Here is a 115,343-nt window from a genome sequence, read left to right as displayed (position 1 = left end):
CGGCTTCACCGGGAGCACGAGCACCGACCAGGTGGACAGCCTCGAGCCGGCCGGCACGGTCGTCGCCCTCGACCCCGCTCCGGGCAGCCAGGCGGCCCCGGACGTGTCCTTCCGGCTGAGCATCTCGACCGGCTCGATCACCCTGCCCGACGTGCGTGGTCTCACCGAGCCCGCCGCCCGGGAGGCCCTCGTGGACGCCGGGATCGACAACGGGGTCATCGTGCCCAACAACGTCGAGCGGGACGACGCCACGCCGGGCACCGTCGTCGACACCGATCCGGGCCCGCGGGCCTCGGTGTCGGCCGGCGAGACGGTCACCCTGCTGATCGCCGTCCCGACGCCGGCACAGCCGACCCCGACGCCGACCCCGAGCGCGACGCCGACCCCCGCGACCCCGGTCCCGCCGGCGGGGGAGACCACGGAGACGGTGCAGTCCGCCGGCTGAACCCGGGCCACCTCTGAGGGTGGCCGGTTCAGACGGTGACGGTGGTGAGCCGGCGGGCGCTGGCCGCCGCGGCCTCGACCCGGGCGGGGTCCGGCGCCAGCCCGCAGCCGGACAGCCAGTTCGCCAGCAGCTGGTGCCCGCCCTCGGTGAGCACCGACTCGGGGTGGAACTGCACTCCCTCGATCGGCAGCTCCCGGTGCCGCAGCGCCATCACGATGCCCGACGGCGTGCGGCCGGTGACCTCCAGCTCGGCCGGGACGCTGTCGGACTCGACCGCGAGCGAGTGGTAGCGGGTGGCGGTGAACGGGCTGCCCAGCCCGGCCAGCACACCCACACCGTCGTGCACCACCTGGCTGGTCTTGCCGTGCAGCAGTTCGGGTGCCCGGCCCACGACGCCGCCGAAGGCCTCGGCGATCGCCTGGTGGCCCAGACAGACCCCGAGCACCGGCAGCCCGGCGTCGGCGGCGGCTCGCACCATCGGCACGGTCACCCCGGCGTCGACCGGCGTGCCGGGCCCTGGGGAGAGCAGCACGCCGGCGACGTCCAGGTCGGCGAGCTCCTCGACCGTGACCGCGTCGTTGCGGCGCACCAGGCTGGGCACACCGAGCTGGCCCAGGTACTGGACCAGGTTGTAGACGAAGCTGTCGAAGTTGTCGACGACGAGCACCGGCCGGACGGCGGGCAGGCTCATCGCTCGACACTCACGTCGGTGCGGGACACGGGGCTCGATCTCCAGGGCGTTGAGGGGGCGGGACGGCCGGGCTGGGAACGCGCTCAGCCGACGCTGGCGTACTGCATGTCCAGCGCACCGTCGTAGGCCGGCACGGTCAGCTGGGCCCGCTCCTCGAGGTCGAAGGTCAACCCGTAGTCCTCGACCGCGTCCTGGAAGACCTGCACCTCCGGGGAGGCAGCCAGCTCCCCCCGCATCTCGTCGGCGTCCCCGACGGCGGTGACCACGAACGGCGGGGAGTACTTGCGGCCGTGCAGCAGCAGGGTCGGGCCGACGCAGATGACCGCGCTGGTGGCGATCAGCCGCTGGCCCATGATGGCCACCCCGTCGGCGCCAGCGGCCCAGAGAGCGTTCACCACGCCCTGGACGTCGGACTGGTGGATGACCAGGTTGTCCGGGTTGCCCTCGGTGGGGGCCATGCCGGTGGGCTGACGCGGTGCGTCGTCCAGCACGATCGACATCCCCGGCCCGTTCACCTCGGCCAGCCCGGCGGAGCCGACCCCGGGAGCGACCCGCTGCTGAGCGGCGGCGACCTCACCGTTCCGGGAGGCCGCCAGGTCGGTGAGCGCCTGCACCTGCTCCTGCAGGGCGGCCAGCTCGCTCTGCTGGCGGGCGACGGCGGAGTCCCGCTGCTCGATCAGCGCAGAGAGCTCGGTGATCTCCCCGCCCCGCAGGTCCGTGCCCTGGGCGGTCTTGCTGGAGGTGGCGAAGAGCAGACCGGCAGCCAGGGCGACGACGGGCACGAGCCCGACCCACGGATCGAACCGGCGGGAGCGCCCGGTGCGGGCCATGCGCACCTCCTGGTGTCAGCGTCCACCCCCGGGAGGGCGGACAGGGTGACGTCGCCGCGTGACGGGGCGGGACTGCTGGCCTCTCAGCTTAGGCTGGTGACCGTTCACGCCGGGGCGTCAGGCCACCGGCCCGGGAGGGAGTCCGCCAGGTGCCGAAGTCGAAGGTGCGCAAGAAGTCGGTCTACACGCCGCCGGAGGGCGTGCTGCCCTCGAGCGCGGCCCGGGCACAGGCCGCGAAGCCCAGCCCGCGGTGGTACGCCCCGGTGATGGTCGGGCTGATGCTGCTCGGCCTGCTGTGGATCGTCGTCTACTACGTGGCAGGCGACCGGATCCCGCTCATGGTGACGTTGGGCCCGTGGAACTTCGCCATCGGGTTCGGCGCCATGGTCGCCGGCCTGGTCATGTCGATGCGCTGGCGCTGACACCCGCGCACGGCCCGACCGACAGGCCCTCGTCCCCCCCGGGGACGGGGGCCTTCGTCGTCCCTGAGACGTCGGTACTCCGAACGGTCACCGATGCACAGCGGTCAGTGACCGGCTCGCAGGGTCGACAAACGGTCAACCCGCAGGTCAGCGGCCCGCCGGAAGATCCGCTGTGCACAGCGCCGGCCGTCGTCCACAGGCGGCCGGTTCGGCCGTCCACGGGTTTGTCCACGATCTGTGGGTTGTCGAAGGGTCGGCATCCCAGGTTGACCTGCGGATATGCCGGTGATGTGACTGCTGGGACGGAAACGGCACAGGGGTAACTACACCCGTGGAACTCCGTCCCCAGCTGTGTACACAGCTGTGGGAAACCCTCCGGCGCACGACGACCGACAGGCCCGGTGCAGGTCCTTACTACCCATCGTCGGTATCCGCAAACCGCCAGCGTGACGGGCCGTTCCCGCGCGTGTCCGGGAGAGTTGTCGACATCCCCACCCCGGTGCAGGGTCGCCGGGAACGGCACAGCCCCCGACCGTGGGGACGGGGGCTGTGGACGGAGCGCGGCGGACCGGTCGGTGGCCTCAGTGGTCGAGGAGCTCCAGGATCGTGGCGTTGGCCATGCCGCCGCCCTCGCACATCGTCTGCAACCCGTACCGGGTCCCGCTGGCCTGCATGTGGTGCACCAGCGTGGTCATGATCCGTGCCCCCGAGGCGCCCAGTGGGTGCCCGAGGGCGATCGCTCCGCCCAGGGGGTTGACCACGTCGGCTCCGACGCCGATCTCCCGGCACCAGGCGAGCGGCACCGGGGCGAACGCCTCGTTCACCTCGAAGACCCCGATGTCGGCCGGCGCGAGCCCGGAGCGGTCCAGCACCTTGCGAGTGGCCGGGATCGGTGCGGTCAGCATGATCACCGGGTCGTCGCCGGCCACGACCGTCGTGTGCACCCGGACGAGCGGGGTCAGCCCGAGCTCGCGTGCCCGTTCGGAGGTGGTGACCAGCAGCGCCGCCGATCCGTCGGAGATCTGGCTGGCGTTCCCCGCGCTGATCACACCGTCGGCCTGGAAGGGGGTCCTGAGCGCCCCCAGCGCCTCGAGGGTGCCACCGGTGCGGATCCCCTCGTCGGCGGACACCACGGTGCCCTCGGGGGTGGTGACCGGGACGAGCTGTGAGTCGAAGGCCCCGTCGGCCCGTGCCTTGGCGGCCCGCTCGTGCGACCGCAGCGCGAACTCGTCGAGCTCGGCCCGGGACAGGCCCCACCGCGCCGCGATCATCTCGGCACCGACCCCCTGGTTGGGCGCGACACCGCCGTAGCGGGCCAGGTACCGCGGCCCCAGCGGTCGGCCGGCCGACCCGTCACCGGCCGAGGAGCCCATCGGCACCCGGCTCATCGACTCGACCCCACCAGCGACCACGACGTCCGCCTGCCCGCTGACGACCGTGGCGGCGGCGAAGGCGACCGCCTGCTGGGAGGAGCCGCACTGCCGGTCGATGGTGGTACCGGGAACCGACTCCGGCCAGCCGGCCGCCAGCGCGGCCACCCGGCCGATGTTGCTGGTCTGCTCACCGACCTGGCTCACGCAGCCCCAGAACACGTCGTCGACGACGGCGGGGTCCAGGCCGGTGCGCTCCACCAGGGCCTGCAGGACGGCGGCGGAGAGGTCAGCGGCGTGCACGCCGGACAGCCCGCCACCCCGCTTCCCGACCGGCGTGCGGACCGCGGCACAGATGACGGCATCGCGCATGGACCACTCCTCACCACAGGGTGACGTCTCAGACGTCCGGTACCGGTGATGCTAGGCGGCAGGTGCAGGCCCGCGGCCGGTGCTGACAAGCTGGCCTCGTGCACTGGTCGCCCCGGATCGGCGAGGCGGTGGCGATGGCGGTCACCGGCGTGGCCCTCGCGCTGGCCACCCTGCTGGTCGACCCGGTGGGTCGGGTCCTCGTCGGCGGCGGCGCCGTGCTGCTGCTCGGCCTGGCCACCCGCGACCTCGTGCTCCGCCCCCGGCTGCGGGCCGACGCCCGGGGTGTGAGGGTGCGGGCGCTCAGCGGCGGCACGACGATCGCCTGGCCGGCGCTGCGGGCCCGGGTGCGCACTTCACGACGGTGGGGGTTGCGGATGGAGACCCTGGAGCTGGAGGACCGCACGGACGACGCCGTCCTGGTCGTGCTGGGCCGCCGGGAGCTGGGCGAGGACCCGGCCACTGTCGCCCGGGCACTGCACGAGGCCGGTGCGGGAGCCGGCTAGCGCCAGCCGGCTAGCGCCAGCCGCCGAGGACCAGGACCAGCAGCAGCACCACGAGGACGGCGATCCCGCCGACGGCGACAGGCCGGCGGCCGCGGGCCAGGACGAGGACCCCGGCCGCGAGCACGCCCACCACGAGACCGCCGAGGTGCCCGAGCAGGGAGACCCCGGGCAGGAAGCTGATCGCCAGGTTGATCACCAACAGGGTGAGGAGGCCGCGGAGGTCCTGCTTCTGCTTCAGCAGGACGACGCCGAGGGCCCCGAGCAGGCCGTAGATCGCCGCCGATGCACCGACCACCGCACCGAGGTAGGTGCCGAACAGCTGCAGGGCGGCCACGCCGCCCAGCGCGGAGACCAGGTAGACGGTCAGGAAGCGGCCCCGGCCGAGCATCCGTTCGAGTTCGGAGCCGAACAGCAGCAGGGCGAGCATGTTCAGCGCCAGGTGCACCGGCCCGACGTGGGTGAAGGCGCTCGTGACCACCCGCCACCACTCACCGACGTCGACCAGGTACGGGACGATCGCGAAGTCGTCCTGCAGCGGCGACCGGAAGCTGCGCAGCGGGTTGACGCCGACGCTGATCGCCGAGGCGGCCGTCGCCAGGGCGACCAGCAGGTTCAGCGTGATGAGGGAGAGGGTGACCGGCCCCCAACGCCGGGCTGCACTGCGCAGCCCGGTGGTGCGCTTGGGGCGGCGGACGGTGGCGTTGCCGGCACGTACGTCGTCCGGGCACTGGAAGCCCACCGAGGCCGGGTTCATGCACTCCGGGCAGATCGGCCGGCCGCAGCGGGTGCAGCGGACCCCGGTCGGCCGGTCCGGGTGCCGGTAGCAGGTGGCTGGGGGCGCCGGCTGCGGGTTCTCCGCGCCGGCGCCCCCGCTGCCCTCAGGGGTGCTCAGCTGCGCTGCACCTCGACGGAGGTGATCACGACGTCCTCGACCGGGCGGTCACCGCGGGCGGTCGGGGTGGCGGCGATCGCGTCGACGACCTGGCGGCTGGCGTCGTCGGCCACCTCACCGAAGATCGTGTGCTTGTTGTTCAGGTGCGGCGTGTTCGTCACGGTGATGAAGAACTGGGAGCCGTTCGTGCCCGGGCCCGCGTTTGCCATGGCCAGCAGGTAGGGGCGGTTGAACGACAGGTCCGGGTGGAACTCGTCACCGAAGCGGTAGCCGGGGCCACCGGTGCCCTGACCGAGCGGGTCGCCGCCCTGGATCATGAAGCCCGGGATGACCCGGTGGAACACCGTGCCGTCGTAGAGCTTGTCCGTGGTCTTCTCGCGCGTGCGCGGGTCGACCCACTCGCGGCTGCCCTCGGCGAGCTCGGTGAAGTTCGCGACCGTCTTCGGGGCGTGGTCGGGGAACAGGTCGACGGTGATGTCGCCGTGGTTGGTGTGCAGGACGGCGCGCCGTGCGGCGGAGGTCTGTTCAGTCACGACGACCACTCTCCCACTGCGACCCGTGAGGCTGCTGGGCGACCGGTGCGACCGGGCTGTGGCCGGTCGCCCGGCGACGGCCCCGTGCGGGCCGGAGTGGAGACGAGGGGAATCGAACCCCTAACCCCCGCCTTGCAAAGGCGGTGCTCTGCCAATTGAGCTACGTCCCCGAAGGGCAAGACGATAACGTCCCTGAGGAGGGTGCGGTCGACGGATCCCGCAGCCGCGGGTTCAGGAGGCGCGCGGCGTGCTGACCGAGCCCGGACCGCGAGTGGCCTCGGCCCACAGATCGGCCTCGCCCTTGCCGCTGCTGCGCTTGCGCACGGCCGCCAGGGCAGTGGCCGCGACCGCAGCCATCGCCAGCTTCTTCAGCACGCGGGACCTCCTCGAACGGTGTCGACCACCGCGGTGCGGGTGACCGCTGCCGGGACCCAGCGGCGGGGCGACCGCGATCTCCGTGGAGATCTCGGTCGCCCGCCGTCGGTGCACGGGTGGGCCTGGGAGGACTTGAACCTCCGGCCTCATCCTTATCAGGGATGCGCTCTAACCGTCTGAGCTACAGGCCCGTGGACCGGTGAACAGCTTACCTGCCCCCTCGAGGCCCCCGACGTGGGGGGCCTCGACGAGGGTTGCCGGCTCAGTCCCGCTCGGCCAGGGTGACCTCGAGGCCGCCGACCAGGTCGGAACAGAGGTTGTAGACGAACGTGCCGACGGTGCAGAGGGCGGTCAGCAGCACGATGTTGATCGCGCCGATCACCGCGGCACCGCCGAACACGACGCCGGCGGTGATCACCTCACCGCCCCCGTCGGTGGCGTCGGTGGTGGTGGCGAGCTGCCCGATCAGGTCGTTGACCGTGTCGAAGACGCCCAGGCCGCCCAGCACCCCGTAGAGGATGCCGACGGCGACCATCCACACGAAGAACAGTGCGATGGAGAGCACCAGCGAGATCTTCAGCGCCGACCACGTGTCGATGTGGCGGAGCTGCAGCCGGGCCCGGCGCGGGCCACGGTTGGCGGTGCTGCGTGCCTTCCCGGACGAGGGGCGACCGGCGCCCTGACCGGCGGGTCGGGCCGCAGCGCGCGCCGGGTCGGGCCGGGCCGCGGGGTCGATCGGTCGGGCCGCGGCCGGAGGCAGGCCGACCGCCTGGGTCGAGTCGACCGGAGCCGAGCCGGCCGCCGGCACCCCGCTCCGAGGGGCGTTCGCACGGGCAGCGCTCGCCGGCCGGTTCCCCGGCGCGGCCGCCGTGCCCGTCGCGGGCACACCGTCCCGTCCGGACGTGCCGGCCGCGCGGGCCGGGGAGGCACCGGCACCCTCCGCCGGACCGCCGTTCGCGGCCTTCGCGGGGGCGGCCTTGGCCGGGGCGGCCTGTGCCGACGCAGCCTGGGCCGGGGCGGCCTGTGCCGACGCAGCCTGTGCCGACGCAGCCTGTGCCGACGCAGCCTGTGCCGAGGCGGCCTGTGCCGGGGCCGCCTTGGCCGGAGCGGCCTTGGCGGGACCGGCCTTGGCGGGACCGGCCTTGGCGGGACCGCCACCTGCCGACCCGGCCGGCGAGCCGGACGACGGCTGGCCCCCGTCCTTCGCCGGGGCCGCGGTGCCCGAGCCGGCCGGCCCGGGCCGGTCGGCGACCGGGGTGGCGCCGTCCGGTGCCGCGTCGGCGGCGCCGTCCCCCTCACGGGAGTCGGTACGCACCGAACTGCGTGCCCGGTCGCTCATCCCAGTCTCCTGTCGCCCTGCGGCTCGTGCCGCGTCGGTGCACCCACCGGTCCCGCCATGGTGCAGAGGGCGGTGGGCCGGTCACTGCGGTCGTCGTCGCCGGCCCGGATCGCGGACGTCGTCGTCCGCGACACCGGTTCGGCATCCGCGCCCACCCTAGGCGTCGGGCTCGTCGTTGTCCGTCGTACGCGCGATGGCCACGATGGAGACGTCTTCCGGCAAGTTCATGAGCTTGACGCCCATGGTGGCCCGGTCCCGGGTGTGCCGGACGCCGTTCACCGGTGTGCGGATCACCCCGCCGCCGGAGGTGATGGCGTACAGCTCGTCCCCGAGCACCACGGCGAGGGCACCCACCAGCGCACCCTTGCGGGCCTTGGGGTCGGCGGTGAGCACGCCCTTGCCGCCGCGGCCCTGCTCCGGGTAGTGCTCGATCCCGGTGCGCTTGGCGTAACCGCCCTCGGTGGCGACCAGGACGTCGACGCCCTCCTGGACCACGATCATCGACAGCAGGGTGTCGTCCGGGGCCAGTGAGATGCCGCGTACGCCCTCGGTGGCCCGGCCCATCGGGCGCAGCTGCTCGTCGTTGGCCCGGAAGCAGATCGACATCGCCTTGCGGGTGACGAGGAGCAGGTTCTGGTCCGGGCTGATCATCGCCGCGCCGACCAGCTCGTCGTTGTCGCGCAGGTTGATCGCGATGACACCGCCGGAGCGGGGGGAGTCGAAGTCGGTGAGCCGGGTCTTCTTCACCTGACCGCGGGCCGTGGCCAGGACCAGGTACGGCGCGACCGTGTAGTCCTTGATCTGGATGACCTGGGCGATCTTCTCGTCCGGCTGGAAGGCCAGGATGTTGGCCACGTGCGCGCCGCGGGCGGTCCGGGCCGCCTCGGGCAGCTCGTAGGCCTTTGCGCGGTAGACCCGCCCCTTGTTCGTGAAGAACAGGATCCAGTCGTGGGTCGACCCCACGAAGAACTGCTGGACGAGGTCGTCCTGCTTGAGCGCAGCGCCCATGACGCCCTTGCCGCCGCGCCGCTGCGAGCGGTAGAGGTCGGCCTTGGTGCGCTTGGCGTAACCGGTGCGGGTGATCGTGACGACCACCTGCTCCTCGGCGATGAGGTCCTCCATCGACACGTCACCGTCGTTGGCCACGAACTGGGTGCGCCGGTCGTCGCCGTACTTCTCCACGATCTCGGCCAACTCGTCGTGGACGATCTGCCGCTGCCGCTCGGGAGAGTCCAGGATCGCCTGCAGTTCGGCGATCCTGGCCTCGATCTCGGCCAGCTCGTCCAGGATCCGCTGCCGCTCCAGGGCGGCGAGCCGGCGCAGCTGCAGGTCCAGGATCGCGACGGCCTGGATCTCGTCGACGTCCAGCAGCTCCATCAGCCCGCTGCGGGCCGCCTCGGCCGACTCGCTGCGGCGGATGAGGGCGATGACCTCGTCCAGGTGGTCCAGCGCCTTGGCGTAGCCGCGCAGGATGTGCGCCCGCTCCTCGGCCTTGCGCAGCCGGTAGCGCGTGCGCCGGACGATGACCTCGATCTGGTGGGTCACCCAGAGCCGGATGAGCTCGTCCAGCCGCAGGGTGCGGGGCACGCCGTCGACGATGGAGAGCATGTTGCAGCCGAAGGTGGTCTGCAGCTGGGTGTGCTTGTAGAGGTTGTTCAGCACGACCTTGGCGACGGCGTCCCGGCGCAGCGTGATCACCAGGCGGCGGCCGACCCGGTCGCTGGACTCGTCGGCGATCTCGGAGATCCCCTGGAGCCGGCCGTCACGCACGCCCTCGGCGATCGACTCGGCCAGGTTGTCCGGGTTGACCTGGTAGGGCAGCTCGGTGACGACGAGCTGTACCCGGCCCCGGCTGTCCTCCTCGACGGTGACGACGGCGCGCATCCGCACCGAGCCGCGGCCGGTGCGGTAGGCGTCCTCGATGCCCTCACGGCCGACGATCAGCCCGTGGGTCGGGAAGTCCGGGCCCTTGACCCGCTCCATGCAGGCGGTCAGCGCCTCCTCCGGCTCGGCCTCGGGGTGCTCGAGCATCCAGAAGACGGCGGCGGCGACCTCGCGCAGGTTGTGCGGCGGCATGTTCGTCGCCATGCCGACGGCGATGCCGGCCGAGCCGTTGACCAGCAGGTTGGGGATGCGCCCCGGCAGCACCAGGGGTTCCAGGTTCTTGCCGTCGTAGTTGGGCTGGAAGTCGACGGTGTCCTCGTCGATGTCCCGGAGCATCTCCATGGCCAGCGGGGTGAGCCGGGCCTCGGTGTACCGCATGGCCGCGGCCGGGTCGTTGCCCGGCGAGCCGAAGTTGCCCTGGCCGTCGATCAGCGGGTAGCGCATCGACCAGGGCTGGGCCAGCCGCACGAGGGCGTCGTAGATCGACGAGTCACCGTGCGGGTGGTAGTTGCCCATCACCTCGCCGACCACGCGGGCGCACTTGACGGTCGCCCGGTCGGGCCGGAAGCCCTGGTCGAACATCGCGTAGAGCACGCGGCGGTGCACCGGCTTGAGGCCGTCCCGCACGTCGGGCAGTGCGCGGCCGACGATGACCGACATCGCGTAGTCGATGTAGCTGCGCTGCATCTCCTGCTGGAGGTCGACCGGCTCGACGCGGTCGCGGCTGGGTGTCTCTGTCACGTCTGGTTCTCCACAAGTCGATACACAGCGGTGGATGAATGCGCACTACGAGCGCCCTCGGGGGCATTGCCCCTGGCCCCTCACCGGGGCCCTTCCTCAGACGTCGAGGAAGCGGACGTCCTTGGCGTTGCGGGTGATGAAGCTCCGGCGGGCGACGACGTCCTCGCCCATCAACACGCTGAACAGCTCGTCCGCTGCGGCAGCATCGTCGAGGGTCACCTGGCGCAGGATCCGGCTCTCCGGGTTCATCGTGGTCTCCCACAGCTCCTTGGCGTCCATCTCACCAAGGCCCTTGAACCGCTGGATCGCGTCGTCCTTGGGGAGCTTGCGGCCCTCGGAGGCGCGGCTCTTGAGCAGCTCGTCCCGCTCCCGATCGGTGTAGACGTAGTCGTCGGGGTGCTTGTTGCCCCACTTGATCTTGTACAGCGGCGGCTGCGCCAGGTAGACGTGGCCGGCCTCGACCAGCGGCCGCATGAAGCGGAACAGCAGGGTCAGCAGCAGCGTGGTGATGTGCTGCCCGTCGACGTCGGCGTCGGCCATCAAGATGATCTTGTGATAGCGCAGCTTCGACAGGTCGAACTCGTCGTGGATCCCGGTGCCGAAGGCGGTGATCATCGACTGGACCTCGGTGTTCTTCAGCACCCGGTCGATGCGCGCCTTCTCGACGTTGATGATCTTGCCGCGGATGGGCAGGATCGCCTGGTACATCGAGTCGCGGCCGGACTTGGCCGAGCCACCGGCCGAGTCGCCCTCGACGATGTAGACCTCGGAGTTCCGCGGGTCGGTCGAGCGGCAGTCCGCCAGCTTGCCCGGCAGGCCGCTGACGGTGAGCAGGCTCTTGCGGGCGAGCTTGCGGGCGTCCTGCGCGGCCCGGCGGGCCCGGGCCGCCGAGGTGGCCTTGGTGATGATCGTCTTCGCCTCGGCCGGGTTGGCCTCGAACCAGTGCCCGATCTGGTCGTTGCAGACCTTCTGCACGAAGCCCTTGACCTCGGTGTTGCCGAGCTTGGTCTTCGTCTGGCCCTCGAACTGCGGGTCACCGAGCTTCACCGAGACGATCGCGGCCAGGCCCTCCCGGATGTCGTCACCGGTGAGCTTGTCGTCCTTCTCCTTGAGCAGCTTCTTCTCGATCGCGTACTTGTTCACGATCGAGGTCAGCGCCGCCCGGAAGCCCTCCTCGTGGGTGCCGCCCTCGTGGGTGTTGATGATGTTCGCGAAGGTGTGCACCGACTCGGAGTAGGCGTCGGACCACTGCATGGCGACGTCCACCGACATCGCGGTGTCGTTCTTGCCCACGCCGTCGGCGGAGAAGCCGATGACCGAGCGGTGGATCGCGGTCTTGCGGCGGTTGATGTAGGTCACGTAGTCGACCAGGCCGCCGTCGTAGCGGTAGGTGACCTCGGTGGGCTCGAAGGCGGCGGCCTCCGCACCGACCGTCGGTGCGGCCTCGGCCAGCGAGGCCTCGTCGCCGGCGCCGGTCTCGGCCTTGCTGTGCCCGGGGCGCTCGTCGCGCAGCACCATGGTCAGGCCCTTGTTGAGGAAGGCCATCTCCTGGAGCCGGCGGTTGATCGTGTCGAAGGAGTAGACCGTCGTCTCGAAGATCGTCGGGTCGGCCCAGAACGTGATGGCCGTGCCCCGCTTGTCGGTGGGGCCGACCTCGGTCAGCGCGGCGGGCTTGGCCACGTCGTAGTGCTGGGTCCACTCGGTCCCGTTGCGCCAGATGCGCACGTCGAGCGCGTGGGAGAGCGCGTTGACCACCGTCACCCCGACGCCGTGCAGGCCACCGGAGACGCCGTAGCTCTTGCCGTCGAACTTGCCGCCCGCGTGCAGGATGGTCATGACCACCTCGACCGTCGGCCGCTTCTCCACCGGGTGCATGTCGACCGGGATGCCACGGCCGTTGTCCTCGACCCGGACCCCGCCGTCGGCGAGCAGGGTCACCCGGACGGTGTCGCAGTACCCGGCCAGCGCCTCGTCGACGGCGTTGTCCACCACCTCCCACACCATGTGGTGCAGGCCCCGCTCACCGGTCGAGCCGATGTACATGCCGGGGCGCTTACGGACCGCGTCCAGCCCCTCCAGGACGGTGATGGAGCTACCGGAGTAGGCGTTCTCGGTCTGCGGCTGAGCGACCACGTGGGGCCCTTCTCTTGCGCAACCTCGCGGCCGCGGCACCACGTCGACGACGATGTCGAGGCGCGCAGGACGGCTCTCAGCGGGTTGCTGGGGGTGTGTCCCCTCCAGAGTACCGGGTCCGTACACCCCAGATCGCCCGTCCGGGGCCTGACGTGGCGCGAGAGCCTCTCCCGACTCACGCGCCACCATCTGTGTTGCCCCCCGGGTCGACACGCCGTCCTGTGGCGGCTGCGCCGCCGTTCGCACGTTCCACGTGGAACCGGGAACTAGACGAGCAGCTGGGCGGTGGCGAGCTCCCGGTAGAGCGGGCTGGTGTCGACCAGCTCGGCATGCGTGCCGACGGCGACCACCCGCCCGGCGTCCAGGACCACGATCTGGTCGCTGTCCACCACCGTGGACAGGCGGTGGGCCACCACCAGCAGCGCCCGGTCGGCCGCCGCGGCGGCGAGGGTCTCCCGCAGCAGGCCCTCGTTGCGGGCGTCGAGGCTGGCGGTCGGCTCGTCGAGCAGCAGCAGCGCCGGCCGGGCCAGCAGCGACCGGGCGATCGCCAGCCGCTGGCGCTCCCCGCCGGACAGCAGCACCCCGTCGTCCCCGACGGCGACGTCCAGCCCGCGCGCGGAGCGCTGCACGACGCCGGTGAGGCCGACGTCGGCCAGCGCCTGCCACAGCTGCTCCTCCCCGGCGTGGGGCGCGGCCAGCAGCAGGTTGTCCCGGACCGTGCCGGCCAGCACCGGCGCCTCCTGCTCGACGTAGCCCATCCGGGCCCGCAGCGTGGCGCGCGGCAGCTCGCGCACGTCGGTGCCGCCCCACCGGACCGTGCCGGACGAGAGCGGGTAGAACCCCTCCACCAGGGCGAGCACGGTGGACTTGCCGGCGCCCGACGGCCCGACCAGCGCGACCCGGGTGCCGGCCGGCACGGTGAAGGAGACGCCGTGGAGCACCGCCGTCCCGTCCGGGTAGCCGAAGCCGACGTCCTCCAGTTCGAGCAGCGGGACGGGGTCCCCGCCCGCGGGCGTGCGGAGCACGGCCGGCGACCGGCCGGCTCCCGGCCGCTCCGGCCGCTCGTCGTGCTCGGGCTCCAGGGCCAGCACCTCCTGCACCCGGGCCAACGCCCCGAGGCCGGCCTGCAGCTGGGTGTAGGAACCGATCAGCTGTCCCAGCGGCATGACCAGCAGGAACAGGTAGAGGATGAAGGCGACCAGGTCGGCGACGGCGATCGAGCCGGTCGCCACCCGGTAGCCGCCCAGCCCGAGCACGGCCAGGAACGCGCCCTGGACGGCGATCGACCCGGCCGGTGAGACCAGCGCCTCCAGCCGGGCGACCTGCACGCCGGCGGTGAACGCCCGCTCGGCGCTGGTGCCCACGGTGTCCACCTCCCGGGCGGTGGCACCGCTCGCCCGGATCGTGCGGACCGCCGACAGCGCCCGCTCCACCGCAGCGCTCATCGCACCGACCTGTTCCTGCGCCTGCCGGGACAGCACCCGGACCCGGCGGGAGGCCACCACCGCGGTGGTCACCCCGACGCTCACCGCGAGCACGGTGACCAGCAGCAGCCAGACGTCGACCAGGGCCATCGCCACGAGGGCGCCGACGCCGACCACCACCGACCCGACCAGCTCCACCACCCCGCTGGTGACGGCGGCCCGCAGGAGGGTGGTGTCCGAGCCGACGCGCGACATCAGGTCCCCGGTGCGCCGCTGGTCGTACTCGGCGATCGGCAGCCGCAGCAGCCGGTCGACCAGCAGTCGCCGGGTGCTGAGGACGACGCCCTCGGCGGTGCGCTGCAGCAGGTACTGCTGCCCGGCACCGAGCACCGCCGCCACCACCAGGACGACGACCAGCGCGACCACCCCGGGCAGCACCGCACCGCCTGAGCCCACCGCGCTGATCACCTGCCCGACCAGGGCGGGCTGGGCCAGCGCAGCCGCGGCCGACACCAGCGAGAGCACCGCGGCCGCACTCAGCGCCCGGCGGTGCGGGCGGAGCAGGGGCAGCAGCTCGCGCAGCCCGGCGGTCGGCGTCGGCTCCTCCGTCGTCGACCCGCCCGACGTCATCGTGGGGCGCCGGTCAGGCCGCGGCGGCGAGTGCGCCGACCACGGCAGCCAGCAACCGGGCGTGGTGCTCGATCAGCTGCGGCCGGTTGGCGTCCGGCCTGATGGCGGCGACGAAGCCGGCCGCGGACCAGATCTCGTCGCCGTCGTCACTGCCCAGCAGCGACTGCCGCACGAGCGGGTCCTCGGCGATCCGGCGGACCTGCGGGCCGTCCTCGGCGGCGAGCAGCACCCAGCGGCGGTCGAACTCGGGGTCCGGGCTGGGGATCTGCAGCATGCCGCCGGTGCCGTGCCGCCACATCCGGGCCGGGGAGAGCCGGAACGCGGGCACCGCACCCAGCACCGGCGCGGCGGTGACCCCGTGGGTGCTGACGAAGCCACGGCCCACCGGGGAGACGATGTCGAAGGCGACCAGGTCCAGGCCGTTGCCCCGGCCGCGCACCACCCGGCTCGCCTGGTCCTCCTTGCCGGGCCGGACCGGCGCCGACCTCACCAGCGCGCCCAGCGGCTCGTCCTCCGGGGCGGTGCCGTCGGAGAGCACCCAGCCGAACTGCTGGGCCCACAGCTGCGTGCCGTAGGGGTCCTCCGCGGCAGCCGGGTCGGGCTGCGCGTCCCGGTTCCCGGTGCCGGCGTCGCCCGACGGCCGGGACCGGCCGCCGCCGAACAGCCCACTCAGCCCCCGCCGGGGGCGTTCGGCCTGCTCACGCGGGGGTGCGTCGGACTGCCCCTGGTCGGCCTCCGGTGGCCGCCAGGCGGGCTCGTCCCGGGGTGCGGGGGGCGGTGTCTGGGCCGGTGGGGTGGACGGCGGCGGGCTGGACGGCGGCGGGCCGGACGCCGCCGGGCGGTCGGGCTGCACCGCCGGCAGGTCCCAGCCCGGGGGCTGCCAGGCCTGGGACCCGGAACGGTCGTCCCCGGGCCCGTCGGTGCGGTCGCCGTCCGGGCGGGGCGCGGCCGGGCCGGGCTCACCGCCGCCGGGCGTGTCCCCACCGAGGTGCGCGGGCTCCTGCCACTGGCCGCCGGCGCCGTCGTCGAAGCCGTCCCGGTCGCGGTCGCGCGGGCTGCTCATCGCTGACTCCTCGTCGTCTCGTCGCTCATCCGTAGGTGTCGCGCGGCCCACGGCCACGGACGGTGCGTGGGCCCTTCTTCCAGCTCGGCGCCGTCGGACCGACAACGCGCAGCTTGGTCACGACGTCCCCGCCCACCCCGGCGCGCAGCTTGCCCAGGATGCTCGGCGCCAGCAGGCGCAGCTGGGTGGCCCAGGCCGTGGACTCCGCGACCACCAGCAGCTCGCCCTCGTTCAGCGACTGCGGCCGGCAGTGCGCGGCGATCTCCGGTCCGACCAGGGTGTCCCAGCGCCCGAAGACCGCACCGATCTTGGTGCGGGCGGTCCAGTCCTGCTGGGTGACCAGCGAGTCGACCAGGGAGCCGAGCGGCTGGGGGTCGTCGGCACCGGGGCCCGGGCCGGTCCAGCGGCGCCGCGGGCCGGCCACCCGGCGACGGGTGGGCTGCGGGCGGGACGCCGAGGCCGCCCGGGCGGCCTCCAGCGCCGCACGGGCGATGTCGGAGGGTCGTGCCGGACGTTCCTCAGCCACGGTCCACCTCTGCCTCCTCCGCTGCCGCGCTCCCGTCGGCCGGCTCACCGGGCAGGATCCGCGCCTCCCCGTCGGCGACCTGCACCCGGGTGCCCAGCAGCACCGCGGGGACGTCCTCGGCGACGGCCGCGGTGATCAGGGTCTGCTCGGCGCTGCGGGCGACCTCGGCCAGCGCGGCGCGGCGACCGGAGTCCAGCTCGGCGAAGACGTCGTCCAGCACCAGGATCGGGTCGTCGCCCTCGGCGCGCAGCAGCGCGAAGCAGGCCAGCTTCACCGCGAGGGCGAACGACCAGGACTCACCGTGGCTGGCGTAGCCCTTGGCCGGCGCCGGCCCCAGGTGCAGCACCAGGTCGTCGCGGTGCGGCCCGACCAGGGTCACCCCGCGGTCGACCTCGTCCTTGCGCCGCTCGGCGACCCGCTCGCGGAGCGCCGCGGCCAGCTCCGCGGCACCGGGCAGCGCCCGCGCCGGGTCGACCGGCGCACCGTCACCGGCCAGCGGCACCGAGCTGCTGTAGCCCAGCGCCGCCCGGTCGGCGCCGGGGCCGGCCACCCCGGCGTAGGACTCCGCCACGTAGGGGGCGAGGTCGGCGATGAGCGCCAGTCGGGCCGCCAGCAACTGGCCGCCGAGCTCGGTCAGGTGGCCGTCCCAGACGTCCAGGGTGGCCAGCGCGTTGCCGCGGGCGAGCCTCGCCGTCTTCAGCAGGGCGTTGCGCTGCTTGAGCACCCGGTCGTAGTCGCTGCGCACCCCGGCCAGCCGCGGTGTGCGGCTGACCAGCAGGTCGTCGAGGAAGCGCCGGCGCTCGGCCGGGTCCCCGCGGACCAGGGCGAGGTCCTCGGGGGCGAACAGGACCGTCCGGACCAGCCCGAGGAGCTCCCGCGGCCGGGGCAGGGGCGCCCGGTTGACCCGCACCCGATTGGCCCGGCCGGGGTTGATCTCCACCTCGACCAGCAGCTCGCGCTCGTCCCGGCGCAGCGCTGCCCGCACCACCGCCTGGGTCGCGCCGTGCTGCACCAGCGGTGCGTCGGAGGAGACCCGGTGGCTGCCCAGCGTGGCCAGGTAGCCGACCGCCTCGACCAGGTTGGTCTTCCCCTGGCCGTTGCGGCCGACCAGCACGGTCGGGCCCGGCGTCAGCGCCAGGTCCGCGGACTCCCAGCTGCGGAAGTGCCCGACCTGCAGGTGCCGCAGGTACACGGCTCAGCCCCGACCCCGTCCTCCACCAAAATGGCCATTTTGGTGGAGGACGGACGTCGATCCGGTGCTCACGCGGGGGTCTCGGCCTCCGCCGGCTCGGCCGCCTCGACGGCCTGGACGGCGTGCCCGCCGAACTGGTTGCGCAGCGCGGCCACCGCCTTCATCGTCGGGGAGTCGCTCTGCCGGGAGGCGAAGCGGGCGAACAGCGACGCCGAGATCGCCGGCATCGGGACGGCGTGCTCGATCGCCTGCTCGACGGTCCAGCGGCCCTCGCCGGAGTCCTCGGCGTAGCCGGAGATCTTCTCCAGGGACGGGTCGTCCTGCAGGGCGCGGACCAGCAGGTCCAGCAGCCAGGAGCGGATGACGGTGCCCTGGGTCCAGGAGGCGACGACGCCGGGGACGTCCTCGATCAGGTCGACCGCGGCCAGCAGCTCGTAGCCCTCGCCGTAGGCCTGCATCATCGCGTACTCGATGCCGTTGTGGACCATCTTGGCGAAGTGGCCGGCGCCGCAGGGGCCGGCGTGCACGAACCCGGCGCCGTGGATCGGCTGCCCGGCCTCGTCCTTGGGGGCCGGCGGCTTGAGCGCGTCGAAGATCGGCTGCGCCTTGGCGACGTCCTCCACCGAGCCACCGACCATGAGCGCGTAGCCGTTGTCCAGGCCCCAGACGCCGCCGGAGACGCCGGCGTCGATGTAGCCCAGGCCCTTGGCGCCCAGCTCCTCCCCGTGCACCTTGTCGTCGGTGAACTTGGAGTTGCCGCCGTCGATGACCACGTCACCCGGGCTCAGCAGCTCGCTCAGCTCACGCACCGTCGAGCGGGTGGGGTCGCCACTGGGCACCATCACCCAGACGACGCGGGGCGCCTCGAGCGCCTGGACCAGCGCCTGGAGGCTCTCGACGTCCCGCTTCTCGGAGAACGCGTCGTACCCGACCACGTCGTGACCTGCGCGGCGGAGCCGCTCGGCCATGTTGCCGCCCATCTTGCCCAGTCCGACCATCCCCAGCTGCACGTCCCGCTCCTCAGTCCTCGATGTCGCTCGTGGGCCGCGGTCCTCCCGCGGCAGGTCTCGGTGGGCAGCCGCACCGTTGCAGCGCACCCGTTGCACCCGGGCAGGGCCCAGGGCGCACGCCGCCGTCCATCGTGCTCGCCCTCCCCGGCGCACGCGCGCCGGGCTCGCTGTCAGCCTGGCAGCCGCACCGGCATGATCAGGTAGCGGTACGAGCCGGCCCGCTCGGCCGGCTTGCCGTTGCCCTCGTCGTCGGCGGAGGACTCGTCGACACCGGACAGCACGGCCGGCTTCAGCGCCGTCGTGAAGTCCATCCGGGCGCGGTCGGTGTGCACCGCTGCCAGGCCGTCGAGCAGGAACGTCGGGTTGAAGCCGATCGTCAGCGGCTCACCGTCGAACTCGACGTCGCAGCGCTCTTCGGCCTGCCCCTCGTCGTCGGTGCCACCGGCCCGCAGCGTGACCTGCCCGGGGGTGAACTCGCAGCGCAGCGGGGTGCCGCGCTCGGCGACCAGGGCCACGCGCTTGGCCGCGTCGGTGAACAGCCCGACCGGCAGCGTGGCGAAGGACGAGGACTCACTGGGCATGATCGCGCGGTACTTCACGAACTCCGCGTCCAGCAGGCGGGTCGTGGTGCGGCGGTCCTTGCCGGACATGCCGAGGATGCCCTCGCCGGAGCCGCCCGAGGCCAGCGAGAGCACGACCTCGGGGCCGCTGGTCAGCGTCTTCGCCGCATCGGCCAGGGTGCGGGCGGGCACCAGGACGGCGGCGGACAGGCCCGGGGTCTCCGGGCGCCAGGCGAACTCCCGGACCGCGAGCCGGTACCGGTCGGTGGCGGCGAGGGTGACCAGGTCGTCCTCGATCTCCAGCCGGACGCCGGTCAGCATCGGCAGGGTGTCGTCCCGGCCGGCGGCGACGGCGACCTGGCCGACGGCCTCGGCGAAGGCGTCGCTGTCCACGACCCCCGCGGTGGAGGGCATCGAGGGCAGCGACGGGTAGTCCTCGACCGGGAGCGTGGGCAGGCTGAACTTGGCGTTGCCACAGCTGATGGCCAGCCGGGCCCCCTCGGCGACCACGTCGACCGGGTGCGGCGGCAGGGCCCGGGTGATCTCGGCGAGCAGCCGCCCGGGGACGAGCGCGCGGCCGGCCTCGGTGGACTGCACGTCGACCTCCGACCGCGCCGAGACCTCGTAGTCGAAGCCCGAGACCGCGAGCTGGCCGCCCTCCACCTCCAGCAGGATCCCGGCGAGCACCGGCACCGACGGCCGCGGCGGCAGGCTGCGCGCCGTCCATGCCACGGCCTCGGCGAGCACCTCACGTGCCACCCGGAACTTCATCTCGTCATCCACCCCACGTTCGTCTGCGCCGGCTGCTGCCGGGCGGTGTGCGGCGCCCATCCTCTCCTGCCGGCCCCCCTGCGTGACCAGTCCCCTGCTCAGGGGCCTGCTGAGAGCTCGTCTCCTGGTGCTCTCCGGCCGGGGAGCGAAGCCCCCGGACCGGCCCGTCCCCACCGAGAGTGTGGTTCGAGAACACCTGGGAGATATAGCTCATCCTCGTCATCACAGTTGTGGATCCTGGGGACGGGAGCTCTTCCTGCAGGTCACCCCCCGAATGGGCCTGTTGGCCCGCTGTGGGCCGGTGGGCGTCCTCCTGTGTCGACACGTGGACAACTCGACCGCCGTGCACCGTCGTCGTGCCCTCTCCACCCCGCATCCCCCCTCCACCCGCAGGTCCGTCCCCATCCGGTGTGGGCGCGGGGTGCTGTCCACCGGCCCCGGTGGGCGACTTGTGGACACCGGGGGGACGGCGACGCCCGGGCGCACCCGCTCGACCTGCAGAGATGCGGTCGGCTGCGGGATCCGCCGGCCCGTGGCCCGTGCACTCCCGCTCTCCCCAGGCTGTGTACAGATCTGGGGACAAGGAGACACGGGACGCATCCGGCCTGCTGCGAGTGCCCCTCGGAGCAGGCCGTCGAGGCACGCGGAAGAGCCACCGGACCGGTGACCGGACGGTGGCAGGACGTGCGGCGGCCGCGCTCAGCCCGGACGGGGCCGAGCGCGGCCGATGGTCAGGAGCGGGCGCGGCTCTTGATCCGTGCAGTGAGCTCGGTGACCTGGGTGTAGGTGGCCCGACGCTCGCTCATCAACCCGGTGATCTTCTTGACCGCGTGCATGACCGTGGTGTGGTCCTTGCCGCCGAAGGAGGCCCCGATGCGGGGCAGTGACAGCTCGGTCAGCTCACGGCACAGGTACATGGCGATCTGCCGGGCGTTGACCAGGGTGCGGCTGCGGTTGGCCCCCTGCAGCTCCTCCATGGTCACCGAGAAGTACTCGGCGGTCGCGGCCATGATGATCGCCGCGGTGATCTGTGGACCCTGCTCGTCGCTGATCAGGTCCTTGAGCACCAGCTCGGCCAGCGCCAGGTCGACCGGCTGCTTGTTCAGGCTGGCGAAGGCGGTGACCCGGATCAGCGCGCCCTCGAGCTCACGGATGTTGGTCTGCACCTTGCTGGCGATGAACTCCAGCACCGCGTCGGGCGCCTGGAGCCGCTCGCCCCAGGCCTTCTTCCGCAGGATCGCGATGCGGGTCTCCAGGTCCGGCGCCTGGACGTCGGTGATGAGGCCCCACTCGAACCGGGTGCGCAGCCGGTCCTCCAGCGTCGTGAGCTTCTTCGGCGCACGGTCGGAGGTGATGACGATCTGCTTGCTGGCGTTGTGCAGCGTGTTGAAGGTGTGGAAGAACTCCTCCTGGGTCCGCTCGGCGCGTTCCAGGAACTGGATGTCGTCGATCAGCAGGAAGTCGATGTCCCGGTAGCGACGCCGGAAGTCCTCGGCCCGGCCGGAGTGCACCAGGTTGATGAACTCGTTGGTGAACTCCTCGGTGCTGACGTACCGCACCCGCACGTTGGGGAACATCCGCGCCGCGTAGTGCCCGATCGCGTGCAGCAGGTGGGTCTTGCCCAGCCCGGAGTCGCCGTAGATGAACAGCGGGTTGTAGGCCCGCGCCGGGGCCTCGGCGACGGCCACGGCGGCCGCGTGCGCGAACCGGTTGCTGTTGCCGATGACGAAGCTGTCGAAGACGTACTTGGCGTTGAGACCCGGGTCCAGGCCTGCGGGGCGGCGGTCGGCGAACAGCGGGACGGCGCCACCGCCGCGCCCGGCGCGGTCGGCCGGACGGCGGTCGTCCTCCGGTGCCTGGTCGCGGCCGGCGGCGTCCCCGGGGTCGCGGTCCCAGGGGGCCAGCCGGCGAGGTGCGCCATCGGACTGGTCGTCGCCGGCCGACCCGCGGGACCAGTCACGGCCGTCCCCGGACTCGGGCAGCCACGCCTCGGCGCGGGCGGCGTCGGCGCGCACCCCGAAGGCACTGCGCCCGTCGTCGACCCGGTCCCGGTCGGCACGGTCCTCGGCGGCCCGGTCGTGTGCGGCCCGCTCGCGGGCGGCCAGCTCCTCCGAGGCCCGGTCGTGGGCCAGCCGGTCCTGGGTGAGGCGGTCCTGGTCCAGCCGGTCCTGCTCGGCGGTGGGCCAGCGACGGACCTCCGGCTCGGCGCTCAGCCGGGGCGCCTCGGGGGCCGGCGGCGGCACCGGCATGTCCTCCAGTTGCACCGCCACCCGGATGTCCCGGCCGATCTCGGCGGAGAGCGCCTCGGCCAGCACCATGCGCATGCGGGACTCGAGCACCGTCTGGGTGAACTCGTTGGGCGCGGCGAGCACAGCGGTGTCCTCGAACAGGCCGAGCGGCCGCGTGAGGTTGAGCACCGCCTTCTGCTGCGGGGTCAGGCTGCTGGCGAGCCGCTCGCGGGCCTGGTCCCAGACCGTCGCCAGGTCGACCGGATCGTCGGCCATCGACTGTGTCCCTTCCCGTGCCTTCGGTGCTCTGTCTCCAGTGCGCTGCGTCCGGTGTGGCCCCGGAGCCTCGGTGCGGCCCCGCAGCCGTCGTCCACAGGTGGGACGGATGTCGGTGGATCGCTGGATCCCCCGCCGGGTCCCCAGCTGTGGACGTCCAAGGCTGCTGTGTCCACACGAGTGTCCACAGTCTGTGCACGCTCGGCGACACCTGGTCCGGCGGACCGGCGTGCGTGCTGCCGGTCACGACGTCGTGGCTGGTGAGCGCCCGGACAGCGGGCGATCGGAGGGGGGTCCGGAGAGCGGTCGGCCGACGGGGTCGGCAGGAGAACCGGCGCCCGGTCGTCCGACCCGGAGCGACGGCGACGCTAACAGCCCCGTCCACAGGCGGGCAACGACGACGGCAGCGGCGCACTGACCGGTCGCGGCGTGTCCTTCGCCGGAGGGCTCCGACAGCGGTGCACCATGACGGGTCCGGCCAGCAGACCAGGACCCTCCAGGTCTCGGCTATGCTGGTCGGAGTCTGTGCACGGGAGTCGGTGCACGTCCCAGCTCGTGGGGCGTGAACGTCGGGCCCGTTGCGCAGCAGACCAGCCTCGGGAGTCCGGGACGGTCGCAGGGACCGGGAGCAACCGGGGCCGACGACCTGCCCGGCCCCGCGCGTGCGCTGCCCGACCGGGTTCGCGCCGCACCGACGTCGTCAGCAGTGGGAGTCCCTCGTGAGCAAGCGCACGTTCCAGCCGAACACCCGTCGCCGGGCCAAGACCCACGGCTTCCGGCTGCGGATGCGCACCCGGGCCGGGCGGGCGATCCTCGCCGCCCGTCGCGGCAAGGGTCGCAACAAGCTCTCCGCCTGAGGTGCTGCCTGCGCAGGCACGCCTGCGCCGGCGGCCGGAGTTCACCGCGGTCGTGCGGTCCGGCCGGCGTGCCGGGCGGCCGACCCTGGTGGTGCACTACCTCTCCGAACGGCCCGTCGCCCGGGTCGGGGGTCCCTCGGACCCTGCGACCGGGCCGCGGGCCGGTTTCGTGGTCGGCAAGGCCGTCGGCAACTCCGTCTGCCGGCACCGGGTCACCCGGCAGCTCCGACACCTGGTCGGCGACCGGCTGGACCGGCTCCCGCCGAACGCGGACCTCGTCATCCGGGCCCGCCCGGAGGCGGCCGACGCCGGTTCGGCCGTGCTGAGCCGCGACCTGGACGCCGGCCTCGACCGGGTGCTCGGCGACCGGGGCTCCCGGAGCCGGCGGCCGTGACCGGTTCGCCTGCTCGCGGGCTGCTGGCCGCGGTCCGCTTCTACCAGCGCGCGATCAGCCCGGCCTTCCCGCCGCGGTGTCGCTTCGAGCCCACGTGCAGCGCCTACGCCGCCGAGGCGATCGAGGTCCACGGCGCCGGGCGGGGCACCTGGCTGGCCGTGTGTCGGCTGGTGAAGTGCGCCCCCTGGCACCGCGGCGGCGTCGACCTGGTCCCACCCCGGCGCGGGGCCGCTGCGCCCTCCGGCGAGGCAGGTCCTGAACCGGGCTCAGGAACCGCTGAGCCCACCCACTCGTCGTGCACAGCGGCGCACCCGCCGGCACCGTCCGCGGCGACCGCGCCGACGGCTGACGACACTCGTCGTCCCGACCGTGCCACCCCGCCGGCTCCGCGCCGGTCTGCGCAGCAGGAGGCTGGCGTTGCTTGACTGGCTGTACACCGCGATCGCGTGGGTGATGAAGCAGTGGCATGCACTGTTCTCCACGTTCCTGGACCCGGCGAGCGGCATCGCCTGGGCGCTGTCGATCGTCTTCCTGGTCGTCACCATCCGCGTGCTGCTGTTCCGCCTGTTCGTCAAGCAGGTGAAGAGCCAGCGGGCGATGCAGGAGATCCAGCCGGAGATCCAGAAGCTCCGCAAGCAGTACGGCAGCGACAAGCAGGGCTTCAGCCAGGCCATGATGGCGCTGAACAAGGAGCGCGGGGTCAACCCGCTCGCCGGCTGCCTGCCGATCCTGCCGCAGATCCCGATCTTCCTGGCGCTCTTCCACGTGCTGCGCCGGATCGCCCCCGACCGGCCGGGTCTCTACAGCTGGGACGACCAGCTCACCGACCAGGCGGCCCGGGCCGAGCTCTTCGGCGCACCGATCTCCTCCTCGTTCAACATGGTCGGGGAGAAGGAACAGGCGATCCTGGAGATCGCCGACTACACCAACATCCGGATCGTCGCGTTCCTGCTGATCGTGATCATGTGCTTCACGACCTTCTTCACCCAGAAGCAGATCATGCGGCGCTCCGGCCCGGTCGAGGGCCAGGCCGCGATGGTGCAGAAGCTGCTGCTCTACGGCATGCCGCTGAGCCTCTTCGTCTCCGGTTTCTTCTTCCCGATCGGCGTCCTCCTCTACTGGTTCACCAACAACCTGTGGACCCTGGGCCAGCAGTTCTACATCCTGAAGAAGCTCCCCCCGCCCGGATCGCCGGCCGCGCTGGCCAAGGCCGCCGCCGACAAGCCGCAGATCGACCCCAAGACCCTCGCCCCCAAGCCGGGTGCGAAGCCGGTGCGCCCCAAGCCGGGCACCGGTCCCGCGTCTGCGGCCCCGATGTCCACGGTCGACGGCGACGGCGCCACCCCCGACGTCCCGCCGTCGGGCGCGACCGCTGCGAACGGCGACGGCACGCCGCCCGCGAAGGGCGACGGAGGCCAGTCCAACGGGCGGCCCCCGGGCGGCGGCGGTGCCCGCCCACGGACGGGCTCCTCGGGGAGCCGGTCCTCGGCCGGCCCCGCCAACCGCGGCAAGCGCAAGCGCCGCTGACCGGCTGCGGCACCCGGGCGTGAGCCCGTGGCGTGCCCGCCCCCTGACCACCGGGCTCGCCCGGCCGCCTGCACGACCCTGGAGGACTCCGTGAGTGCATCCGACAACGACACCGTGGCCACGTCCGAGGCGACCTCGGACGCCCTGCTGACCTCGGCGGACGAGAGCGGTGACCCTGCGCTGCCCGACGCCGACCCGGCGTCCTCGGACGCCGTCGTCGAGCCGGTCGACGTCGAGGACGGGGCCGACGAGGACGACACCGACGAGGGCGGGGACGGCCTGCTCGTCCGTGAGGGCGACGTCGCCGGCGACTACCTGGAGCGGCTGCTCGACATCCTCGACGTCGACGGCGACATCGACCTGGACGTCGAGGGCGACCGGGCATCGGTCGCCGTCGTCGGCGGCCAGCTGAAGACCCTCATCGGGCCGGACGGCGCGACGCTCGAGGCGCTCCAGGAGCTGACCCGGCTGGCGGTGGCCCAGGCCACCGGCGTCCGCAGCCGCCTGATGCTCGACATCGGGGGCTTCCGGGCGAAGCGGCGGGCCGACCTGACCAGCCTCGCCTCCGAGGCGGCCGAGCGGGTCGCCGAGAGCGGGGCACCCGAGCGCCTCGCGCCGATGAACCCGTTCGAGCGGAAGGTCGTGCACGACGTCATCGCCGCCGCTGCCGGCGTGCGCAGTGAGTCGGAGGGCGAAGAGCCGAACCGGCGCGTCGTGGTCCTGCCGGACCGGTGATCGACGGGGAGGACCCGGCCGAGGAGACGACCTCGGTCGGGGATCAGGACGTTGCTGTTCCGGAGATACCGGCGGTGGCGGCATCGCTGTTCGGTCCTGCGGTCGACCAGGTGGGGCGCTACGTCGCCATGCTGGCCGGTGACGGTGTGGTCCGCGGGTTGATCGGGCCCCGTGAGGTGCCCCGCCTGTGGGACCGCCACGTGCTGAACAGCGCCGCGCTGGCCGAGGTGGTGCCCCAGGGCAGCCGGGTGGTCGACGTGGGCAGTGGCGCCGGGCTCCCCGGGGTGCCGCTGGCGCTGGCCCGTCCGGACCTGACGCTGACGCTGGTGGAGCCGATGGCCCGCCGGGTGGAGTTCCTCCAAGACGTCGTGACGGAGCTGGGCGCGCCCTGGCGGGTGGTCCGCGGCCGCGCCGAAGAGCGATCGGTCGTCCGGGCGGTCGGGCCGGTGGACGTCGTCACCGCACGGGCGGTGGCGCCACTGCCCCGACTGGTGGGCTGGTGCCGTGGGCTGCTGGCCCCGGGGGTGCAGCTGATCGCCCTCGTCGGTGCCCGGGCAGCGGCAGAGGTGCCCGCGCTGGTGCCCGAGCTGGAGGCAGCCGGGATGCGTGACGTGCACACGCGGGCAGTCGGTGTCGAGCTCGGGGCCGCAGCCACTACCGTGGTGCTCATGACGCGCGCTGGCACCTCCCGGTCCGGGCGCTCGGCAGGGTGAGTCCGTTTCACGTGGAACTCGCCGTAGCGACCGCGCCCTGTTCCACGTGGAACACGGTGGTGAGGAGGACGCACCGATGACGGACCCGGGCGAGCGGCTGCGCAACAGTCTCGCTGCCGATCTGCCGGTCGGTCCCGACTTCGACAGCCCCATCGCCATGGAGGCGATGCGGGCCACCCGGGTGCTGCACGCCGCCGACCAGGAGCCGTTCCCGGCGCCGGGCCGGATCCGGGTGGTCACGGTGGCGAACCAGAAGGGCGGGGTCGGGAAGACCACCTCGACCGTGAACCTCGGCGTCGCCCTGGCCATGTACGGGCTCCGGACGCTGGTCATCGACCTCGATCCCCAGGGGAACGCCAGCACTGCTCTCGGCGTGGAGCACACCGTGGGCACTCCGTCGATCTACGACGCACTCGTCGGGGACAACACCCTGGCCGAGGTCACCCACCCGACGACGGCCAGCCCGAACCTCTTCTGCGTCCCCGCGACGATCGACCTGGCCGGCGCCGAGATCGAGCTGGTCTCCGTGGTCGCGCGGGAGCACCGGCTGCGGCGCTCGATCGAGAGCTACCTGCACGAGCTCCCCGCCGAGGAACGCCCGCACTACGTCCTCATCGACTGTCCGCCGTCCCTGGGGCTGCTCACGCTGAACGCGCTGGTGGCCGGGGACGAGGTGCTCATCCCCATCCAGTGCGAGTACTACGCCCTGGAAGGGCTGGGCCAGCTGCTCTCGAACATCGACCTGGTGCGCGCCCACCTGAACCCGGGCATCTCGGTGAGCACGATTCTGCTCACCATGTACGACGGCCGGACGAAGCTCGCGGATCAGGTGGCCGACGAGGTCCGCAACCACTTCGGTGAACTGGTGCTCACCGCGGTCATCCCGCGGAACGTCCGGGTGAGCGAGGCGCCCGGCTACGGGCAGTCGGTGCTCACCTACGACCCAGGGTCCCGCGGCTCGACCAGCTACGTGGAGGCGGCTCGCGAGCTCGCCCGCCGAGGGGCGGCCCTGCCCGCCTCGCAGGCGCAGCCGATCACCCAGCCTCCTCCCCCGCCACCGGTCCCCACACCGGTCTACCCGCCGCCGGTGGGTGGGTCGCCGCCGCCGGCGGGCGGGCCGCCGTCGGTGGCGGCGCTGGTGCTCGGTGAGCGTGCGACGGCCCCCGCCCAGCGCGGACGGCACGCGACGTGAGCCCGGTGCGCCCCATTCCCACTCCCGAGCCGCGCCTGCGGACACCGGGCATCAGCGAGGAGGACCAGTGACCAAGCGCGGCGGTCTGGGGCGGGGCCTGGCGGCTCTGATCCCCACCAGTGCACCGGCTCCCACGGCGACCCCGGCGGCTCGGGCCGCGGAGGCCGCAGAAGCAGCCGAGGTCGCCGCCACCGCGGTCGGCCAGGCCGGGGCCACCCCCTCCGAGCTGCCCGCCCGGACGGCGTCGGTGCACGAGCTCCCGGGCCGCGCGCTCGAGGAGGTCGCCGGTGTGCCCGGCGCGCAGCTGCGCGAGCTCCCGGTCGACGACATCGTCCCGAACCCGAAGCAGCCACGGCAGGTCTTCGACGACGAGGCGCTGGAGGAGCTCACCCACTCGATCCGAGAGTTCGGGCTCCTGCAGCCGATCGTGGTCCGGGAGGCCAGCGACGGCCGCTACGAGCTCATCATGGGCGAGCGGCGGCTGCGCGCCTCGCGGGCGGCGGGTCTGGCGACCGTGCCTGCGATCATCCGGGACACCACCGACGACGCGATGCTGCGTGACGCCCTCCTGGAGAACATCCACCGGGTCCAGCTGAACCCGCTGGAGGAGGCGGCCGCCTACCAGCAGCTGCTCGAGGAGTTCGGCGCCACCCACGAGGAGCTGGCCAGCAAGATCGGGCGCAGCCGCTCCCAGGTCACCAACACCATCCGGCTGATGAAGCTGCCGGTGAAGGTGCAGACCCGGGTCGCCGCCGGCGTCATCTCGGCCGGTCACGCCCGCGCGCTGCTCGGGCTCCCCGAGGCCGAGGCGCAGGACGCACTGGCCACCCGGATCGTCGCCGAGGGCATGTCGGTCCGGGCGACCGAGGAGGCCGTCGCGATGGCGGTCGCCGACTCCCCCACCGCGGCACGCCGTTCCGCGCGGAAGATCAGCGCCCCGGGGGTCGAGGACCTGGCCGGGCGGCTGTCGGACGTCTTCGAGACCAAGGTGAAGGTGCAGATCGGTCGCGCCAAGGGCCGGATCGTCGTGGAGTTCGGTTCGGTCGACGATCTGCAGCGGATCGTCGGGATGATGGCCCCGGACATCACCGGTCGTAGCCAGCAGGAGTGATCACCGTAGTTGCGTCACAGACGCAACTACGGACTCATCCGGCGATCGGGCCCTCGGCGGCTGCTCGGGCGAGCAGCCGGCCGAGGACGTCACCGAGCCCGTAGCCGGCCGCCTCGACCGCCATGGGGAACATGGAGGTCTCGGTCAACCCCGGGGAGACGTTCACCTCGAGGAACTGCACCTCCCCGTCCGGGGTGACGATCGCGTCGGTGCGGGACAGACCCGCCAGCCCCAGCACCTCGTGCACCCGCAGGGCCACCTCCGCGGCGCGGGCGGCGACCTCGTCGGAGACCCGCGCCGGGGAGTGGTACTCGGTCATCCCGGGCGTGTACCGGGAGGTGTAGTCGAAGACGCCGGACTCCGGGGCGATCTCGACCGCTGGCAGGGCCTCAGGGCCGTCCCCGAGATCGATCACCGACAGAGCCAGCTCCACCCCGTCGACGAACCGCTCCACCATCACCGTGTCGCCGTAGGCGAAGCAGCTGACCATCGCCGCCGGGAGGTCCTCCACCCGGCTCACCTTCTGCACGCCGAGCGAGGAGCCACCGGAGGCGGGCTTCACCATCAGTGGGAGTCCGAGCCGGGCCACGATGAGGTCCAGGACGGCGCCGGCGCCCAGTTCCCGGAAGGTGCTGTGCGGTAGCGCGACCCAGTCCGGCGTGGAGATGCCGGCGGTGCGCACGACCGACTTGGCGGCGGGCTTGTCCCAGGCCAGTCGGCAGGCCGCGGCCGGGGAGCCGACGTAGGGCACGCCGGCCAGATCGAGCACGGCCCGCAGCGCGCCGTCCTCGCCGGTGGCGCCGTGCAGTGCGATGAACACCGCGTCGGCCGGTGCGGCGGCCAGGCCGGGCAGCAGCTCGGCGTCGGCATCGCGCATCTCGGCCTCCACCCCCGCCCGGGTCAGCGCCTCGACCACCTGCCCACCGGAGTTGATGCTGACCTCCCGCTCGAAGGTGAGCCCGCCGGCGAGCACCAGGGCCCGCAGCGGGGTCGTCCGAGCAGCGGGTGCCGCCACCGGTGCGGCCGCCTGGTCGGTCATGGCTGACGGTCCTCGCTCTGGTCGCTGTTCGCCGGCCCGATCACCGGTGGCGGGGTCGGTCGACCGCTCGCCGGCCGGGTCGTGGCCGGGCCGACCGCCCGGAACGTCCCGGTGTCGACGGCGTCGAAGGTGGAGTGCAGGTCCAGCTCGGCCTCGATGACCCGGGCCAGCCGGCGGACGCCCTCCCGGATCCGGTCCGGCTCGGGATAGCAGTAGGACAGGCGCATGTGCTCCCGGCCCCCACCGTCGGCGTAGAAGCCGATGCCGGGCACGTAGGCGACGTGCGCAGCGACCGCGCGGGGTTGCATCAACTTGGCGTCCAGGCCGTGCGGCAGCTTCAGCCAGACGTAGAAACCGCCATCCGGCTTCGTCCAGCTGGTGCCCGGCGGCATCAGCGCGGTGAGCGACTCCAGCGTGGCGTCGCGCCGCTCGCGGTACAGCTCGGTGAAGACCTTGATCTGCTCGCGCCAGGGCTGGGTGTCCAGGTAGCGGGCCACGGCGTACTGGGTGAGCGAGGGCGGGCAGAGCACCTGCGCCTCGGTGGCGAGCACCAGCTTCTCCCGCACTGCCAGCGGGGCGAGCACCCAGCCCACGCGCAGGCCCGGGGAGAAGGTCTTGGAGAACGAGCCCAGGTAGATGACCCGGTGCTCGTTGCGGGCGCGCAGGGCCCGCATCGGCTCCTGGTCGAAGCCGAGCAGCCCGTACGGGTTGTCCTCGATGACCAGCAGGTCGTACTGCTCGGCGATCGCGACGATCGCCTCGCGGCGGGGCTCGCTCAGCGTGACGCCGGCGGGGTTGTGGAAGTTGGGCACCGTGTAGAGGAACTTCACCCGGTCGCCGCGGGCCCGGCACTCCAGCAGGGCCTCCTCCAGCGCCTCGGGGATCAGCCCGTCGTCGTCCATCGCGACGTGCCGGACCTGGGCCTGGGCCGCCTGGAAGACCCCGAGCGCTCCGACGTAGGACGGCGCCTCGGCGAGGATGACGTCACCCGGGTCGACGAACACGCGGGTGACCAGGTCGAGCGCCTGCTGGGAGCCGACGGTGACGACCACCTCGCTGGGCGAGGCGTCGGTGATGCCCTCCAGCGCCATGACGTCGCAGATCCGCTCCCGCAGCCGGGGGTCGCCCTGGCCGGAGCCGTACTGCAGCGTCTGGGCGCCCATCCCCGACACCAGCTCGCCGATCATCGACCCGACGGCGTCGAGGGGCAAGGCGGTGACGGCGGGCATGCCGCCGGCGAGCGAGACGACCTCGGGGCGGCTCACCACGGAGAACAGCGCCCGGATCTCCGAGCTCTTCATGCCGTGGGTGCGTGCTGCGTACCGGTCTGCCAGCGGGTCCAGCCGCGGGTGCCGCGGGGAGACGTGCGGGGACGCACCGCTGGAGTGCGCCCCGGCCTGACCGGTTCCGACCGAGGGGCCGGGCACAGGAGGGGTCACCCGTGGAAGTCTATGCCCCGACCCCGGACCGGCCGTTCAGCCGCGGGCGGGCAGCAGGAACGTGCCGGTGGGCGGGTCGGCGTCGGCGGGCAGGAACAGCCGCTGGACGGCGGCCACGACCGCCTGCGCCACGGTGCTGCGCAAGCGGGCGTCGAGCAGCAACAGCCGGTCGACCGGGTGGGAGAGGTAGCCGCAGTCGACCCGGACGGCGGGCATCCTGGTCATCCGCAGGATGTCCCAGGTCTTGGGGTGCGAGCCGCAGTCGAGCATCCCGGTGCGGGCGATGACCTCGCGGCGCACCAGGTTGGCGAACTCCTCGCCGACCGTGGAGCTCGCGCCGGATCCGGTGCCGTAGTAGTAGCTGGCGACGCCGCGGGCGTGCGCCGACCCGTGGGCCTCCATGTGCAGGGAGAGGAAGAGGTCGGCCCGGGCCTGGTTCGCGAAGGCGGTGCGGTCCTCGGCGGTGGGGTCGACGGTGCGGCCGCGGGTGAGGTAGACCGTGGCGCCGGCGGCGGCCAGGCGCCCCTCGATCCGGGAGGCGAGGTCGAAGACCAGGTCGGCCTCGGTGGTCTCCCCGGCCGTGTACCCGCTGTCGGCGCCACCGTGGCCGGGGTCGATGACGATGACCCGGCCGATCAGGTGCGGCCCGGAGTCGACGAGCGAGGCGCTCTGCCGGAGCAGCTGCGGCCGTCCGCCGGTGACCCGGCGGCCCAGCTGCTTGAGCGCGCGGAGCGTGGCCGGACCGCACGTGCCGTCGGCGGTCAGCCCGTAGTCGCGCTGGAACGCCCGCAGCCCCAGCTCGGTGTCGGCGCCCAGCATGCCGTCGGCCCGGCCGGCGTCATAGCCGAGCTCCAGCAGCAGCTCCTGCAGCCGGCGGACGTCGTCGCCGCGGGTGGGCCGCTCGGGGTCGAACCGCAGCAGCCGGTCGCCCAGCGACCAGCGGGCCTCGTGCAGGGCGCGGTAGGTCTCGTCACCGACCCGACCGTCGACGGAGAGCCCACGCACCTGCTGGAAGTGTCGGACGGCGAGCTCGGTCGCTGCGTCGTAGGCCGACTCCTCGGGCCGTTCCGGTCGCGCCGGCTCATCGGCCAGCAGACCGAGGGAACGGAGCATGGCCTGCACCTCCGCCACGGCGGGGCCGGTGCTGCCAGGTCGCAGGACGTCCATGCGGAGGTCGTCGCTCCTCGCTCGGGTCGGGGTGGCCGGTGGTGCCGCCGGAGACGATTGTGGCGGGTGTGCACGATCGGGCAGTGCACCGGGTTGTCTGCTGACCCGTCCGGGTGAGCGGCAGCCGGAACGAACGAGGCCCGCCCGTCCGGGGGGACGGGCGGGCCTCACCGTGGTTCGGACGCCGTGGCGAGGCACGGCCTCCCGTCGGCCGGTGCCCGGCCCGACGGGATCAGAGGTAGTCGGACAGGTCCGAGAGGATGGCGCCCTTGGGCTTGGCGCCGATGATGCTCTTGACCGGCTTGCCACCCTGGAAGACCGTCATGGTCGGGATCGACATGACCTGGTAGTCGCGGGCGATCTGCGGGTTCTCGTCGATGTTGAGCTTCGCGATCGTCAGCTTGTCGGCGTGCTCGGCCGCGATCTCCTCCAGCACGGGGGCGACCATCTTGCACGGCCCGCACCACTCGGCCCAGAAGTCGACCAGAACGGGCTTGTCGCTGCCCAGGACGTCACTGGCGAAGCTCGCGTCGGTGACGGTCACGGTGTTCTTGCCTGCCATGGTGCTGCTCCTTGCTCAGAGGGGACGGTGCAGTCTGTGGTTCAGCGCTCGTCGAAGGTCTCGGCGAGCCAGCGCTCGGCGTCGATCGCCGCGGCGGCACCGGTGCCGGCCGAGGTGATCGCCTGCCGGTAGATGTGGTCGACGACGTCGCCGCAGGCGAACACGCCGTCGATGGTGGTGCGCGTCGTCGGGTGGTCGACCACCACGTACCCCTCGTCGTCCAGCTTCAACTGTCCGACGAAGAGCTCGGTGCGGGGGTCGTGGCCGATCGCGACGAACAGGCCGCTGACCGGCATCTTCTCGGTCGTGCCGGTGGCGATGTCGGTCAGTTCGACGGCCTCGACCGTCGTGTCGCCGTGCACGTCGGTGACCTGCTTGCCCAGCGCCCAGCGGATCTTCGCGTTGTCCTGCGCGCGCTTCTGCATGATCTTGGAGGCGCGGAGCTCCTCGCGGCGGTGCACCACGGTGACGGACTTGGCGAAGCGGGTGAGGAAGGTGGCCTCCTCCATCGCTGAGTCGCCACCACCGACGACCACGATGTCCTGGTCGCGGAAGAAGAAGCCGTCACAGGTGGCACAGGCGGAGACGCCGCGGCCGAGCAGGCGCTGCTCGTTGTCCAGCCCGAGGTAGCGGTACTTGGAGCCGGTGGCCACGATCACCGCGTGCGCGCGGTGCACCTCGTCGCCCACCTTGACCACCTTGGGGTCGACCGTGAGGTCGACCTCGGTGACGTCCCGGGCGACCAGCTCGGCGCCGAAGCGCTCGGCCTGGGTGCGCATGTCGTCCATGAGCTGAGGGCCCTGGATGCCCTCCGGGAAGCCGGGGAAGTTCTCGACCTCGGTGGTCGTCATGAGTGCGCCGCCGAACTGGGAGCCCTCGAACACCAGCGGGTGCAGGTTCGCGCGGGCGGCGTACGTGGCAGCGGTGTACCCGGCGGGGCCGGACCCGATGATGATCAGGTCGCGGATCCCGTCGTGCTCCGCCGGGGGGATGGCGGGCGGGCCGTCGGTCGAGACCGCGGGACCGGGCGTCGGCTGGTTCGTCGTCACGGGGCGCACAACGGCCAGCCTAGGACGCGCATTCCCGGCTCACCCCCTCCCGGGGGGGCGGTTCAGCCAGCTGCGGTGACGGTGACCTCGGCCAGGTCGGCGCTGAAGCCGTCGTCGACAGGCACCAGACCGGTCACCCAGACCAGCACGTAGCGGGCGGTGGCCGGCTCGTCGAAGGCCAGCACGTCGTCGCCGGTGAGCGCTCCCGAGGCCGCGACCGGGAAGGACTCCAGTGCGGCGTCCGGCGAGCCGCCGGTGCGCACCTCGACCGTCGCCCCGGGCTGGGTGGTCCGCAGCGCGACGCCACCGACCGTCTGCTCGCTGCCCAGGTCGTACAGGACGCCGACACCGGGCTTGAGGTTGCCGAAGTCTGCCGAGCCCCGGTAGTTCAGCGTCGACCAGGCGGTGTCCGGGTCACCGTCGAAGGACAGCGGGACGTCGTCGTCGTTCTCCGGCTCCCCGTCGCCGAACGGGTCGAACACCGTGGCGCCGGTGATGGGCACCGGTGCGCCGACGGCCGGGGGTGCCGGCGCCGGCTCCTCGGCCGGGTCGGCCCCGGCGGTGACGCTCGCCTGCGGCGTCGACCCGGTCGGACCGCCCTCCACGCTTCCGGCCACGGAGAGCACGTTGGTGCCGAACCACCAGCCGATGGCGACGACCAGCGCCAGCGCCAGCAGGGGCAACCCGATCACGGCCAGCCGCCGCCGGGCGGACGGCGCCGGTTCGGTGCCCGCGGGGTCGTCGTCCGCCGCGGCGAAGGTCTCGTCGAGGACGAGGTCGTCCTCGTCCTCGACCCGGTTGCTGCCCGGCCCGGCGGAGAGCGGGCGCGGCAGGGCCGCCCCGGGCACGGGCGGGAGGCGGTGCCGGCCCATCCGGACCGGCTCCTCCTCGTCGACCTCGCGCCGCGCGGTCTCCTGCGGGCCGGTGCGCGGGCGGTCGGCGAGCAACGACACCATCGTGCTGACGCTGGACAGGCCGGTGGCCGGGTCGGTGGAACGGGCCCGGCGTACCAGGGCGGCGAGGTCGGGTGAGGAGATCTCGGTGGGCCGGCCGCCGGTCAGGCAGAGCTCCAGCAGCGCCCCGAGCGCGGTGATGTCGCCCTTCTCGGTGCCGACGGCGGCCGGCACCGACAGCAGGCCCACCAGGCCGCCGGGGCGCAGGACGACGTGCTCGGGGGTGAGGCCGCCGACGGCCAGGCCGACCCGGTGGGCCTCGGCGACCCCCTCGGCCAGCCGGCGGACCACCGCGCGGGCCTCCCGCTCGGACAGCGGGCCGTCGGTGGCCAGCCGGTCGGAGAGTCGGATGCCCTCGATCCACTCGTTGACGACGTAGGCGGCGCCGCCGGGCTCGCTGCGGCCGCTGCCCTCGGCGGCGTCGTAGACCATCGCCAGTGCGGGGGTGGCCAGCCCACCGGCGGTCAGCGCGCGGTTGATCCACTCACGCGCGGCCGGGCCGCCCGGGGTGTGCACCCGCAGGGCCACGTCGCGGTTGAGCACCCGGTCACGGGCGCGCCAGGAGCGGATCACCCCGGTGGGCGTCTCCTCGTCGGGCGCCACCTGGTCCAGCGGGCGGTAGCGATCGGGCAGGCCGGTTGTCGTCGACGTCACGGACGCTGCCGACCCCCTGGTCACTCTCGGCCGGGAACGGCGTCCCCGGTTCCGGTCGCGCGGCCGTCGGTCACCGTGAGCGCCCGAGTCGAGCCCGGACCCCGGCCAGGACGCCCCGGAGCTCCGGGACACCGGCCATCACGGCACCCGCGACGACCGCGCTGCCGATGACCACGGTACCGAGGACGACCGTCCCGAGCGAGCCCGGTACCGACGTGCCCAGCGACCTGCCCGCGAGCGACACGGCGGCCCAGCCCAGGGCCCCGGCGACCGCCGAGACCGCACCCATCCGCAGCACGGTGGTGCCGGCCTCGGCGCTGGCCCGCACCCCGAGCTTGCGCTCCAGGGCGACGGCGCCCACGACCCAACCGGCGACGTAGGTGGCGCTCGTGGCGATCATCAGACCGGCCACGACGTGCTCCGGTTCGACCAGCACCGGCACGAGCAGCAGCAGCGGCACCCGGACGGCGACCATCGCCACCTGGATGAGCGTCGGGGTCCGGGCGTCCTTCATGGCGTAGAACACCCGCAGCTGCAGCAGCGTCACCGCCATCGGCAGCAGTCCGAACGCGCCCACCGCGAGGGCGACGCCCACCCCGCGGGCGTCGGAGACGTCGGCGTTGCCGCGGGCGAAGGCCACGATGCCCACCGCCGGCCCCAGGACCACCAGCAGGGCGGTCACCGGCAGCAGCCCGGTCGCCGACAGGCGGGTGCCCAGCGAGAGGTCGGCGACGACGCCGTCCATGTCGTGCCGGGCGGCCGCCCGGCTCATCCGGGGCAGGAGGGCGGTGAGCAGTGCGACGCCGATGATCCCGTAGGGCATCTGGAACAGCAGGCTGGCGTTGGCGAACGCCAGGGGGCCGAGGCCGCCGGCGTCGGCGGCCTCGTTGGCCACGATGCTGGCGACGACGACGCCGACCTGGCTGACCAGCACGTACCCGATCACCCAGAGCCCGAGGGTGCCGGCCTCGCCCAGCCCGGTGCCCCGCAGCCCCCAGCGGGGCCGCAGCGGCACCCCGTTGCGGCCCAGCAGCGGCAGCAGCACGAACGCCTGCACGGCGATGCCCAGCGTAGTGCCGATGCCCAGCAGCCAGACCTGGAAGGCGGTGATGGTGACCGGCGTCAGGTCGCCCGGTCCGGCCGCCAGCAGGAACACCAGGCCGGTGGCGATGACCACGACGTTGTTGAGCACCGGCGCCCAGGCCGGCGGCCCGAACACCTGCCGGGAGTTGAGCACCGCCGTCGCCAGCGCACCGATCCCGTAGAAGACGATCTCCACCAGCAGGATCCGGGCCAGCCAGTTGGCCAGCTCGACCTGTCCCAGGTCCTCCCGGATGCCCATCAGCCAGGTCAGCGCCGGCGCCGCGAGCACGGCGACGACGGTGAGCACCGCCAGCCCGACGGTGGCCAGGGTGAGCAACCGCTGGGTGTACCGCACGCCGCCGTCGGCGTCCCGCTCCTGGGCGGTGACCAGCAGGGGGACGACGACCGACGTCAGCACCCCGCCGAGCAGCAGCTCGTAGACGATGTTGGGCAGCGTGTTGGCCACCGTGTAGGCGTTGCCGACCAGGCCGAAGCCCAGGGCGGCGGTGAGCACCACGGTGCGCAGGAAGCCGGTGAGCCGGGAGACCAGGCTGGCGACGGCCATCGTCCCGGCCGCGCGCAGGATGCCGCTGCTGCCCCCCGAGCGGCCCTGGCGGACGTCGGTGTCCTCCGGCTCGTCCTCGAGGTAGCGGGGCACCGCCGGGATGACCGGGATGAGCTGGGTGTCGTCGGGGCCGGGCACAAAGCGCCGTTGCCGGGCCGGCGGCGGGACCGGGGGCAGCGCCGCCCGCCGGCGGGCGCCGTCGCCGGACGCAGGGTCACCCACCGGCCGCGCTGCCGGGTAGCCGGCGGGCGGCGGTGGCAGCGATCGCGGCGGGACCGGCGGGGCCAGGGCCTCGGGCCGGTTGCCGACCACCGGGGCCGGGGCGGGGGCGGGCGGGGTGGCCGCCGAGCCGGGTTGTGCTCCCCGGTACGGCGGCGGGGGCAGTGGGGCCGGTCTCCGGGGTCGCGCGTCGGGTGACCCCGCGCGCTGGTCCTCCGAACCGGCCGGTGGGCCGCTCACACCGGGCTCCGGGCCGGCGGCAGACCCGCCGCCGGGTCCGGGGTGGGTGCCGGCTCGCCCCGCCGGCGGCGCAGCACGAAGCGCACCGCCCGGCGGAGGAAGAGCAGGGCCAGCAGCGCGGCGGCGCCCAGGGTGATCGCCAGGGTGACCGGGCCGTAGGCGGTGCTCCGCACCTGGAGCTGCACCGGATCGCCCAGGGGACCACCGGCCGGCGTCGTCAGCCGTGCGGTGACCGCGAACCCGCCGGACTGCTGGACGTCGGCCGGCACCTCGAGCGTGGTGAGCGACTCCGGCTCCAGCGTCTGCACGCCGATGTCCTCGGTGACCAGCCCGACGTTGCGCCGGCTCTCCAGGTCCAGCCGGACGTCGACGGCGAAGGGCAGGTCGTTGCGCACGGTGAGCACGAGCGGGGCGTCGCTGGAGGCGAGGGTGTACGTCCCGTCCGCCGGGGAGACGAGGCTGACCTGCTCGCGGAGCCGGGCGACCGTGCCCTGCAGGTCGGTGACCGCGGCCTGGAACGCCTCCGGGTCGCCCCGCCGCTGGGCGGACGCCGCCCGGGCGATCGCCGCGTCGTAGCCGGCCAGCGCCTCGTCGGCGTCGCCGACCACGGCGGCGGCGAAGTCGTCCCGCACCTCCGAGGTCTCCACGATCCCGGCCATCGTCGCGGCCGGCAGCCGGACGTCCGGGTCGGTGCCGGTCAGCTCCCCGACCTCCGCCGCGGGGCGGTCGGCCAGGGCGGCGACCGACACCGGGGCGAGCCACGGCTGGGTGGCGGTGTCGGTCATCATCGCGGCCACGGTGCCCGGGTCGGGGTCGACCCAGCGGGGCGGGGCGACGAGCACGGTGGAGGTGACGCCGTCGGCCTGCTGGGCGTGCAGCGTGGCGAGCTCGGCCAGGTAGCGCTGTTCGACCAGCCGCCCGGCCTCCGGCCGCAGGGTGGCGGTCTCGACGGCCTCGGCCAGTTCCCCGTCGGCGACGAGCGTGGTGACCGGCCCACCGGTGGTCTCCAGCACGCCGCGGGCAGCCGCGGGGTCGCCGTCGTCCCCCACCGCCTGGCTGCCGTCGGTCAGCCCGTCCTCGGCCAGCACGACGGTGCCGACCCCGCCGGTGGCCAGGGTGGTCAGGGTGCCTTCGTCGAGGGTGCCGCCGGCCGGCCAGGCCAGGTCGGTGCGGGGCTGCACCCCGAGCACCTCCTCGACGACCGCGGCCCCGGCCCCTGTGGGGGCGGTGCCGGCCGCCGGCGTCGGGACGAGCGCCCCGTCGGCGGTGCTGGGCTGCCGGACGGTGCCCGCGCCGGGCAGGGTGCGCAGCAGCGCCTCGCCCTCCCCGGCGGCCACCAGCGCGTCGGCGTCGACGTCGGCGTACGGGAGGGCCACCACGTCGTGGTCGGCGGCGAGCCGGCGCAGTCGCTCGAGCAGTGCGGCCGCGTCCGCGGTGCCGGTGCCCTCCTCGCCGTCCACCAGGTAGGCGCCGGCGGCCATGGCCGCCAGCTCTTCCAGCAGGGCCGGGTCGACGGCGAGGGTGACCGGCACGGCGGGCACCGTCTCGGCCGTGGCCGCATCGGAGGTGCGCGGGAGCTGCTCGACGGTGTCCACGATGCGGTCCAGCCGGCCGCCGTCGTCGACCTGGGCGGCCAGCGCGTCGTCGGTGAACGCCCCGGTGGCGTCCCGGTGCGGACGGTCGGTGACCGGCCAGAGCCAGGCCACCTCGGTCCGGGCCTCCGGAGCCGTCTCCGAGGCCACCGACTGCGCCACGAGGTGCGTGGCCACCTCGGCCGCCCGCTCGGTGACCCCGTCCGCGCGGGTGCCGTTGACGTTGAGCAGGACGGGGTACACGCCCTCGGCCGTGAGCTGGAGGGCCTCGGCCGGGGTCGAGAAGCTGAACGTGAGGGCCTCTCCGGGCTCGAGCTCGTCCGCACCGGGCACCTCGACGAAGGGCGCGATCGCCGCGGTGTGGTCGCCCGGCCGGGCGAGGTCGGCGGCCAGCCCGGACCGGGTGGTCAGCACCTCCCCCCGCTGCAGCCGCACCTCAAGGTCGTCGTAGGTCTCGGTGCTGTCGTTGCGGAGGGTGGCGGTCACCTCGACGGCGGCATCGGGGGTGACGGTGCGCGGTTCCAGCCGGCTCACGGTCAGCTCCAGTGGCCGGTCGGCCGAGGAGCCGGTGGAGCTGTCGGGGTCCCCCGGCGCGGCGTGCGCGGTGCCCGGGACGCCCAGCAGCCCGGTGACGACGGTCGCGAGGGCGCCGAGCACCAGTCGACGACCGCCCTCCCGGCGGCCCCCGGTCGGCGTCGTCCTCGGTGGGGAGGTGTTGGGGCGGCCGTCGGCGCGGCCGGCGACCCGCCGGGTCACGCGCTGTCGGCCAGCAGGCCGGGCGCGCGCTCGACCAGCGCGCGCTCGTCGGCGTAGGCAAGTCGCCCGCCGAGTTCGGTCAGTGGCACCCAGGCGACCTCGGTGACCTCGACGTCGGCGTCGGACAGCGCGCCGCCGATGGCCCGGAGGAGGAAGTGGTGGACCGTCTTGTGCACGCGGCGGCCGTCTGCGACGAACCAGAAGTCGATGATGCCCAGGGGGGCGACGACCTGGCCGATGATGCCGGTCTCCTCGGCGACCTCGCGGACGGCGGTGTCCTCCGGCGTCTCGCCCTGCTCGATGTGCCCCTTGGGCAGGGACCAGAGCAGGCGGCCACGGCGGTCGGTGCGGCCGATCAGGGCGGCTCTCGGCCCGGTGACCTCGTCGTCTGCGACCACCAGCCCTCCGGCGGAGGTCTCGTCGACCCGACGCAGCCGGCGGCCGGGGCGCTGCCGCCCGCCCGTTCCAGCCATGCCAGCAGGGTAGCGCGCGGCACGGCACTACCCTCGACCGTCGTGTCAACCGACCCGTCGCGTCGCGCCCCCTCCGGCCCGACCCCGCCACCCGAGCCCGTCCCCGCGGCGGTGCAGCAGACGGTGCGGGAGCTCGTCGAGGTCTCCCCCGTGCTGGTCGCCCTCGGTGAGCGGTTCACCGCCGCCGGTCACGAGGTGCACCTCGTGGGCGGTTCGGTCCGCGATGCCCTCCTGGCGGCCGGGACGAGTCGGCCGCTGCCCACCGGCGACCTGGACCTGACCACCGACGCGCGGCCGGAGCAGACGCTGGAGGTGCTGCGGGGCTGGGCCAGTTCCACGTGGAACACCGGCATCGCCTTCGGCACCGTCGGGGCCGAGGTGCGCGGTGAGCGGGTGGAGATCACCACCTTCCGGGCCGACCGCTACGACCGGGAGTCCCGCAACCCGGAGGTCGCCTGGGGCGCCTCGCTCACCGACGACCTGGCCCGCCGCGACTTCACCGTCAACGCGATGGCGGTCTCGCTCGGACCGGACCGCACGGTCACCGACCCCTTCGGTGGGCTGGGCGACCTGCTGGCCCGGCGGCTGCGCACCCCGGGCCGAGCGGTCGACTCCTTCGCCGACGACCCGCTGCGGATGCTGCGCGCGGTCCGCTTCGTCGCCCAGCTGGGGCTGACCCCGGACGACGAGGTGGTCGAGGCGATGACCGCGCTCGCCTCCGAGCTGGCCCGGATCACCGCCGAACGGGTGCAGCACGAGTTCTCCCGCACGCTGTTGAACGACGCCCCCGGTCCGGCGCTGGACCTGTTCGTCTCCACCGGGCTGGCCGACGTGGTCCTGCCCGAGCTCGCCGCGCTGCGGATGGAGATCGACGAGCACCACCAGCACAAGGACGTCTACGTCCACTCGCTGACCGTGCTGGACCAGGCGATCGCCCTGGAGAAGGCGGACCCGGAGGCCGAGTCCCCCGACCTGGTCCTGCGGCTCGCGGCGCTGCTGCACGACGTCGGCAAGCCGGCCACCCGCCGGCACGAGCCCCGCGGCCGGGTCTCCTTCCACCACCACGAGGTGGTCGGCGCGAAGCTGGTCCGCAAGCGGCTCCTGGCGCTGAAGTACCCGAAGGACGTCGTCGAGGCGGTGTCCCGGCTGACCTTCCTGCACCTGCGCTTCCACGGGTACGGCGGCGGCGAGTGGACCGACTCCGCCGTCCGCCGGTACGTCACCGACGCCGGTGACCTGCTGCCACGGCTGCACAAGCTGGTCCGGTCCGACTGCACCACCCGCAACCGGAAGCGGGCGGCGGCGCTGTCGGCGACGTACGACTCGCTGGAGCAGCGGATCACCGAGCTGTCGAAGCTGGAGGACCTGGCCCGGGTGCGGCCTGACCTCGACGGCAACCGGATCATGGAGCTGCTGGAGATCCCGCCGGGCCGCCAGGTCGGCGAGGCCTGGCGCTTCCTCAAGGACCTGCGGCTGGAGCGCGGGCCGCTGGAGCCGGAGGAGGCCGAGGCCGAGCTGCTCGCCTGGTGGCGCACCCGCGGCCAGGTCAGCTGACTACGGGGTCAGCGACAGCCGCAGGGCGAGCGGGGCGTCGTCGGTGCGGCGGGCCTCGGCCCGCGCCCAGCGGCTGAACGCCACGGCGGTGAGCAGGTAGCCGGCGGCGATCCCGATCAGCAGCGCCCAGCTGACCCCCGAGGCCGGCATCAGGAACGCCCCGGCCAGCAGGGCCACCACGAAGGTGACGTTGAAGAGGGTGTCGTAGACGGAGAAGACCCGGCCGCGGAAGTCGTCGTCCACCGCCTCCTGCAGCGTGGTGTCGACACAGATCTTGATGCCCTGCGCGACGAACCCCAGGGTGAGGACGGCGGCCACGATCGCCGCCGGCCGGAACACCCCGCCCAGCACCAGCTGGCCGGTGCCGCCGAGCACGAGCAGGCCGAACACCCACGCGGCCTTGCCCCACCGGCGCACCGCCCACGGGGTCACCGCAGCGGCCAGCAGGGTGCCGGCCGCGCCGGCCGCCAGGACCTGGCCCAGGCCGGCCAGCCCGCCCGGGAAGAGCCCGGTGTCCTCGGCGAAGGAGTTCCGGTACAGCAGCAACGTCATGAGGGTCAGCAGCCCGTACATCAGCCGGTGCACCGCCATCACCGACAGGATCGCCGTTGCCGGGGGGTGCGCCAGCATGTGCCGGGCGCCGGCCACCATGCCGTGCAGCACGTCACGGGCGCTGACCGTGGCGGCCAGGGTCAGGTGGTCGGGGCCCAGGTGGCCGCGGGTGAAGCGGGAGACGATGGCGGAGGCCACCAGGTAGGGCACCGCCGAGGCCAGGGCCAGGCCGGCGTAACCGCCGCTCCCGGACCCGGTCAGCGCCGTCGCGCCGATGGCGACCCCGCCGCCGAGCACGGCCGCCACCGCGCCGGCCGTCGTGGACAGCGCGTTGGCCGAGACCAGCGAGGGCGCATCGGTGGTGTGCGGCAGCCCGGCGGAGAGCGCGGACAGGACGAAGCGGTTGACCGAGAACACCAGCAGCCCGGCGACGTAGAACCCGGGGCCCTGGACCCCCAACAGGATCAGCGCGGCGACCACGACCACGAGGACGGCGCGCACCACGTTGGCGACCAGCAGCACCTGCCGGCGGCTCCAGCGGTCCAGCCACACCCCGGCGAACGGACCGACCAGCGAGTACGGCAGCAGCAGGACGGCGAACCCGGCGGCCACGTCGATCGGGTCGGTGGCCTGCTGGGGGTTGAAGAGCACCGTGCCGGCCAGGGCGGCCTGGAAGACGCCGTCACCGAACTGGGAGGACAGCCGGGTGGCCAGCAGCCGACGGAAGTCACCACGCCCGAGGAGGTGACGCACGGTCGTGGGCGCCTGCTGCATCCCAGCCACACTACGTCGCCCGCGACGGGCGGGCAGCCGACGTCGGGCGGTCAGGAGGCGGACGGATCAGCCACCCCTCCGGCCGGTCCCTGATGCACACTGGAGGCGATGAACCCGGTGCCCTCGTCACCCGACCCCGAGCGTCGCCCCACAGCCGGCAAGGCTGCGGGGCGGAGCAGGCGTACCGGCGTACCGGCCCTGTCGGTCGGCTCGCTGGACGACGTCCGGCCGGGCTGCCTGCTGGTCGCGCTGCCGACGCTGACCGATCCGACCTTCGCCGGTGCGGTCGTCTACGTCCTGGACCACTCCGACACCGGCACCATCGGCGTCGTGCTCGGGCGGCCGAGCGAGGTCCGGATCGGTGACGTGCTGCCGGGGTGGTCGGAGCTGGCCGTCGAGCCGGGCGTCTTCCACGTGGGCGGGCCCTGCGAGGCCGACACCGCCCTGTGCCTGGCCACCCGCCGGGGCAGCGAGCCACTGCCGGCCGACAGCGGGCTCCGCGCGGTCGCCGGGGCGGTCCACCTGGTCGACCTGGACAGCGACCCGGCCGAGCTGGACGGGGAGATCGGCGGCCTGCGGGTGTTCGCCGGCTACGCCGGGTGGTCGGCCGGGCAGCTGGCCGGCGAGCTCGCCGAGGGCGCCTGGGCCTGCGTCGCCGGCATCCCGGCCGACGTGCTGACCGGCGCCTCCGGGCCCGAGCTGTGGCGGTCGGTGCTGCGCCGCCAGTCGGGCCGGCTGGCCGTCCTCTCCACCGCGACGGCGGACCCCTCCGCCAACTGACGTGGGCGCCTGACCGACATGCCCGCGTGTCGACTCCCGGTGGCGGCCAGGACCTGGTAGGAATGAGCCCGCAGGAGGGGGCGACCTGGGGAAGAGGCCGCCCCCTCCTGCTCTGTCGTTCACAGGCCCAGGGCCGCCGCGATCTCCGGGTGCTCCGTGAGGCTCACCGTGTCGCCCTCGGCCGGGAGCGTGATCTCCCGCTCGCCGTGGTCGGCCAGGGTGATGGTGACGGGGACGTCCTGCAGCGTGGTGGCGTACTGCACCAGCAACTCGGTGTCGGCGGCCACGGCGATCGTCGTCCCGGTGGGGTTCTGGAAGACCGAGGCGAGCTCCCCGTTGATCGACCGGCTGCCCGCCCAGGTGTAGCCGGCGAAGGACTGCGGGTCGTCCGCCGTCGTGGACGCGAGCCTGGGCACCATCTGGACCAGCACGTCCAGCAGCGAGGCCGTGCCGCCGGCCTGCGTGATGGCGATCGGCCGGCGCACGTACGTGGCGGGCGGGAGGCCGGCCTCCTCGAGCGCCTCGGCCAGCCCCGGCACGTCGCCCTGCCAGAGGTCCTCACCGGTGAAGAAGAGGGTGCGGGTGTCCTCGGGGCGCCCGTCGGCGTAGCTGGTGACGGCCTGGGCCCGGCCCGTCCCCTCGGTGAAGTCGATCTCGCCGGTGAGCGTCAGGACGGCGCCCTCGGCGTAGGGGGCGGTCACCTCGAAGTCGGCGCCGCCCTCCTCGCGGCCGGCGTAGAGCACCTGACCGAGGACCTCGGCCTCCGCGGAGCTCACCGGGTCGCCGGGGACGCGCTCGGCGGTCTCGTCGTCCCCGCACCCGGCGAGCAGGGCCAGTGCCACCAGCAGGGAGGGCACGAGCAGTGGTGGGCGACGCAGCGGCATGCCGTCAACACTAGGAGCCGGTGCCGGCCCCGGACGCGGAACGGCCCGCACCCGGTGCGGGGTGCGGGCCGTTCCGTGGTCGGGCCGTGTCAGCGCTCGACGTCCCCGCGGATGAAGGCCTCGACGGCGTCCCGGGCCTCGCTGTCGCTGTACTGCACCGGGGGGCTCTTCATGAAGTACGACGACGCGGACAGGATGGGCCCGCCGATGCCGCGGTCCTTGGCGATCTTCGCGGCCCGGACGGCGTCGATGATGATGCCGGCCGAGTTCGGGGAGTCCCAGACCTCGAGCTTGTACTCCAGGTTCAGCGGGACGTCGCCGAACGCGCGGCCCTCCAGGCGGACGTAGGCCCACTTGCGGTCCGACAGCCACGGCACGTGGTCCGACGGGCCGATGTGCACGTTGCCCTTGCCCATGTCCCGGTCGACCTGGCTGGTGACCGACTGCGTCTTGGAGATCTTCTTGGACTCCAGGCGCTCGCGCTCGAGCATGTTCTTGAAGTCCATGTTGCCGCCGACGTTGAGCTGCATGGTGCGGTCCAGCTGCACGCCGCGGTCCTCGAACAGCTTGGCCAGCACCCGGTGGGTGATGGTGGCGCCGACCTGGCTCTTGATGTCGTCACCGACGATCGGCACCCCGGCAGCGGTGAACTTGTCCGCCCACTCCTTGGTGCCGGCGAGGAAGACCGGCAGCGCGTTGACGAAGGCGACGCCGGCGTCGATCGCGGCCTGGGCGTAGAACTCCGCGGCCTGCTGGGAGCCGACCGGGAGGTAGCAGACGACGACGTCGGCGCCGGACTCCCGGAGCGCGGCGGCCATGTCGACCGGAGAGTCGTCGGACTCCTCGACGATCTCGCGGTAGTACTTGCCCAGCCCGTCGAGGGTGGTGCCGCGCTGCACGGTCACGCCCAGCGGCGGCACGTCGGCGATCTTGATGGTGTTGTTCTCGCTGGCGACGATCGCCTCGGAGAGGTCGCGGCCGACCTTCTTGGCGTCGACGTCGAACGCGGCGACGAACTCGATGTCGGAGACGTGGTAGTCACCGAACCGGACGTGCATGAGGCCGGGGACCGACGCGGTCTCGTCGGCGTCCCGGTAGTACTCGACGCCCTGGACGAGCGACGCGGCGCAGTTGCCGACGCCGACGATGGCGACCTTGACCGATGCCATGGACTGACTCCCTCCGACGGACCCGACGCGGGTCCGGACGATGTGCGTGGACGTGGTGCTGGCGGTGCGGTGGTTCAGGTGGGGACGTCGTTCGGTGGTGGGGGCGGGGTGGGCGTCTGCTCCGCCCGGGCCGCTTCGGCGCGTGCGTCGTCGCGTTCGCTGTCGATGAGCTCGGTGAGCCAGCGGACCTCGCGGTCGACCGAGTCCAGACCGTGCCGCTGCAACTCGAGGGTGTAGCGGTCGAGCTTCTCCTGGGTGCGACGCAGGGAGTCCATGAGCCGGTCGCGCTGGCGCTCGACGGTGCGTCGGCGGCCCTCCAGGATGCGCAGCCGCACGTCGGCGGCGGTGTGCCGGAAGAAGGCGAGGTGGACGCCGAACCGGCCCTCGTCGTCGTAGGCCTCGGGCCCGGTCTGGCTGACCAGGTCGGCGAAGCGCTCCTTGCCCTCGGCGGTGATCGCGTAGACGACCTTCCCGCGCCGGCCGGTGAGCGCCGGGGCGTCGGCCGGCAGCAGGGACCGAGGGGTCGGGTCGTCGCTGGCGATGAGGCCGGCCGCCTGCAGCCGCTTGAGCGCCGGGTAGAGCGACCCGTAGGAGATCGAACGGAGGCCACCGAGGACGGCGGCCAGCTCCTTGCGGAGTTCGTAGCCGTGCATGGGCGACTGCTGCAGCAGACCGAGGATGGCGAACTCGAGCACGACGCCACCTCCTGGTCTGCCGGTGTTCACCGGATCGATGTATCGGGACGATACATCCGGTCGCTGCACCGCGCGCAAGTCGGACAGCCAGTGCACCGGTGTCCCACCCGTCCCATGTCGATCTCCGCAGAGACGGTGAACCGCTGGTCAGTGCGTACATTGGCGGCCGTGCCCGGACGTCGGCCGGTGCTGGACGACGCGCAGGGTCGCCGCGACGCGGACCACGCGAGGGCCGCCGCCGGGCGGCGTCCCGCCGGGCAGCGCAGACGCGCTCCCAGTCGACACACAGCTGAAGACGTCACCCTGGACGCCCAGGACCGCCTGCACCCCGGCGGCTGAGCACCCACGACCTGCAGGAAGGGGCCCACCGCGTGCCTCCCCACGACGAGACCGCCCGTGTCACCCCCGGTGCCGGCTCGGTCCGCCGTCCCCCGCCGGCCCGGGCCCGCGCCGGCTCTGGTGGCAGCGGTGCTGCCGGTGCCCGCCGCCCGCCCGCTGCCCGGGCCCGGACGACGGCGTCCCGTGACGGTGGTGCGCGGCCGGCGGCCCGTTCCGGTGGGGGCAGCGGCGGTGGTCGTCCGCCGGTGAAGCCCCCGACGGGTGGGCGGCGTCCCGGTGGCAGCAGCCGACCGCCCGGTGGTGGCGGGAAGAAGGGTGCCAAGCCGAAGCGCCGGCGCTGGCTGAAGGTGCTCGCCGGTGCGTTCCTGAGCATGCTGGTGCTGCTGGGCGTCTTCGTGGGCGTCGTCTACGCCACGACCGAGGTGCCCACGCCGGAGTCGGTGCAGACCGACCAGACGACCGTCGTGTACTACGCCGACGGCGTCACCGAGCTGGCCCGGCTGGGCAACGAGAACCGGACGAACGTCTCTCTCGGGCAGATCTCCCAGCCGGCCCAGAACGCCGTGCTGGCCGCGGAGAACCGGGCGTTCTACACCGACCCGGGCATCTCCTTCACCGGCATCGTGCGGGCGGCGTGGAACAACCTGACCGGCGGCTCCACCCAGGGTGGCTCCACCATCACCCAGCAGTACGTGAAGAACGCCTTCCTGACCTCGGACCAGACGTTCAGCCGCAAGTTCAAGGAGCTCTTCCTCGCGGTCAAGCTGGACAACGAGTACTCGAAGGAGCAGATCCTCGAGAACTACCTCAACACCATCTACTTCGGGCGCGGGGCCTACGGCATCGAGGCGGCGGCCAGCACGTACTTCGGGGTCTCCGCCACGGAGCTCACCCCCGAGCAGGGCGCGGTGCTCGCCGTTCTCATCCGGAACCCCAGCGCGAACGACCCGGAGACCAACCCGGAGGGTGCGCAGCAGCGCTGGGGCCTGGTGCTGGACGCGATGGTGGAGCAGGGCTGGCTGGACGCCGCCGCGCGGGAGGCCGCCGTCTACCCGGCGGTGCTGCCCAACACCGGCAGCAGCTCCGGCATCCCGACCGGCCCGGAGGGGCTGATCGTGCGCCAGGTGCTCGACGAGCTGGAGCGGCAGCCGTTCAGCTACACCCGGGACGACATCTACTCCGCCGGGCTCCGCATCACCACGACGGTGGACAAGGCCAAGCAGGACGCCGCGCTCGCCGCGGTGAACGACGTGATGGCCGGCGAGCCGGCGAACCTCCGGGAGGCGCTGGTCGCGGTGGACCCGAAGACCGGCGGCGTGCTGGCCTACTACGGCAACGACCTGAGCAGCAGCGAGGACCCGGAGGTGGACACCACCGACTACGCCCAGGCGCTCAAGCAGCCCGGGTCGTCGTTCAAGCCGTACACCCTGGCCGCCGCGCTGGAGAACGGCTACAGCGTCAGCACCCGCCGGGACGGCAGTTCACCGCAGGAGTTCGACGACCGGCCCGGGCTGCCGGTGGTCAACTCCGGCAACGCGCAGTGCGGCAACTGCACGCTCAAGGAGGCGATGACCAGGTCGCTGAACACCACGTTCTACGGCCTGGCCTACGAGGTCGGCCCCGAGGTGGTCGCCGAGACGGCCCGGGAGGTCGCCGGACTCCCTGCGACCTGGGACCCCAACCGGGACGACAACACGGTGCCCGAGGACCTGACCGGGTACGAGACGCTCAGCATCCCGAAGACCGACATCACCGGCGGCTCGATCGGCATCGGCGAGTACCCGGTCCGGCCGATCCAGCAGGCCGCCGGCTTCGCCACCTTCGCCGCCGGCGGGGTGCAGCACGCGACGCACTTCGTCGCCTCGGTCGCCGACAGCGCCGGCACGGTGCTGGGCACGGGGACGACCGCCTCCACGCAGGCGGTGTCGGCGGAGGTGGCCAACGACGTCACCTTCGCCCTGACCGACGTCGCCGAGAGCTCCGACCTGCCGCTGGACGGCGACCGGCCGGTGGCGGCGAAGACCGGCACCCAGGGCGCGAACCGGACCGACAACTCCGACGCCTGGATGGTCGGCTACACGCCGTCGATCTCCACCGCGGTGTGGGTCGGGTCGAAGGGCACCGAGCCCATCGTCAACTCGCGGGGGAACATCATCTACGGCTCGGGGCTCCCGGGGGAGATCTGGCAGCAGTTCATGGACACCGTGCTCGCCGGCACCCCGGAGGAGCCGCTCCCGTCCAAGCCGCTGATCAAGGGCGACGCGGACAAGGGCATCCCCGAGCCGACGCGGCAGGCCCCGGCCCCCACCACGAGCCAGGCCCCGGAACCGGCACCGGTCACCAACCAGGCCCCGGCGCCGAGCCGCACGCCGAGCAGCAGTTCGGCTCCGGTTCCCAGTCAGTCGCCCGAGGCGGAGGAACCGGTCGGGTCGACGCCGCCGGTCCCCTCGTCATCGGGGCCGCCGACACCGTCCACCTCGGCGCCGAACGGCTGACCGGAACAGCAGGCAGACTGACCGCGTGAGTGCGACACCGACGGGCCCGTCCGTTCCAGCCGACCGGCTGGGGGGCGGGCCCGAGGTGTCTGCGCCTCCGGAGCCGGACCGCGTCGTGCCGACCTGGACCGACCCGGTGGCGGTCCAGGCCAGCGAGGCGGTGGGCGGCCCCTGGGGTCGGCACGCCGTCACCGGGCGGGCCCGGTTCTGGACGCCGCTGCGGGTGTGCCTGCTGTTCACCGTCGTCGTGCTCAGCCTGGCCTGGGTCAAGCAGGCGCCCTGCGCCGCCGGCGACTGGTCGGGCAGCAAGCAGTACACCCACTTCTGCTACAGCGATCCCATCCCGCTGTTCTTCACCCACGGGGTGGGCGACGGGCAGGTGCCCTACCTGGACTCCGCCGTCGAGTACCCGGTGCTGATCGGAGCGATGATCCAGGGCGCCGCGATGACCGCCCGGGGATGGGACGGTCTCGCGGGGGGCATCTCCGCCGCACCGGTGGCGACCTTCTACCTCGTCACCTGCCTGCTGCTGTCGGCGCTGGCGCTGCTGGTCACCCGCGGCGTGCTGGGCCTGGCCGGGCGACGGCCCTGGGACGCCGCGATGGTCGCGCTGTCACCGCTGCTGCTGGTGCACGCCTTCACCAACTGGGACCTGCTGGCGATCGCGCTGACCACCCTCGGGATGTGGGCGTGGGCGCGTCGGCACCCGGTGCTGGCCGGCGTGCTGATCGGGCTGGGGGTGTCGGCGAAGCTCTACCCGGTGATCGTCCTGGGCGTGCTGTTCGTGCTGTGCCTGCGCGCCGGCCGGCTGCGGGCCTGGCTGTCGGCGGCCGTGGCCGCCGGGCTGGCCTGGCTGGCGGTGAACCTGCCGGTGGCCCTCGTCGCGCGGGAGAACTGGGCCCGGTTCTTCACCTTCAGCGACGTCCGGCCGGCGAACCCGGAGAGCATCTGGGCGATCGCCCTGGACCTGACCGGCGACCGGATCCTGGACGGCCCGCTCGCCGAGGGGCAGACGCCGTCGGTGCTCAACGCGACCGTCGCCGTGGTGCTGCTGCTGTCGGCCGCCGCGGTCTCCTGGCTGGCCCTGGCCGCTCCGCTGCGTCCGCGACTGCCCCAGCTGGCGTTCCTGCTGGTCGCAGCGTTCCTGCTGCTGAACAAGGTGTGGAGCCCGCAGTTCTCGCTGTGGCTGCTGCCGCTCGCGGTGCTGGCCCGGCCGCGCTGGCGTTCGCTGCTGCTCTGGCAGGCCACCGAGGTGCTGGTCTGGGTGACGACCATGCTGTATTACCTCGGCGCCGACGACAACGGCGTGGGCGTGGAGTGGTTCTACCTCGCGGTGATCGTGCGGGACGTCGCCGTCCTCGTGCTGATGGCGCTGGTCGTGCGGGAGGTCTGGTCACCGGACCACGACCTGGTGCGCCGCAGCTGGCCGGGCACCGACGACCCCGCCGGCGGCCCTCTCGACGGCGCCCCCGACCGGTGGGTGCTCCCCCGGCCCGTGGGCCGGGCTCAGCCCGCGAGGGCCTCGCGCAGCAGGGTGATCTCCTCGGCGTGACCCGCGGCGTCGCCCGGGGTCTCCAGGACGACGGGGGCGCCGGCGGCGCGGGCCACGCCGAGCAGCAGCTCCAGCGGGATCTCCCCGGCGGTCAGCGGCGCGTGCCGGTCGCGGCCGGAACCGGCGGGGTCCCGGCTGTTGTTCAGGTGCACCAGGTCGATCCGGCCGGTGATCGCCCGGACGTCGTCCACCACCCGGGCCAGGTCCCAGCCCGCCGCCCAGGCGTGGCAGGTGTCCAGCACGAACCCCGCGCCGAACTCCCCCACCGCCTCCCACAGCCGGGCCACGGCGTCCAGGTCACGGGCCATCGCGTTGTCCCCGCCCGCGGTGTTCTCGATCAGCACCGGGATGCCGAAGCCGCCCTCGTCGGCCTGCCGGGCGAACGTCTTGCGCCAGTTGTCGACCCCGGCCGCCGGGTCGTCCTTCGCCAGCACGTGACCGCCGTGCACCACCATGCCGCGGGCACCGACGGCGGCCGACGCCTGGGCGTGCTGGCCGAGCAGCTTGCGGCTGGGGATGCGGATCCGGTTGTTCGTCGAGGCGACGTTGAGCACGTAGGGGGCGTGCACGAAGACGGCGACGTCGGAGCCGAGCAGCGCCTCGGCGTCCGGCCTCGGCTTCGGCGCCTTCCAGCCCTGCGGATCGGCGAGGAACACCTGCACCGCGTCGGCGTCCAGCTCGGCCGCGCGGGCCAGCGGACCGCCGTCGGCCAGCTCGTTGTCCTCGGTCAGACCCGGTCCGACGTGCACGCCGATCAGCTGCTCAGCCACCCGCAGGAGACTAGGCGCACCCGCCGCCCGGACACGATGGGTGCAGTGCACTGGTAGCCTGGCCGGTGCGCGTCCTCTCCTGCCTCCTGCAGGTCCGGGCGCGCGACGCATGTACGACCCTCCTGCTGCAGACACCCTGCGGCCGCTGAGACCAGAGGAGGTGGGGTTCTCCGTGCGTAACTACGAACTGATGATCATCCTCGACCCCGAGCTCGAGGAGCGGACCATCGCTCCCAGCCTGGATCGTTTCCTGACCGTCGTCACCAACTCCGGTGGCACCGTCAAGACGGAGATCTGGGGCCGCCGTCGGCTGGCCTACGAGATCGACAAGAACGCCGAGGGCATCTACGCGATCGTCGACATCCAGGCCGAGCCGGCCGCCGTCGCCGAGCTGGACCGTCAGCTGAACCTCAACGAGTCCATCCTGCGCACCAAGCTGATGCGCCCCGAGGCTCACTGACCATGGCCGGCGAGACCGTCATCACCGTCATCGGGAACCTGACGGCCGACCCGGAGCTGCGGTTCACCCCGTCCGGCGCCGCCGTCGCCAACTTCACCGTGGCCTCGACCCCCCGCACCTTCGACCGTCAGTCGCAGGAGTGGAAGGACGGCGAGGCGTTGTTCCTCCGGTGCAACGTCTGGCGTCAGGCGGCGGAGAACGTCGCCGAGTCGCTCACCCGCGGTTCGCGGGTCATCGTGTCGGGCCGGCTGAAGCAGCGGTCCTTCGACACGAAGGAAGGCGAGAAGCGCACCGTCATCGAGCTGGAGGTCGACGAGATCGGCCCCTCTCTGCGGTACGCCACCGCCAAGGTCACCCGCGCTGCGCGCAGCGAGGGTGGCGGCGGCGGGTTCGGCGGCGGCGGCGGCAACAGCGGTGGCAGCGGTGGCGGTGGTGGTGGTGGCTTCTCCGGTGGCGGAGCGAGCGACCCCTGGTCCACCCCGCCGGCGTCCTCCGACGAACCGCCTTTCTGATCCCCCCTCTCTGTACTGATCTCTGGAGAACCCAGTGCCCAAGCCTCCCCCCCGCAAGATCAAGAAGAAGGTCTGCCAGTTCTGCAAGGACAAGGCGACCTACATCGACTACAAGGACACGACCCTGCTGCGGAAGTTCATCTCCGACCGCGGCAAGATCCGTGCCCGCCGCGTCAGCGGCAACTGCAGCCAGCACCAGCGTGACGTCGCCGTGGCCGTGAAGAACAGCCGCGAGATGGCACTGCTGCCCTACACCTCCACGGCGCGCTGATCATGAGCACCATGAAGCTGATCCTGACGCAGGAGGTCACCGGTCTCGGTTCCTCCGGCGACACCGTCGAGGTCAAGGGCGGGTACGCCCGCAACTACCTCCTGCCCCGCGGGCTGGCCATGGTGGCCACCCGTGGTGCCGAGAAGCAGGTCAACAGCCTGCGCCGGGCGCGGGCTGCCCGCGACGTGCGTTCGCTCGAGGAGGCCCAGACGGTCGCCGGTCAGCTCTCGCAGCTGACCGTCACGCTCCCGGCCCGCTCGGGTGACGGCGGCCGCCTGTTCGGTCGCATCACCACCGCCGACGTCGCTGCTGCGGTCACCGCTGCCGGCGGCCCGGAGCTCGACCGTCGCCGGATCGAGCTGCCCAGCAGCATCAAGAGCCTCGGCACCCACACCGTCACGGTGCGGGTCCACCCGGAGGTCTCCGTCCCGGTCACCCTGGACGTCGTCGCCGGCTGATCGAGGCCGCTCTTCCACAGCACCGCCCACGAGGGGCGTCGGACTCCGGTCCGGCGCCCCTCGTGGCGTTCCCGAGGCCCGGTCGACGCCCTCCCGTGTCGACACGGGTGCGGACGCCACCGTGGACGGCAGGTGAACGTCACCGCCGGCCGGCCGGGTGTCCTCGGCGACCGTCTGCGTCGTGGGTCACCGAGCCGGGTCGCCGACCGTTACGCGTGTGACCTGCGGGGATCCGCCGACACGCCCGGGCCGCGAGTTCTGCGGGAAGTTGCCGGATTTCTTCCGTCCACACCCCGGGACAGGCCCCCGTGCAGGTGACGAGGGGGTGACGGGGACACGACGTCCGCGGTTCCACCGCGGTCTCCACACGGTGACCGGCTCCATCCACCGACTTGTCCACAAGTTGTGCAGATCGGCGTGCACAGCGGTGTTGGACGCGCCCCCTCCCCGGTTCCTAACGTCACCCCAGCTACCGCCGGGCGCGAACTGTCGGCGCCCGGTGGTAGCTGTTGTGCGAACAGCAGTTCGAACGGCAGCGGGAGCAGGGCGCGCCGCACGCAGGCCTCCAGGTCTGGGTGGGCGCGGGACGAGGAGGACATCAGCGTGGCGGTCGTCGAGGACATCAGCAGGCCGAGGGTCACGGCTCCGGAGTACGACCGGCAGCCCCCTCAGGACGTCGCTGCCGAACAGTCGGTGCTCGGCGGCATGCTGATGAGCAAGGACGCGATCGCCGACGTGGTGGAGGTCCTGGCCGGTCCCGACTTCTACCGCCCGGCGCACCAGGTCGTCTTCGACGTCGTCCTCGACCTGTACGGCCGGGGTGAGCCCGCCGACGCGATCACCGTCGCCGCGGAGCTGAACCGCACCGACCAGCTGTCGAAGATGGGCGGTGCGGTCTACCTGCACACGCTCATCGCGTCCACCCCGACCGCGGCGAACGCCGGGTACTACGCGGCGATCGTCGCCGAGCAGGCGGTGCTGCGGCGGCTGGTCGAGGCCGGTACCCGGGTGGTGCAGCTCGGCTACGGCGCCGCCGGTGGCAAGGGCGACGTCGACGACATCGTCGATCGCGCCCAGCAGGAGATCTATGACGTCACCGAGAAGCGGATGAGCGAGGACTACTCCCGCCTCGCCGACGTCCTGCAGCCGACGATGGACGAGCTCGACGCGATCGCCTCCCGGGGTGGCACGGCCCGCGGTGTCCCCACCGGGATCCGCGACCTCGACGAGCTCACCAACGGCCTGCAGGCCGGCCAGATGGTCGTCATCGCCGCCCGACCCGGTGTCGGCAAGAGCACGCTGGGGCTGGACATCGCGCGGTCGGCCACGGTGAAGCACCACATGCCCGCGGCGATCTTCTCCCTCGAGATGAGCAAGCACGAGATCACGATGCGTCTGCTGTCGGCCGAGGCGAAGGTCCCGCTGCACCACATGCGCGCCGGCACGCTGTCGGACGAGGACTGGTCGAAGCTGGCCCGCCGGATGGGCGAGATCGCCGACGCCCCGCTCTACATCGATGACTCACCGAACATGACGATGATGGAGATCCGGGCGAAGGCGCGGCGGCTCAAGCAGCGCAACGACCTCAAGCTCATCGTCATCGACTACCTGCAGCTGATGACCTCGGGCAAGAAGGTCGAGAGCCGCCAGCAGGAGGTCTCGGAGTTCTCCCGTGCGCTGAAGCTGCTGGCCAAGGAGCTCGAGCTCCCGGTCATCGCGATGAGCCAGCTGAACCGTGGCTCGGAGCAGCGTCAGGACAAGAAGCCGATGCTGTCGGACCTCCGTGAGTCCGGCTCGATCGAGCAGGACGCCGACATGGTCATGATGATCCACCGCGAGGACATGTACGAGAAGGAGTCCCCGCGGGCCGGCGAGGCCGACATCATGCTGGTCAAGCACCGCAACGGCCCCACCGCGAACGTCACCGTCGCCTTCCAGGGCCACTACAGCCGCTTCGTCGACATGGCGAACTGACCGGCGTCCAGCAGCCGCAGCCGAGAGGTGGGAACGCCTCTCGGCTGCGGCCCGTGTCGCTATTCACAAAGTGTGTACTCGTGGTGTAGACACGAGGCATGTCGTTGACCGAGCTGCACCTGGCCCTGCTCGCGGGCGCCCCGCGGCACGGGTACGACATCAAGCAGGAGCACGACTCCTGGTTCCCGGACACCCGTCCGCTCCCCTACGGCCAGGTGTACGCGACGTTGGCGCGCTTGCAGCGCGATGGACTGGCCGAGGTGGTGGAGACCCGCGTGGACGGGGGCCCCGAGCGGACGGTGTACGCGCTGACCGCTGACGGGGCGGCGCGGTTGCGCGCCTGGCTGGCCGAGCCTGCTGCGCCGACCGGTGCCGGTGCCGAGGAGATCGTGCGCAAGACCGTGTCGGTCCTGCACACCGGCATCGACGTCGGCGGGTTCGTCGCCCGCCAGCGCGCTGCTCACCTGCGCCGCATCCGTGAGCTGCAGGCCACCCCACCCGGTGCCGGCCCGGCCGAACGGCTGGTCCGTGAGCACCTCATCGCGCACCTCGACGCCGATCTGCGCTGGCTGGAACTGGCCACCGAGCTGCTGCTGTCCCCGGATGACCAGCCGACCGTTCGTCCCGACGAGAGGAAGCCCGCATGAGCACGGTGGAACTGTCCGGTGTCAGCCATGCCTACGGCCGCACCCAGGCGCTCAGCGACGTGTCGATCACCGTCGAGCCCGGTGAGGTCGTCGCGGTCACCGGGCCCAGCGGATGCGGGAAGTCGACCCTGCTCATGCTCGCCGCCGGAGTGCTGCGCGCCCAATCGGGCCGCATCACGGTCGCCGGTACCGATCTGACCGGGGCGGACGACGCCTCCCGCGCCCGGCTCCGGCGCCGCGAGGTGGGCCTCGTCCTGCAGTTCGGGCAACTGGTGCCCGACCTGTCGGTGCGCGACAACGTCGCGCTGCCGCTGCTGCTGGGAGGTCACCGGCCGGCCGATGCCCGAGCTGCCGCGGATGGCTGGCTCGAACGCGTCGGACTGGACGTCGAACCGGACACGTTGCCCGCGGACCTGTCCGGCGGGCAGGCTCAGCTGGCTGCTGGGGCCCGGGCACTGGTCGCCGGCCCGCGGCTGCTGCTGGCTGACGAGCCGACCGCGAGCCTGGACGCCACCAGTGGCCGGGCGCTGCTGGACCTGCTGGTGACCACCACGGTGCAGGCCGGGGGTTCGGTGGTCCTGGTCAGCCACGACAACGCGGTGGCCGCGCGCGCCGACCGCGAGATCCGACTGCGCCGCGGCACCGTCGCCCACCAGGTGGCCCTGTCATGAAGCCGGCCACCCTCTGGCTGCTGGCGGCCCCGCACGTGCGGGCCTCCCGGACCCGAGCAGCCCTGGTGGCGGCCGGCACCGCGGCCGCCGGCGGACTCGTCCTGGTCACCGTGGCCCTGTTCCGCGTGCCGGCCTTCGCGCTCCCACCGCGCGGGAGCACCGAGCGCTACGAGGTCACCTACGACGCCCGGTACGCCGGCATCGTGACCAGCGCCGAGACCCGGATCGGGGTGGCCACCGCGGTGCTGCTGGTCGCCGCCACCGCCCTGGTGCTGGCCTGGCAGGCCGTCTCCTCCGGCAGTGCCCGCCGCCAGCGCCGCGACCACGCGCTCAGCACTGCCGGCGCGACGCCCGGCGACCTGCGTCGACTGGGCGCGATCGAGGCCGCCGTCGCCGGTGTGGCCGGCGGACTGCTCGCCGGGCCGGTCTACCTGCTGCTGTGGTTGCTCCTCGGACCCGTCCAGCCGGCCACCAGCCGCCTGTTGCCCGCCCTGGCACCCGCGGACCTCACTGCCTGGGCCTGCGTGGTGGCCGGCTCGGCGGCACTCGCCACCGCTGCCGGTGCCCGCGCGGCCACCCGGCGGCACCGGCGTCCGCTCAGCGGCTGGTGGTGGCTGGTGCTGTCGATCGTCGCGCTCGCCGGCATGGTCGTCCTCCCCCAGCTGGGCCAGGGTGACCGGCAGCTGCAGGTCGTCCTCATGTCGGTCGCCGTGTCGTTGCTGCTGATGGTCGCCCTCGCCGGCGGGGCGTCCTGGGCGCGGGCCAAGGCCAGGAGGATGAGCCGCCGAGGCGGGACGACGGACCTCCTGGCGGCCGGCGGGCTGCGCGCCCTCGCCGGACCTGCGGGACGCGCGGCGGGAGTGCTGCTGGGGGTCGGCCTGACCGTGGGCGTCGCGACCGTGATGCTGGGGAACACCCTGCGTCAGATGACCGACCTCGGCTCGGACGGTCACCTGACCGGGATCGTCCTGGCTGCCGTCGCGGCGGGGTTGGCGGCGCTGGCCGGTCTCGCGACGATCGCCCTGGCGGCTCTCGACGACCTGCTCACCAATCGCCGGGGACTGGCCGCCATGGCTGCCGTCGGTGCCGACCTGGCCCGGGTGCAGGCCCTGCAACGGCGGCGCCTGCGGGCGGCGACGATCGCGCCCCTGGTCACCGGCCTGCTCGTCGGCGGACTCGGCTTCGGTGCCCTGACGGCCGGCGGCGAACCAGCGTCCAGCACCGATGCGTGGCCGTTGGTCGTCGTCGCTCCCGCCGCCGTCGCCCTCCTCCTGCTCGCCAGTGGCGGCATCGTGCGGCTGCTCAGCAGTCGCACCCGCGAGGCGATCGACCCGGCCAACCTCCGCGTCGCATGACCGCCGAGGAACCCGCGAGCGTGATCGCCGCCCGGCAACTCGCCGCGGACGCCCACGCTCGACGCCACCTCACCGGCCCGGGCACGGAGGCCAGGGCCTCCTCGGCCCACCGGCGCCGCACCGGGATCAGAGCGGGGCGAACAGCGACGTGGGGAGCACCGGATCCAGGCGCAGCTCCAGCCACTCGGTGACCTCTGCGAGGTCCCCGTCGACGAACTTGCTCGCCCGCACGATGATCCCGGTGCCGACGTCGACGGCGAGCCGGAACTCGTCCCCGCCGGTGATCATGTCGAGCGGTGACCCGGTCCACTTCCAGCGTTCGTCGTCGGGGACATCCGTGCGGGGACGGGCACCCACCTCGATGCAGTCGCGGCCGGCCAGCTGTGTCCGGCCACGGGGGGTGAGGGAGAACAGCGCCGGCACGTAGCCGGGGCACAGCAGCGCGTCGATGATGTCAGCGCCACCGTGGCCATGGTCCACGTTGCCGTGGTTGGTGGAGATCTCCGTCCCGGTGCGCGCCCAGAACGTGTCCTGGTCGACCACCAGCAGGTCGGCGCGGTGCTCCTCGCCACGGCCGGACACCAGTTCGGCTCGCCGACGCCGGAGCGGCCGGTCGGCAGCGACCTCCAGCACCGTCTCGAGCACGTCGTCGGCCGGCCCGCCCGAGTCGTCGCCCGCGTCGCCCGAGCCCTCATCCGACGTCGACACCAGCCAGGTCACCGCGTCGGGATCCTGAGCGCTCCGCCGCTCGTAGTGCCGATGGAACGCACGGATCACCAGGTCCTGGCGACGCCAGTGCCGCGTGACCCCCGCGGCGGTCGACCAGGCGGTGTCTGCGGCACGCACCAGCTCTACCAGGGCGAGCTCACCCGCCGACTCCGCGCGCCCCGCTTCCTCGGTGGTCACCGGCCCAGCATGCCCGTTCACTCGATCGGGGATACGAGACCGGGGCGACTCAACCATCGGTGCCCGGCTGCCGATGTTCCAGGCAACGCATCACCCACCGACCTGGAGGTCACCTGTGTTCTCGCTCCTCTCCGGCCTGCTCGCCAAGGCCGTCTCCGCCTCACTGGCCGCGAAGGTGGCCGCCGGCACGACGGCCCTCGTCGTGGCCGGCGGGGGTGCTGCCGTGACCACCCAGGTGGTCACCGCCGCTGCCGAGCCCACGACGTCGGAGGTCAGCACCACGGAGACCACCGACGTCACCGACCCCACGGACGTCGCAGACCCGACCGTGGCCCCGGAGACCACGGAGCCGACCGCCGCCCCCGAGGCGCCGGAGACCGAGGAGCCCACGGCCGACCCGACGGCCGACCCGACGACCGAGCCGACGCCCGAGCCGGAGCCGGAGGAGCCCGAGGAGCCCGCGGCCCCCGAGGTGCCGGCCGAGCCGTCGGCCCCGGCCAACCACGGGCAGGCCGTCTCGTCGGTCGCCAAGTCCAGCTTCGCGACGGGCCGCGAGCACGGCCAGGCCGTCTCCTCCGCAGCGCGCAACAAGGCGAGCAAGAACGAGCCTGCTCCTGCCCCTGCGCCCGCCCCCGAGGTCGACACCGCCGAGGCCGTCGAGGTCGCCAGCACCGCTGACGCAGCCGGCAACGGCAACGGCAACGGCAACGGTCGGGGTGGCCGAGGCTGATCCCCCAGCGCCGGGCGGCGACACGTCGCCCGGCGCGCCCGGCAGGTGCGCGGATCCGGGCCGCACGGAACCTACCGTCGGGGCTGGCCGACTCTCGGGGGCTCCACGTGAAACACCGCATCACCGCGCTGGCCGCGCTCGCCGTCCTCGGCACCGCCGCCTGCGCGCCGGCCGACGCCCCGGCCACCCCGGCCGCCGACGCCGTCTCCGAGGCCGCTCAGCAGTCCGCCTCCGCCGCCGACGTGCTGGCCACCCTCCCGGTCAAGGGCCGCGCTCCGAAGACCGGGTACGACCGTGACGAGTTCGGCGCCACCTGGGCCGACGTCGACCGCAACGGCTGCGACACCCGGAACGACGTGCTCGCCCGCGACCTCACCGACGAGCAGTTCCGACCCGGCACCCAGGACTGCGTGGTGGTCAGCGGCACCCTGGTCGACCCGTACACCGCACAGACCATCGCCTTCGAGAAGGGCGACGGCAGCAGCGTGGACATCGACCACGTCGTCGCGCTCAGCAACGGCTGGCAGACCGGTGCCTTCGCGTGGGACGAGCCCCGTCGCACCGCCTTCGCCAACGACCCGCTCAACCTCCTGGCCGTCGACTACTCGGCGAACCGGCAGAAGGGCGACGGCGACGCCGCCACCTGGCTGCCGTCCGACCGCGGGTACCGCTGCGCCTACGTCGCCCGGCAGGTCGCGGTGAAGGCCGGCTACGGGCTGTGGGTCACCCAGGCCGAGCACGACGCCATCGCCCGCGTGCTCGACACCTGCCCCGGCGAACCGGTCCCGACGTCGTCCGCGCCGCCGGCCGACCCGGCCGCCGCGCCCTTCACCAACTGCGACGCTGCCCGGGCCGCCGGTGCCGCACCCCTGCACCGCGGTGACCCGGGATGGTCCGACGCGATGGACGGCGACGGGGACGGCACCGCCTGCGAGTGACTCAGCCCGGCCAGTGCACCGCTCCGTCGGCACCGAGGACGGCGCCCTCGGCGGGCCGGTGGGGGGTCAGCCGGCCGTCGGGCATCAGGTGGTCCACCGGCAGCCCGCGGGCCAGGACGACGACGTCGGCGATCAGCCGCCGGTGGCAGCGCCACCACACGCTCTCGCTGCACATCACCGCCACCGTGCGGTCGGCCGCGGCGGCCAGCACCTCGTCCAGAGCAGCGGCGAACTCGGTGGTGCGGGTGTGCGCGGCGTACGCGGCGAACTGGGCCACCGTCCACCACCCGTCGGCCACCGGCTCGCCCGCGGGCAGCCGGCGCCGGCCGCCGAGCCGCTCCTCCCAGCGGTAGGTGACCCCCGCCGCCGGGAGCCACGCGGTGAGCGCCTCGCGCCGGACGTCGGGGTTCACCCGGCTGCCCGGGAACCGCCGGACGTCGACGACCTCGGCCACGCCCGCGTCGGAGAAGCGGGTCAGCAGGCGAGTCCGGTCCTCGGGCCCGTGGCCGACGGTCAGCAGTGGCACCGCACGCCTCAGTCGCGCAGGTTGAGCTGGTCGTGCCGGAGCGCGAACGCGTCGATCTCCGCAGGTGACGGGGTCCGCCCACCGGCGTGCAGCTCCAGCAGCCCGGTGAAGTACTCCTCCCGCGGGATGCCCGGGGTGAAGAGGATGAGGAAGCGGGCCCCGACGTCCGGCCCCACCGACCGGAACCCGTGGACCCCGGAACGGGGCACGTGGACCAGGTCACCGGCGTGCGCCGTCGTCCACTCGCCGTTCGCCAGCACCGCCAGCGACCCCTCGAGCACGTGGAACGACTCGCTGAACGTGCGGTGCAGGTGCGGCCCGGGGCCGCTGCCGCCGGGGGCCATGGTCACCTCGAACAGCCCGAGGTCGCCGCGGGTCTGTGCACCGGTGGCGACGAACCTGGTCCGGCCCGCCGACGGCTGGTCCGCCCGCCGGGAGAAGGTCGCCGGGTCGGGCAGCAGCGTCATGCCGGACGCAGGACGGCGACCAGGAAGTCCGCGTCCGGTGAGTACGGCCGCAGGTCCCAGGTGGACAGCAGCACGTCCGGGGTCAGCCCGGCGCCCTCGGCGTCGGCCAGGAACTCCTCGAAGGGGTACCCGCGCCCCGCCCCGAAGCCGATCGCCGCCCGGCCGTCCGGGCGCAGGTGGGTGCGGAAGCGGCGGAGCACCTCGCCGCGCGTGCTCGGTGCCAGGAAGGCCATCACGTTGCCGGCGCAGACGATCCCGTCGAACGGGTCCGGCAGGTCGAGCTCGGCCAGGTCGCCGACGATCCAGCGGGGCCCGGGGTGGTCGGCCTCGGCGGCGGCGATCAGCACCGGGTCGGCGTCCACCCCGACCACCTCGTGCCCGGCGTCGGACAGGACGGCGCCGACCCGGCCGGGACCGCAGCCGGCGTCCAGCACCCGGGCGCCGCGGGGCAGCAGCGCATCGACCAGCCGCGCCTCCCCCGCCAGGTCCGTGCCCTCGGCGGCCAGCCGGCGGAACCGTTCGACGTAGGCGGTGGAGTGCGCCGGGTCCTCCTGGGACATCCGGCTCCAGCTGCTCTGCTCGACCATGCGGATCTGGACTCCTCTGTTCGGGCGCGGGCCGGTCGTTGGCGGCTGCACCGGTCCCCCGTAGCTTCCTCCCACCCCGGCTGCCGGCGTAACGGTGTCCAGGTCCCCCGACGACTGGAGTCCCCCGTGCCCAAGCGTGTCCTCGCCGGGGCGGTCGTCACCGCCGCCGTCGTCCTCGGGATGCCCTCGGTGGCCTCCGCGGCCGAGCAGCTCACCGTCTGTGCCACCGGGTGCGACCACCCGACCATCGCCGACGCCGTGTCGGCGGCGGCCGCCGGTGACACCGTCCGGGTCACCGAGGACCTGTCGGTCGCCGGTGCGACGACGGTCGGCAAGGCGGTCACGATCACCGCCGACCCCGGGGTCGTGATCACCCAGACCGGTGCCAACGCCCGCACCTTCACCGTCACCCCCGGGGGCAGTGGGGCGACCATCTCCGGTCTCGAGCTGACCAGTGCGAGCCTGGTGCGCGGGGAGTTCATCGGGGTCAACGGCGCCGACGACGTCACCATCTCCGGCAACACGGTGTACGGACCGGTCCAGCAGGGGCCGATGAGCGGCTGGGTCACCAACCGGGCCTGGACCAACAACGACGTCGACGGTCTCACCGTCACCGGCAACACCCTGCACACGCTGCGCACCGGCGGGTACGTCGACGGCGGCTCCGGGGTCATCACCGGCAACGTCACCTGGAACACCAAGGGCGACTACCTGCTCGGCGAGCAGGCCGACTTCCGGATCACCGGCAACAGCGCGGGGGACCCGAGCCTGCCCAGCGAGTGGGGCATCGTCGTCTTCGCCGTCAACGAGACGCCCTACGACGTCCAGGGGCTCGGCGCGGCCAACGACTGCCTCACCGTCTGGGACCAGGCGACGGGTGAGACGTTCATCGACGGGAACTGCGACGGGATCGCCGACACCGCGCCCCCGGCCAGCAAGGACGAGTGCAAGAAGGGCGGCTGGGCCTCCTTCAACAACCCATCGTTCCGCAACCAGGGGCAGTGCGTGAGCGAGGTGGCCACGCGCGGCTGAGCCGGGTCTGCCGCACCGCGCGGCATCATGGAGGGCGTGCGTCGGGAGCCCAGCGTCCTGCACCTGGACCTCGACGCCTTCTTCGCCGCCGTCGAGCAGCGGGACAAGCCCTCCCTGCGCGGCCGGCCGGTCGTCGTCGGTGGCACCGGCGGCCGCGGCGTCGTCTCCACCGCCTCCTACGAGGCCCGGGCCTTCGGCGCCCGCAGCGCCATGCCCACCGCCGAGGCTCGCCGGCTCTGCCCGGCGGGCACCGCATTCCTCGGTGGCCGCTTCGCCGCCTACCGGCGGACGTCGGAGGTGGTGATGGCGTTGCTGCGCGAGCTGTCCCCGCTGGTCGAGCCGGTCTCCATCGACGAGGCCTACGTCGACCTCGCCGCCGGTGACCACGACCTGTCGGTCCCCGGGGTCACCGCACTGGCGGCCGACCTCAAGGCCCGGATCGCGGTCGCCACCGGCGGGGTCACCGGGTCGGTCGGGATCGGCACCTCCAAGGCGGTGGCGAAGATCGGCTCCGAGCTGGACAAGCCGGACGGGCTGACCGTCGTCCCGCCCGGGGAGGAGCTCGCCGTCCTGCACCCCCTCCCGGTGCGCGCGCTGGGCGGCGTCGGGCCGGCGACCGCCGAGCGGCTGGCCCAGATCGGGGTGAAGACGATCGGCGACCTGCACCGGCTGTCCCTGGTCGACCTCACCAGCCTGGTCGGCCAGGCGCACGGCGCCGGGCTCTACCGGCTGGCCCGCGCCGACGACGACCGGCCGGTGGTCACCGACCGGGAGGCCAAGTCGGTCAGCGCCGAGGAGACCTTCGCCCGCGACCTGACCGACCCGGCCCGCCTCGCCGCCGAGATCGAGGCGCTGGCGACCCGGGTGGGCAGCCGGCTGCAGCGCTCGGGCACCTCGGGGCGGACGGTGACGCTGAAGGTCCGCCGCTACGACTTCAGCACCCTCACCCGCTCCCAGACCCTGGCCCACGCCGTCGACGACCCGCGGCAGATCGCCGAGATCGCCCACCGGCTGCTCGGCGCCGTCGACCGCAGCGGCGGCCTGCGGCTGCTCGGTGTCGGAGTCTCGGGTCTGTCGCCCTATGCCCAGGGCGACCTGTTCGCCGAGCCGTCGGAGGTGGTCCAGCCCGTCGAGGTGGTGGAGCCCGCCGAGCCGCCGGCCGATCCGGCACCGGGGCCCGCCGTCGTCCTCTGGTACCCGGGGCAGGACGTCGTCCACCCGGAGCTCGGTTCGGGCTGGGTGTGGGGCAGCGGACTCAACCGGGTGACCGTCCGGTTCGAGGGCCCGCGCACGACGCCCGGTCCGGTGCGCACCCTGGCCGCCGACGACCCGGACCTGCAACCGGCCGATCCGCCGGACTGGACCCCCTGAACGGGTGGCCCCGCCCCTTCGGGGCATGCGCCCGAGCCCATGATCACGACAGACTGCCGACGTGCCCCTGGACCCGGAGAACACCCCCGACGTCGACGTCCTCGTCGACCGGGGGTGCGCACTCGCCGACATGGGCGACCACGAGCGGGCGGTCGAGCTCCTCGGGACGGCGGCGGCGCACGGTGACCCCGTGGCCCTGCGCCACCTGGGCTCCTGCCTGGGCGTCCTCGGGCGCTGGGCAGAGGCAGCGGTGGTGCACCGCCGGGCGGCCGACGCCGGGCAGGACGCCGCCTGGCTCGACCTGGCCCGGGCGCTGCTGCGGCTGGGCTGCTGGTCGGAGGCGGAGTCCGCTGCCCGGACCGCCGTGGACCGCGGGGACGCCGGTGGCTGGGCCGCGCTGAGCGAGGCGTTGCAGGGCCAGGACCGGGCCCCGGAGGCCGAGCGGGCGTTCCGGGTGGCCGCCGAGCGTGGTGCGGACGCCGCGGCGTTGGAGCTGGCGTACCTGCTGCGGTCGTCCGGACGGCAGCTGGCGGCCTGGCACTGGGCGCAGGCCGCCGCGGACGCCGGCAACCCGGTGGCCCGCGCCACCCTGGCCTGTTGGCGCTGGCAGGAGAGCCGCGACCTCGCGCTGGAGCCCGAGCTGCGGGCCGGCGCCGACCACCACCCGCACACCCGGACCGCCCTGGCCGACCTGCTGCGCTGCACCGGCCGGGTCGAGGAGGCCCGGGTGGTGCTGGAGCGGGGCGCGGCCCGCGGCGAGCTCGCGAGCTGGCTGCCGCTGGGCAACCTCTACCGGGACGAGCTCGACGACGCCGTCGCCGCCGAAGCCGCCTACCGGGCCGGTGTCGAGGGCGGTGACCTGCACGCTCACCACGACCTGGGGGTGCTGTTGCTGGAGACCGGCGACGTCGACACCGCCGTCGAGCACTTCTCCATCGCCGCCGCCGGCGGGGACGAGCTGGCGGCCCGGTTGCTGCGCGAGGTCCTCGCCGAGGAGGGCTGACCTACCAGCGCCCCGCGAAGTGGTGCACCGGCCCGTGCCCCGAGCCGACCCCGAGCGACTCCCCGGCCTGGAGCGCGGCCTGCAGGTAGTCGCGGGCCTCGTCGACCAGCGGCGCCCAGTCCAGCACGTTCCCCGCCTGCCGTGCGCGGGCGGCGAGCGCGGCGAGCGCGGAGGACAGCGTGCAGCCGGTGCCGTGGGTGGACGACGTCCGCACCCGCGGCCGCCGGGTCTCCAGCACCCCGGCCGCCGTCGCCAGGACGTCGACGCTCTCCTCCCCACCGAGGTGCCCGCCCTTGAGCAGCACCGCCGCCGGTCCGAGCTCCAGCAGCGCGCGGGCCTGCGGGGCCAGCTCCTCGACCGTCGTCGCCGGTGGCACGTCGAGCAGGGCCGCGGCCTCGGGCACGTTCGGGGTGAGCAGGTCGGTCACCGGCAGCAGGTCGGTGCGGACGGCGTCGACCGCCTCCTCCGAGATCAGCCGATCGCCGCTGGTCGCCACCATCACCGGGTCGCAGACCACCGGCCCGCCCGGGCGGCCGGCCAGCGCCGCGGCGACCGTCCGCACGACGTCGGCGGTGCCCAGCATGCCGAGTTTGGTGGCGTGCACGGTCACGTCGTCCAGCAACGTGGCCAGCTGCTCGCCGACGAAGCCGGCCGGCACCAGGTGCACCCCGGTGACGCCGCGGGTGTTCTGCGCGGTCAGCGCGGTGAGCACCGCGGTGCCGTAGACGCCGAGGGCGCTGAAGGTCTTGAGGTCGGCCTGGATGCCAGCGCCGCCGCTGGGGTCGCTCCCGGCCACGGTGAGGGCCACGGCGGCGGTCATCGGGCCACCAGCTTCCCGGCCAGCGCGGTGCGCAGCGTCCGGGCGGCGGCCGCCGGGTCGGCGGCGGCGCAGATGTCGGAGACCACGCAGATGCCGTCGACCCCGGTGCCGGCCACGGCGGCCGCCGTGGCGGCGGAGATCCCGCCGATGGCCACCGACAGCAGCCCACCGGCGCGGGCGCGGGCGGCCAGCTCCCGGGTGCCGTCGAGCTCCAGGGCGGCGCCGGCGTCCGGCTTGGTCGGGGTCGACCAGACCGGGCTCAGGCCCACCAGGTCCGCGGTGCCGGCGCGGAGGGCCAGGACGGCGTCCAGCTCGGCGGCGCTGCCGACGGAGACGCCGACCAGGGCGTCCGGGCCCAGCAGCCCGCGGACGTCGGCGGGCGGCAGGTCGTCCTGGCCCACGTGCACGCCGTCGGCCCCGGTGAGCAGGGCGACGTCGACGGCGTCGTTCACGAACAGCCGCACCTCCGGGGTCGGCCGGAGCACCTCCTGCACCGCACGGGTGAGCGCCAGCAGGTCGCGGCGGCCCGCGGTCTTGTCCCGCACCTGGACGGCGGTCACGCCACCGGACACGGCTGCGGCGACCACCTCGGGCACCGACCGGGGCGCACAGAGCAGCGTGTCGGTGACCAGGTAGAGCCGCGGGTCGAAGCCGGCCCTCATGAGGTGCGGACGTCGGCGCGGGCGAGCGCGTCGCCGTCGACCGCGTCCAGCGCGTCCAGCCACAGCGCGGCGAACGTGCCCGGCCCGGCGGCGAGCCCGGCGGCGGCCTCGGCGGCCAGCGCGACGTGCGCGTGGCCGGCGACGACGGCGGTGAGCGGGTCACGCGTGGTCGCGACGTAGGCGGCGACGATGCCGCCCAGGGCGCAGCCGGCGCCGGTGGTGCGGGTGAGCAGCGGGGACCCGCCGCCCACCCGGACGACCCGCTCCCCGTCGGTGACGACGTCGACCGGTCCGCTGACGGCGACGATGCCCCCGGTCCGCCGGGCCAGGTCCCCGGCCGCCTCGAGCGCGGCCTCCGGGGAGTCGGTGCTCTCCACGCCGCGGCCGCCCTTGCCGGCGCCGGCCAGGGCGAGCACCTCGGAGGCGTTCCCGCGGACCACGGTGGGGCGGAGGTCGACCAGGTCGGCGGCGAGCTCGGTGCGGAAGGTCAGCCCGCCGACGGCCACCGGGTCCAGCACCCACGGGGTGCCGACGTCGGTGGCGGTGCGGGCGGCGAGCCGCATCGCCTCGGCGGTGCGCTGCTGCACCGTGCCCACGTTGACCAGGACCGCGGAGGCGACGGCGGCGAACTCGCCGGCCTCGGCCGGGTCGTCGACCATCGCCGGGGCCGCACCGATCGCCAGCAGCGCATTGGCGGTGATCGTCTGCACGACCGTGTTGGTCAGGCAGTGCACCAGGGGTGCGGAGTCGCGCAGCGCCGTGCGGGCGGTGCGCAGATCGATGACGTCCATCGCGGTGACATCCCTTCGCCAGTACCAACTGGAGCAGGTTCGACGGGTGTGCTCTCAGTCCCCAGGTGGGACACCCCGTGTCAGCCATCGACGCTAACACCGGCTTTCCCGAGGGAACGCCGCCGGGTCGCTGAGCTGCGGGTTCTGTCCTACCCCGGTCCTGGCGTCGGGTCATGGTGCAGTCGTGGCGGTGCGGAAGCTGTCGGTGCCGGACGTGGAGGAGCTGGCCCATTGCGATCACCTGCGGCGGGCGGCGTCCTGACGGCTTGCGACGATGCACCGGTGACCGATGCACCCGCCCTGCGCGAGGCCGCCTTCGCCGAGCTGACCCCCGCCGAGCTCTACGGGATCCTGCGGCTCCGGGTCGACGTCTTCGTCGTGGAGCAGGCCTGCCCGTACCCCGAGCTGGACGGCCGGGACCCCGAGCCGACCACCGTGCACCTCTGGCACGAGGCCGATGACGGCACCGTGCTGTCCACCATCCGGGTGCTGCACAACGGCGAGGACCGGGCCATCGGCCGGGTCGCCACCGCGGAGGGCGCCCGGGGTCGGGGCCTGTCGGCCCAGCTCGTCGCCCGGGGCATCGAGCTGTGCGAGGGCCGGCGCATCGACATCGGCGCGCAGGCGTACCTGGAGTCCTGGTACGCGCGATTCGGGTTCCGCCGCTCCGGGCCGGACTACGTCGAGGACGGCATCCCGCACCTGCCGATGCGGCTCGCCCAGCGCTAGTCGGAACCGGTGAGCGAGGTCGCCGGCAGCCAGTCGGCGTCGAGCAGCTCGGCGATCTGCTGCAGCCCGGCGGTGTCGCCGCCGGCGGTCGAGCCGGTGACCGCCAGCCGCTCGACCATCACCCGGGCCACGTCCTCCTCGACGGTGTCCTGGGCGAACGCGACCCGCCACGGTGAGACCTGGTGGTCGCGGTGCGTGCGGCCGGTGACCTGCCGGGCGGCGATCCCGGAGAACCGTGGCTGGTGGAACAGCCCGACCCGCGGCGTGGTCGACGCAGCGCGGCCGCCGGGCAGCACCTCACCGGCGTGCAGGCTGATCGAGGCGGTCACGGTGAACACGCACACCGGCGCCTCCCCGGTCTGGAAGCGCAGCCGCTCGGCCTCCACGTCGAACCGGTCCCGGCCGTAGATCGAGGCGACGGCGACGCCGCCGTCCAGCAGGGCCTCGCGGATCGGGTCGGCGGCGGTCTCGACGAACTCCACCGACACCGCGACCTGCCGGTCGGCCTCCACCTGGGCCTTGACCCAGTCGACCGTCGCCGCCGCCCGGATCAGCCCGGCCTTCTGCCGGAACCGCAGCAGCGCAGCCCGGCCGCGCGCGGTCTCCCGTTTCCGGCGGGCCAGCTGCATCTCCGCGCGGAACACCGACCACTCGGCCTCGTACTGCGCCCGCTCGGCCGGCGTCAGCTCGACCGGGGTGCCGGTGACCGACACCGGTCCCCACGGGGCGGGGCGGTGCAGCGTGGCCGGCGGGTCGGTGTCGGCCAGCCAGCTGCGCAGCCGGGTCAGGTCGGCCCGGCGCTCGTCGGGGTCCTCGGTCCAACTCCAGCCGTAGCGGGCACGTTCCACGTGGAACCCGTGCGCGGCGAGCCGGCTGGGCAGGTCGGCCCACTCCTTCAGCGGTTCCCCGTGGACGGCGGCGAAGTGCGGCGCCAGGTAGGGCAGCTCCAGCGGGGTGTGTGCCGGGGTCGCGGTGGCCAGCAGCACGTAGGGCGCGTCCTTGACCCGGCCGGCGCCGGAGACCGACTTCCAGTGCTTCCACCGCTGGGTCGTGGTGTGCCGCACCATGTGCGCCTCGTCGGCGATCACGACGTCGAACCGGGTGCCGGTGGCCTTGGTCAGCCCGGCCACCTTGCCCAGCCGGTCCCAGGTGGTCACGCACCAGCGCAGGTCGCTGTCGCCGAAGGCCGCGATGGAGCGGGCCCAGTGCGGCACCGTGATGGCGGCCGGCCGGTCGGCGACCACGAGCACGGTGCGCACCGGCCGCCGGGTGGCGATCTGCTGGACCGCGAGGACGGCGGTGCCGGTCTTGCCCACGCCCGGGTCGTCGCCGAGCAGGAACATCCGCCCGCCGGCCGCCTCGTGCGCGGCGATCACCGCTGCCCCGCTGACCTGCTCCGGCCGCGGCGACATCGGGCGGCCCGCCGGCACCGGGCGGGGCTCGGCGTTGAGCTCGTCCTCGAGGAACCGTTCCAGGCTGTACGGCGGCGGGTCGTAGGGCGCCAGCGCCGCGGGCAGCGTGGCGCCCACGTACACGTGCGCCGACAGGCCGGCGTGCCAGCTCGCCCCCGGCGCCGGGGCGCGGAACGGCACGGCGAGCACCCAGACCCGCTCCCCCGGCCCGGCGACCGGCAGCTCGGCGCCCACCTTCGGGGCGGCCTTGCGGGCGGCCGCCTTCCGCGGCGCGGCCTTCCGGGTGGCCGTCGTCGTGTGGGCGGTGCTGCTGCGGGTCGAGCTGGTGGGGCGCCGTCGGCGTCCGGGCACGGGGTTCTCCTGGGAGTCGACGACCGGTTCCTCGACGTTACGGGCGCCCACCGACAGCCAGGCGCAGCGACATGTGCTGCGATCAGCGCATGACCGAGGACATCCGCCTGTCGGCCCGCACGCTCGGCGACACCGGGCCCCGCGTGGTCTTCGTGCACGGCCTGTTCGGCCAGGGCCGCAACTGGACGACGATCGCCAAGGCGCTGGCCGCCGACGGGCACCGGGTCACCCTGCTCGACCTGCCCAACCACGGGCACTCGCCGTGGACCGACCGGGTCGACTACGGCGACATGGCCGAGTTCGTCGCCGCCGAGCTGGCCCAGCTGGGCGAGCCGGTGACGCTGGTCGGGCACTCGATGGGCGGCAAGGTGGCGATGCAGCTGGCGCTGCGCCGGCCCGAGCTGCTCCGCGCCCTCGTCGTCGTCGACATCGCCCCGACCGACTACCCCGAGTCCGGCGGCCGCACCGAGGACCCCGACGAGGAGGCCTCCCCGTTCGCCGCCTTCATCACCGCCATGCAGGGCATGGACCTCGACCGGCTGGAGACCCGGGAGGACGCCGACCAGGCGCTGCGCGCCGCCGTCCCCAGCACGATGGTCCGGTCGTTCCTGCTGCAGAGCCTGGTCCGGGACGGCGTCGGGGAGGGCGACGGCTGGCGCTGGCGGCTGAACCTGGAGACCCTCGCCCGCGACCTGGGCGAGCTGCGCCGGTTCCCCGACCCGCCGCCGGGGGCCACCTACGAGGAGCCGGTGCTCTGGATCGCCGGGGCCAACTCCACCTACGTCCTCGACAGCGACCGGCCGCGGATGGACGAGCTGTTCCCGACGACCCGGCTGGTCCGGGTGAAGAACGCCGGGCACTGGGTCCACTCCGAGCAGCCCGCGGTGTTCCTGGAGACCGTCCGCCGGTTCCTCGCGCAGGTCGAGGGATGACCACCTGGCCCCGGCCGGTGCCGCTGATCGGCGACGGCACCGCGGCGTCCGAGCGTGCGGCCGACCCCGCCGGCTGGGCCCTGCCGGCGGCCGACCGGGCCGGGCTGTACCGGACGGTCGAGGCCCGCCGGGACGTCCGGCGGTACCGGCCGGACCCGGTGCCCGACGAGGTGCTCACCCGGGTGCTCACCGCCGCGCACCAGGCGCCGTCGGTGGGGCACAGCCAGCCGTGGCGGTTCGTCGTCGTCCGGGACGCCGGCATCCGGGACACCGCCGCCGTCCTCACCGACCGGGAGCGGCTGCGCCAGGCCGCCCAGCTCGACCCGGACGCCGCGGCCCGGCTGCTGGACCTGCAGCTGGCCGGTGTGCGGGAGGCGCCGCTGGGCGTCGTCGTCTGCTGCGACCGGCGGGCGCCCGCGGCCGGTGTGCTCGGCCGGGCGACCTTCCCCGACGCCGACCTGTGGAGCTGCGCCACCGCCGTCCAGAACCTGTGGCTGGCCGCCCGGGCGGAAGGGCTGGGCGTCGGCTGGGTGACGCTGTTCCGGCCCGAGGAGCTCGCTGACCTGCTCGGGCTGCCCGACGGGGTGGTCACCCTCGGCTGGCTGTGCCTGGGCTGGCCCGACGAGCGTCCGCCGTCCCCCGGCCTGGAGCGGGCCGCCTGGTCGCGCCGGCAGCCGTTGTCCGACGTCGTCCTGGCCGACCGGTGGCCGGCGGAGGAGGCTGCGCCCGCGCCGCCGCCGTCCCGGCTGCGCAGCCCGGCGCCCGAGCAGGTCGTCGGTGCCCGGGACGACGCCGACCGGCTGCTCACCCCACCGGGGTCGCTCGGCGTGCTGGACGGCGCGGTCGCCCGGGCGGTGGCGCTGGGCCGGGGGGACCTGACCGGGGGCGTGCTGCTGCTCGCCGCCGCCGACCACCCGGTCACCGCGCACCACGTCTCGGCCTATCCGGGCTCGACCACCCGGGACGTCGCCACCGCCGCGGTCGCCGGGGTCGCCCTCGGCGCCACCGCCGCCCGGTCGGTGGGGCTCGGCCTGGTCGTGGTGGACGCCGGCGTCACCGGCCCTGCGGTGCCCGGCGCGGTCGCTGCCCGGCCGGCCGGGGCCCGCGGGGACCTGGTGAGCGGACCGGCGATGACGGCGGCGGACACCGCGGCGCTGCTCGCGGCCGGCCGGGCGCTGGGCGCCGAGCACGGCCGGGCGGGGCTGGTCGCCCTGGGCGAGGTCGGCGTCGGCAACACCACGGTCGCCGCCGCGCTGGCCGCCGCACTGTTGCACGTGGAACCAGCCGAGGTCGCCGGGCTCGGGTCCGGGGCGGATTCGGTCATGGTGGAGCGCAAGCGGGACGTCGTCGCGGCGGCGCTGGACCGGGCCGGCACCGACCTGGACCCGCAGACCGCGCTCGCCGAGCTGGGCGGCCCGGAGCTGGCCGTGCTCGCCGGGATGGTGCTGGGGGCGGCGGAGGTCGGGGCGGTCGTCGTCCTGGACGGCTTCGCCACCGCGGTCGCCGCGCTGGTCGCCGTCCTGCTGGAGCCGGCGGCGCAGTCGGCGCTGGTGGCCGGCCAGCGCAGCCGGGAACGCGGCTGCGACGCCGTGCTGCAGGCCCTCGGCTGCGAGCCGCTGCTGGACCTCCGGCTGCGCGCCGGCGAGGGGGTGGGCGCGGTGCTCGCCGCCGGGCTGCTGCTGCAGGGGCTGCGGCTGCGCCGGGAGACCGCCCGGGTCGACTCCTAGCGGGGTTCGCCCGGTGCGGCGTCCACCCGGATGGCGATGAGGGCGACGTCGTCGTCGGCACCGGCGGCGGGCAGCAGCGTCTGGACCACGCGGTCGCACAGCTGGTCCAGCCCCAGGCCGGCGGCATCCGAGAGCACCTCGACCAGGCGCCCGAGGCCCTGGTCGAGGTCCCGGGCACCGGCCGGGCCGGCGCCGTTCTCGATGAGCCCGTCGGTGTAGAGCAGCAGGGTGGAGCCCGCCGGCAGCGCGCAGCGGTGCTCGGGGCGGGACCGGTCGGGCAGCACGCCCAGCGGCAGCCCGACCGGGTCGGTGAGGACCTCGACCCGGCCGTCGGCGTGCAGCAGCAGCGGCGGGGGGTGCCCCGCCGAGGACCAGCGGACGGCCCGGTCGGCGCCCGGGTCGGGCTCGATCTGGGCGACCAGGACGGTGGCGAACACGTCGTGCCCGAGGGTGTCGCAGGCGGCGTCCACGGCGGTCAGCACGGCGCCGGAGGCCGTGGTGCCGTCGTGGCCGGCCATCCGCAGCATCGTGCGCAGTTGACCCATCGTGGCCGCCGCCTCGATGTCGTGGCCGGCGACGTCGCCGATGATCAGGCTGGTGACGCCACGGGCGTCCAGGTAGGCGTCGTACCAGTCGCCGCCGACCAGCTGGGCGTCCCCGGCCGGCTGGTAGCGGGCAGCCAGCTGCAGGTGGTCGGGCTGCGGCAGCACCGGTGGCAGCAGCGCGCGCTGCATCGTCTCCGACACCGACCGCTGCCACGCGTAGGCGAGGGCGTTCTCCACCACCAGTGCGGCGCGGTCGGCCATCGCGGTGACCAGTTCCTGCTCGACCTCGGTGTAGGGCACCGCTGCACCGGTTCGGGCGACCAGCAGCACCGCGATCACCACACCGCGGCTGGTCAGCGGCGCGACCAGGGCGCTGCGCACCCCCAGTCGGGCAGCGGCGTCCTCCTGGGCGGGGGTGAGCGGCGCGCCGGAGGGCACGTCGATCAGCTCGACCCGGCCGGTGGCGGCCACGCGACCGGGCCCGGACGCCTCCCCGACCCGCCGTCCGGCACCGTGGACCCACTCCTCCAGGACGGCGAGCTGCGCGGGGTCGGAGTGCCGGACGGCGACCGGCGCGAGGCTGCCGTCGCGCTCCACGGTGCAGACGTAGGCGAAGTCGCCCAGTGCCGGGACGGCCAGCCGGGCGATCGCCTGCCAGACGCCCCCCGGCTCCAGACCGGAGGTGAGCAGGTCACCGATGCGGGACAGCAGGGCGGCGCGGTCGGCCTCGGCCCGGGCCTCCGCGCGGGCCAGCTCGGCCTGGGCGGTGGACACCCGGAGCGCGACCTCGCGGGAGGCGATGGCCGCGAGGTCCTCCAGCAGCTCGACGTCGTCGGCGGTCCACTCGTGGACGTCGGTGTCCACCACGCAGAAGCTGCCCAGCACCTGCCCGTCCGGGGTGTACACCGGGAAGCCGGCCCAGGCGCGGACGTCCACGCCCCCGATCGACGTGATGTCCCGGGTCCGCTGGTCGGCGGCCACGTCGACCAGCACCATCGGGTTCCCGTCCAGCACGTGCTGGCAGAAGGACTCCTCGACGGTGGTCTGACCCGGGCTGTCCGCGGCCATGCCCTGGTGGCTCAGCCAGTAGGCGCGCTCGTCGTCGACGACGGTGAGGAGGGCCAGCGGCGCCCCGGTCAGCCGCCGGGCGAGGGCGGTCAGCCGGTCGAAGGACTCCTCGGCAGCACCGTCGAGCAGGTCGGTGGCGCGCACGGCGGCCACTCGTGCGGGGGCGTTGACGATCTCCTGACCGGTCACCGGGCAGGACGCGGAGGAGCTGCCGGGATCGGAGGGTGCACAACAGCAGTGAACACGACGCGCACGACGGTCGGGGGCCCGCGCGCGAGGACGATGACGGGACGGTGCAGGACGGCCATCCTGGTCCGGTGACCGACGAGTGGGTGCACGCCCGCCTGCACCCGGCGCTGCGCCCCTTCGTCGCCGGTGCGGTGGGCTACCGGTACGGCGGGTCCGCGTCCGGGGTGCACCGCGGGCTGCCCTCCCCGTCCCTCACCTTCGTGGTCACCCTGGACGAACCGCTGGTGCTCGCCGCCCACCCCGATCCCCGGCAGGCACCGGACCGCTACGACGCGCTGCTGGGCGGGTTGCACACCCGCCCGGCGCTGATCACCCAGACCGGGCGGCAGGCCGGCGTCCAACTGGCGCTGAGCCCCCTGGGTGGGCGGGCGCTGCTCGGGCTGCCGGCGGGAGCGCTCGCCTCCCTCGACTGCCCGGTCACCGACGTGCTCGGCACCGACGGCGCCGAGCTGGTCGACCGGGTGCGGTCCGCGCGGGACTGGACGGGCCGGTTCGCGGCCCTGGAGCACGTCCTCCTCCGCCGGCTCCAGGCCGACAGCGCGCCGGCCCCCGAGATCGTCCAGGCCTGGCGGCTGACCCTCGCCTCCGGTGGGCGACTGCGGGTCGCCGACGTGGCCGCGCGGGTGGGGTGGTCCGAGCGGCACCTGCTCACCCGGTTCCGCGCCGAGACGGGGCTGACCCCGAAGGAGGCGGCCCGGGTCGTCCGGTTCGACCGGGCCCGGCGGGCGTTGGCCGCCCGGGCGGCCGGCGGCGGCCCGCCCGACCTGGCCGCGCTCGCCGTCGCCACCGGCTACGCCGACCAGGCGCACCTGACCCGCGACTGGCGGGCGTTCAGCGGCCTCCCGCCGACCCGGTGGCTGGCCGCGGAGTTCGGAATCGTCCAAGACGGCCGGACGCCGGTGTCGACACCCTGAGCCCATGACCGACACCACCACCACCGCTCCCCCGCCCACCGTCTGGCCCGCCTTCCGGGCCCGGGACGCCCGGGCGGTCATCCGCTTCCTGGTCGACGCCCTCGGCTTCGAGGAGACCGCCGTGTACGGCGAGGGCGACGTCGTGCAGCACGCCCAGCTGGACTGGCCGCCCGGCGGCGGGGTGATGCTCGGCTCGGTGCGCGACGACGGTGGCTGGACGGTCGCCCCGGGCAGCACCGGCTGCTACCTGGTCAGCGACGACGTCGACGGGCTGTTCCACCGCGCGGTCGCGGCCGGCGCCGAGGTCTTCCGGCCACTCCAGGACACCGACTACGGCGGGCGCGAGTTCGCCGTCCGGGACCCGGAGGGCAACCTGTGGAGCGTAGGGAGCTACCGAGGCGAACCCCGCCGTAGCTGAGCCCTTCGCGCCACGACCGGTGCCGGGCTCATCCGTCGGGAGGGTCGGGCCTGTCCGCCGCGCCGATCGGCTCCTAGGGTCGGGGGCGTCCGGCCCGTCAGGGCGGCTCCGCACACGCGGCGATCACGGGGGACGAGCAGATGAGCCAGGACGACGGCAGCCAGCACCCGGGTCCGCAGGGGCACACGAACCCGTCCTACGGGAGCTCGGCACCGCACGGCCAGCCCTACGGTCCGCCCTACGGTCCTCCGCCGGGTCCGCCCTACGGCCCGCCGGGGGCGCCGTACGGCCCGCCCCCCTACGGCTACGGCTATCCGCCGCCGCAGCGCACCAACGGGCTCGCCATCGCCTCCATGGTGCTCGGCATCGTCTGGCTGTACTGGATCGGCAGCATCCTGGCCCTGGTCTTCGGCTACGTGGCCAAGAAGCAGATCCGTGAACGCGGTGAGGGCGGTGACGGCATGGCGACCGCGGGGATCGTCCTCGGCTGGGTCGGCATCGGCGTCCTCGCCATCCCCCTGGTGCTGGCCGTCTCGGCCGGCCTCAGCTGAACAGGCCGCGGACGTCGTCGGCGGTGAGCGCGCCCGAGGCGAGCGCGCCGTCGCCGACCACGCGGGAGAACAGGGCCTGCTTGCGCGCCTTGAGCTCCATCACCTTCTCCTCGATCGTGCCGACGGCCACCAGCCGGTAGACCATCACCGTCTTGTCCTGCCCGATCCGGTGCGCCCGGTCGACCGCCTGCGCCTCGCTGGCCGGGTTCCACCACGGGTCGAGCACGAAGACGTAGTCGGCCTCGGTGAGCGTGAGCCCGAACCCGCCGGCCTTGAGGCTGATCAGGAACACCGGGGCGCTTCCGGTGCGGAACTCCTGGATCCGCGCGTCCCGGTCCCGGGTCCGGCCGTCCAGGTAGACCCAGTCGATGCCCTCGGCGGTCAGCCGGTCGCGGATCGAGCCCAGGAAGCGGGTGAACTGGCTGAAGACCAGCACCCGGTGCCCCTCGGCGACGACCTCGCGCAGCTGGTCCAGGAACGCGTCTGCCTTGCTGGAACGGACGTCGGCGTACGCCGGGTCGATCAGCGCCGGGTCCAGGCTCAGCTGCCGCAGCAGGGTGAGCGACCGGAAGATCGTCATCCGGTTCTTCGACATGTCCTCGACCAGGCCGAGGACCTTGCTCCGCTCGCGCTGCAGGTGGGTCTGGTAGAGCTTCTCGTGCTGCGGGTTCAGCACGACCTCGAGCACCTGCTCCTGCTTCGGCGGCAGCTCGGCGGCCACCATCTCCTTGGTCCGGCGGCGCATCAGCGGGCGGATCCGCCGCCGCAGCACGGCCAGCTTCTCCGCGTCGCCGTCCCGCTCGATCGGGATCCGGTAGAACTCGGTGAACCGCTCCGGGTCGGGGAAGAGCCCGGGCGCGACGATCGACATCAGGGCCCAGATGTCCATCACGCTGTTCTCCAGCGGCGTCCCGGTCAGCGCCAGCTTCACCGGCGCCGGCAGCATCCGCGCGCACTGGTAGGTGCGGGCCTGGTGGTTCTTCACGAACTGCGCCTCGTCCAGCACCAGGGCACGCCACGGCAGCGACGTCCAGGAGTCGGCGTCGATCCGGAACAGGGCGTAGGAGGTCACGACGACGTGCGCGCCGGCCACCCGGTCGCCCAGCGTGGTGCCGGCCTTCCGCTCGGTCTCGTCCACGGCCACCACCCGCAGCCCGGGGGCGAACCGGGCCGCCTCCCGGGTCCAGGTGGAGACCACGCTGGTCGGCGCCACCACCAGCACCGGGGCCGCGTCCAGCTCGCCGGCCTCGTGCGCCCGGCACAGCAGCGCCAGGGTCTGCAGCGTCTTGCCCAGGCCCATGTCGTCGGCGAGCACCCCGCCGAGCCGGTGGTCCCAGAGGAAGGACAGCCAGCCGTATCCCTCGCGCTGGTAGGGCCGCAGCTCCGCGACCAGGCCGGCCGGTACGGGCGGCGGCTCCGCGGTCTCGGCGTCGATCAGCCCTCGCACCTCGCGGGTCCAGCGATCGCTCTGCTCGGTGACCACCCCGAGCCCCAGCAGCTGCTCCCAGAGGCCGGCGGAGAAGCGGCTGACCTGCACCTCGTCCCCGGGCAGGTCCCGCAGCTCCCGGGCCTCCTCGATCAGCAGCCGCAGCTGCTCGAACTCCGGGCGCTGCAGGGAGAACCAGGTGCCGCTGATCAGCGCCAGCCGAGTGCGCCCGGCGGCCAGCGCCGAGAAGAGCGTCGCGAACGGCACGTGCTGGCCGTCCATCGTCACGGTGATCCCCAGGTCGAACCAGTCGGACTCCCGGCTGTCCCGCGCGGCGAAGCTGATCTGCGGCGCCGACGTGGTCTGCCGGTAGGACGTCGGGGTGCCCACCACGGTGAGGTCGACGCCGGGGTCGGCGCGCAGCGCCGGGAGGACCTCGGTGGTGAACTCCAACGCCTCCATGCCGGCCAGCTCGACGTGTTCGGCCAGCCGGCGCTCCGGCGTCCACAGCTCGGCGACCCCGCCGACCGGGCCCGGCAGCGCCTCGACCAGCAGTTCTTCGGCGGCCAGGTCGCGGCCGTCGGCCGGGCCGCCCTCCGTGCCCGGGGTGTAGGACCGGTCGCCGTAGCGCACCGACCAGGCCACCGTCACCGTCGCGTCACCGGGGTAGCGCACCTCGGCGGCCAGCCGCGGGGGCGGTACGTCGCTGATCTCCACCGAGCCGTCGGCGGAGATCACCGGCACCGCTCGCCGCAGCCCCGGGTAGAAGTCGCGGCGGAACCGGTCGACGTCACCGGCCGGGATGCCGATGACCCCACCCCGCGCCACCAGCCCGGCCAGGACCGGGGGCACCGGGGAGTCGAGCCGGGCGAGCACCAGGCCCGGCGCACCGTCGGGTGCCTCGTCCCGGGCCGGACCGTCGACGGTGACCCCGTGCGGGGGCATGCCCAGGAAGGAGAGCGCGGCCGGGGGGACGGCCCGTCCGTCGACCCGCAGGACGGCGGACAGCTCGGTGCGGTCGCCGTTGTCGCGCAGGTCGACGGCGACGTCCGCCTCGGCCTCGGCCAGCACCACCGGCCGGGGGGAACGGTCGGCGGTCACCAGCGGGACGCCGTCGGCCACCGCCTCGGCCAGCAGCCGCCAGAGGCCGGGGCCGAACTCGTGCAGGTACACGTCGACCGGGGCGTACGAGTAGAACTGGTTCCGCGCGGCCTGGTGGGTGGCGTGCAGCGCCCGCATGGAGGCCACGTGCGCCGGGTCCCAGCCGGTCCGGCTGTTGTCGTACTGCAGCTGCCGCCAGGAGATCCCGGTGCGCACCCACTGCCCGCGCTTGCCCGGGACCACCGGCCGCAGCCGCACCAGCCGCTGCCGGGTGCCCGGTGCGCCGACCGAGCTCCGTCCCTGCCCGGGGGCCTGCTCGACCAGCTCGAACTGCAGCCCGATCGGCACCGCGGTGCGCGGCCTCCGGTCGGCGGCCGCGGCCACCAGCTCCTCGAGCTCCTGCTCCCACCCGCTCGCCACCGGGGACGCCTTGAGGCTCGACCGCAGCGACAGCAGGACGGCGACCGCGTGCTTGCAGTCGTCGCCCACCGGGCACGTGCACGCACCGGCCCAGCCCACCCGGCCGCCGTCGGTGCGCACCACCGTCGTCCGGTAGGGCTCGGGCGCGCCGCCCTGGACCAGCCCGGTCAGCCGCCGTGCGTCGTCGGCCAGCCGGACGTCGAGGACGCCGCGGGCGACGTAGCGGCGGGCGCGGTCGAGCACGTCGGCGCCGACGGCGTCGACCAACGCCGCGTCGGTGACCATCTCCCGCCAGTCACCGAGCACCCGGCCAGGTTACGGCGGGCCACCGACAGGGTGGCCCAGGTCGCGGTGACCGGGCGCGCGGCGCGAAGATCAGCACATGAGCTCCGACCGCGCCGGCCAGCCGGCCCAGCCCTCCGACCTGGTCGACGTCCCGCACCTGGTGACCGCGTACTACACGGTCGAGCCGGATCCACACGACGTCGCCCAGCAGGTCACGTTCGGCACCTCCGGGCACCGGGGCTCCTCGCTGGACGGCGCGTTCAACGAGCCGCACATCCTGGCCACCACCCAGGCGATCTGCGAGTACCGCGTCCAGCAGGGGTACGACGGGCCGCTCTTCGTCGGTCGGGACACCCACGGGCTGTCAGAGCCGGCCTGGGTGAGCGCCCTGGAGGTGCTGGCCGCCAACGACGTCACCGTGCTCGTGGACGCCGCCGACCGGTACACCCCCACCCCCGCGGTCAGCCACGCCATCCTGCGGGCCAACCAGGGGAAGACGTCCGGGCTGGCCGACGGCATCGTCGTCACGCCGTCGCACAACCCGCCCCGGGACGGCGGCTTCAAGTACAACCCGCCCTCGGGCGGCCCGGCCGACACCGACGCCACCGGCTGGATCGCCAAGCGGGCCAACGAGCTGCTGGCCACCGGTCTCGACGGGGTGCGCCGCATCCCGATCGCCCGGGCCCGGGCCGCGGCGCAGTCCTACGACTTCCTCGGCACCTACGTCGACGACCTGCCGCAGGTGCTGGACCTGGAGGCGGTCCGCAGCGCCGGTGTGCGGATCGGTGCCGACCCGCTCGGCGGGGCGAGCGTCGACTACTGGGGGGCGATCGCCGAACGGCACGGCCTGGACCTCACCGTCGTCAACCCGCTGGTCGACCCGACCTGGCGGTTCATGACGCTGGACTGGGACGGCAAGATCCGGATGGACTGCTCCTCCCCCTCGGCGATGGCCTCGCTGATCGGCGCGAAGGACCAGTTCCAGATCGCCACCGGCAACGACGCCGACGCCGACCGGCACGGCATCGTCACCCCTGACAGCGGGTTGATGAACCCCAACCACTTCCTGGCCGTGGCGATCTCCTACCTCTTCAGCCACCGCGACGGCTGGGGCGCCGAGACGGCGGTGGGCAAGACGCTGGTGTCCTCCTCCCTGATCGACCGGGTCGTCGAGTCGCTGGGGCGCCGGCTGGTCGAGGTGCCGGTCGGGTTCAAGTGGTTCGTGCCCGGCCTGCTCGACGGGTCGGTCGGGTTCGGCGGCGAGGAGTCGGCCGGGGCGTCCTTCCTCCGCCGTGACGGTGGGGTGTGGACCACGGACAAGGACGGCATCCTGCTCGCCCTGTTGGCCTCGGAGATCCAGGCCGTGACCGGGAGCTCTCCCTCGGAGCTGCATGCGTCACTGACGCAACGGTTCGGCGAGTCGGCGTACGCCCGGGTCGACGCCGCGGCCACCCGGGAGGAAAAGGCCGCGCTCGGCAAGCTCTCCCCCGACGCCGTCACCGCGACCGAGCTGGCCGGCGAGCCGATCACCGCGAAGCTCACGACGGCCCCCGGCAACGGCGCCGCGATCGGCGGGCTGAAGGTCACCACGGAGAACGCCTGGTTCGCCGCCCGCCCCTCGGGCACCGAGGACGTCTACAAGGTCTACGCCGAGTCCTTCAAGGGCGCCGACCACCTCGCCCAGGTCCAGGAGGAGGCGAAGGCCGTCGTCTCGGCCGCCCTCGCCGGCTGACGTCACCCCCGCTGACCACCACAATGGCCATTTCGGTGGTCAGCGGGCGGCGAGGGCGTCGCGCACCCGGCGGACGACGGAGTCAAGGTCGCGGAGGTCGACGGCGCTGAGCCGGATGATCCGCCAGCCTGCCGCGATCAGGACGGCGTAGCGCTGGTCGTCCGCCACGATCTGCTCGGCCTCGAAGTGGTGGGCGCCCTCGTACTCCACGATGAGCTTCGCCTCCGGCCAGGCGAAGTCGACCTTGGCCAGGAACTCGCCACGGTGGTGCACGTGGAACTGCGGTACGGGCGTCAGTCCGGCGAGCACCAGCGCCACCCGCACCCTCGACTCCGGAGCCGACTCGGCCCGCGGGTCGACGAGGCCGAAGGCGCGGCGGACCTTCGTCACGCCCCACCGCCCGGTCCCGCACTCGGCAAGGTCCGCCAGCTGCGGAAGACCGACCGCCCCAGCTCGGACCATGGCATCGAGGTCGGCCACGGCGGTGCCGAGCGGCTCCAGGGCAGCAACGTCCCACGCCGTCCGCAGCGCGGTCGTGACGGGTACGTCGTCCACCAGCTCGACATCCGTCACGCCGAGGTCGGTCCGGTGGACCCGCACCTGTCGAGGGCCCTTCCACTCCACGTGGGACGGCCGGACGACGGTGACGGCCTCGTGGACGCCGGCGAACGGGGCACCGTGCCACGCCGCCGCGGTGTGCCCGCCGATCGCGGTACCTGTTGGGAGCAGCAGCGCGACGCCGCAGGCACGGAGTCGGTGGTCGACGTCCAGCGCGGGGTCTGCGTAGACGCCCTGGACCAAGCGTCGGTATCCGAGTGAGCGCAGTCGTTCGCGGGTCAACCGCCCCTCGGCGATGGCGTGGCTGCCGATGAAGACGCCGGTGAGGTGACGGTCGCGGGGCATCGGCAGAGCCTGCCGGGTGCGGGCCTCCCGCTGCTGTCGCCGTCCACAGGCCCTCCCGGCATCACCAAAATGGCCATTTTGGTGGTGGGTGAGGCGGGTCGGCGGGTGAACAAGGCTGCCGGAGTTGTCCCGTGAACGCACTGCAGGCCCGCCGGAGCGGACTCCGACGGGCCTGCGGTGCCGACGAGAATGCGTCAGCTGACGTCCTCGTCCACCCAGTCGAGCGACTTCGTGACCGCCTTCTGCCAATTGCGGTAGAACCGCTCCCGCTCGTCCTCGGGCATCTGCGGGTCCCAGCGCTTGTCCTCGGCCCACTTGGCGGTGAGCTCGTCGAGGTCGGACCAGAAGCCGACGGCGAGGCCGGCGGCGTAGGCCGCACCGAGCGCGGTGGTCTCGGGGATCTTCGGCCGGATCACCGGGACGCCGAGCAGGTCGGCCTGGAACTGCATGAGCAGCTCGTTGCCGACCATCCCGCCGTCCACCCGGAGCTCGGTCAGGTCGACCCCGGAGTCGGCGTTCATCGCGTCCAGCACCTCGCGGGTCTGGTACGCGGTGGCCTCCAGGACGGCGCGGGCCAGGTGCCCCTTGTTGACGAACCGGGTCAGCCCGACGACGGCGCCGCGGGCATCGGAGCGCCAGTGCGGGGCGAACAGGCCGGAGAACGCCGGGACGAAGTAGGAGCCGCCGTTGTCGTCCACCGAGCGGGCCAGGTCCTCGATCTCCGGAGCGTTCTTGATCATCCCCAGGTTGTCCCGGACCCACTGCACCAGCGAGCCGGTGACCGCGATCGAGCCCTCCAGCGCGTACACCGGCTTGGCGTCCCCGAGCTGGTAGCAGAGCGTGGTGAGCAGGCCGTTCTCCGACGGGACGGCCTCCTCGCCGGTGTTGAGCAGCATGAAGTTGCCCGTGCCGTAGGTGTTCTTGGCCATGCCCTTGGTGAAGCAGACCTGGCCGAACGTCGCCGCCTGTTGGTCACCGAGCGAGCCGGCGATCGGCACCCCGGCCAGGAAGCCGGCCTTGCGGCCCTTGCCGTACTCCTCGGAGTTGGAGCGGATCTCCGGGAGCATGGACATCGGGATGCCCATCTCCTCGGCGATGTCGGCGTCCCAGGCCAGCGTCCGGTAGTCCATCAGCATGGTGCGGGAGGCGTTGGAGACGTCGGTGAGGTGCAGCCCGCCGTCGGCCCCACCGGTCATGTTCCAGATCAGCCAGGAGTCGATCGTGCCCATGAGCAGCTCGCCGCGCTCGGCCTTCTCCCGGGCGCCGTCGACGTTGTCCAGGATCCAGCGGACCTTGGGGCCGGCGAAGTAGGTGGCCAGCGGCAGGCCGACCTTGTCCTTGTAGCGGTCGGCGCCGCCGCCCAGCGCACCGAGCTCCTCGATGATCTTCGTCGTCCGGGTGTCCTGCCAGACGATCGCGTTGTAGACCGGCTCCCCGGTCGCGCGGTCCCACACCACCGCGGTCTCCCGCTGGTTGGTGATGCCGATGGCGACGATGTCGGAGCTGCCGGCGTCACTGCGGGCGATCGCCTGGCCGACCACCTCGCGGGTGTTCCGCCAGATCTCCATCGCGTCGTGCTCGACCCATCCCGCGCGCGGGAAGATCTGCTCGTGCTCCTTCTGGCCGACGGACACGACGGCACCGTCGTGGTCGAAGATCATGCACCGGGTGCTGGTGGTGCCCTGGTCGATGGCTGCTACGTACTGGGCCATGCGAGTTCCTCCTACAGAAGGAGGGGCCAAAATCGCGACTTTGGCCCCCGGAAGGGGTCGGGTCAGACGTTGACGTGGGAGAGCAGGCCGGCGAGGACGGCGCCGATCAGCGGGCCGACGATCGGCACCCAGGCGTAGCCCCAGTTGCTGCCGGTCTTGCCGCGGATGGGCAGGACGGCGTGCGCGATGCGCGGCCCGAGGTCACGGGCCGGGTTGATGGCGTACCCGGTCGGGCCACCGAGCGAGGCGCCGATGCCGACGACGAGCAGGGCGACGGCCAGCGGGCCGAGCTGGCTCGGGGTGTCGCCGAACCGCAGGATGATGTAGACCAGCACGAACGTGCCGACGACCTCGGTCACCACGTTGTCCTTCACCGTGCCGATCGCCGGGCCGGTCGCGAAGGTGCCCAGCTGCGTGCCGGCGGCGTCCGGGTCGTTGTAGTGGCCGTAGTAGGCCAGGTAGGCCACCACCGCGCCGAGGAAGGCGCCGATCAGCTGCCCGGCGAAGTAGACGAACGTGCTCGCGACGCTGACCTCGACGCCGGGGGCGTACGTGTCGGTCCCGCTGACCAGCAGGCCGACGGTGACGGCCGGGTTGATGTGCGCACCGGAGGTCGCCCCGGCGAAGACGCCGGCGAAGACGGCGAGCCCCCAGCCGAAGATGATGACGATCCAGCCGCTGCCGTTGCCGTTGGTCTTGGGCAGCACGACGTTGGCGACCACGCCGACGCCGAGCAGCAGCAGGATCCCGGTGCCGAGTACTTCACTGCCGAAGACGGTCCACAGACCGACGGTGTCCACGAGTAGGCGCTCCTCACGACGGGTCCGCGGCGTCGCGGACCGGGTGGGTCGGTGACGGGTCTGTGGCGGTGATCACCACGCGTCCCGTCGTGCGAGGACCGTAGGAGTCCGGATGTGAGCTGGACAACAGTCGGCGTCCGACGATGTCGCACTGACCGGCTCAGGGAGCGCCCCAGGCGATGCTGAGCTCCACCGCGCGCTCCCAGCAGCGGTACTCCGCGGTCAGCGCCTGGGCCCGTTCGGGCGTGGGCGTCCACTGCGCGGACCGGTGCCAGTTCCGGCGCAGCGCCTCGACGTCCGACCACACCCCGACGGCGAGGCCGGCCGCGTAGGCCGCGCCCAGCGACACCGTCTCCCCCACCATCGGCCGCACCACGGGTGTGTCCAGCGCATCGGCCACGAACTGCATGAGCAGGTTGTTGGTGGTCATCCCGCCGTCCACCCGCAGGGCCGGCAGCGAGAGTCCGGAGTCCGCCGCCATCGCCTGCACCACGTCGCGGGTCTGCCAGCCGGTGGCCTCCAGCACCGCCCGGGCGAGGTGCCCCTTGGTGACGTAGGAGGTCAGGCCGGCGACCAGGCCGCGGGCCTCGCCCCGCCAGTGCGGGGCCAGCAGGCCGGAGAAGGCCGGGACGACGTAGCAGCCGCCGTTGTCGGCGACCGTGCGCGCCAGGGTCTCCACCTCCGCGGCCGAGCCGATCAGGCCGAGCCCGTCCCGCAGCCACTGCACCAGCGCCCCGGCGACGGCGACCGAGCCCTCCAGCGCGTAGCGCGGCGCCTCCCCGGCCAGCTGGTAGGCCACCGTGCTGATCGACCCGGACCGGGTGCGCACCAGCTCGGTCCCGGTGTTCTGCAGCAGGAAGCTGCCCGTGCCGTAGGTGCACTTGGCCTCGCCGGGCGCGAAGCAGGCCTGGCCGAAGAGCGCCGCCTGCTGGTCGCCGAGCGCCCCGGCGATCGGCAGGGCCCGGTTGAGGGCGGTGGCCCGGCCCAGGATGCCGACCGAGGGCCGGATCTCCGGCAGCATCTCCGCCGGGATGTCGAAGAAGGCCAGCAGGTCGGGGTCCCACCGGCAGCTGCGCACGTCCATCAGCAGGGTGCGGCTGGCGTTGGTCACGTCGGTGACGTGGACGCCGCCGTCCGGTCCGCCGGTGAGGTTCCAGATCAGCCAGGTCTCCATCGTGCCGAACAGCAGCTCACCGCGTTCGGCGCGTTCACGGGCGCGCGGCACGTGGTCGAGGATCCAGCGCAGCCGCGGGCCGGAGAAGTAGCCGGCGATCGCCATCCCGCTGCGTTCGGCGACCAGGCCGGCATCGGGTCGGGCGGCCAGCTCCGTCACCAGGTCGGCGGTCCGGGTGTCCTGCCAGACCAGCGCGCGGGTGACCGGCCGGCCGGTCACCCGGTCCCAGACCACGGTGGTCTCCCGCTGGTTGGCGATCCCCAGGGCCACGACGTCCCCGGCGTCCGGCACGTCGCCGAGCACCTGCGCGGCGGTCCGCTGGGTGTTCGCCCAGATCTCCATCGGGTCGTGCTCGACCCAGCCGGGGCGGGGGAAGTACTGGTGGTGCTCACGCTGGCGGACGGCGACCATCCGCCCGCCCCGGTCGAAGACCAGCGACCGCGTCGACGTCGTCCCCTGGTCGACGGCGAGCACGTACCGGTCAGGCACTGACGTGTCCCAGCTCCCGGGACACCGCGTGCGCGGCGTCGACGACCATGGCCAGCAGCAGGCTGCGTGGCACGCCGCGGCCGTCGAAGAGCGAGGTCAGCGGCCCGCTGACGCCCAGCGCGGCGGTCACCAGGCCGCCCGCGGCCCGGACCGGCGCGGCGATCGAGCCCGTGCTCGGCTCCTGTTCGCCCCGCTCGGCCGCCCAGCCCTGCGTGCGCACCTCGGCCAGCTCGGCCGGGGGTGCGGGCGCGTACGCCAGCAGCACCTTGCCCAGCGCAGTGCTCCGCGCGGGCAGGGTGGTGCCGACCTCCAGGACCTGCGCGGAGTCGTCGGGGCGGAAGACGTGGTGGACGACGACGACCTCGGTGCCGGTGAGGATGGCCAGTCGCACCACGTGCCCGCTGCGGGCCGCCAGGGCGTCGGCCCAGTTCGAGGAGCGTGCCCGCAGCTCGTTCACGTCCAGCGGCGTGCCGAGCCGCAGCAGGCCGGTGCCCAGGGCGTAGCGGCCGGTGGCCGGGTCCTGCTCCACGAAGCCGACGCTGAGCAGGGTGCGGAGCAGGCTGTGCGCGGTGGTCTTGGCCAGACCGACCGCCGCGGCGATGTCGGTGACCCCGAGCCTGCCGCCGGAGCCGGCCACCACGCGCAGGATCGCCGCTGCCCGCTCGATGGACTGCACGGTGCCCGGCACGACGCCCGACGCTAGGCCATCGGGTGCCCGGATGGTGACCCAGCACACCCGGGTTGTCCGACGATGTCAGACAGCGGGCGTCGACGGCCCTCCCGGCGCCGACCTACCGTGGCATCGTGCGCCGTCGTCGGCGACGGCCCGTACCGAGGAGTTCCCCATGACGGCAGTCCGCACACTCGGTCCCGAGCAGCGCGCCCAGGCCTGGGCCGACCTCGCGGCCGGCGAGTTCGAGGTCCTGGTGATCGGCGGCGGGGTCACGGGTGCCGGTGTCGCGCTGGACGCTGCGACCCGGGGGCTCCGGACGGCGCTGGTCGAGGCGCGTGACTTCGCCAGTGGCACCTCCTCGCGCTCCTCCAAGCTGTTCCACGGCGGGCTGCGCTACCTGGAGCAGTTCGACTTCGGGCTGGTCCGGGAGGCGCTGCACGAGCGCGACCTGTCGGTCAACCGGATCGCCCCGCACCTGGTCAAGCCGGTGCCGTTCCTCTACCCGCTGACCCGGCACTGGGAGCGGCCCTACGTCACCGCCGGGATCACCCTCTACGACGGCCTGGCCCGTCTGGGGTCGCTGTCCGCCCCGATGCCGGCGCAGAAGCAGCTCACCCGCACCGGTGCCCGGCGGCTCTTCCCCGCCCTGAAGCCGGACTCCCTCGTCGGCGCCATCCGCTACTACGACGCCCAGGCCGACGACGCCCGGCACACCCTCTCCGTGGCGCTCACCGCAGCCTCCTACGGCGCGACCGTGCTCAACTCCGCCGAGGTCGTCTCGTTCTCCCACGCCGGTGGCCGCGTCGTCGGTGCCCGGGTGCGCGACGTGGAGACCGGGAACGAGGTCGACGTCCGTAGCGAGGTGGTGGTCAACGCCACCGGCGTCTGGACCGACGACGTCCAGACGCTGGTCGGCGGCCGCGGCCGGTTCCACGTGCGGGCCAGCAAGGGCGTGCACATCGTCGTGCCCCGCGACCGGATCAACGGTGAGACGGGTCTGATCCTGCGCACCGAGAAGTCGGTGCTCTTCGTCATCCCGTGGGGCAGCCACTGGATCGTCGGGACCACGGACACCGACTGGGAGCTGGACAAGGCCCACCCCGCGGCCAGCAAGGCCGACATCGACTACATCCTCGACCACGTCAACGAGGTGCTGTCCGTCCCGCTGACGCACGAGGACATCACCGGCGTCTACGCCGGGCTGCGCCCGCTGCTGTCGGGGGAGAGCGAGTCGACCAGTCAGCTGTCCCGCGAGCACGCCGTCGCCCGGCCGATGCCCGGGGTCATCTCCGTCGCCGGCGGGAAGTACACGACGTACCGGCCGATGGCCGCCGACGCCGTGGACGCCGCGGCCGACGACGTCACCCGCCGGGTCCCGCCGAGCGTCACGGAGAACATCCCGCTGGTCGGCGCCGAGGGCTACGCGGCGATGGTCAACTCCCTCGACGGGCTGTCCGACCGCTGGGGCATCCCGCGGTTCCGCGCCGAGCACCTGATCAACCGGTTCGGCTCGCTGACCCCCGAGGTGCTCGGCCTGGCCGCCGAGGCACCCGAGCTCCTCGACCCGGTGCCCGGCGCAGAGGAGTACCTGATGGTGGAGATGGTGTGGTCGGCCGCGCACGAGGCCGCGCTGCACCTGGACGACCTCCTGGCCCGGCGCACCCGGATCTCCATCGAGACCCCGCACCGGGGAGTGGAGTCCGCCGAGCCGGTCGCCCGGGCCGTCGCCGGCGTGCTGGGCTGGGACGAGGAGCGGATCACGAGCGAGGTGCAGAGCTACCAGGCCCGGGTGGAGGCCGAGCGGCGGTCGCAGGAGGCCACCGACGACCAGGAGGCGGACGCCGCGCGGATCGCCGCACCGGACACCCGCGCCGTGGCCGTGGGCCGCGCCCTGGGCTGACCCGCCGGGCAGCTGGGCACGAGGCCGCCGTCTCCCTGCGGGGAGGCGGTGGCCTCGTGGTCTCCGGAGGTCGGTAACGATCGGCCTGAGCCGGACATGTCACTGTGTGATCGCCATGCAGGGGCAACCACCGCCCGCGCCCGACGACCCCCCGGCAGCGGTGGAGGTCCGGTTCGAGGACGCTTACCGCAGTTCCGGGACCGCTGTCCTCGGGTACGCGCTGCGGCGCTCGGAGTCCCGCGAGGACGCCTTTGACGTCGTCGCCGAGACCTTTGCGACTGCCTGGCGACGGCGTGCGGACATGCCGGCGGATCTGCTGGAGGTGCGCCCCTGGCTCTTCGGCATCGCCCGGAACTGCCTGGCCAACGCCAGCCGCAGCAACGCCCGGGCTGGGCGGCTGGGTGATCGGCTGGCCGCCGCGTTCACCGATGCGGCGATCCCCGACCCCGCCACGCTGCACGAGCACCGGGTCGGGAGTCGCGAGGTGCACGAGGCGCTGGGCCGGCTCTCGGCCGAGGACCGTGAGCTCGTCACCCTGATCGCCTGGGAGGGCCTCACGCCGGCGCAGGCGGCCGACGCCCTCGGGGTGGCCCCTGGCACCGCCCGGGTCCGACTGCACCGGGCTCGTGCACGGCTGCGCGCCGACCTGTCTGGCGCGGACGACCCCGCCCTCCCCGACCCCGCGCACCCCCAGGAGGCCGACCGTGCTCGATGATCGCGGACTGGACACCCGGCTGGCAGCTGCCGCCGTCGTCACCGACTCCGACCTGTCCGCGCTGCCCGAGGGGTTCCTCGCCCACCTGATGTCGGACGCCGACCCCGACCCGGCCACGGTGGTCGCGCTGCGGCAGCTCATCGCCGACGCCCATGAGGAGCGATACGCACCACGTCGGCCACGGCCGCGCCGACGGACCGTGCTCCGGCTCGGGGCGGCGGTGGTCGCCCTCGCCTCGGCGTGGACGACGGCGGTCCTGGTGACCGCCAGCGACCCGGCGGGATCGCAGGGTGGGGGGACGGCGGCGCCGGCCGACGGCATCACCCTGGCGGCTGCCCAGGAGATCACCTTCCCGGTGTCCCTGGAGCCGGCACCGGACGGGCTGACGCCGCTCTTCAGCCAGTGGGGCGGGGTGCCGCCGCTCGAGGACGAGCCGCTGACCTACACCGCCGACTACCGGCAGACGGGCGAGGACGGGTACGGGGACGGCTTCACCCTGAGCCTGTACCCCGACGATCCACGTGAGACCGGGGCCATCAGCGAGTGGCCCGCAGAAGGCACTCGCGTCGCGACGGTCACCGTCGATGGCACCGAGGCGCAGGTCGCCACCGACGGCGACAGTGCGGCCCTCCTCTGGCAGCGGTCGGACGACTGGTGGGTGGTGGTTCGTGGTGATGGCGACTACGGCGACGCAGATGAGGTGGTGGATGTGGCGGAGTCGGTGGTCGACCGTCCACAGCCGATCGACCTGCAGTTCGGACTGGCCCCGGCCGGCTGGACACTGAACAGCCTGGAGGAGAGCCGGAGCATCGACCTCTCCAGCGACGTCGACCCGGAGCAGCGGATCAAGCTCAGCCGGTACCTGCCCGGGTTCGGGCTGACCATCGACGACGTGCTCGACGGGATGGAGCCGGTTCAGTCGGTGGAGACGGTGACCGTCCAGGGGATGCCGGCTCGCCTGGCGCGCGCCCAGCCCGGCGCCGACGCCCCGGTCTCTTGGTACGTGACGGGGCAGTTCCCGGACGGGTCGCTCTTCTTGCTGGTCACCCCCGACACCCTGACTGCGGAACAGGTGCTGCAGATCGCCGACGAGGTCACCTACACACCGTGAACCGGTGCCCGGCGCTCCACTCCGGGGGCGCTGGGGCCGGGACAGTGACCCATCTCGCCTCCCGATGCACAGGTGTATCCAATACAGTTCTGCATCGTGATCGACGTCGACCTGCAGCGGCCCAAGCGCCGTCGTGAGGCGACCGTCGAGCGGCTGCTGGACGCCGCCCTGCAGACCTTCGCCGAGCAGGGCTTCGCGGCGGCCAGCGTCGAGGACATCTGCAGCCGCGGTGGGTTGACCCGCGGCGCTTTCTACTCCAGTTTCACGTCCAAGGACGAGCTGTTCGAGGCGTTGATGACCCGCGAGGTCGAGCGTGACCTCGCCCGGGTCGCCGAGCTCCTCACCGGCCTGGCCGACGAGCCGGACCCGCTCGCCGCCGCGGTCGACCGGGTGCTGGGCGCCTTCCGCTGCGACCGCACCTGGGCGCTGGTGGTCACCGAGTACACGCTGCACGCCGCCCGGAACCCCGAGGCCGCGGAGGTGCTGCGCCGGCACGACGAGCAGGTCGGCAGCCGGCTCGCCGAGCTGGTCGACCGGATGGCCGCGGAGGCGGGGCTGACCTTCTCCCTGCCGGCGGCCGACCTCATCGGGGCGGCCACTGCGCTGCTCAGCGGGCTCACCGTCATGTCACTCACCGCGCAGGGCGATCTCGAGCCCCTGCGCCGCACCGCCCTGCTCTCCCTCGTCCGCGGTGCCGTGTCGAGCACCCCGACCACCCCCTGACCCGGCTGAACCCAGGAGAACCGATGTCCACCCTGCTCTACCGGATCGGCCGCGCGGCCTATCGCCGTCGCGGGCTCTTCTCCGTGGCCTGGCTCGCGGTCCTCGGGCTCGTCGTCGGGCTCTTCCTCACCATCGGTGGGGAGTTCGACGACGAGTTCACGATCCCCGGCTCGGAGTCCCAGGCGGCGCTGGACCGGCTCGACGACGTCTCGACCGCAGCGGCGGGGGCCGGTGCGCAGCTGGTCTTCGTCGCGCCCGAGGGCGCCACGGTGGCCGACCCCGAGTACGCCGCCGCGATCGCCGAGACCGTGGCCGCCGCCGGCCAGGTCGACCAGGTCGCCGCCGTGCAGGACCCCTTCGCCACCCAGTCGATCAGCCCGGACGGCCGTGCTGCCCTGGCGCCGGTGCAGTACTCGGTGCAGCCGCCCGAGCTCGGGGAGAACGCGCTCGAGGAGCTGCAGGCGGCCACCGCCGCCGCCACGGACGCGGGCCTGCAGGTCGAGGTCGGCGGCGGCGCCTTCAACACCGGTGCCGTCACCGTCGGCCCGCTGGAGCTCATCGGTGTCGTGGTCGCCGTCCTGGTGCTCGTGATCACCTTCGGGTCGCTGCTCGCGGCCGGGATGAACCTGCTGACCGCGCTGGTCGGGGTGGGCATCGGGCTCACCGGGCTGCTGGCGACGTCCGGGGTCATCACCCTCTCCTCGACCGCCCCGACGCTCGCGCTGATGATCGGCCTGGCGGTCGGCATCGACTACACGCTGTTCATCCTGTCCCGGCACCGCTCGCAGCTGGCCGCCGGCATGGACCCCGAGGAGTCCGCCGGGCGGGCCGCCGGCACCGCCGGGTCCGCGGTCGTGTTCGCCGGCCTGACCGTGATCATCGCGCTGTCCGGGCTCGCCGTCGTCGGCATCCCCTTCCTGACCGTGATGGGCCTGGGCGCCGCGGGGACGGTGCTGGTCGCCGTCCTGGTCGCGCTCACCCTGCTGCCCGCGCTGCTGGGCTTCGCCGGCGCCCGGCTGGTGCCCAAGCCCGGTTCCCGCGCCGCCCGCCGCGAGCACGCGCTCGCCGAGCACGCCGGCGCCCCGGCGCGCACCGGCGGCGCCCGGTGGGCCGCGATCGTCACCCGCCGCCCGGTGCTCACCGTCCTGGTCACGGTCGTCGGCCTGCTGGTGGTCGCGATCCCGGCGCTGCAGCTGCGGCTGGCCCTGCCCGACGCCAGCACCGCCCCCGAGGAGAGCACCACCCGGCAGGCCTACGACGCGGTCAGCGAGTACTTCGGTCCCGGTGCCAACGGCCCGCTCATCGTCTTCCTCGACGGGCTGGACCCGGCGACCGCCGAGCAGGCGGCCGGCCAGGCCGCAGCGGCGATCGGTGGCACGCCGACCGACCAGCCCGGGGAGTTCACCGGCGGGCTGGACGACGTCGCCTACGCCCTGCCCCAGGTGCTGGCCGACGGCACCGCCGCGATCGTCCAGGTGGTGCCGGAGAGCGGTCCGCAGGACGAGGCGACCACCGCGCTCGTGGCCGACCTGCGCGACCTCGCGGACGACCTGGAGGCCGACACCGGCGGGGACGTGACGGTGACCGGCCAGACCGCCGTCGCCATCGACGTCTCCGACCGGCTGGGCGACGCCCTGTTGCCGTTCACCCTGGTCGTCGTCGGCCTGGCGCTGGTCCTGCTGCTGCTGGTCTTCCGCTCGATCCTCGTGCCGATCAAGGCCGCGCTGGGCTTCCTGCTCTCGGTGGGCGCCTCGTTCGGCGCCGTCGTCGCGGTCTTCCAGTGGGGCTGGCTGATGGACGTCTTCGGCGTCCCGGCCACCGGCCCGGTCATCAGCTTCATGCCGATCCTGCTGATGGCGGTGCTCTTCGGCCTGGCCATGGACTACGAGGTCTTCCTCGTCTCCCGGATGCGGGAGGAGTTCGTGCACGGGGCCGCCCCGCGTGCGGCGGTGGTCGCCGGGATGCGGCACGCGTCCCGGGTGGTCGTCGCGGCGGCGCTGATCATGTTCTCGGTGTTCGGCAGCTTCGTGACCATCGAGGACGTGACCGTCAAGGCGATCGCCTTCGGCCTGGCGGTCGGCGTGCTGGTGGACGCCTTCGTCGTCCGGATGACGCTGGTGCCCGCGGTGCTGGCGCTGCTGGGTCGCTCGGCCTGGTGGCTGCCGCGCTGGCTGGACCGGCTGCTCCCCGACCTGGACGTCGAGGGCGCCAAGCTGAGCCGGCCCGTCGAGGTCGAGCGCACCCCGGAGCCGGTGGGCAGCTGAGGAGGCCCGGGTCCCGGTTCCACGTGGAACCGGGACCCGGGGGCAGGATGGGGCCGACGGCGAGGAGGCCTGACGTGAACGAGTTCGATCTGGTGCTGCCGACGGCGGTCGACGTCCGCGAGGTCGGGATGCGGGACGGGCTCCAGCTGGAGGACCCGGTCCCCCTGGCCGGCAAGCTGGCCATGCTCGAGGCGCTGGTGGCCACCGGCGTCCGGCGGATCGAGGTGACCTCCTTCGTCTCACCGAAGGCGGTACCGGCCCTGGCCGACGCCGACCAGGTCGCCGCCGAGCTGCACCGCTTCGACGGCGTGCACTTCTCCGCCCTGGTGGCCAACCCGCGCGGCGCCGTCCGCGCGGTGGACGCCGGCATCGCGCACCTGGAGTACGTCGTCTCCGCCGCCGACTCGCACAGCCGGGCCAACGCCGGGCGCTCCACCGCCGAGGCGGTCGCCGCGGTCGGGCAGATCGCCGAGCTCGCCCACGGCGCCGGCGGCTCCCTGGAGGTCATCGTCGCCACCGCCTGGGACTGTCCGTTCGACGGGCGGACGCCGGTGGCCCGGACCGTGGACGTCACCCGGGCCGCGGTCACCGCCGGCGCCGACCAGCTCTGCCTGGGCGACACCATCGGCACGACCACCCCGGCCCGCGTCGTCCGGCTGCTCGACGAGGTCCGCCGCGCCTGCCCTGGGGTGCCGCTGGGCGTGCACTTCCACGACACCCGCGGCACCGGCCAGGCCAACGCCCTGGCCGCCCTGCAGGCCGGCATCACCCAGCTCGACGCCTCGGTCGGCGGCCTGGGCGGGTGCCCGTTCGCCCCGGGTGCCAGCGGCAACATCGCCACCGAGGAGCTCGTCTACTGGCTGGCCGACGCCGACGTGGCGACCGGCATCGACCTGGACGCCGTCCTGGCCGCGGCTGCGGTCACCGAGCGGGCGGTCGGCCACGAGCTGCCCAGCTCCCTGTTCCGCGCCGGTGGGCGCAACGAGCCGCGCGGCGCGGTCCTGCCGGCCTGACCGTGGGTGACCGGTCGCACGGTGCCCCACCGGGTCGCGCGTGATGGGATCGACGGCGTGAACCCAGGTGCAGACGTCCCCCCGGCAGTGGTCGACCCCTCGGTGATGCGGGACGTGTTGGGCCACTTCGTCTCCGGCGTCACCGTGGTGACGGCGATGACCGCCGACGGCCCGGTGGGCTTCACCTGCCAGTCGTTCAGCTCGCTGTCCCTGGACCCGCCGCTGGTCGCCTTCGCCCCGGCCCGCACCTCGCGCACGTGGCCGCTGCTCCGCGAAGCCGGCCGCTTCTGTGTCAACGTGCTCGCCGACGAGCAGAGCGGCCTGTCCCGGCAGTTCGCCCGGTCCGGCACCGACAAGTACGCCGGCGTCCAGTGGGCAGCGAGCCCGCACGGGTCGCCGGTGCTCGCCGACGTCGTCGCCTGGATCGACAGCGAGCTGTGGGCCGAGTACGACGGCGGTGACCACACCATCGTCGTCGCCCGGGTGCTGGACCTCGGGGCTGATGCCTCCCGCACGCCGCTGCTGTTCCACCGCGGCGCCTACGGGCTCCAGCAGGCCCGGCTGGAGCCCGAGGAGCGCTGAGCTCGAGGAGCCCTGGGCCCTACTGACCGGGGAGCTCGCGCGTCAGTCGACTCGGGACGCTGCGTGGATCGCGTCCGCGAGGTCGCGAGGACGGCTCCACATGGGCCAGTGCCCGGTGGGGAGGTCGACGACGTCGAGCTGCTCGAGGTGGGCGACCTCGGCGAACACGGGGTGTCCTGCGCGGGCCAGTTCCAGCACCTGCGCGCTCGAGATCGAGCAGCAGACGAGCGTGGTCGCGACGCTCAGGCGTGCATCGTTCGTGAGCTCCACGGGCTGGCGGAGCACGGGACCGGGCTCGGGGACAGCTCGGGTCCGGAAGCGTTCGAGGACCTCGGGGCTCAGGCCCTCGAGGCTGGCCTGCTCCCCGAGGACGTCGAAGGGCGGCAGTGGCAGCTCCTGCAGTTCTCCCGGCACGTCCGGAGCGAAGACGGCTCCTGGCGCCACCGGCCCGGAGTCGATCCACACCACCCGGTGGACGAGCTCGGGGTGCCGGTCCAGGACGAGACTGACCGGGGCGTTGGCCCCACTGTGCGCGACGAGAACCGCCGGCTGGTCCTCGCAGACCCCGGCCCGTGCCATGACCTGCTCGATCGCCGCTGCTTGGTCGTCGAGGGTCCTGGTCGAACGCTCGGGGTCCTGCTCGTCCAGTCCGGGGAGCGTCATCGGGATCGCCGGCCCGTTGCCGGCTGGCAGGTGCTCCAGCACCTCGTCCCAGGCCCAGGCGCCCAGCCAGTGGCCGGCGATCAGGATGGTGGTCGGGCTGCTCGTCGTCGTCATGCCCCGATGCTCCTGGGCCGGCTGGACAGCTGTGTGTCACCATCTCTGTCATCAATCTGAGGTCGGGACAGTGAAGCGAGCGGAACGGCTCCATGCACTGTCCGAGATGCTGCGCCGCAACGGCGCGCGAGGATGCACGGCCGAGCGGCTGGCGACCGAGTTCGACGTGTCCGTGCGTACGGTCAAGAGAGACCTCGCTGCGCTGGAGAACAGCGGCGCGCCGATCTGGTCCCGTCCCGGGCCCGGTGGTGGCTACGGGTGGACCAGCGGCGGTTCCCTGCCGCCCGTCAGTCTCTCCCCGGCCCAGGCAGTGGCGCTCCTGGCGGCCGTCTCCGCTGCACCCGACGCGCCCTACGGCGATCTGGCCTCAGCCGCGGTCCAGAAGATCGTGGACGTCCTCGATCCCCGGACCCGGGCGAAGGCCGACGAGCTGGCGCGCCGGGTCTGGGTCAACGCGCCACCCTCCAGATCCCGCGCCACCAGGTCAGCGCTGGAGGCGGCGATGGCCGAACAACGGGTGGTCCGGATCCGCTACACCTCGAGCGACGGCACCACGACCACCCGCGACGTCGAACCCGTGTTGTTCGCCTCCATGAACGGCCAGTGGCACCTGGTCGGCTGGTGCCGGCTGCGCAACGCCATCCGGTGGTTCACCCTGTCCCGCATCGAGCGAGCCAGCACGACCACGATCGCCTGCGACGGCCACACGATCCACGAGGTCGGGACACCCCCGGTGAACGCCAGACCCGTACACGGCCCCCGCGACTGATCTGTTCGATGGTCAGTGCAGCTGGCCGAAGCGCAGGGCGAGCACGGCGACGTCGTCCCGGCGATCCGGGTCGGCCCCGACGGCGTGCAGGCACAGCGCGGCCGGGTCGTCGTCGACCGGGGCGTCCCGGAGTCGCTGGACCAGCGAGGCGATCCCCTGGTCCAGGTCCTCGCCCGGTCGTTCGATCAGCCCGTCCGTGTAGGCCACCAGCGTCGCCCCGGGCGGGATGCTGACTGCCCGGGACTCCCGCCGGTGCGTCACGTCGACGCCGATCAGCATCCCGGTGATCCCGTCGAGCATCTCGACCGTGCCGTCGACGTGGCGCAGCAGCAGGGGCGGGTGCCCGGCGTTGGCCAGCTGCAGGTGCCAGGGCTCGCCCGGGGCGCTCGGCCGCTGGACCCGGCCGTAGATCATCGTCGCCATCGGGGCCACGTGCAGGCCCTGCACCAGACGGTCCACCCGGCCGAGGATCTCCCCCGGATCGCCCTCGCCGGCGTCCCAGGCGCAGGCCCGGAGCAGACCGCGCAGGTGCCCCATCGCCGCGGCCGCGGCCACGTCGTGCCCGACTACGTCGCCCACGGCCAGCCCCACGCTGCCGTCGGGCAGGTGCAACAGGTCGTAGAAGTCGCCACCGACGTCGGCCGAGCTCGATGCGGCGAGGTAGTGGGCCGCGGCGTCGACGCCGGGGATGTCCGGGAGCTCGGGCAGCAGGGAGCGCTGCAGCGTCTCGGCGACGGTGTGCTCCTGCTGGTAGAGCCGCACGTTGTCCATCGCCATGGCGGCCCGGCGGGAGAGGTCCCGGGCCAGGTCGACGTCCTCGGGGCTGAAACGCCGGGTCTGGGTCTCGGCGACCAGGGTGAGCGCGCCGAGGGTGCGGCGGCGGGCGACCAGGGGAACGGTGAGCTGCGAGGAGGTGCCCAGCTCGGCCATCACCGCCCGCAGCGCCGGGTCGGGGGCGGCCGCGAGCAGGATCTCGTCGGTGATCTCCGGGACCAGGACCGGCTCGCTGGAGCGGAGCACCCGCCGGATGGGGGCGGCGTCGGGCAGGTCGGCGATCCGCAACGCGGCGAAGCGGCGCAGCTCCTCGGTCATCCCCCGCCGGTGGGCGGAGGAGGTGCCGGTGACCGCGCCGTGCTCGTCGACCAGGGTGACGAAGACCCAGTCGGCGAGCAGCGGGACGCAGAGGGAGGCCAGCCGCTCGAGCAGGTCGTCCATGTCCAGGGTCGCGCTGAGGGTGCTGGTCGCCTCGGCCATCAGCGCCAGCCGGCTCTGCGCCCGCTCGGCCTCGACCCGGGCGGCGTCCGCGGCGGCATGGGCCTCCTCGGCGTCCCGGCGGGCGGCCTGCTCGGCGGCGAACGCGGCCTGGCGGTCGTCCTCTACCCGGACCCGCTCGGTGACGTCGGTCTGCACCCCCACGAAGCTGACGAGCGTGCCGGCACCGTCGAACACCGGCGAGATTGAGACCTGGTTCCAGAAGGCCGTGCCGTCCTTGCGGTAGTTGAGCAGCGTGGTGGTGACCGGCTGCTCGTCGCGCAGCGCCTGGCGCAGGTCGTCGATCGCCTTCTGCTCGGTCGCCGGGCCCTGCAGGAAGCGGCAGTTGCGGCCGACGCTCTCCTCGTAGCTGTACCCGCTGATCCGGGTGAAGGAGGGGTTGACCCACACCAGGGGGTCGTCGTCCTGCCGGGGGTCGGTGATGGTGAAGGCGATGTCGGTGGCGACGACGGCGCGCTCCCGCAGCGCCTGCAGTTGCGCCTCCGGGTCGATGGTGCCGTCGGCGTCGTCGAGCTTGAGGAAGACCACGAGGGACAGCCGCTGGTCGCTGGCGTCGGCCGACAGCGGGAAGCCGGTCACCCACAGCACCTGGTCCGGTTCGTCCACCCTTGCGTTGGCCCGGTCCGCGTCGGAGCTGCGCCGCGGGCTCAGCCGCACCGCCTCGCCGGCGACCGGGCGGCCGGCCGCGACCAGCGAGAGCGGGCTCGCCGAGCTGGCCAGCGGGGAGCCGCCGAGGTCGGTGAGCCCGGCGGCCGCGCCCCAGGCATCGACGGGGACCGGCAGGCCGACGTTGCCGGCCAGTTCCCTCGCGGCGGTGTTGGCGTAGGTGACCGTGCCGGCGGCCTGGTCGATGACCAGGACGGCGACCGGGACGTCGGCGAGCACCCCCGGGAGCGCGGCCTGCGCGAGGTGCTGGGACTGGGTGCCCGAGACGGCGGCCTCGGCGGCGTCCACGATGGAGGCCTGCCGGGTGCGTTCGGGCCGGTCGGCGTCGACGGGCACGCCGTCGACGAGCGCAGCGTCGGCTTCGGGCGGGACCTGGCCGACGGACGGGCCCCCGGGTCTGTCTGACGGCACCGCGTGATTTTACGAGACGACCTTCGGTTGCGCACCACAGAGCTGGCTCCGCGGCGGCTCTCGTCCCCCGGTCGGGTCACACGGTGCGGTCGTCACCGCCCGCCGGAGCCTGTTCGGCGGCGACGTGGGACCTGCGGCGCAGCCACAGCAGCCCGAGCACCGGGAGCAGCAGCGGGACGTACCCGTAGCCCTGCCCGTAGCCCGACCACACGGTGGCGTCCGGGAACGCCGCCGGGTCCAGCAGCGACAACGTGCCCACCACCAGCACGCCGGCCAGCTCGATCGAGCAGGCGACCACGGCGGTGCGTCGGCCACCGCGACCACCGCGGGCCAGCCCGACCGTGGCGATCACGTAGACCACCGCGGCGACGGCCGACAGCAGGTAGGCCAGCGGCGCCTGGTCGAACTCCGTCGACAGCTGGACCGCCGCCCGTGCGCCCGCGGCGAGGGCGAACACCCCGTAGAGCGCGACCAGCACCCGACCGAAGCCGCCGATCGTGCCCGGCTCGGCGGACGTCCCCTCCGCGGCCGGCCGACCCAGCGCGCCGCCGTCAGCCACCGGTGACCTCCCACAGGTCCAGCAGCCGCCAGAGCATGACGGCGACGGCCAGCGCGGCCACCCCGAGCACCGTCCCCGCCCAGCGGGTGGGATCCGAACGGGCCCAGAGCAGCCCGGCCACCGGCAGCAGGACGACACTGAGCAGGTAGGCGAGGAACGTGGGCAGGTCCTCGGGCCGGTCCCCGCCCGCGAGCGCAGCCACCGCCACACCGAGCTGCGCGAGCAGCAGCAGCTCCAGCAGCCCGGCGCCGGCCAGGTGTGCGGTGCCGATCCGGCGGCGCAGCGCCGTGCTCAGCCCACCGAGGGCGGCCAGCACGACGGCGACGACGGTCGCGGCGACGACCAGCGGCGTGCTCACCGGTGGCGGCCGGTCAGGATGGGTGGCACGCCCCCATCCTGCCCGGCGGCCGGATCAGCGGTGCACGGTGGACATGTCCGGGTACCGGTCACCGGTCGCCGCCCCGGCCGGGGCGGCCTCGTCCAGCGCCCGCAGGTCCTCGTCGGTGAGGACGACGTCGGCGGCGGCGGCGTTCTCCTCCAGGTACCGCACCCGCTTGGTGCCCGGGATCGGCACGACCGCCGGGGCGCCGTCCCGGCCGGACTGGGCCATCACCCAGGCCAGCGCGAGCTGGGTGGCCGTGATCCCCTTGGTCTCGGCGAGCGCGCGGACCCGGTCGACGAGCTCCAGGTTCCGGATGAACGCCGCCCCCTGGAAGCGGGGGTTGCGCCGGCGGAAGTCGTCGGGTTCGAGGTCGTCGATGCTGCGGATCTGCCCGGAGAGGAAGCCGCGGCCGATCGGTGAGTAGGCGACGAAGCCGATGCCCAGTTCGGCGCAGGTGGCCAGCACGCCGTCCTCCTCCGGGTCGCGCGTCCACAGCGAGTACTCGGTCTGCAGCGCGGTGACCGGGAGGACGGCGTGCGCCCGGCGGATGGTGTCGGGTGCGGCCTCGGAGATCCCGGCGTGCCGGATCTTCCCCGCCTCCACCAGCTCGGCCAGTGCGCCCCAGGTCTCCTCGATCGGCACGGTCGTGTCGACCCGGTGCTGGTAGTAGAGATCGACGACGTCGACGCCCAGCCGTTGCAGCGATGCGTCGCACGCGCGGTGCACGTACTCGGCGCGGCCGTTGATCCGGAGGAAGGAGCCGTCCTCGGCGCGCTCGTTGCCGAACTTCGTCGCCAGCACGACCTCGTCCCGGCGGCCGGCGATGGCCTGACCGACGAGGCGCTCGTTGGTGAAGGGGCCGTACATGTCCGCGGTGTCGAGGAACGTGACGCCGAGGTCGAGTGCCCGCCGGACGGTGCGCTCGGCCTCCGCCTGGTCTCCGGTGCCGTAGAACTCGCTCATCCCCATGCAGCCCAGGCCCTGGGCGGAGACGGTCAGGTCGCGGAGCACGCGTGTCTGCATGGCCCCCTCCTGCCCGCGGACCGGAAGCCGCAACCGGCGAAGCGGGCGGCGGCGTCCCACTGCGTGGGAGATCCGGGCCGGAATGGTCACGAAGAGGTCACGGCAGGGTGACAGCTCCGGGTTCGGCTGATTGGTTAGGCACGCCTAAGTGAGGCGAGCTTTCCTTTGAACCATCTGAACCTGGAGTCCCGCATGCGCACAACGTCCCGGCCGCTGGCCGGTGCCGTCCTGTCCCTCTCGGCGCTCCTCGCCCTGGCCGCCTGCGGGAACGACGTCGCGACCGACACCGCCGCCGCCGCGGACGAGGCCGAGACCGTCACCTTCACCTGGGACCGGAACACCGCCGGCGAGGACGAGGACCCCGCGTACGAGGAGACGACCGTCGAGGTCCCGGCGGACCCCGAGAACATCGTCGTCTTCGACATGGCCAGCCTCGACACCATCGGCGCGCTGGGCGGCGAGGTCACGGGCGCACCGCTGGACTCGGTGCCCGAGTACCTGCAGGACAGCCTGGCCGAGGACGCCTACGACGTGGGCACCCTGTTCGAGGCCGACCTCGTGGCGATCGAGGCCCAGCAGCCCGACCTCATCGTCATCGGCGGCCGCTCCTCGGCGCTGTACGAGGACCTGAGCGAGATCGCGCCGACCGTCGACCTGAGCATGCGCGGGTCGTTCAGCGAGACGCTGGAGCGCAACGCCACCTTCCTGGGCGAGGTCCTCGGCGCCGAGGAGGAGGCGGCCACCGCGATCGAGGAGATCGAGGCAGGCATCGAGGAGGCCCAGCAGGTCACCGCCGACGCGGGCACGGGGCTGGGGCTGATGGTCTCGGGCGGCCGGCTCAGCGCGATGGCCCCCGCGGGTGCGGACGCGAGCGGGCGTGGCGCGCGCGGCGGCCTGATCTACGACACCTTCGGCGTGCAGCCGGTGGTCGAGGACATCGAGGCGGCCACGCACGGCGAGCCGGTCTCCTTCGAGTTCCTGCTCGAGACCAACCCGGACCACCTCTGGGTCGTCGACCGGGACGCCGCCACCAGCGCTGAAGGCGCCCAGGCGGCCGCCGAGGTGCTCGCCAACGAGATCGTCGCGCAGACGACCGCTGCCCAGGAGGGGCAGATCCACTACCTGGACCCGACCGCCTGGTACGTCGTCTTCGGCGGCATCGAGACCGCGCAGATCATGATCGACGACGTCCTGCAGATCGCCGACTGACCGTGTCGGCCCTGACCGAGCGCCCCTCCGGCCACCGTTGACGGCGCTCGCCACCCCCTCGATGAGCACCTCCACCCCGGCGCGGCCACGCCGCACCTGGGTGGGGGTGCTCATCGGCGTCCTCCTGGTCGTCCTGGCCTCCACCGGCCTGTTCGTCGGGGTCTCCGACGTGACCCCGGGCTCGGTCGCCAGCGGCGGCTCGGACGGCGACGCGGCCTTCCTGCTGGTCGCCAGCCGGATCCCGCGCACGCTCGCCGCGATCCTGGTCGGTGCCTCGCTGGGCATCGCCGGCCTGATCATGCAGATGCTCGTGCGCAACAAGTTCGTGGAACCGGGGACCACGGGTGTCAGCGAGTTCGCGACGCTCGGCATGCTCGCCACGATGGTCTTCCTGCCCGGCCTGGCCGTCGTCGGGAAGATGGCCGTCGCCGCGGTCTTCGGCCTCTTCGGCACCTGGGTGTTCCTGCGGGTGGTCCGGGTCGTGCCCGTGCGCCGATTGGTGCTCGTCCCGCTGGTCGGCATCATGCTCGGCGGTGTCGTCGGTGCCGTCACCACGTTCTTCGCCTACCGCCTCGATCTCCTGCAGTCCCTCGGACAGTGGTCCCAGGGCAGCTTCGCCTCGGTCATGCAGGGCCGGTACGAGTTCCTCTGGATCGCCGGGCTCATGGTCGGGATCGCCTGGTTGGCGGCCGACCGGTTCAGCGTGATCGGTCTCGGCGAGGAGTTCGCCACCAACCTCGGGCTGGACTACCGGCGGGTCGTCGCCGTCGGGATGGTGATCATCGCGGTGATCACGGCCGCAGTCCTGGTCACGGCGGGCATGATCCCGTTCCTGGGCCTCGTCGTCCCCAACATCGTCAGCCTCCTCATCGGGGACAACGTGCGCCGGGCGATCCCGTGGGTCGCGGGCCTCGGGGCCGTGTTCGTCCTGGCCTGTGACCTGATCGCCCGCGTCGTGCGCTTCCCCTACGAGATCCCGCTGTCGGTCGTCGTCGGCATCGTCGGCGCGGCCCTGTTCCTCTGGCTGCTGCTGCGGAGGCGGAGTCGTGCTCACTGATCCCCGTGCCACGGAGTCCGGTGCCCTGCCCGCCGCCGGCCTGCACCGCACCCGGCTCGCTGCCTCCTGGGCGAGCCCACGGTTCCGCCTGACCGTGCTCGGCGCGGTCGTCCTGGCCCTGATCGCCGGCTACCTGTTCACCGGCGTACCCGGGTCGCTCGCCTTCGCGCTGCGGATCCGTGGTCTCACGGTGCTCGCGATGCTCGTGGTCGCGACGGCGGTCGGCGTCTCCACGGTCGTGTTCCACACCATCACGCAGAACCGCATCCTCACCCCCTCGATCATGGGGTTCGACGCGTTCTACGTGCTGATCTCCACCCTCATCGTCTTCTCCTCCGGGTCGGCGGCGTTCCTGGCGTTGGACCAGCTCGCGTTGTGGCTCGTCCAGGTCGTGGTGATGGTCGCGTTCAGCGTGCTGCTGTTCACCTGGCTGTTCGGCGGCAAGCGGCGCTCCATCCACCTCATGCTGCTGGTCGGCATCGTGCTGGGGACGTTCTTCCGCAGCCTCTCCGAGTGGATGCAGCGCATGCTCGACCCGCTGGACTTCCAGGTGCTCACCGACGCGATGTTCGCCTCCCTCACCCGGCCCGACGAGACGCTCCTCGCGCTCACCGCCTGCCTCGTCGCCCTCGGCTGCGCCGTCGTCGTGCCGCTGCTGCGCACCCTGGACGTCCTCACCCTGGGCGAGCCGGCCGCCGTCGGTCTCGGGGTGGACCACAAACGCGTGGTGATGGTCCTCTTCGTCGGGGTCTCGGTCATGATCGCCGCCTCGACGGCGCTGGTCGGGCCGATCCTCTTCTTCGGCCTCATCGTCGCCAACCTCGCCTACTCCTACGTGGGGTCCTTCCGGCACGTGTGGACGCTGCCCGCCGCCGTGGGAATCGGCATGGTGTGCCTGCTGGGCGGCCAGCTGGTCCTCGAGCGGCTGTTCGGCTTCGGCGGCGCGTTGTCCATGGTCATCGACTTCGCCGGTGGCCTGTTCTTCCTGTACCTCGTGCTGCGAAAGGGGGCGCGGTGATCGCGCTCGAGAAGGTCACCAAGCGCTACGGCCGGCAGACGGTCGTCGACGACGTCTCGATCACGTTCGGCGGGGAGGGGGTGACGGCGCTCATCGGCCCCAACGGCGCCGGGAAGTCGACGCTCTTCGGCCTCGTCGGCCGGCTGCTCTCCCCCGACGCGGGCCGGATCACCGTCGACGGGACGGACATCGCGTCGACGCCGTCCAGCGAGCTCGCCAAGGTCCTCGCGGTGCTGCGCCAGGACAACCACATCGCGGCGCGGCTGACCGTGCACGACCTCGTGGAGTTCGGGCGCTTCCCGCACTCGCGGGGGCGGCTCACGGTGCGCGACCGGGAGCACATCGAGAGCGCGATCGGCTACCTCGAGCTCGGCGCCTACCGGGACAGGTTCCTCGACGAGCTGTCCGGCGGGCAGCGGCAGCGGGCCTTCGTCGCGATGGTGCTCGCCCAGGACACCAAGTACGTCCTGCTCGACGAGCCGCTGAACAACCTCGACCTGCGGCACATGACCGAGATCATGCGGCTCATCCGGCGGACGGCCGACGAGCTCGGCAAGCGGGTGGTCATCGTGCTGCACGACATCAACGTCGCGGCCACCTACGCCGATCGCATCGTCGCGATGCGCGACGGCATCGTCGTGGCCGACGCCGCTGCGCGCGAGGTCATGCGCCCCGACGTGCTCGCCGCCGTCTACGACACCCCCGTCGACGTCCGCGAGATCGACGGCAAGCCGGTCGCGCTCTACTACGGCTGATGCGACCGGGCTGTCGCGCTGCGCGGCGGGCGACCGGTCGACCGGTTCCACGTGGAACGTGCCAGAAACGGCGGTCGCCTACGGTGGACCGGTGACCAGCGCACCCCGGAGGTTGGCCGGCCACCGCACGCGTCGCGAAGCCGGCGCGACGTTCAGCAGCCGCTCCTGGCAACGGCCCGCGGCGCACGAGCGCGCGGGCATGCAGGACGACGTCGTCCTGGACATGGGCTGGGGCCGGCTGGTGTTCGGCCAGACCTTCGACGACCTCTCCGGCGTGCTGGCCGCGCTGCGGGCCGAGGAGTCCGGGCGGCGGGACATCTGCGTCTACCCGTGGGACCCGCAGGTGCTCGTGGGCATGGCCCCCGACGAGCTGTTCATCGACCCCTCCTTCGTCTACCGGCTGCCGCTGCACCGCTACCGGCCCCGGGAGGAGGTGATCCGGGGCGTCTTCGTGCGCACGGTGACCTCCGCGGCCGAGATGAACCGGATCAACGAGCTCTACGCCCGTGCCGGCATGGTCACCGGCGACGCCGCCACGATGTGGCGGAACCACCGCACCCGCACCTTCACCTACCTCGTCGCCGAGGACACGCGCACCGGGCGGGTCATCGGGACGGTCACCGGCGTCGACCACCAGCTGGCGTTCGGCGACCCCGACGGCGGCGCGAGCCTGTGGTGCCTGGCCGTCGATGCGCAGGACGCACCGGCCGGCGCCGGCGAGGCGCTGGTGCGGGTGCTCGCCGAGCGGTACGCGGCCCGGGGCCGGGCGCACCTGGACCTGTCGGTCATGCACGACAACCGCGCGGCCATCGCGCTGTACCGCAAGCTGGGCTTCTCCCGGATCTCCGCGGTCTGCGTCAAGCGGAAGAACCCGATCAACACCCCGCTGTTCGCCGCTCCCCCGCCCGGCCTGAACGAGCTCAACCCCTACGCGCGGGTCATCGCCGACGAGGCGCTGCGCCGCGGGATCCGGGTGGAGGTCACCGACGCCGAGTTCGGCGAGCTGCGGCTGGCGCTGGGCGGGCGCTCGGTGCTCACCCGGGAGTCGCTGTCGGAGTTCACCTCGGCGGTGGCGATGAGCCGGTGCGACGACAAGCGGGTGACCCGCCGGATCATGGACCGTGCCGGTGTCCGGGTGCCCCGCGGCGCCGTGGTGGTCGACGACGCGGACGCCGCGGCCCGGCGGCTGCTGGCCGACTGCGGCGCCGTGGTGGTCAAGCCGGCCCGCGGCGAGCAGGGCAAGGGCATCACCGTCGGCGTCCGCGACGAGCCGGCGCTGGAGCGGGCCCTCGCGCTGGCGGTGCAGCACTGCCCCGACGTCCTGGTCGAGGAGTTGGTCGCCGGCGACGACCTGCGGGTCGTGGTGATCGACCACCGGGTGGTCGCCGCCGCCCTCCGCCGGCCGGCCGAGGTCGTCGGCGACGGCCGGCAGGACGTGACCGCCCTGGTCCGGGAGGCCAGCCGCCGCCGACAGCGGGCCACCGGCGGGGAGTCGAGCATCCCGCTGGACGACGCCACGGCCGAGGTGGTCGCCGACGCCGGGCACACCATGGACGACGTCCTTCCCCGGGGCCAGCGGCTGCGGGTGCGGCGGACGGCGAACCTGCACACCGGCGGCACGATCGACGACGTCACCGACCGGCTGCACCCCGACATCGCGGCAGCGGCCGTGCGGGCCAGCCGGGCCATCGGCATCCCGGTGACCGGGCTGGACTTCATGGTCCCGGAGGTCACCGGGCCCGAGCACGTGTTCATCGAGGCGAACGAGCGGCCCGGGCTGGCCAACCACGAGCCGCAGCCGACGGTCGCCCGCTTCGTCGACCTGCTGTTCCCGGAGACCCGCGGGGCGGACCGCTGATCGGCTACCTCGCCGCTGCCCTCGGCGGGGTGCTCGGGGCGGTGGCCCGCTGGGGCGTGGCCGGGGCGTTCCCCTCGTCCGCCGGGGGGTGGCCGTGGGCCACGCTGCTGGTCAACCTGACCGGGTGTGCGCTGATCGGTGTGCTGCTGGCCGTCCTGCTGGCCCGGCACCCGGACTCCGCGTGGCTGCGGCCGTTCCTGGCGACCGGGGTGCTCGGTGGGTACACGACGTTCTCCACCTTCGCGGTCGAGACCGTGCAGCTGGTCGAGGGCGGCGCCGCCCTCCTGGCCGGCGGCTACGTGCTCGTGTCGGTGATCGGGGGCGTGCTGGCGGTGCTCGCCGGGCTGACCGCCGGCCGCGCGGTGGTGAGCCGGTCGTGACGGTGCTGTGGGTGGCGCTGGGGGCGCTGGCCGGAGCGCCGCTGCGGCTGCTCGCCGACCGGGTGGCCACCGCCCTCCGGGGCCGGGGCAGCGTGCTGGGGACCCTGTCGGTCAACGTGCTGGGCAGCGCCCTCCTCGGGGTGCTGCTGGGCCGGTCCGACGTCTCCCCCGCCGTCCTCGCGCTGGTGGGCACCGGCTTCTGCGGCACGCTCACCACCTTCTCGACCTTCGGCTGGGACGTCGTCCGGCTGGTGGAGGAACGCGCCGTGCTGCGCGCGCTGGGCCACGTCATCGCCTCGCTGCTGCTCGGGCTGGGTGCCGCGGCGGCCGGGTTGCTGGTCTCCCGCTGAACCGCGATGCGCACCAGGTGGGCCGCGTCACCTAGGGTCGGTGCGGGATGAGTGGATCAACGCGCACCGGAGGAGATCAGGTGGAGGCCGACAGCCCGGTGGTGGTGGTCGCCAACCGACTGCCCGTCGATCAGGTGACCGACCCGGACGGGACGACGCGGTACCAGCGCAGCCCCGGCGGCCTGGTCACCGCCCTCGAGCCGTTCGTCGCCGGCCGCGGCGGCGCCTGGGTCGGCTGGTCGGGCGCTGCGGGCGACGCCCCGGATCCCTTCGAGTCCGGCGGCATGTCGCTGGTGCCGGTGCCGCTCACCGAGGAGGAGGTGGACCGCTACTACGAGGGGTTCTCCAACGCCTCGCTGTGGCCGCTCTACCACGACGTCGTGGAGAAGCCGGAGTACCACCGCAAGTGGTGGGACGCCTACGTCCAGGTCAACAAGCGGTTCGCCGACCGGGCCGCCGGGGTGGCCGCCGAGGGCGCGATCGTCTGGGTGCACGACTACCAGCTGCAACTGGTGCCGGCGATGCTGCGGCAACAGCGCCCCGACCTGACCATCGGCTTCTTCCTGCACATCCCGTTCCCGCCGTACGAGCTGTTCACCCAGCTGCCATGGCGCTCGGCGATCATCGAGGGGCTGCTCGGCGCGGACCTGATCGGCTTCCAGCAGCCGTCGGCGGCCAGCAACTTCGTCAACCTCGCCCGACGGCTGCACGACCTCCCGTGCAAGGGCAACACCGTCTCCTACGAGGGCCGCACGGTCACCGCCAAGGCGTTCCCGATCTCCATCGACGTGACCGCCTTCGACGAGCTCGCCCGCACCCCCGAGGTGCTGGCCCGGGCCGCGGAGATCCGCGAGGAGCTGGGCCAGCCGGACAAGATCGTGCTCGGCGTCGACCGGCTCGACTACACCAAGGGCATCGGGGTCCGCCTGGAGGCGTTCGAGGAGCTGCTCGAGGACGGCGCGCTGGAAGCCCCCTCGACGGTCCTGGTGCAGGTGGCCACCCCCAGCCGCGAGCGGGTCGAGCACTACGTGACCATGCGGGAGACGATCGAGCAGCAGGTCGGTCACATCAACGGCGTCTACGGCTCGATGGCCGGGCCGGCGGTGCACTACTTCAACCAGTCGATGCCCCGCGAGGAGCTGGCCGCGATGTACCGGGCGGCCGACGTCATGCTCGTCACGCCCTATCGCGACGGGATGAACCTGGTCGCCAAGGAGTACGTCGCCGCCCGGGGTGACAACGGTGGCGTGCTGGTGCTCAGCGAGTTCGCCGGAGCCGCCGCCGAGCTCAAGCAGGCGCTGCTGGTCAACCCGCACGACATCACCGGGGTGAAGGCACAGCTGCTGCGCGCGCTCCGGATGGAGCCGGCCGAGAGCGCCAAGCGGATGAAGGCGATGCGCCGGCACATCACCAAGCACGACCTCGACCACTGGGCCAGCTCCTTCTTCGAGTCGCTGCAGGCCCAGGCATGACCGCGGCCCTCGACCAGGCGCTGGACGAGCTGGCCGGGCGCCGTCCGCTGCTGCTGGCCAGTGACTACGACGGCGTGCTGGCCCGGCTGCGGGACGACCCGGCAGCGGCCGTGCCCGAGCCCGGGGTCGGCGACCTGCTGGCCCGGTTGGCGGCCGTCGACGGGGTGACCGTCGCCCTGGTGAGCGGCCGCGGCGTCGCCGACCTGCAGGACACCAGTGGGCTGACCGGCCCGTTCCGCTGGGTGGGCAGCCACGGCGCGGAGTTCGACGGGCCACTGACCGGTGACCTCGCTGTCCGCCGGGACGAGCTCGCGGCGGCGCTCGCCCCGCTGGTCGAGGCCGTCCCCGGTGCCCGGCTGGAGCACAAGCCGGCCAGTGCCGCGGTGCACGTGCGCACCGTCGCCGACCGTGCTGCGGCGTCCCGGCTGCTCGCCGAGGTCGCCGCCGGCCCCGGCGCCGACCCGGCGCTCACCGCCAAGCCGGGCAAGGACGTGCTGGAGCTGGCGGTCACCGACGCCGACAAGGGGTCGGCCCTGGTCCGGTTGCGCGCGGAGCTGGGCGCCGAGGGCGTGCTGTACCTCGGGGACGACGTGACCGACGAGGACGGCTTCCGCGCTCTGGCCCCCGACGGCGTCACGGTCAAGGTCGGTGACGGTGACACCGCCGCGGCCCACCGGGTGCCCGACCTGGACGGTGTGCGCGCCGTCCTCGAGCGCCTGGTCGCCGCCCTGCACGCCTGAACGGGCAGTCCCACCGGCCTCACCAGGCCCTTTCTGTTCCCTGCTCCCCCACTGTGACCGTCGGCCCCCCGGGCCGGCGGTCACAGTCGTTCCCGGCGCTGCCGATTCGTCACATCACGCCGTGGTCTCGCCACCTGACCTGGTCGGACGCTGGTCCGCGGCCATTGTCGACATGGGAATGAAACACCATTTCAGACCCATGGAATGACAATTCAGAAAAGGCGAGTGCTCGCATGGACTTCACCTTCAGGTGGTCCGGCGGGCGCCGATGAAGCCATCGCTGTGCGGGGCACGCCCCACGGCGCACCAAGGGGAAGAGGCAGGCGTGGAAGGTCTGGACGACATCGTCGAGGAGTTCCTCGTGGAGAGCCACGAGAACCTCGACCAGCTGGACCAGGATCTGGTCGCACTGGAGCAGGACCCCCGTTCACGGGACCGGCTCTCGAGCATCTTCCGGACCATCCACACGATCAAGGGCACCAGCGGGTTCCTGGCCTTCAACCGGCTGGAGGAGGTCGCGCACGTCGGGGAGAACCTGCTCTCCCGGCTGCGGGACGGCGCCCTGGAGCTGACCCCGGTCCGCACCGACGCACTGCTGCACATGGTCGACACCATCCGGGCCCTGCTCGCCGCCATCGAGGCCTCCGGTGGGGAGGGCTCCGTCGTGGTCGCCGACACCGTCGCCACGCTCAGCGCCGTCCTCGAGGACGCCCCGGCCCCGGTCGCCGCGCCCGAGCCGGAGGCCGCACCGGCCACGGCCGAGGTGCCGGCCGAGGTACCGGTCGAGGCCCTTGCGGTCCCGGCCAAGCCCGCGCCCGCCAAGCGTGCCGCCGCCAAGAAGGCGCCGGTCAAGAAGGCCGCGCCGAAGACCCCCCGTGTCACCAAGGCCGCCGCACCGGCCATCCCCAAGCCGGCTCCCGTGCCGGCCGCCGAGATGGTCCCGGCCGCACCGCCCACGCCGGCTCCGGCCGTCGACGTCCCGAAGGAGGTCCCCATGGAGGTCCCGGTGGCCCAAGCTCCCGTTGAGGCCCCCGCCCTGCCCCCGGCCGCGGCCGAGCCCGTGCCGGAGCCCGGTGAGGAGCGCGCCGGCGCCCAGCCCGGCCGCCGGGCCGTGGCCGACAGCACCATCCGGGTCGACGTCGACCTGCTCGACGCCCTGATGCTGCTCGTCGGTGAGCTCGTGCTCACCCGCAACCAGATCGTCCAGTACGTCGGCCGGCAGACCGACCAGGACCTGGTCCGGGCCTCCCAGCGGCTGAACCTGATCGCCAGCGAGCTGCAGGAGGGCGTCATGAAGACGCGCATGCAGCCGATCGACCACATCTGGAGCAAGCTCCCCCGCGTCGTCCGTGACCTCGGTCTGCAGTGCGGCAAGTCGGTCCGCCTGGAGATGGAGGGCCGGGAGACCGAGCTGGACAAGACCCTGCTCGAGGCGGTCAAGGACCCGCTGACCCACCTGGTCCGCAACTCCGTCGACCACGGCGTCGAGCCGATCGGGGTCCGCACGGCCGCCGGGAAGCCGGCCGAGGGCGTGCTGACCCTGCGGGCCCGGCACGAGAGCGGCCAGGTCGTGGTCGAGGTCGCCGACGACGGCGCCGGGATCGACCCGGTGAAGATCGGCGCCAAGGCCGTCGAGCGCGGGCTGCTCACCCCGGACGCGCTGTCCCGGATGAGCCCCGCCGACATCCTGCAGCTGGTCTTCCTGCCCGGCTTCTCCACCGCCGCCGCGGTCACCAACGTCTCCGGCCGCGGCGTCGGGATGGACGTGGTCAAGACCAACATCGAGTCCATCGGCGGCACGATCGAGGTCGAGTCGGTGCCCGGACGTGGCACCTGCACCCGGCTCCGGATCCCGCTGACCCTGGCGATCGTCCCGGCCCTGACCATCGAGTGCGCCGGCGACCGCTACGCCATCCCGCAGATCAGCCTGCAGGAGCTCGTCGCCCTGGACGCCGAGAAGGCCGCAGCCGCCGTCGAGGAGGTCGGTGGGGCGTCGGTCTACCGGCTCCGTGGCGAGCTGCTCCCCCTGGTGCACCTCGCCGACGTCCTGGGCCTGCCCTCCGACCGGCACGACGGCCACGTCGTCATCGCGGTGCTCCGCTCGGAGGGACGCCGGTTCGGGCTGGTCGTCGACCGGGTCATCAACACCGAGGAGATCGTCGTCAAGGCCGTCGGTGGCCAGATGAAGGCCATCGGGCTGTACTCGGGAGCCACCGTGCTCGGGGACGGCGCGGTCGCGCTCATCCTCGACGTCCAGGCGCTCGCCCGCCGGGCCCTGCGCGCCGAGACCGCGGAGCGCCAGGAGGCCCGGGCAGCCGCCAGCGTCACCATCGCCGTCCAGGAGCGGCAGCGGATGCTGCTCGCGGCCATCGGCGGCGGCCGGCGGGTCGCCATCCCGCTGGACACCGTCACCCGGCTGGAGCAGGTGCGCAGCGAGACCGTCGAGCGCGTGGGCTCTCGCGAGGTGGTCCAGTACCGCGGCGCGATCCTGCCGATCGTCCGGCTCGACCGGCACCTGGGCGCGTTCGGCGACACCGAGCGGGAGACGCTGGAGGTCATCGTCTACGCCGACCACGGGCGCAGCGTGGCGATCGTGGTCGAGGAGATCCTCGACATCGTCGACGGCGAGGCCTCGGTGCACAGCGACATCGACGACCTCGGCCTGCTCGGTTCGGCCGTCATCGGCGACCGCGTCACCGAGCTGCTCGACGTCCGGGCGGCCATCCTCGCCGCCGACCCGGCGTTCTACACCACGGCGCCGGCCGCCTTCCCCTCCCCCGATGCGTTCGACGTCGACGGCGCCGGGTTCCCCGCCCCCCTGATGGAGGTCTGACATGAGCACCGCGACCGAAGCCTGGACCGTGCCGGCGACCAGTCAGCTCGCCACCTTCTGGCTGGACGGCGACCTCTACGGCGTCGAGGTCGAGCACGTCCAGGAGGTGCTGCGCAGCCAGAGCATCACCCGGGTGCCGCTGGCACCGCCGGCCGTCGCCGGGCTGATCAACCTGCGCGGCCAGGTCGTCACCGCGATCGAGCTGCGGGAGCGGCTCGGCCGGCCGGCCCGCCCGGAGGGTGAGCAGCCCGTCGTGATCGTCGTCCGGCTGCACGGCGAGGCGGTCAGCCTGCTGGTCGACAGCATCGCCGACGTCGTGGACGTCGACGTCCGCGACTTCGAGGCCCCGCCGGACACGCTCGACGGTGCGGCCCGCGACCTGATCCGGGGCGCCTACAAGCTCTCCGGCCAGCTGCTCCTCGCCCTCGACGTGAACCGCGCAGTCGGCACCTGAGCACGGGGGCCCCGTCCTCCCCGGGACGGGGCCCCACCTCTCCGCACCACCCTCCCCTCACCCGATCCGCCCCTCTCCCTGGAGAAAGACCATGAGCACCACAGCACTCCCCTCTCGGCGGTTCGGGTGGTTCGCCGACCGACCGATCGGCGTCAAGATCGGGGCGGTCATCGCCCTGCTGGCCCTCGTCGTCCTCGGCACCAACGTGCTGGCCATCGGCCGGATCAACGACATGCGCGACGGTCAGCAGGCCATCTACACCGAGAACCTCAAGCCGCTGAACTCACTGTCGGCAGTGCAGCGGGCTACCGCCGCACACCGGGCCCGCGTGCTCGAGTTCGCCTTCTCCGACGGGGCCCGTCAGCAGGAGCTGATCGGCCAGATGGAGGACAAGCAGGCTGACGTCGAAGCCGCGCTGGCGGAGTACCAGCCCTACATCGTCGACCAGGCCGCCATGGACAAGTACCTGGACGCCCGCGCCTCGCTGCTCCAGCTGCTGACCACGACCGCCTTCCCGCTGGGGTCCACGGGCAACGTCGCCGGCTACGCCCAGCTGGTCCGGGAGACGATGCAGCCGCTGTTCGACGACATCGCCGACGGGCTGGAGGAAGAGGGCATCGCCCAGTCCGAGCAGGCCTCGGCGCGCAACGCCACCGCTGCCGACGAGGCGAGCAGCTCGATCACGCTGCTGCTGACCGTCTCGATCGTGTCGATCGTCATCGCCGCCGCGCTCGCCTTCCTGGTGGTCCGCCGGATCCTCGCCACGGTCGGCTCGGTGCAGCGTTCGGTGCAGGCCATGGCCGACGGTGACCTGACCGTGCTGCCCGAGGTCCGCGACCGGGACGAGATCGGCCAGATGGCCGAGTCGCTCGCCGCCGCGCAGACCAACCTGCGCTCGGTGATGGCCTCCGTCGTCGCCTCGTCCGATGCGGTCGCCGTCGCCTCGGAGGAGCTGTCGGCGTCCTCGGCGCAGATCTCATCCTCGGCGGAGGAGACCTCGGCGCAGTCCGGGGTGGTGTCGGCGGCGGCGGAGGAGGTCTCCCGGAACGTGGCGACGGTGGCTGCCGGTGCCGAGCAGATGGGCGCGTCGATCCGGGAGATCTCCCAGAACGCGAACGAGGCGGCTCGGGTGGCGGCGCAGGCGGTGGCGGAGGCGGAGACGAC

At 73.5% G+C, this 115,343-nt stretch carries 105 protein-coding genes, 2 tRNA genes and 1 riboswitch (1 of these 108 running past the window's edge); of the genes, 55 read left to right on the top strand and 52 right to left on the bottom strand.

The window, feature by feature from the left end:
• Positions 1–445: the final stretch of a Stk1 family PASTA domain-containing Ser/Thr kinase gene (gene pknB, locus O2W18_RS17720; protein ID WP_269188755.1), read on the top strand. 1,340 nt of this gene lie to the left of the window's left edge; the window shows 445 of its 1,785 coding nt (coding positions 1,341–1,785); its start codon lies off the left edge, out of view; its stop codon occupies positions 443–445.
• Between the two features lie 28 nt (positions 446–473).
• Here pknB and O2W18_RS17715 read toward each other — a convergent pair whose 3' ends face one another.
• Positions 474–1,136 carry an aminodeoxychorismate/anthranilate synthase component II gene (locus tag O2W18_RS17715; RefSeq protein ID WP_269188754.1) on the bottom strand — a complete coding sequence of 221 codons (663 nt, stop codon included), beginning with the start codon at positions 1,134–1,136 and terminating at the stop codon, positions 474–476.
• 83 nt (positions 1,137–1,219) lie between these two features.
• Positions 1,220–1,966 (bottom strand): DUF881 domain-containing protein, encoded by a 747-nt coding sequence (locus tag O2W18_RS17710; protein WP_269188753.1) that lies wholly within the window; start codon positions 1,964–1,966, stop codon positions 1,220–1,222.
• Positions 1,967–2,115: 149 nt separating this feature from the next.
• Between O2W18_RS17710 and crgA the strand changes: the two genes are divergently transcribed.
• Entirely contained in the window at positions 2,116–2,388 is a 273-nt protein-coding gene (gene crgA / locus O2W18_RS17705) for a cell division protein CrgA (RefSeq protein ID WP_269188752.1), read from the top strand.
• A gap of 581 nt (positions 2,389–2,969) precedes the next feature.
• On the opposite strand, the gene O2W18_RS17700 is transcribed toward crgA, so the two are convergent.
• Positions 2,970–4,130 (bottom strand): thiolase family protein, encoded by a 1,161-nt coding sequence (locus tag O2W18_RS17700; RefSeq protein ID WP_269188751.1) that lies wholly within the window; start codon positions 4,128–4,130, stop codon positions 2,970–2,972.
• Between the two features lie 98 nt (positions 4,131–4,228).
• Here O2W18_RS17700 and O2W18_RS17695 point away from each other — a divergent pair, with 98 nt between their 5' ends.
• On the top strand, positions 4,229–4,633 hold the full coding sequence (locus O2W18_RS17695) for a PH domain-containing protein (RefSeq protein WP_269188750.1): 405 nt from the start codon (positions 4,229–4,231) through the stop codon (positions 4,631–4,633).
• A 10-nt stretch (positions 4,634–4,643) separates the two neighbouring features.
• On the opposite strand, the gene O2W18_RS17690 is transcribed toward O2W18_RS17695, so the two are convergent.
• The 15 genes from O2W18_RS17690 to dnaA all read right to left on the bottom strand — a co-directional run bounded on the left by O2W18_RS17690 (position 4,644) and on the right by dnaA (position 22,210).
• On the bottom strand, positions 4,644–5,387 hold the full coding sequence (locus O2W18_RS17690; RefSeq protein WP_269188749.1) for a rhomboid family intramembrane serine protease: 744 nt from the start codon (positions 5,385–5,387) through the stop codon (positions 4,644–4,646).
• 134 nt (positions 5,388–5,521) lie between these two features.
• A complete protein-coding gene (locus O2W18_RS17685) occupies positions 5,522–6,058 on the bottom strand; it encodes a peptidylprolyl isomerase (RefSeq protein ID WP_269188748.1) in 537 nt (178 codons plus the stop codon).
• A gap of 97 nt (positions 6,059–6,155) precedes the next feature.
• Positions 6,156–6,228: transfer RNA gene (locus O2W18_RS17680), tRNA-Ala, on the bottom strand.
• A 61-nt stretch (positions 6,229–6,289) separates the two neighbouring features.
• Positions 6,290–6,433 (bottom strand): DLW-39 family protein, encoded by a 144-nt coding sequence (locus O2W18_RS17675; protein WP_269169898.1) that lies wholly within the window; start codon positions 6,431–6,433, stop codon positions 6,290–6,292.
• Positions 6,434–6,550: 117 nt separating this feature from the next.
• Positions 6,551–6,624 (bottom strand) — tRNA-Ile (locus O2W18_RS17670).
• Positions 6,625–6,695: 71 nt separating this feature from the next.
• Positions 6,696–7,772, bottom strand: coding sequence for a DUF3566 domain-containing protein (locus O2W18_RS17665; RefSeq protein ID WP_269188747.1), 1,077 nt, complete (start codon positions 7,770–7,772; stop codon positions 6,696–6,698).
• 156 nt (positions 7,773–7,928) lie between these two features.
• Positions 7,929–10,397, bottom strand: coding sequence for a DNA gyrase subunit A (gene gyrA / locus O2W18_RS17660; protein WP_269188746.1), 2,469 nt, complete (start codon positions 10,395–10,397; stop codon positions 7,929–7,931).
• 96 nt (positions 10,398–10,493) lie between these two features.
• The gene (gene gyrB, locus O2W18_RS17655; RefSeq protein WP_269188745.1) at positions 10,494–12,530 is read right to left on the bottom strand and encodes a DNA topoisomerase (ATP-hydrolyzing) subunit B; all 2,037 of its coding nucleotides are present in this window, start codon (positions 12,528–12,530) and stop codon (positions 10,494–10,496) included.
• Positions 12,531–12,796: 266 nt separating this feature from the next.
• A complete protein-coding gene (locus tag O2W18_RS17650) occupies positions 12,797–14,584 on the bottom strand; it encodes an ABC transporter ATP-binding protein (RefSeq protein WP_269188744.1) in 1,788 nt (595 codons plus the stop codon).
• A gap of 13 nt (positions 14,585–14,597) precedes the next feature.
• The gene (locus O2W18_RS17645) at positions 14,598–15,647 is read right to left on the bottom strand and encodes a hypothetical protein (protein WP_269188743.1); all 1,050 of its coding nucleotides are present in this window, start codon (positions 15,645–15,647) and stop codon (positions 14,598–14,600) included.
• Positions 15,648–15,672: 25 nt separating this feature from the next.
• Positions 15,673–16,173: a DUF721 domain-containing protein gene (locus tag O2W18_RS17640; RefSeq protein WP_269188742.1), complete on the bottom strand. Its 501-nt coding sequence runs from the start codon at positions 16,171–16,173 to the stop codon at positions 15,673–15,675.
• Positions 16,166–17,365, bottom strand: a complete 1,200-nt coding sequence (gene recF / locus O2W18_RS17635; protein ID WP_269188741.1) for a DNA replication/repair protein RecF — start codon at positions 17,363–17,365, stop codon at positions 16,166–16,168. Before recF ends, O2W18_RS17640 begins: the two co-directional genes overlap by 8 nt.
• 68 nt (positions 17,366–17,433) lie before the next feature.
• Positions 17,434–18,462 (bottom strand): phosphogluconate dehydrogenase (NAD(+)-dependent, decarboxylating), encoded by a 1,029-nt coding sequence (gene gnd, locus O2W18_RS17630; RefSeq protein WP_442929148.1) that lies wholly within the window; start codon positions 18,460–18,462, stop codon positions 17,434–17,436.
• An 83-nt stretch (positions 18,463–18,545) separates the two neighbouring features.
• Entirely contained in the window at positions 18,546–19,706 is a 1,161-nt protein-coding gene (gene dnaN / locus O2W18_RS17625; protein ID WP_269188740.1) for a DNA polymerase III subunit beta, read from the bottom strand.
• A gap of 731 nt (positions 19,707–20,437) precedes the next feature.
• Positions 20,438–22,210, bottom strand: a complete 1,773-nt coding sequence (gene dnaA, locus O2W18_RS17620; protein WP_269188739.1) for a chromosomal replication initiator protein DnaA — start codon at positions 22,208–22,210, stop codon at positions 20,438–20,440.
• 719 nt (positions 22,211–22,929) lie between these two features.
• Here dnaA and rpmH point away from each other — a divergent pair.
• The 8 genes from rpmH to O2W18_RS17580 all read left to right on the top strand — a co-directional run bounded on the left by rpmH (position 22,930) and on the right by O2W18_RS17580 (position 28,739).
• The gene (gene rpmH, locus O2W18_RS17615) at positions 22,930–23,067 is read left to right on the top strand and encodes a 50S ribosomal protein L34 (RefSeq protein WP_036333061.1); all 138 of its coding nucleotides are present in this window, start codon (positions 22,930–22,932) and stop codon (positions 23,065–23,067) included.
• A gap of 1 nt (position 23,068) precedes the next feature.
• Positions 23,069–23,461 (top strand): ribonuclease P protein component, encoded by a 393-nt coding sequence (gene rnpA / locus O2W18_RS17610; protein WP_269188738.1) that lies wholly within the window; start codon positions 23,069–23,071, stop codon positions 23,459–23,461.
• Positions 23,458–23,886 (top strand): membrane protein insertion efficiency factor YidD, encoded by a 429-nt coding sequence (yidD, locus tag O2W18_RS21785; RefSeq protein WP_269188737.1) that lies wholly within the window; start codon positions 23,458–23,460, stop codon positions 23,884–23,886. Before rnpA ends, yidD begins: the two co-directional genes overlap by 4 nt.
• Positions 23,879–24,988 carry a membrane protein insertase YidC gene (yidC, locus tag O2W18_RS17600; RefSeq protein WP_269188736.1) on the top strand — a complete coding sequence of 370 codons (1,110 nt, stop codon included), beginning with the start codon at positions 23,879–23,881 and terminating at the stop codon, positions 24,986–24,988. The genes yidD and yidC overlap by 8 nt, the downstream gene beginning before the upstream one ends.
• A 90-nt stretch (positions 24,989–25,078) precedes the next feature.
• On the top strand, positions 25,079–25,723 hold the full coding sequence (locus tag O2W18_RS17595; protein WP_269188735.1) for a Jag family protein: 645 nt from the start codon (positions 25,079–25,081) through the stop codon (positions 25,721–25,723).
• Between the two features lie 74 nt (positions 25,724–25,797).
• Positions 25,798–26,436, top strand: coding sequence for a 16S rRNA (guanine(527)-N(7))-methyltransferase RsmG (gene rsmG / locus O2W18_RS17590; protein WP_269188734.1), 639 nt, complete (start codon positions 25,798–25,800; stop codon positions 26,434–26,436).
• A 76-nt stretch (positions 26,437–26,512) separates the two neighbouring features.
• On the top strand, positions 26,513–27,628 hold the full coding sequence (locus tag O2W18_RS17585; protein WP_269188733.1) for a ParA family protein: 1,116 nt from the start codon (positions 26,513–26,515) through the stop codon (positions 27,626–27,628).
• Between the two features lie 67 nt (positions 27,629–27,695).
• Positions 27,696–28,739: a ParB/RepB/Spo0J family partition protein gene (locus O2W18_RS17580; RefSeq protein WP_269188732.1), complete on the top strand. Its 1,044-nt coding sequence runs from the start codon at positions 27,696–27,698 to the stop codon at positions 28,737–28,739.
• A gap of 34 nt (positions 28,740–28,773) precedes the next feature.
• Here the strand turns inward: O2W18_RS17580 and O2W18_RS17575 are convergent, their stop codons facing one another.
• From O2W18_RS17575 to O2W18_RS17535, 9 genes are all read right to left on the bottom strand, one after another.
• Complete coding sequence (locus O2W18_RS17575; protein ID WP_269188731.1) at positions 28,774–29,778, bottom strand: D-alanine--D-alanine ligase family protein; 1,005 nt, start codon at positions 29,776–29,778, stop codon at positions 28,774–28,776.
• Entirely contained in the window at positions 29,775–31,217 is a 1,443-nt protein-coding gene (locus O2W18_RS17570; RefSeq protein WP_269188730.1) for an aminotransferase-like domain-containing protein, read from the bottom strand. The genes O2W18_RS17575 and O2W18_RS17570 overlap by 4 nt, the downstream gene beginning before the upstream one ends.
• A 36-nt stretch (positions 31,218–31,253) precedes the next feature.
• Positions 31,254–32,384 carry an N-acetylmuramoyl-L-alanine amidase gene (locus O2W18_RS17565; RefSeq protein WP_269188729.1) on the bottom strand — a complete coding sequence of 377 codons (1,131 nt, stop codon included), beginning with the start codon at positions 32,382–32,384 and terminating at the stop codon, positions 31,254–31,256.
• A 232-nt stretch (positions 32,385–32,616) separates the two neighbouring features.
• Positions 32,617–32,946, bottom strand: a complete 330-nt coding sequence (gene trxA / locus O2W18_RS17560; protein WP_014743508.1) for a thioredoxin — start codon at positions 32,944–32,946, stop codon at positions 32,617–32,619.
• A 41-nt stretch (positions 32,947–32,987) separates the two neighbouring features.
• Complete coding sequence (gene trxB / locus O2W18_RS17555) at positions 32,988–34,004, bottom strand: thioredoxin-disulfide reductase (protein WP_269188728.1); 1,017 nt, start codon at positions 34,002–34,004, stop codon at positions 32,988–32,990.
• A 53-nt stretch (positions 34,005–34,057) separates the two neighbouring features.
• Complete coding sequence (locus O2W18_RS17550; RefSeq protein WP_269188727.1) at positions 34,058–35,602, bottom strand: protein kinase family protein; 1,545 nt, start codon at positions 35,600–35,602, stop codon at positions 34,058–34,060.
• 70 nt (positions 35,603–35,672) lie between these two features.
• The gene (murJ, locus tag O2W18_RS17545; protein WP_269188726.1) at positions 35,673–37,472 is read right to left on the bottom strand and encodes a murein biosynthesis integral membrane protein MurJ; all 1,800 of its coding nucleotides are present in this window, start codon (positions 37,470–37,472) and stop codon (positions 35,673–35,675) included.
• 233 nt (positions 37,473–37,705) lie between these two features.
• Positions 37,706–40,057, bottom strand: a complete 2,352-nt coding sequence (locus O2W18_RS17540; RefSeq protein WP_269188725.1) for a DUF6049 family protein — start codon at positions 40,055–40,057, stop codon at positions 37,706–37,708.
• Complete coding sequence (locus O2W18_RS17535; RefSeq protein WP_269169921.1) at positions 40,054–40,530, bottom strand: NUDIX hydrolase; 477 nt, start codon at positions 40,528–40,530, stop codon at positions 40,054–40,056. Before O2W18_RS17535 ends, O2W18_RS17540 begins: the two co-directional genes overlap by 4 nt.
• 42 nt (positions 40,531–40,572) lie before the next feature.
• On the opposite strand from O2W18_RS17535, the gene O2W18_RS17530 reads away from it, so the two are divergent.
• Complete coding sequence (locus O2W18_RS17530) at positions 40,573–42,084, top strand: CCA tRNA nucleotidyltransferase (protein ID WP_269188724.1); 1,512 nt, start codon at positions 40,573–40,575, stop codon at positions 42,082–42,084.
• On the opposite strand, the gene O2W18_RS17525 is transcribed toward O2W18_RS17530, so the two are convergent.
• Entirely contained in the window at positions 42,085–43,410 is a 1,326-nt protein-coding gene (locus O2W18_RS17525) for an MFS transporter (RefSeq protein WP_269188723.1), read from the bottom strand.
• A 108-nt stretch (positions 43,411–43,518) separates the two neighbouring features.
• Between O2W18_RS17525 and O2W18_RS17520 the strand changes: the two genes are divergently transcribed.
• Complete coding sequence (locus O2W18_RS17520; protein ID WP_269188722.1) at positions 43,519–44,190, top strand: YqgE/AlgH family protein; 672 nt, start codon at positions 43,519–43,521, stop codon at positions 44,188–44,190.
• Between the two features lie 119 nt (positions 44,191–44,309).
• On the opposite strand, the gene O2W18_RS17515 is transcribed toward O2W18_RS17520, so the two are convergent.
• From O2W18_RS17515 to O2W18_RS17505, 3 genes are all read right to left on the bottom strand, one after another.
• Positions 44,310–45,074, bottom strand: a complete 765-nt coding sequence (locus tag O2W18_RS17515) for a hypothetical protein (RefSeq protein ID WP_269188721.1) — start codon at positions 45,072–45,074, stop codon at positions 44,310–44,312.
• Between the two features lie 89 nt (positions 45,075–45,163).
• Positions 45,164–46,243, bottom strand: coding sequence for an inositol-3-phosphate synthase (locus O2W18_RS17510; RefSeq protein WP_269188720.1), 1,080 nt, complete (start codon positions 46,241–46,243; stop codon positions 45,164–45,166).
• Positions 46,244–46,317: 74 nt separating this feature from the next.
• Positions 46,318–46,938, bottom strand: coding sequence for a PadR family transcriptional regulator (locus O2W18_RS17505; RefSeq protein ID WP_269188719.1), 621 nt, complete (start codon positions 46,936–46,938; stop codon positions 46,318–46,320).
• Between the two features lie 584 nt (positions 46,939–47,522).
• On the opposite strand from O2W18_RS17505, the gene O2W18_RS17500 reads away from it, so the two are divergent.
• Complete coding sequence (locus O2W18_RS17500) at positions 47,523–49,772, top strand: transglycosylase domain-containing protein (protein ID WP_269188718.1); 2,250 nt, start codon at positions 47,523–47,525, stop codon at positions 49,770–49,772.
• Between the two features lie 115 nt (positions 49,773–49,887).
• Positions 49,888–51,324: a glycosyltransferase family 87 protein gene (locus O2W18_RS17495; protein ID WP_269188717.1), complete on the top strand. Its 1,437-nt coding sequence runs from the start codon at positions 49,888–49,890 to the stop codon at positions 51,322–51,324.
• Here the strand turns inward: O2W18_RS17495 and O2W18_RS17490 are convergent.
• Positions 51,279–52,094, bottom strand: a complete 816-nt coding sequence (locus tag O2W18_RS17490; protein WP_269188716.1) for a deoxyribonuclease IV — start codon at positions 52,092–52,094, stop codon at positions 51,279–51,281. The two genes, O2W18_RS17495 and O2W18_RS17490, sit on opposite strands and share 46 nt — an antisense overlap.
• Before the next feature lie 172 nt (positions 52,095–52,266).
• Between O2W18_RS17490 and rpsF the strand changes: the two genes are divergently transcribed.
• The 8 genes from rpsF to O2W18_RS17450 all read left to right on the top strand — a co-directional run bounded on the left by rpsF (position 52,267) and on the right by O2W18_RS17450 (position 58,442).
• A complete protein-coding gene (rpsF, locus tag O2W18_RS17485) occupies positions 52,267–52,554 on the top strand; it encodes a 30S ribosomal protein S6 (protein WP_269157707.1) in 288 nt (95 codons plus the stop codon).
• 2 nt (positions 52,555–52,556) lie between these two features.
• A complete protein-coding gene (locus O2W18_RS17480; protein ID WP_269188715.1) occupies positions 52,557–53,066 on the top strand; it encodes a single-stranded DNA-binding protein in 510 nt (169 codons plus the stop codon).
• Between the two features lie 34 nt (positions 53,067–53,100).
• Positions 53,101–53,337, top strand: coding sequence for a 30S ribosomal protein S18 (rpsR, locus tag O2W18_RS17475; protein WP_036333041.1), 237 nt, complete (start codon positions 53,101–53,103; stop codon positions 53,335–53,337).
• Positions 53,338–53,348: 11 nt separating this feature from the next.
• Entirely contained in the window at positions 53,349–53,795 is a 447-nt protein-coding gene (rplI, locus tag O2W18_RS17470) for a 50S ribosomal protein L9 (RefSeq protein WP_269188714.1), read from the top strand.
• Between the two features lie 603 nt (positions 53,796–54,398).
• Complete coding sequence (gene dnaB / locus O2W18_RS17465; protein ID WP_269169933.1) at positions 54,399–55,769, top strand: replicative DNA helicase; 1,371 nt, start codon at positions 54,399–54,401, stop codon at positions 55,767–55,769.
• A gap of 98 nt (positions 55,770–55,867) precedes the next feature.
• Complete coding sequence (locus O2W18_RS17460; protein ID WP_269188713.1) at positions 55,868–56,416, top strand: PadR family transcriptional regulator; 549 nt, start codon at positions 55,868–55,870, stop codon at positions 56,414–56,416.
• Positions 56,413–57,087 carry an ABC transporter ATP-binding protein gene (locus O2W18_RS17455; RefSeq protein WP_269188712.1) on the top strand — a complete coding sequence of 225 codons (675 nt, stop codon included), beginning with the start codon at positions 56,413–56,415 and terminating at the stop codon, positions 57,085–57,087. Before O2W18_RS17460 ends, O2W18_RS17455 begins: the two co-directional genes overlap by 4 nt.
• Complete coding sequence (locus O2W18_RS17450) at positions 57,084–58,442, top strand: hypothetical protein (RefSeq protein WP_269188711.1); 1,359 nt, start codon at positions 57,084–57,086, stop codon at positions 58,440–58,442. Before O2W18_RS17455 ends, O2W18_RS17450 begins: the two co-directional genes overlap by 4 nt.
• A gap of 126 nt (positions 58,443–58,568) precedes the next feature.
• Here the strand turns inward: O2W18_RS17450 and O2W18_RS17445 are convergent, their stop codons facing one another.
• A complete protein-coding gene (locus O2W18_RS17445) occupies positions 58,569–59,348 on the bottom strand; it encodes a hypothetical protein (protein ID WP_269188710.1) in 780 nt (259 codons plus the stop codon).
• Between the two features lie 115 nt (positions 59,349–59,463).
• Between O2W18_RS17445 and O2W18_RS17440 the strand changes: the two genes are divergently transcribed.
• Positions 59,464–60,078: a hypothetical protein gene (locus O2W18_RS17440; RefSeq protein WP_269188709.1), complete on the top strand. Its 615-nt coding sequence runs from the start codon at positions 59,464–59,466 to the stop codon at positions 60,076–60,078.
• Positions 60,079–60,185: 107 nt separating this feature from the next.
• On the top strand, positions 60,186–61,016 hold the full coding sequence (locus tag O2W18_RS17435) for a GmrSD restriction endonuclease domain-containing protein (protein ID WP_269188708.1): 831 nt from the start codon (positions 60,186–60,188) through the stop codon (positions 61,014–61,016).
• Between the two features lies 1 nt (position 61,017).
• Here O2W18_RS17435 and O2W18_RS17430 read toward each other — a convergent pair whose 3' ends face one another.
• From O2W18_RS17430 to O2W18_RS17420, 3 genes are read right to left on the bottom strand one after another with little or no spacing between them, the layout of a single operon-like run.
• Entirely contained in the window at positions 61,018–61,542 is a 525-nt protein-coding gene (locus O2W18_RS17430) for a DUF488 domain-containing protein (RefSeq protein ID WP_269188707.1), read from the bottom strand.
• A gap of 8 nt (positions 61,543–61,550) precedes the next feature.
• Positions 61,551–62,009, bottom strand: a complete 459-nt coding sequence (locus tag O2W18_RS17425; RefSeq protein WP_269188706.1) for a cupin domain-containing protein — start codon at positions 62,007–62,009, stop codon at positions 61,551–61,553.
• A complete protein-coding gene (locus tag O2W18_RS17420; protein ID WP_269188705.1) occupies positions 62,006–62,596 on the bottom strand; it encodes a class I SAM-dependent methyltransferase in 591 nt (196 codons plus the stop codon). The genes O2W18_RS17425 and O2W18_RS17420 overlap by 4 nt, the downstream gene beginning before the upstream one ends.
• A gap of 126 nt (positions 62,597–62,722) precedes the next feature.
• On the opposite strand from O2W18_RS17420, the gene O2W18_RS17415 reads away from it, so the two are divergent.
• The 3 genes from O2W18_RS17415 (at position 62,723) to O2W18_RS17405 (ending at position 66,002) form a co-directional block, all read left to right on the top strand.
• Complete coding sequence (locus tag O2W18_RS17415; protein ID WP_269188704.1) at positions 62,723–63,628, top strand: right-handed parallel beta-helix repeat-containing protein; 906 nt, start codon at positions 62,723–62,725, stop codon at positions 63,626–63,628.
• 36 nt (positions 63,629–63,664) lie between these two features.
• Entirely contained in the window at positions 63,665–64,999 is a 1,335-nt protein-coding gene (locus O2W18_RS17410; protein ID WP_269188703.1) for a DNA polymerase IV, read from the top strand.
• Between the two features lie 61 nt (positions 65,000–65,060).
• Entirely contained in the window at positions 65,061–66,002 is a 942-nt protein-coding gene (locus O2W18_RS17405) for a tetratricopeptide repeat protein (protein WP_269188702.1), read from the top strand.
• A 1-nt stretch (position 66,003) separates the two neighbouring features.
• On the opposite strand, the gene thiD is transcribed toward O2W18_RS17405, so the two are convergent.
• The 3 genes from thiD to thiM all read right to left on the bottom strand — a co-directional run bounded on the left by thiD (position 66,004) and on the right by thiM (position 68,275).
• The gene (gene thiD, locus O2W18_RS17400; protein ID WP_269188701.1) at positions 66,004–66,822 is read right to left on the bottom strand and encodes a bifunctional hydroxymethylpyrimidine kinase/phosphomethylpyrimidine kinase; all 819 of its coding nucleotides are present in this window, start codon (positions 66,820–66,822) and stop codon (positions 66,004–66,006) included.
• Positions 66,819–67,484 carry a thiamine phosphate synthase gene (thiE, locus tag O2W18_RS17395; protein ID WP_269188700.1) on the bottom strand — a complete coding sequence of 222 codons (666 nt, stop codon included), beginning with the start codon at positions 67,482–67,484 and terminating at the stop codon, positions 66,819–66,821. The genes thiD and thiE overlap by 4 nt, the downstream gene beginning before the upstream one ends.
• The gene (thiM, locus tag O2W18_RS17390; protein WP_269188699.1) at positions 67,481–68,275 is read right to left on the bottom strand and encodes a hydroxyethylthiazole kinase; all 795 of its coding nucleotides are present in this window, start codon (positions 68,273–68,275) and stop codon (positions 67,481–67,483) included. The genes thiE and thiM overlap by 4 nt, the downstream gene beginning before the upstream one ends.
• Positions 68,269–68,363: riboswitch (TPP riboswitch) on the bottom strand. (Overlaps the previous gene by 7 nt.)
• A 194-nt stretch (positions 68,364–68,557) precedes the next feature.
• Here thiM and O2W18_RS17385 point away from each other — a divergent pair.
• Positions 68,558–69,004, top strand: a complete 447-nt coding sequence (locus O2W18_RS17385; protein WP_269188698.1) for a GNAT family N-acetyltransferase — start codon at positions 68,558–68,560, stop codon at positions 69,002–69,004.
• On the opposite strand, the gene O2W18_RS17380 is transcribed toward O2W18_RS17385, so the two are convergent.
• Positions 69,001–70,767, bottom strand: coding sequence for a helicase (locus O2W18_RS17380; protein WP_269188697.1), 1,767 nt, complete (start codon positions 70,765–70,767; stop codon positions 69,001–69,003). The two genes, O2W18_RS17385 and O2W18_RS17380, sit on opposite strands and share 4 nt — an antisense overlap.
• An 89-nt stretch (positions 70,768–70,856) precedes the next feature.
• On the opposite strand from O2W18_RS17380, the gene O2W18_RS17375 reads away from it, so the two are divergent.
• Together O2W18_RS17375 and bluB are read left to right on the top strand one after the other, a co-directional pair.
• A complete protein-coding gene (locus O2W18_RS17375; RefSeq protein ID WP_269188696.1) occupies positions 70,857–71,699 on the top strand; it encodes an alpha/beta fold hydrolase in 843 nt (280 codons plus the stop codon).
• Positions 71,696–73,426 (top strand): 5,6-dimethylbenzimidazole synthase, encoded by a 1,731-nt coding sequence (gene bluB, locus O2W18_RS17370; protein WP_269188695.1) that lies wholly within the window; start codon positions 71,696–71,698, stop codon positions 73,424–73,426. The genes O2W18_RS17375 and bluB overlap by 4 nt, the downstream gene beginning before the upstream one ends.
• Here the strand turns inward: bluB and O2W18_RS17365 are convergent.
• Positions 73,423–75,228 carry a SpoIIE family protein phosphatase gene (locus tag O2W18_RS17365; protein WP_269188694.1) on the bottom strand — a complete coding sequence of 602 codons (1,806 nt, stop codon included), beginning with the start codon at positions 75,226–75,228 and terminating at the stop codon, positions 73,423–73,425. The genes bluB and O2W18_RS17365 overlap by 4 nt on opposite strands.
• 128 nt (positions 75,229–75,356) lie before the next feature.
• Here O2W18_RS17365 and O2W18_RS17360 point away from each other — a divergent pair, with 128 nt between their 5' ends.
• The 3 genes from O2W18_RS17360 (at position 75,357) to O2W18_RS17350 (ending at position 77,171) form a co-directional block, all read left to right on the top strand.
• Entirely contained in the window at positions 75,357–76,202 is an 846-nt protein-coding gene (locus O2W18_RS17360) for a helix-turn-helix domain-containing protein (RefSeq protein ID WP_269188693.1), read from the top strand.
• A gap of 4 nt (positions 76,203–76,206) precedes the next feature.
• Entirely contained in the window at positions 76,207–76,620 is a 414-nt protein-coding gene (locus O2W18_RS17355) for a VOC family protein (RefSeq protein ID WP_269188692.1), read from the top strand.
• Positions 76,621–76,760: 140 nt separating this feature from the next.
• Entirely contained in the window at positions 76,761–77,171 is a 411-nt protein-coding gene (locus O2W18_RS17350; RefSeq protein WP_269188691.1) for a DUF4190 domain-containing protein, read from the top strand.
• Here O2W18_RS17350 and O2W18_RS17345 read toward each other — a convergent pair.
• Complete coding sequence (locus O2W18_RS17345) at positions 77,164–80,424, bottom strand: DEAD/DEAH box helicase (RefSeq protein WP_269188690.1); 3,261 nt, start codon at positions 80,422–80,424, stop codon at positions 77,164–77,166. The genes O2W18_RS17350 and O2W18_RS17345 overlap by 8 nt on opposite strands.
• A gap of 76 nt (positions 80,425–80,500) precedes the next feature.
• Between O2W18_RS17345 and pgm the strand changes: the two genes are divergently transcribed.
• Positions 80,501–82,135 carry a phosphoglucomutase (alpha-D-glucose-1,6-bisphosphate-dependent) gene (pgm, locus tag O2W18_RS17340; RefSeq protein ID WP_269188689.1) on the top strand — a complete coding sequence of 545 codons (1,635 nt, stop codon included), beginning with the start codon at positions 80,501–80,503 and terminating at the stop codon, positions 82,133–82,135.
• A gap of 39 nt (positions 82,136–82,174) precedes the next feature.
• On the opposite strand, the gene O2W18_RS17335 is transcribed toward pgm, so the two are convergent.
• The 5 genes from O2W18_RS17335 to O2W18_RS17315 all read right to left on the bottom strand — a co-directional run bounded on the left by O2W18_RS17335 (position 82,175) and on the right by O2W18_RS17315 (position 87,901).
• The gene (locus tag O2W18_RS17335; RefSeq protein WP_269188688.1) at positions 82,175–83,038 is read right to left on the bottom strand and encodes a DUF559 domain-containing protein; all 864 of its coding nucleotides are present in this window, start codon (positions 83,036–83,038) and stop codon (positions 82,175–82,177) included.
• A 194-nt stretch (positions 83,039–83,232) separates the two neighbouring features.
• Positions 83,233–84,750: a glycerol kinase GlpK gene (glpK, locus tag O2W18_RS17330; protein WP_269188687.1), complete on the bottom strand. Its 1,518-nt coding sequence runs from the start codon at positions 84,748–84,750 to the stop codon at positions 83,233–83,235.
• A 62-nt stretch (positions 84,751–84,812) separates the two neighbouring features.
• The gene (locus O2W18_RS17325) at positions 84,813–85,550 is read right to left on the bottom strand and encodes an MIP/aquaporin family protein (protein WP_269188686.1); all 738 of its coding nucleotides are present in this window, start codon (positions 85,548–85,550) and stop codon (positions 84,813–84,815) included.
• A gap of 160 nt (positions 85,551–85,710) precedes the next feature.
• Complete coding sequence (gene glpK, locus O2W18_RS17320; RefSeq protein WP_269169967.1) at positions 85,711–87,213, bottom strand: glycerol kinase GlpK; 1,503 nt, start codon at positions 87,211–87,213, stop codon at positions 85,711–85,713.
• Positions 87,206–87,901, bottom strand: coding sequence for an IclR family transcriptional regulator (locus tag O2W18_RS17315; RefSeq protein WP_269188685.1), 696 nt, complete (start codon positions 87,899–87,901; stop codon positions 87,206–87,208). The genes glpK (O2W18_RS17320) and O2W18_RS17315 overlap by 8 nt, the downstream gene beginning before the upstream one ends.
• Before the next feature lie 157 nt (positions 87,902–88,058).
• On the opposite strand from O2W18_RS17315, the gene O2W18_RS17310 reads away from it, so the two are divergent.
• The 7 genes from O2W18_RS17310 (at position 88,059) to O2W18_RS17280 (ending at position 96,194) form a co-directional block, all read left to right on the top strand.
• The gene (locus tag O2W18_RS17310; RefSeq protein ID WP_269188684.1) at positions 88,059–89,786 is read left to right on the top strand and encodes a glycerol-3-phosphate dehydrogenase/oxidase; all 1,728 of its coding nucleotides are present in this window, start codon (positions 88,059–88,061) and stop codon (positions 89,784–89,786) included.
• A 115-nt stretch (positions 89,787–89,901) separates the two neighbouring features.
• Positions 89,902–90,501, top strand: a complete 600-nt coding sequence (locus tag O2W18_RS17305) for an RNA polymerase sigma factor (protein ID WP_269188961.1) — start codon at positions 89,902–89,904, stop codon at positions 90,499–90,501.
• Positions 90,491–91,612: a hypothetical protein gene (locus tag O2W18_RS17300; protein WP_269188683.1), complete on the top strand. Its 1,122-nt coding sequence runs from the start codon at positions 90,491–90,493 to the stop codon at positions 91,610–91,612. The genes O2W18_RS17305 and O2W18_RS17300 overlap by 11 nt, the downstream gene beginning before the upstream one ends.
• A gap of 96 nt (positions 91,613–91,708) precedes the next feature.
• Positions 91,709–92,335, top strand: coding sequence for a TetR/AcrR family transcriptional regulator (locus O2W18_RS17295; protein WP_269188682.1), 627 nt, complete (start codon positions 91,709–91,711; stop codon positions 92,333–92,335).
• Positions 92,336–92,358: 23 nt separating this feature from the next.
• Positions 92,359–94,599 carry an MMPL family transporter gene (locus O2W18_RS17290; protein ID WP_269188681.1) on the top strand — a complete coding sequence of 747 codons (2,241 nt, stop codon included), beginning with the start codon at positions 92,359–92,361 and terminating at the stop codon, positions 94,597–94,599.
• A 74-nt stretch (positions 94,600–94,673) separates the two neighbouring features.
• Positions 94,674–95,612 (top strand): hydroxymethylglutaryl-CoA lyase, encoded by a 939-nt coding sequence (locus tag O2W18_RS17285; RefSeq protein WP_269188680.1) that lies wholly within the window; start codon positions 94,674–94,676, stop codon positions 95,610–95,612.
• 57 nt (positions 95,613–95,669) lie between these two features.
• On the top strand, positions 95,670–96,194 hold the full coding sequence (locus O2W18_RS17280) for a flavin reductase family protein (protein WP_269188679.1): 525 nt from the start codon (positions 95,670–95,672) through the stop codon (positions 96,192–96,194).
• Positions 96,195–96,236: 42 nt separating this feature from the next.
• Here the strand turns inward: O2W18_RS17280 and O2W18_RS17275 are convergent, their stop codons facing one another.
• The gene (locus O2W18_RS17275) at positions 96,237–96,971 is read right to left on the bottom strand and encodes an alpha/beta fold hydrolase (RefSeq protein ID WP_269188678.1); all 735 of its coding nucleotides are present in this window, start codon (positions 96,969–96,971) and stop codon (positions 96,237–96,239) included.
• A gap of 70 nt (positions 96,972–97,041) precedes the next feature.
• On the opposite strand from O2W18_RS17275, the gene O2W18_RS17270 reads away from it, so the two are divergent.
• Positions 97,042–97,740 carry a helix-turn-helix transcriptional regulator gene (locus tag O2W18_RS17270; RefSeq protein WP_269188677.1) on the top strand — a complete coding sequence of 233 codons (699 nt, stop codon included), beginning with the start codon at positions 97,042–97,044 and terminating at the stop codon, positions 97,738–97,740.
• 12 nt (positions 97,741–97,752) lie between these two features.
• Here the strand turns inward: O2W18_RS17270 and O2W18_RS17265 are convergent, their stop codons facing one another.
• From O2W18_RS17265 to O2W18_RS17250, 4 genes are all read right to left on the bottom strand, one after another.
• The gene (locus O2W18_RS17265; protein WP_269188676.1) at positions 97,753–100,089 is read right to left on the bottom strand and encodes a SpoIIE family protein phosphatase; all 2,337 of its coding nucleotides are present in this window, start codon (positions 100,087–100,089) and stop codon (positions 97,753–97,755) included.
• Between the two features lie 76 nt (positions 100,090–100,165).
• On the bottom strand, positions 100,166–100,648 hold the full coding sequence (locus tag O2W18_RS17260) for a hypothetical protein (protein WP_269188675.1): 483 nt from the start codon (positions 100,646–100,648) through the stop codon (positions 100,166–100,168).
• On the bottom strand, positions 100,641–101,006 hold the full coding sequence (locus tag O2W18_RS17255; RefSeq protein WP_269188674.1) for a hypothetical protein: 366 nt from the start codon (positions 101,004–101,006) through the stop codon (positions 100,641–100,643). The genes O2W18_RS17260 and O2W18_RS17255 overlap by 8 nt, the downstream gene beginning before the upstream one ends.
• 54 nt (positions 101,007–101,060) lie before the next feature.
• A complete protein-coding gene (locus O2W18_RS17250; RefSeq protein ID WP_269188673.1) occupies positions 101,061–102,053 on the bottom strand; it encodes an aldo/keto reductase in 993 nt (330 codons plus the stop codon).
• A 192-nt stretch (positions 102,054–102,245) separates the two neighbouring features.
• Between O2W18_RS17250 and O2W18_RS17245 the strand changes: the two genes are divergently transcribed.
• The 12 genes from O2W18_RS17245 to O2W18_RS17190 form a co-directional block, all read left to right on the top strand.
• Positions 102,246–103,262 carry a siderophore ABC transporter substrate-binding protein gene (locus O2W18_RS17245; RefSeq protein WP_269188672.1) on the top strand — a complete coding sequence of 339 codons (1,017 nt, stop codon included), beginning with the start codon at positions 102,246–102,248 and terminating at the stop codon, positions 103,260–103,262.
• Between the two features lie 61 nt (positions 103,263–103,323).
• Complete coding sequence (locus O2W18_RS17240) at positions 103,324–104,319, top strand: ABC transporter permease (RefSeq protein WP_269188671.1); 996 nt, start codon at positions 103,324–103,326, stop codon at positions 104,317–104,319.
• Positions 104,309–105,337 (top strand): iron chelate uptake ABC transporter family permease subunit, encoded by a 1,029-nt coding sequence (locus O2W18_RS17235; protein WP_269188670.1) that lies wholly within the window; start codon positions 104,309–104,311, stop codon positions 105,335–105,337. The genes O2W18_RS17240 and O2W18_RS17235 overlap by 11 nt, the downstream gene beginning before the upstream one ends.
• Positions 105,334–106,092, top strand: coding sequence for an iron ABC transporter ATP-binding protein (locus O2W18_RS17230; RefSeq protein WP_269188669.1), 759 nt, complete (start codon positions 105,334–105,336; stop codon positions 106,090–106,092). Before O2W18_RS17235 ends, O2W18_RS17230 begins: the two co-directional genes overlap by 4 nt.
• 91 nt (positions 106,093–106,183) lie before the next feature.
• Positions 106,184–107,950: an N-acetylglutaminylglutamine synthetase gene (gene ngg / locus O2W18_RS17225; protein ID WP_269188668.1), complete on the top strand. Its 1,767-nt coding sequence runs from the start codon at positions 106,184–106,186 to the stop codon at positions 107,948–107,950.
• The gene (gene crcB / locus O2W18_RS17220; RefSeq protein ID WP_331254087.1) at positions 107,947–108,330 is read left to right on the top strand and encodes a fluoride efflux transporter CrcB; all 384 of its coding nucleotides are present in this window, start codon (positions 107,947–107,949) and stop codon (positions 108,328–108,330) included. Before ngg ends, crcB begins: the two co-directional genes overlap by 4 nt.
• Positions 108,327–108,680, top strand: coding sequence for a fluoride efflux transporter FluC (locus O2W18_RS17215; protein ID WP_269188667.1), 354 nt, complete (start codon positions 108,327–108,329; stop codon positions 108,678–108,680). Before crcB ends, O2W18_RS17215 begins: the two co-directional genes overlap by 4 nt.
• Positions 108,681–108,760: 80 nt before the next feature.
• Positions 108,761–110,152 carry an alpha,alpha-trehalose-phosphate synthase (UDP-forming) gene (locus O2W18_RS17210; RefSeq protein ID WP_269188666.1) on the top strand — a complete coding sequence of 464 codons (1,392 nt, stop codon included), beginning with the start codon at positions 108,761–108,763 and terminating at the stop codon, positions 110,150–110,152.
• Positions 110,149–110,892, top strand: a complete 744-nt coding sequence (otsB, locus tag O2W18_RS17205; RefSeq protein ID WP_269188665.1) for a trehalose-phosphatase — start codon at positions 110,149–110,151, stop codon at positions 110,890–110,892. Before O2W18_RS17210 ends, otsB begins: the two co-directional genes overlap by 4 nt.
• 325 nt (positions 110,893–111,217) lie before the next feature.
• Complete coding sequence (locus O2W18_RS17200) at positions 111,218–113,725, top strand: chemotaxis protein CheA (protein ID WP_269188664.1); 2,508 nt, start codon at positions 111,218–111,220, stop codon at positions 113,723–113,725.
• Between the two features lies 1 nt (position 113,726).
• Positions 113,727–114,179: a chemotaxis protein CheW gene (locus O2W18_RS17195; protein WP_269188663.1), complete on the top strand. Its 453-nt coding sequence runs from the start codon at positions 113,727–113,729 to the stop codon at positions 114,177–114,179.
• A 91-nt stretch (positions 114,180–114,270) separates the two neighbouring features.
• The coding region (locus tag O2W18_RS17190; protein ID WP_269188662.1) for an MCP four helix bundle domain-containing protein at positions 114,271–115,343 on the top strand (1,073 nt) is incomplete at its 3' end.

The sequence above is a fragment of the Modestobacter sp. VKM Ac-2983 genome (assembly GCF_026967885.1).
In the GTDB taxonomy this organism is placed as follows: Bacteria; Actinomycetota; Actinomycetes; order Mycobacteriales; family Geodermatophilaceae; genus Modestobacter.
The sequence above is the reverse complement of the archived record's forward strand: the minus strand, read 5'-3'. Positions and strand labels throughout refer to the sequence as shown.

Excerpts from the sequence above, each read along its gene's own strand:
- O2W18_RS17715 (WP_269188754.1), bottom strand. The coding sequence starts at position 1,136 with ATGAGCCTGCCCGCCGTCCGGCCGGTGCTCGTCGTCGACAACTTCGAC.
- O2W18_RS17710 (WP_269188753.1), bottom strand. The coding sequence starts at position 1,966 with ATGGCCCGCACCGGGCGCTCCCGCCGGTTCGATCCGTGGGTCGGGCTC.
- O2W18_RS17700 (WP_269188751.1), bottom strand. The coding sequence starts at position 4,130 with ATGCGCGATGCCGTCATCTGTGCCGCGGTCCGCACGCCGGTCGGGAAG.
- O2W18_RS17690 (WP_269188749.1), bottom strand. The coding sequence starts at position 5,387 with ATGAACCCGGCCTCGGTGGGCTTCCAGTGCCCGGACGACGTACGTGCC.
- O2W18_RS17665 (WP_269188747.1), bottom strand. The coding sequence starts at position 7,772 with ATGAGCGACCGGGCACGCAGTTCGGTGCGTACCGACTCCCGTGAGGGG.
- O2W18_RS17650 (WP_269188744.1), bottom strand. The coding sequence starts at position 14,584 with ATGACGTCGGGCGGGTCGACGACGGAGGAGCCGACGCCGACCGCCGGG.
- O2W18_RS17645 (WP_269188743.1), bottom strand. The coding sequence starts at position 15,647 with ATGAGCAGCCCGCGCGACCGCGACCGGGACGGCTTCGACGACGGCGCC.
- dnaN (WP_269188740.1), bottom strand. The coding sequence starts at position 19,706 with ATGAAGTTCCGGGTGGCACGTGAGGTGCTCGCCGAGGCCGTGGCATGG.
- dnaA (WP_269188739.1), bottom strand. The coding sequence starts at position 22,210 with ATGGCCGACGATCCGGTCGACCTGGCGACGGTCTGGGACCAGGCCCGC.
- O2W18_RS17585 (WP_269188733.1), top strand. The coding sequence starts at position 26,513 with ATGACGGACCCGGGCGAGCGGCTGCGCAACAGTCTCGCTGCCGATCTG.
- O2W18_RS17575 (WP_269188731.1), bottom strand. The coding sequence starts at position 29,778 with ATGACCGACCAGGCGGCCGCACCGGTGGCGGCACCCGCTGCTCGGACG.
- O2W18_RS17565 (WP_269188729.1), bottom strand. The coding sequence starts at position 32,384 with ATGGACGTCCTGCGACCTGGCAGCACCGGCCCCGCCGTGGCGGAGGTG.
- trxA (WP_014743508.1), bottom strand. The coding sequence starts at position 32,946 with ATGGCAGGCAAGAACACCGTGACCGTCACCGACGCGAGCTTCGCCAGT.
- O2W18_RS17535 (WP_269169921.1), bottom strand. The coding sequence starts at position 40,530 with ATGGCTGGAACGGGCGGGCGGCAGCGCCCCGGCCGCCGGCTGCGTCGG.
- O2W18_RS17525 (WP_269188723.1), bottom strand. The coding sequence starts at position 43,410 with ATGCAGCAGGCGCCCACGACCGTGCGTCACCTCCTCGGGCGTGGTGAC.
- O2W18_RS17520 (WP_269188722.1), top strand. The coding sequence starts at position 43,519 with ATGAACCCGGTGCCCTCGTCACCCGACCCCGAGCGTCGCCCCACAGCC.
- O2W18_RS17515 (WP_269188721.1), bottom strand. The coding sequence starts at position 45,074 with ATGCCGCTGCGTCGCCCACCACTGCTCGTGCCCTCCCTGCTGGTGGCA.
- O2W18_RS17510 (WP_269188720.1), bottom strand. The coding sequence starts at position 46,243 with ATGGCATCGGTCAAGGTCGCCATCGTCGGCGTCGGCAACTGCGCCGCG.
- O2W18_RS17480 (WP_269188715.1), top strand. The coding sequence starts at position 52,557 with ATGGCCGGCGAGACCGTCATCACCGTCATCGGGAACCTGACGGCCGAC.
- rplI (WP_269188714.1), top strand. The coding sequence starts at position 53,349 with ATGAAGCTGATCCTGACGCAGGAGGTCACCGGTCTCGGTTCCTCCGGC.
- O2W18_RS17460 (WP_269188713.1), top strand. The coding sequence starts at position 55,868 with ATGTCGTTGACCGAGCTGCACCTGGCCCTGCTCGCGGGCGCCCCGCGG.
- O2W18_RS17455 (WP_269188712.1), top strand. The coding sequence starts at position 56,413 with ATGAGCACGGTGGAACTGTCCGGTGTCAGCCATGCCTACGGCCGCACC.
- O2W18_RS17450 (WP_269188711.1), top strand. The coding sequence starts at position 57,084 with ATGAAGCCGGCCACCCTCTGGCTGCTGGCGGCCCCGCACGTGCGGGCC.
- O2W18_RS17425 (WP_269188706.1), bottom strand. The coding sequence starts at position 62,009 with ATGACGCTGCTGCCCGACCCGGCGACCTTCTCCCGGCGGGCGGACCAG.
- O2W18_RS17420 (WP_269188705.1), bottom strand. The coding sequence starts at position 62,596 with ATGGTCGAGCAGAGCAGCTGGAGCCGGATGTCCCAGGAGGACCCGGCG.
- thiD (WP_269188701.1), bottom strand. The coding sequence starts at position 66,822 with ATGACCGCCGCCGTGGCCCTCACCGTGGCCGGGAGCGACCCCAGCGGC.
- thiE (WP_269188700.1), bottom strand. The coding sequence starts at position 67,484 with ATGAGGGCCGGCTTCGACCCGCGGCTCTACCTGGTCACCGACACGCTG.
- thiM (WP_269188699.1), bottom strand. The coding sequence starts at position 68,275 with ATGGACGTCATCGATCTGCGCACCGCCCGCACGGCGCTGCGCGACTCC.
- O2W18_RS17375 (WP_269188696.1), top strand. The coding sequence starts at position 70,857 with ATGACCGAGGACATCCGCCTGTCGGCCCGCACGCTCGGCGACACCGGG.
- bluB (WP_269188695.1), top strand. The coding sequence starts at position 71,696 with ATGACCACCTGGCCCCGGCCGGTGCCGCTGATCGGCGACGGCACCGCG.
- O2W18_RS17355 (WP_269188692.1), top strand. The coding sequence starts at position 76,207 with ATGACCGACACCACCACCACCGCTCCCCCGCCCACCGTCTGGCCCGCC.
- O2W18_RS17350 (WP_269188691.1), top strand. The coding sequence starts at position 76,761 with ATGAGCCAGGACGACGGCAGCCAGCACCCGGGTCCGCAGGGGCACACG.
- pgm (WP_269188689.1), top strand. The coding sequence starts at position 80,501 with ATGAGCTCCGACCGCGCCGGCCAGCCGGCCCAGCCCTCCGACCTGGTC.
- O2W18_RS17335 (WP_269188688.1), bottom strand. The coding sequence starts at position 83,038 with ATGCCCCGCGACCGTCACCTCACCGGCGTCTTCATCGGCAGCCACGCC.
- glpK (WP_269188687.1), bottom strand. The coding sequence starts at position 84,750 with ATGGCCCAGTACGTAGCAGCCATCGACCAGGGCACCACCAGCACCCGG.
- O2W18_RS17310 (WP_269188684.1), top strand. The coding sequence starts at position 88,059 with ATGACGGCAGTCCGCACACTCGGTCCCGAGCAGCGCGCCCAGGCCTGG.
- O2W18_RS17305 (WP_269188961.1), top strand. The coding sequence starts at position 89,902 with ATGCAGGGGCAACCACCGCCCGCGCCCGACGACCCCCCGGCAGCGGTG.
- O2W18_RS17290 (WP_269188681.1), top strand. The coding sequence starts at position 92,359 with ATGTCCACCCTGCTCTACCGGATCGGCCGCGCGGCCTATCGCCGTCGC.
- O2W18_RS17275 (WP_269188678.1), bottom strand. The coding sequence starts at position 96,971 with ATGACGACGACGAGCAGCCCGACCACCATCCTGATCGCCGGCCACTGG.
- O2W18_RS17250 (WP_269188673.1), bottom strand. The coding sequence starts at position 102,053 with ATGCAGACACGCGTGCTCCGCGACCTGACCGTCTCCGCCCAGGGCCTG.
- O2W18_RS17245 (WP_269188672.1), top strand. The coding sequence starts at position 102,246 with ATGCGCACAACGTCCCGGCCGCTGGCCGGTGCCGTCCTGTCCCTCTCG.
- O2W18_RS17240 (WP_269188671.1), top strand. The coding sequence starts at position 103,324 with ATGAGCACCTCCACCCCGGCGCGGCCACGCCGCACCTGGGTGGGGGTG.
- otsB (WP_269188665.1), top strand. The coding sequence starts at position 110,149 with ATGACCGCGGCCCTCGACCAGGCGCTGGACGAGCTGGCCGGGCGCCGT.
- O2W18_RS17195 (WP_269188663.1), top strand. The coding sequence starts at position 113,727 with ATGAGCACCGCGACCGAAGCCTGGACCGTGCCGGCGACCAGTCAGCTC.